Here is a 102,679-nt window from a genome sequence, read left to right on the forward strand (position 1 = left end):
CCGCCTTTCATATATCCGATACGGGGAATTCCGTTTACTATAGAGTTATTGTGTCCGTGTGCCCACTGCATTTTCAGCATCTCCGGATGAGAGATGGCAGTCGGTTCCCCCTCAAAATTATGCTCGTAACTCACTTCGATAGGGTCGGCCGGATCGAGTCCTACTACATCGCCGTTTTCCACGTAAACCGTCGGGACACGGTCGTTGGTTGCTGCAATCAGGCAAGAGTAGTCGAAACCGATTTCTTTGGCACCCGGTTTGACGGTTTCGTTCCAGTTGACATTGCCGTCTCCCATCCCCAAATGCCACTTTCCGATAGCTCCGGTCACATAACCGCATTGCTGCATCATCTTCGGCAAAGTAAACTGATTTTCATTAATGATAAGAGGAGCATCTCCCGGCAGGATTTTTGCATCCTTATTTTTCCACGGATACATTCCGGTCATCAAAGCATAACGGCTGGGAGTGGAAGTTGCCGAAGTGGCATATCCGTTCGTGAAACAAACTCCGCCATGAGCCAGACTGTCGATATTCGGAGTATGAATCGTAGTAGAGCCATAAGCGCTGACATCGCCAAAGCCCAAATCATCGGCAAGAATCACAATCACATTCGGCTTTTCTTCTACGTGCTGTGAGATACAACCTACTAAAGACAACGTAGGAACTAGATAGATTATCTTTTTCATAATATTATGTAGTTAATAACAGTGCAAATTTAGCTAGTGCTAATTTATTTGTGTAGAACAAATGTTTAATAATTGGGAGTAATGTTCAACCTATAACTTTTCCTGAGAACAGTAGTTTAGTACTAACTTTCGTAATGAAGGTGGAAAACCCAATTCGCACAAAATTAAAGGAATCGGTGCAGATTTTATGCCGAAGACTTATTTGTAGGCAAAATTATTCAGTTACAGAATGATGAAGCCATTCGCCGCGAATTAGCGAGGTTGGAAGACTTGCAGATTAATACTTCCTCAGAAGTTGCCGTATATACTGCCACAAAACTTGTGAAGCGCGTCCCGAAAATGAGAATATGCTTTTTTGTTTCATCTCGAATTTACATTAAACTTTAAGTTGTTATACTATTGGAATGGAAAAAAGTGCAGATTGAAGCAAAGTTACTTAAATAACTGGAAAAAGTCTGTAAGCATATGCGCCATCTCTTCCCGCTGGTTGTATCATACAACCGTTTTGTGGAACTTGAAAAAGAAGTGGCTGTCCCTTTGGCGCTATTCATCAAGAAAGTGTTGCTGGGAAAATGCACAGGCATCAGTTTCGTGGACAGCACTCCTCTGAGGGTATGCAGGAATCAAAGGATACATGTCCATAAAGTATTCAAGGGTATAGCCCAAAGGGGTAAGTGTTCCATGGGATGGTTCTTCGGTTTCAAACTGCATCTAATTTGTAATGAAAAAGGCGAACTGCTAAACTTCATGATAACTCCGGGTGATGTGGATGACAGGAAACCGTTGGAATACAAGGCATTTATCGATTTTATCTATGGTAAGCTGGTTGCGGACAAAGGATATATCAGCAAGAATCTTTTCCAACGCTTGTTTGTCGATGGCATACAACTTATCACTAAACTGAAAAGCAATATGAAAGGCGCTTTGATGAGCGTGTCGGACAGACTGCTTCTTCGGAAACGGGCTATTATAGAGACGGTAAACGATGAATTGAAAAACATCGCACAGGTGGAGCATTCCAGGCATAGGAGTTTTGACAATTTCATCGTCAACATTCTGGGGGCTATTGCTGCGTACTGCATGTTTCCCAAAAAAACGTGTATCAATGTGCAACGTACATTAGATACACAGCTTGCTTTGTTTTGATTTCGTCGAACTCACGTTATTTTATTATTGCTGTCCGATAAAACTTAGTAAAGATATGAAAGTATGGCTCCACTGCTGATATAATGCGGTTAAGCCTACTTTTTCAGAAATCCAAGCCCCCTCATTCGAACAATGACGGCATAGGAGGATCTTTGGCAGGCTGTTCAAGCAGCATCTGTCAGTCCCTTTCGGGCTGGTTCAGTAAGCTGTATAAGTCAACATAATACATCAATGTCAGTCTCACCATTGTTGTAAGCCCCGAAAAACTCCAGTTCCTACTCAGCCGACTTTGTATAACCATCAGAAGAAGGTTTGCGATAAGCGTTACCCAAATCTGGATTTTGATGGCATTCCTGCTCTCTCCATAGAAATATCGTAGGGGGAAGTTCTGTTTGATTTGTTTGAAGAGCAGTTCTATTTCCCAGCGTTGACGGTATATGTTGACGATAACTTCCGGACGTCGGGCATTGGCATCGGAAAGTGTACTGCGTGTCGGCATCATCGAGACACCAAGGTGCGCCAGTTTCCGGGCTTCAGACAGCATGGACACGGATATCTCACGCAGTGAGTCGTGACGCATTATCACAGCATAAAGCATTGTCATCAAATGTGTCCAGGCATCAAAGCGCTTAATGTAACGTTCTCCGCCGTTTTTACGGCTGATTTCAAGAATTTCTGCCTTATCAAGCAATTTTATTACCTGACCATATAACGGCTGTCCGAGAAAATGTGTACTTTTACCCATGGTTATTCATTTTAGTTTAGCGACTTCAAAATAACCACAAAGGGCTGACTCCTGCAATAGGTGCCAGCCCTAATTTGGTCTGCGCTTAAAAAGTTTTATCGGACAGCAATATAAAAGAATAGATTTAATTAGTTGTATGCGAGAAACTATCCAGTCTCTTGCATACAACTAATTTCGTTTATATATAAAATTAATCGTCTGACTATAGTTATTCTTTCGTCTGACTATAGTTAGACGAAAAGTCAACAGTAGTCAGACGAAAGTTCAACTATAGTCAGACGAATAAATTTATTCGATTGAAGAGTTAGTTTTATGCATACGGAAGACTAATTGGTAGCAAACTTGCTATTAATCTTATTTGATAAGATAAGTAGCCACTACCGGATAATGGTCTGATTCCTTATCCGCCCAATAACAAACATTATACGCCTTCACCGTAAAAGCCTCGTTTGGCGCATAAATCAACCAGTCACATGCGTAAGCCGGACTTGGAACGGGTACTGTCCATGGAGCACCATCACTCAAACAATTTACGGTGAAATACTTTTGAAAAGCAGCCATGGTAGCAGAACCACGGCGGGAATTCAAATCTCCCCCCAAGATAACAGGTTTATCCAGGTGCTCCACGCACGCAAGAATTTCATCAACCTGTTTCAGACGGGCAGCATCTTCGTATTTATGGTCCAGATGTGTCGTAGCGAAATAGAATTCCTTACCTTCCTTCACAACTTTCACATAACCGAAAGAACGGACATAATCACCTTCTTTCAGTACACTCAACTTAAAACTCTTTTCCTCGGAAACCGGATATTTGGAAAGAATCACATTTCCGTAATCTCCGCCAGTCGGAATATCGAGCGCATGGGCAAAATAATAATATTTCATTCCCGTCAGTTCCGACAGTTTCTTCGGAGTATCCCAAGGGTTAATCTCCGTGTTTCTTTCTATTTCCTGAAGTGAAACGATATCCGGGTTCTCTTTCTTAATGACTTCGGCAATCTTATCAATTCCTTGTTTACGACCGCTATACGTGTTGTAAGTCATGGCTTTTACTGTGACCTCTTTCGGTTTCGTCACGGGTTTCTGTGCCGTTGAAGGTTGTAACAAACAACACAATAGAAACAATGAAATGCATATTCTAAAATTCATATACAACCAATTAATAAGTGAATGTTATCCTGAAAAACAATCTTTCCTACCTGATACAAAATTAATCCTTTTCTATCTTACGAATCTTATGATTCCAATAATCTGAAATATACAACGCTCCGTCCGGACCGAACTGCAGACCTTCCGGATGGTTGAATTGCGCTTTATCCAACGTGCCGTCAGTCGTACCGGAAAGACCTGTACCTGTGTAATTTGTCAACATGCCGTCAGGGGTAATTTTCGCTATACGATGTTTTTTACGGACTGCTACATAAATATTTCCCTCTTCATCCAAATCCATCTGGCAAGGCTCTTCCAGTTTGGCTTCATTTCCCTGACCTTCTGTAAAACCTTTTGTATCGTACTGCCCTACCCAAATATGGAGATTAGAAAACTCGCCTTTCGACATGTCGTAATCCCCTTTATAAATCACATGTTTATTCTGTGAACTCATATACACGGTAGTTCCTGCCTTGTCAAAAAGAATACAGCGGATTTTCACTTTCGACGCATTTTTACCTGCTGCGTCGGGAAGTTGCACACCGGTTGCCACCATCGTATTCTGCTCCGGGTCATATTTGTAAATCATGGCATTTCCATGAGCTACGGAGAAAACCTCTCCCGTGACAGGATGCACACCTACATTAGTAACTCCATTTTCCAAAGAGGGAGTGACTGACCATATTGCAGACAGATTAGCAGCATCATACTGATGCGTATCATTGCTCCATGGCATTGTTGCAATATGCGCATTGCCCGAAGCGTTGGCATCATTGGACAAGAATAAAGTATTGCCATCCGATGAGAAAGCGATATTCATCATCCTGAATACAGTTCCACCGGTTCCATCTCCGCGTAAGAAAGTAGCGACCTGATTGTTTTTCGCGATACGGATATCACGGTCATCATCTTCCACGATATACAAAGCACCTTCCTTGTCGAAAGCGATAGAACCCGGTTTCCAAAGACCCGCTTCCATGAGGGTCCCCTCTTTCTTCTCCGTTTTTTCGGAAGGAACATAACTGCCGATATAAGTACTTACGATAGGAGACTGAGAATACTCAAACTCCGTTTTATATGTCAGTTCTTGCGCAGCTTCTCCCTGACCGATATACACTTTCACCGGACCGGAGCCGGAACCTCTCTGTACATTGGCAGTAATAATATTCCCCAACGCACCCGTCACTTCGGCGTCCACCCCGTTGACTGTCACGCGGATATTATCCAAATCCGTGCCGAAATGCGTACCGTATAAAGTCAGGCTTGTAGACTTTCCGCCGGCTGTCGGCGTGTACATAGTGATTTTGGGAGTAGCCTCTCCTTCTCCGATTTCAGGCGTCATATCCTGCCGGTTCTCATCCTCGCATGCGACAAAGCCGATTGACGCAAACATCAGAGAATAGATAGAAAACCGTTTCAAATGAAGTATCAATGTTTTCATGTTTCTGTCTTTTTAGGTTAATCGTTTATACTGAACGTAGCTACCACCGGAAAGTGGTCTGATTCTACATAAGCATCATAATACACATCATAGGCTTTCGGAGACATTCCTTCATCCGGAGTGTACAATACGAAATCAATCGCTTTCACCGGAACGGGCGTTCCCGTTGTCAGTCCATAGTTCCCGTTCAGGCAACCGATTTCAAAACGTTCATACAATATCTTCATCGGGCCGGAGTCGGCTAAAGCATTGAAATCACCAGTCAATATCATTGGCTCATCCAAGCCCTTTGTCTTTTCGATAATCGTTGTAGTCTGGTTGATACGGTTAGTTTCGTTGCCCACATGAGACAGGTGCGTCACTCCGAAATAGAAACCCTTTCCATCTTTTTCTGTTTTCACTACTCCCATCGAACGCGGGTGGACATCTTCCACTGTCTCTATTCTCGGCAAATCATAATTCACTTCATCACTTATCGGATATTTCGAGAGAATTAGGTTTCCATATTCACCACCATCCACATCGCGGGTTTTGACAAAGAAAGCATAAGGCATTCCGGTCACTTCTTTCATCAGGGCGATAATATCCGCTTTCCCCACCTTGTTAGTCTTCGTCTCAAACTCCTGCAAACCTGCCAAGTCCGGATTTATCTTTTTAATCACTTGGGCAATCGCTTCCATTCCCTTTTTCCCGGAATAAGCTTTCTGCCCGCTATATATATTGTAAGACATGACTTTTACCAATACCCCGTCCTTTTCGTCCGGCGGGGTCACACCGTCATCATCCGAACTGCAACCGGCAAACAAACCGCCCGCCAACAGTAGCAGTAATAAATAGAATTTATGTTTCATTGTTACCTTCTTTTTTATCGTTTATCTTATATCATTCACAATTACTTCCACTACCCGGCTGTAATTCACATACGATTTGCTTTCTGCTGTCACCGTAGCCGCAACACGTACATACACCCTGTTCTTGTTGGAAACAATCTTATAATGATTCTCTATAAATTCAGTATCACTCATCAGGTCGATGACGTGCGTGCCACTGGCCTTTGTCCCCAGTGAAGAGAGGGTGGCATGGTTTGCATTGTTCACATCCACTCCCGGAGCATAATTCCATATCACGGAAACATCCGTCAGTTGCAATGTCTCGTTCGATGTTTTCGCATCATAGGTCAGTGTCAGCTTATTATCAGCCGATACAGCCACATCAAGGCTGATACGCGAGAACGGGATTGTGTACAAATCAACCTGCGTTTGTCCGTTCACGGTGACATACCCTTCACATACCCCGACAAAAGGACCATCCTTTGCCTGAATACGATAGCTGCCATTGAACACCTTCGTATGCTCGAACGTTCCATCCTGGCGAGCACGGAAATCAACAGAGGCGGTAGCCCCCGTATTCTGCTCGTACAAACTCATCATCACACCGCTACTTCCCGGCACAGGCATAGGAACCGGTTCATTCGTTTCCTTATCATAGATAGTGCCATACACGCCACCGTTCGGTGCATCATAATTATCGATGTCATTTTCGCATGCCGCCACGAAACAGGCGAATAATGCAGTCAATCCTATGTTTACTATTTTATTCATATCGTTTCTTCTTTAAAATTGGATGTATCAATTACCGTAACCCGGATTCTGTACCATCAACGGATTCGTACTCAAGTCCTCGGCACGGAACACCGTATAGTAGTTCTTTTCAAGGAAAAGACGCTTTCTCTTTTCGGGCACACCGGTTTCAAAGGTGTACTTGCCGCTCTTAACATTGTAATACGGACAGAGAGCCGTGCCGCGGAAATTGGTCAAACCACCTTTGCTTACATCGAGATGAGCCAGGCGCCAACGTTTCAAATCCCAGTAACGATGCTTCTCAAAAGCAAGTTCCACTTTCCGTTCATGGCGCACTTTATCCAGCGTCAGGTTACCTGCAGTCAATAGTTTGATACCTGCCCTGCCGCGAATCTCATTGATATCCTTCAAAGCCACGTCCAGATGCCGGTTCAGTTCCATGCAAGCCTCTGCACGATTCAGATAGATTTCTGCCAGACGGAAAACCACCCAGGGAGTAGAAGAACGTTTTGCGTCGATGTTCGTATAGTCCGTCAGACTTTCATCCAGGAATTTACGCTGATAGAAACCCGTCTTGCTGGCGTCGCCTACACTTAACGAGCCACCGTCTTTTCCCGAAGTATTATAAGTCTGTCCGTCTATTACGACCTTGTTCTCCTTATCCGGTTGGGCGGAAGCTTCATACTTGGTTCCTATCCCATCCTGTCCGTTGATGACACCGCGTATCCATTCGATTTTTCCGCCACCGTATCCTTTATAATCAGCACCGGGCAGGTAAACCGAACCTAATAAACGAGGGTCTTTATTCTTAAAGATATCATACGGGCTATCATAGCTGATAGCTTTTCCACTGCTGTCTTTCATCTTCAGCTTCCCTTCCGTACCGTCAATATATTCAAATTCCTCTACCATTTCCAGTACCGGAGACATGCCGCATCCCCAACCGTCGCCACGATAAGAGAAAGGAACATTCAGTTTATCCCACATATGTCCTTTACCGGCAGCCACATTATACTGTTTCTGGAAAATATATTCTCCGTTATCCCCATTCACTGCTTTGGAAAAGAGATTGTAAAAGTTCTGCGCCAGCTCTTCCGCTTCCGTACCGGTCGATTTATACAAGCTATACACACGGGGAACCATTTCATCCAGAATCTTCGATGAAGCAGTATAACATTCGTCAAAGTAACGTTCCGCTTCTGTCTCGGGAATATACACATATCCTTTGGAAACAGCCTCGCCTGTGAGAGTCAGCGTTTTGGAATACTTGGCGATAGTACCGGCATACAGTGCGGCACGTGACCACAAGGCAAGCACCGTTCCACGATTTGCGCGGTATTTGGCATCACTGCTGCGTACTTCCGGCAATGATTCATAGATAGCCTTACATTCATTGATAATGAAATCATAGGTCGCGGCTTCCGTATCACGAGCCTGGTAAAGAGCTTCCGTATTTCCTGCGGTATATTCTTTCGGAACAGTCTGCAAAGGAACGCCCCCATAACGCTTCACCAGTCCGAAGTACTGCATAGCACGGATAAAACGGGCTTCTGCTCCGAGTTCTTCTTTCTCATCCTCACTCAATACGGAAGTTTTCTCAATATTCAGCAGGAAGTTGTTTACAATGCGGATTTGCTTGTAGCGGGTCACCATGTCGTCGTTGAATACATAGTCGCCATAAGAATAAGTAGAGTTCGACTTGTCGAATGCGCTCTCCTTCTGATAACTGGCGGTAGCCTCATCCGAGAGGCTGGTCTGATTCGCCAGGTTCGCCTTCTTGCTTCCATACCAGTCGTCAAACTCATCCAGTTTCAGTCCCGAGTCATACATATCCGCCAATACGGCTGTGATTGCTTTCGGATTTTGCCAAATCAAATCCGGTGTGTTGACACCGCTGGTACTCTCACGGTTCAGATAATCATCGCATCCCGTCCATACGAAGATGGACACCCCGCCTATCAATATATATTTCAGATAATTCCTATTCATTGTCTTTACTGGTTTTAGAAGGTTACATTTACGCCAAAGTTATACGTCTTCATCTGCGGATAATAGCGTATTCCGCTGGAATTGCTTTCGGGGTCGACGTTCTTCATCAGTCCGTCACGCTTGGTGAAAGTCAGCAGATTGTTGCAGTTGATATAGAAACGCACCCGGTCGATAGCCGCCTTTTTTGTCAAGACTTTAGGAAGCGTGTATCCCAGTTCCAGAGTTTTCAGGCGCAGGTAATTTGCGTTGTGCAATGACCACGAGTTACCGGAACGGTTATCGGCGACACCTGCCACGCGTGCGGCAGGCATATATCCCGGAATCCATTTGCTATAAGGGTCGGTCGGGTCTTCCCGGTGCCAGCGGTCGGTCATGATAGCCAGCCCATTACCTAAACCTTGCTGGATAAACGGGTCGAGAATATCCCCGCTAACATAAATATCGTGTCCGGCAGCTCCCTGGAAGAAGACAGTCAGGTCGAATCCTTTGTATTCTCCGGACATATTCAGCCCGTAGTACATACGGGGTGTGGCACCGTGTCCGAGTGGTTGCGTATCGTTATCATCAATAATACCGTCACCATTGTAGTCTTCGAATTTCAAATCACCCGGCATCAGCGAACGGTTACCGTCCTTATCCTGAACCGGTGAGTTCAAAATTTCCTCGAAAGAAGTAAACTGCCCGATTACTTTCTTTCCCCAACGGATATCCTTGTAACGCCCGTTGGTGTTATTACGCCAATCGTCATACATATTGGTGGAAGCCGCCCGCTCCACATAATCATACTTAATCCGGGTAGTAGAGAAGTTGGCCGACACATTATAATTAAAATTACCAATCCGGTTTTTATGCCCGACTACAATCTCGAATCCGGTGTTAATATCAGAATTCAGGTTCTCCTGCGGCATTGATTCACCGAAGATAGTAGGCAATGAGCCTACACGGGTGGCAGGCAGACCGGAACGGTTTCTGCGGAACCAGTCGAACTCCACAGAAATCAGTCCCCTGTGGTAAGACGCCTCAAAGCCGATGTTCATAATCTTCGATTCATACCAAGTCAGCCACGGGTTTGCCATACCTACCGTAGTCATGCCCGAAGTCACTCCGTTGCTGCCCATGATATAGCTTCCGTGAGACGTATATCCATCCAGATACTGGAACGCGTCGAAATCTCCTTCATCGCCCACTTTGGCGTACGAAGCACGGATTTTCAGGTTATCCATATCGGGTAACAGTTTCTTGAAAAAAGCCTCTTCGGAAACACGCCATCCCAATGAAACACCCGGAAAGAATCCCCAACGATTACCTGCACGGAATTTATAGGTTCCGTCATAGCGGAAATTGAATTCCACCAGATAACGGTTAGAGAAATCATAGTTCAGACGTCCCACCAAGCCGGCGTGAGCCGTTTCCTGTGTCTTGCCGGAAGCTTCCTGATTCGTTTTATCCCCATAGTCCAGGTCAGGAATCAGCCCGATAGCAAAATCACGTGTCCCGGTCACCCAGTTCTTCTTGTCATTATACATTTCCCATACGAGCATGGCACCGATATTATGCTTTTTAGCAAACGTATTGTTGTAGTTCATAGAGAACTGATAGGTCGGTTTGTCATAGTTTTCCAGCTTCGATTCCAGATGCGCGGTGTTAACCACTTTCTCTATATACTCTTCATTCGCATAATCATACGTATATTCCGAGAGGTCTTTCCGCCACGTTTTCCATTCCTTGTTCGTATAGTCGTAGGCAACCAATGCTTTCGCCATCAGTCCTTTCACCCAGGGAAGTTGCCAGGTGATAGCCAACGAGCTGTTAAATTCACGACGCAGGCGGTCTTCATAACCACTGTCGTCCGAATCGGAAACATGCACGGGGTTCGCCATATCTCCTACGGCTCCCCAATAATCCGGGTTGTCATTGGCATACATGGAATAAGTCGGGATGGCCATTTGTGCCGAACGGAACAGGTTGTCACCATTGTAAGGCTTTTTGCGGTTGTCGAAGCGTCCGCTCAAACGCAGTTCCACGTTCAGTCCCTTAGCCACTTCCACGCTCAGGTTGGAACGGACGTTGTAACGTTGGTAATTCCAGTCGCCCGAACGGATAATACCGCCCTGGTCCATATATCCGATAGACATGTAATATTTCACTTTCTCCGTACCGCCTGTCAGGCTCAAGTTGTGTGAAGTCTGGGGAGCGGTGCTACGCATCGTCTCACTCCACCAGTCCGTACCTGCCGTACCGTTCCGGTAGGCTTCCAGTTGTTCTTGTGAATAAGCGGAAGCTCCGCGCCACGGGTTGGCATTGTGAATCGCTTCATTGTAAAGAGAAGCGTACTCATAAGCATTCATCATCTCCGGATAGCGGGTCACTTTCTGAAAACCTACATAGCCGTTATATTCTATCTTTACCTTCTGTTCCGTCCCTTTCTTGGTAGTAACCAGCAGAACACCGTTTGAACCTTTAAAACCGTAAACAGCTGCGGCGGCATCTTTCAGGATAGAGATGGATTCGATATCATTCGGGTCGAGCTGCGTATAATCACGCTCGATACCGTCTACAATCACCAGCATGCTTCCATATCCGCGAATATCGACGGAAGCTCCATCATCACCGGGGCTTCCGCTACGCTGTACGGCACGTAAACCCGGCAAACGTCCGGCGAGCATATTCGTCACACTGGGAGCTTTTACTTCCATCAACTTATCCGAAGAGATGGCAGCTACCGAACCGGTCACGGAAGCCTTTTTCTGAATACCGTAACCTACCACCACTACCTCGTCCAGCGTCTCGGTATCTTCCTGCAAAGTTACTTTCAGTCCAGCTTGCCCGTTCACCCGCACTTCTGTTGTTTTATATCCTATATAGGAAATCTGTAACACTCCATTAGCGGGAACCGGCAAGGTAAACTTACCGTCCACATCGGTAATCGTCCCCACACCGGCAGCACCTTTCAGTTGCACCGAAGCTCCGATAACCGGTTCTCCGCCGGCATCAACAACCACACCTTTCACCGTGATATTCCGAACAGTCTGTTCGATACCCGATACCGAAGGGCTTTCCGCATATACCGTAAACGGCACGCACAGGAAAGTCCCTGCCATTAAAGCTGAAACAGTAGCTATCTTCAGCCGGTCGTTGAACGACTTTAAGACAACCGTGTTCATTTTACAAACATGTTTCATAGATTAAATTAATTATGTGTTTTAAGTTTCGAATCTATATTATCATCACATATCGCTACTGCAACCTGCGAATCGGCACAGCCATAATAGAGATATAATTTGTTTTTAAAGTAAGCCAATCCTTCGATAAACACTGTTCCGTCCTTGTACTGACCGCTCTTCTCGAAAGCGGCTTCGGGCACAAAGAAAGGTTTATCCAAGCGGTCGAGTACTTTATAAGGGTCGTTGGCGTCAAACAGGAACTGCCCTGCACAATAAGCGCCTGCGGGGTATGCCGGGTCCCTTTCTTCCTTGTATCCGTTCTTGCCATTGTATAATAATACAATACCGTTCACGGTTTTGATAGCCGGTGGCCCGCACTCAGTCAGGCGGCTGTCGAAATACCCGCTGCGGGGTTTGGCTATCTCCCTTAGTTCGTTGTTTTCGTTCAGTACCGGAGCCCAGTCGGTCAGGTTATCGGAAGTTGCGGCACATACCGCATTCTCCCCCCAATACATAAAGTATTTGCCAGCCACTTTCTCAATGACCAGTCTGCCGTCTTTCACTCCGGTGACAATAGAAGCCGATTTGCTTGCTATATTGGCAAAACGCCCGTTGTATGCTTTCGCAAAAGCGAGTCCGTGTTTCGTCCAGTTTTTCAAGTCTCTGGAAGTAGCCACCGCCAAGCGGGGAAGATTGCGGTTCCAGGCTGTATAAAGCATGACGTACAATCCGTCTTCCGTCATTGCCACACGCGGGTCTTCGCAACCACCTTCCCATTCTATTTCTTTAAAATCGTCTTCGGAAGGAAAGAGTACCGGTGCGTCCGCTTGGCTCATCGTCACTCCGTCCGTACTTTCCGCATAGCCGATGCGGGATGTCCTCTTTCCGATGCCTTGCGCCGAGTTGTCTTCCGCACGGTAGAGTACCACAATCTTCCCGTCCTTGACGGTTGCCGCCGGATTGAAAGTGTCACTCTCTTCCCATCTTACCGGCTGCTTGCGCATCGGGCATTGGAAAGTAGTCGGTTGCGGGGAAATCACCGGGTTCACCCCTTCCGGGCGGACAAAAGGGCCGAGTATCCATTGTCCGCTCTGTTCTTCGACAGCTACGGATGCCTGTTTTTGTCCGGAGCATCCGGCTAGTGTCATCATACTGATTAAATAGATTACAGATTTTAGTTTTATCATACGTCGTTTTTTTAGTTTTCCCAATCGGTCGTTCATCGTTTTTCTGCCAGCAAAACTATCGTACCCCGCAAAAAATAGAGTGTACTATATTCTCAAAAGGGTATATAGGTGCTGTACAACATAATAATTCATCCGTTTGCAATGGCAGCTTAATGGTTTTGAAATATTAACGAACCGTTTGGTTCTGTTTGATGATGTTCCGGGCCAACGGGTAGGCTATCAACTGCAAGGCTCCTACCAGTATCAATGCGTACTTCAATGCAAAATCCTGTGATATGGCAAAGGCAAGCGCCATAAAAAGGATGAGCCCGAAAGCACGCCCCAGGAATAGTCCGAATTCGTGGCTTAAAATATAAGTGTATTCATTTCTTTTCTCGATTTTAACTACTGCGTCGATGGTTTGCATCATAATGGGATAGTAAGGCAAGTCAAACAAGGGCTGAAAGATTACCTTACAGAGGACAAAGATAATCACTCCGGTGGCTGAAAACAAGACCCCGTTGAACAGAGTACCGATAAAAAAGACGAGTAACCCGGCAATAAATATCTTCGGGCGGTCTTCGGGTTTGGCAATACGCCCCAGTACATAGACCAGTATAGCCGTCAGCGTACCGCTGATTCCCTGTATCAAGCCTAATGTCCCTTCATCACCGACCAGTTTCAGAATCAGGATGGCGGGGGCAGTCACTAGGAATCCCTGTACCATTCCTTTCAGGGAAGCCAGCAACAGCATTTTCTTCCACAGTGTACAGAACCGGAAGTACAGAAAGTTCTTCTGTATCGGATTGGCAAACTTACCACGCCACAAGACAGCTACGGCAAACAGGGTCACGACTATGACTCCGACTGTGACCAAACGATAGGCACCATTTATATCAATCAGGCATCCCATGATTTCTTTGCCGTCTATCTGGCTGATGAATGCGCCAATCAATAAAGGAACAGTTATCGAAGTGATGGAGAAAAAGAAAGATTCCAGTCCGAAAAAGTAGTTCCGGCTATTATCGGTCGTGTTGTTGAGAGTCAATAGATAGCGGTTGGTCCAAAAGAAACCCGATGCGGCTCCGAGAACAAAACCTGCTATGCCTAACTCTACAAAGCCCAATGACTTCACCAGCATCATGGCAAACATCGACAGCCCGCTAACTAATATCCCGCCTGCATACAGTACTTTCACGCTGACATGCCGCAACAGGAAGCCGTTGACAAAAGAGGTCGCAATGATGCCGATATACATAAAAAGTTGATAGAAAGCTACGGAAACAGGCTCGCTCGTGTGACGCATCACATAAGCACCTACAAATATCTCCACCACAGGAAGCACGAACGCATAGAGCAGGTTAGTCATCAACAGTACACGTACATTGGAAGTCTGCTGCTTGAAGAATTGATATTCTCTTTTCAATTTATTCATTTCTTACCTTAATATATGTCATGACTTTAATGAACGAAGGATTTCCCCGATGGAGAACTCCGCTCCGCAGATTACTTCATCACTCGCACCGTAGTAAACAGTCACCTTATCCCCTTCTACCAGATGCCCGTTCGTGAAGACCACATTCCCGAAAAATCCGGTCTGCTCGTAGGGAGCAGTCGGTTCCATTATAGGAGCTTTGCTTCGGGCAATTACCTTTGAGGGGTCGTTCAAATCAAGCAGAAGGGCTCCCAGGCAATAGCGGTTCTGATAGTCTGCACCATGATAAATCTCCAGCCAGCCTTCCTCTGTACGGATAGGCGCGGCGCCCGCACCCACACGGGCACAGTCCCAGCTATCGGGACGAGTGGTCGCAACGCAACGGTGGTTACCCCAGTGCAACCGGTCGGGTGATTCGGCAAGCCAGATATAGTTGCCGCCCAGTTCGGGACTGCTCGGGCGATGCAAGGCGAAATATTTGCCGTTTATCTTCTCTTCAAACAAGGCACAGTCTTTATTATGAGGGGGAAAAATCATGCCGTGACGAGTGTAATTCTTCCAGTCACGGGTATGAATCAGCCCTACACCGACGGCAACGGAAGAGACTTCGGTAAACGTCAGGTAATAGCCGTCGGCTGTAGTCGCCACCCGGCAGTCCTCGATGCCGAAAGCCTCTAATGCCCCTTTGCCGAAAATAGGCGGATAATCCGGTTCTTCCTTAAAATGGATGCCGTCCTCGCTCGATACCAACCGGAGATAAGACATGGTAGTCAGATAATTCTGTCCCGCATATCCTATCACACGAGGGTCGGAAGCGTCCAGTTCCGGGTCATTTTCGTCGAAAGAAAGCACTTCTATCTTCCCTTCCTTATTATATACGGGGAAACTAATCACTCCCTGTTTCTGTACGGGGCGTTCGGCTACCCGCAGTAATAACCAGGTTTTTCCGTCGAAGCGGAATACGCCGGGATTCAGGAAACAGGTGATTTCCATACCTTCTATTCCCGGTTGTAAATCAGATGGTTTCAATAATGGGTTCTGATGAAATCGTTTTGCAATATCCATTTTCTAATCATTAAATAGGTGTTGTTTTTATTTCTCGTGGCAAAGCTACCCCACGCAGCGACGGGAAGAGTGTACTATATTCTCAAAAGGGTATACACGTGTTGTACAGCATATTTTTATCTTTGTTTTCTTATTTTTCCTCTCTATCTTTGCGACATGATTCTACGAAAACACTCATATTTCCGTTACATCTGCATCCTTATTTATTCATGCCTGATGCCTGTTTTATTACATTCGCAGAATGTAGTAAAACAGATTTCCAATGCGGATGGATTATCCAATAATTCGGTGAATTGTTTCCTCGAAGATTCGGAACATACGCTTTGGGTAGGGACATGGGACGGATTAAATGCATATAACGGTCGTAGCTTCAAAACCTATTCTTATAATAAAAAGGATGCAGGGTCTATCAGTAATAATGTCATCTGGCAGATTATCGAGCAGAGCGACTCTATCCTGTGGGTATCTACGGACTATGGGGTGAACCGGTGGAAACGTTCTACCCAACAGTTTACTCCTTATTATTTAGGTACACAGAATAATCCGCCGAAACAGGAGAAGTCATTTCTGCTGGATATCACTTCCGGCAAGCATATTATCTGTTATGTGAAAGAGCAGGGTCTATTCTGTTTCGATGACCGGAAACAGGAGTTTGTTTCCTTGAAGAATGACCTGCCCGATGACATCAGGAACTTCGTCATTGATTCCAAAGACCGGATATTCTTTCTCACAGGACATGGACAATTATTGCATTATCAACTGACTGTCCGCAACTCCTGTCCCGAACTCTCGTTCAAAGAAGAAATCAGGCACTGTGCCCCCGTTTCCAATATTTATCTTTCCCAGGACTGCCTCATCATTAACGATGACAGGACGCTGACTGTTTCACAAGATAACCGTATATTGGACAGTATAAATATTCCGGAGAACAAAACCGTATCACAAGCTATCTGCCACGGTGAATATCTCCTTATCAGCTTTATCGAGGGGGGATGCATCAGATATAATCTTGAAAATGGGACTTCAACGGAATTACTCCAATTGCCGGAGAAAGCTTCCATTTTCACTATTTATATCGGCTCGCAGAATATCCTTTGGGTAGGTACGGACGGACAAGGGATATTGGAAGTCTATGAACACAGTTCGCCTTTCCATACCGTAAAAACGAATTATCCTGTCCGCTGTTTTTGTGAGGAAGACAATGGCAATATACTCGTAGGAACAAAAGGAGAAGGTATCCTGCTGCTCGACAAGCAGGAACGGGGAGTCAACCCCTATCTTTCAACAGGCAACGGGTTAATCTCCAACTCCGTTTATACTATCCGCAAAAATATGTCCGGGGATATATTCATCGGAACCGAAGGGGCGGGTATCAATTATATTCCACTCAATGGCAACCAGGTGAAAAAACTGGGTATTCCCGCTGAATTTCCAGCTTTCAGGGCAGTTTACAGTATCCTTTTCACCCATAATGATTCACTTTTATGGTTGGGAACTTCCGGCTACGGACTTATCAAGCTGAGCCTGCAAAGGGAAGGAAAAAGTTATAGAGTAACGGACATGAAACAATATAAATCTCCCGGCCCTTCTTCGCCAAGCAATAATATTATTTATTCGGTTATTGCCGGATACGATGAGAATGAACTTTGGCTAGGCACGCGAGGGGGCGGAATTAATAAGTTCGATATCGCGTCCGAACGTTTCCGGCAGATGAATGAGATAGACCCCGGTTTGTCCCTGACTAACAATGACGTGATTTATCTGACTAAAGGAGATTCTGCCAGTATCTGGATAGGTACCAGTTATGGTCTTAACCGGTTGTTCCCGACAGCCACACCGCCTTCCATCACCGAATATACGGACAATAACGGATTGCCCAATAATACGATTCACGGCATCCTGAAAGATGAGAACGGGAATATTTGGGCAAGCACCAATCAAGGTATCTCCTTTATCGACTTGCCCTCGGGAAAAATTACCAATTATTCCTCAAGAAACGGGCTGCAAAACGACGAATTTTCTGATGGGGCTATTTTTAAGGACAAAGCCGGATGGCTGTATTTCGGCGGAGTCAGCGGGTTGAACTATTTCGACGAGAACAAGATACGCTTACGGGAACATATCGCATCATTAAGCCTGAACAGCCTGAAGATAAACAATACAAGCCAGAATATCTACGAACGTATCCGTAACCATACACTCCGATTGGACTATGACGAGCCTTATATTACTTTGGGATTTGCCGCACATGATTTTATCAACAATGAGAATTGTGAGTTCAGCTACCGCATTATCGACTTTGCCGACGAATGGATTTACAATGAGAATAACCCGAATATCGTTATCACCAAACTGCCGCCGGGAAAATATAAACTGGAAGTAAAATGCACCAATGGCGACCGGGTATGGAGCAACGAAATCTATTCCCTCAATTTGGACATCGCTTACCCCTGGTGGCTCAGTACTACAGCTTTTATTATTTATTTTATCCTGATTGCCATTGCTATCTATATCACGCAATCCGTCATCAAGAATCGAATCCGGCTGAACCGTCAGATTCTACTGGAACATATCGAGAAACAGAATCAGCAACGTATCCATGAATCGAAGTTGAACTTCTTCACGAATGTGGCACACGAGTTTTTCACTCCGTTGACACTGATATACGGCCCGGCACAGCACTTGTTGGAAAAGGCAGACCTCGACAGTTATACAAAAAGATATATCTACATCATCAAGAACAATGCCGACCGGATGCAGAAGCTTATCAACGAACTGATGGAGTTCCGGAAAGCAGAAGCGGGACATACAGCTATCTATGCTGAAAAAGTGGATATTCAGTTGCTCGTCGACTATGTATCGGACAACTATACCGAAATTGCCGAAGAAAACAAGATAGACTTCAGCTTCAAAAGCAAAGAGGTATCATCCTTTACAACAGACCGGAATGCACTGGAAAAAATAATATTCAATTTGCTTTCCAACGCCTTCAAATATACGCCGTCCGGCGGATATATCCGTGCTGAAATACGGGGGAATGTCGCTGACGGGACATTGCATTTCCGAATCCGCAACTCGGGCAAGGGACTGACAGAGAAACAAATGAGTGAGATATTCAGCCGGTTCAAGATTTTCGAAAGCAGTAACCTGAAACATGCGGGAAGCACCGGAGTCGGCCTGAATCTGACCAAGAGCTTGACGGAGTTATTGGGCGGAGAAATCACAGTAGGAAGTGTATTGGGAGAGTATGTAGAATTCAATGTGTCTCTACCGTCCATGCACGTGAATTCCGGAAAAGAAAGTCAGCCGGCAGAAGAAGAGGCAGAAGCCGGTGAAATGCTTTTTGTCCCAAAACAAAAGGAAATTAGTATATTGATTGTAGAAGATGAAAAGAATATCCGCGAACTTCTGAAAGATATCCTGCTTCCTTACTACCAGGTTCGGGAAGCAGCCGATGGGGAAGAGGCGCTGAAAGAAATCGAACAGAAACAGCCGGATATTATTATCAGCGATGTATTGATGCCCAGGCTGGACGGCATCACTCTGACGGATATATTGAAAGCCAACGAGCGGACTGCCCACATTCCGATTATCCATATCTCCGCCAAGAACTCCATCGAAGACCAGATTAACGCTTACAAACATGGAACAGACTTATATATCCCCAAACCTTTCCACCCGAGGCATGTATTGAGCGCGGTAGAGAATATGATTAATAAATACTCTCTGATGAAAGAGTATTTCAAATCCAGCCGTTCCTCTCTCATCGTAAGGGATGGAATCACCATGCATAAAGAGGATGAGCTGTTACTGGACAAGATTATCAAATTCATCGAAGATAATATTGACGACGAATCCATGAATCCGGATTCTCTCGCAGACTTTATAGGAGTAAGCAAAGCGGGATTGTACCGTAAACTCAAAGAATTGACGGAAAAGACACCAAGCGAATTTGTCCGTACCATCCGCCTGGAATATGCAGCAGGCCTATTAAAGACTACCAAGCTTACCGTTACCGAGATTATGTATAAATCGGGCTTCTCAAACAAGTCTTATTTCTACCGGGAGTTTGCCAAGTTATACAACACTTCTCCCAAAGAATACAGGAGCGGACAGACAGAAGAAAAGGATACTTAATAACCATCTAACAATAAAGAAACAATGAGAAAACTTTTTATTGTATTGGCGCTCTGCGGTGTGTCAATACTGAATGCGCAGCAACTGAATGTCGCTTCTTACAATGTACGAAACAGTAACCCGAACGATGCCAAAGCCGGAAACGGCTGGGAACAGCGTTGCCCGGTACTCACCCAGTTAATCACCTTTCATGACTTCGATATATTCGGAGCGCAGGAAGTGAAACATAACCAACTGGAAGATATGTTGAATGCCTTGCCGCAATACAGTTATATAGGCGTAGGACGGGATGACGGGAAAACGAAAGGGGAATATGCGCCTATCTTCTACCGGAAGGATAAATTCAAGTTACTCAAATCCGGGAATTTTTGGTTATCGGAAGATACCTCGAAGCCGAATAAAGGATGGGATGCAGCCTATACCCGCATCTGTACATGGGGAGAATTCAAGGATATTACAGGCAAGTTCAGATTCTGGTTCTTTAACCTGCACATGGACCATATCGGAGTAGTGGCACGTCGCGAAAGTGCCAAGCTGGTTATCAGCAAGATTAAAGAGATGTGTGGCAAAGACCCCGTCATACTCACCGGAGATTTCAATGTAGACCAGACCAGCGAAAGTTATCAAGTACTTCATGAATCCGGAATATTATCAGACTCTTATGAGGTCGCGCAACTGAGATATGCAACTAATGGAACATGTGCAGGATGGAATCCGAACACATATACTCCCAACCGTATCGACCATATCTTCGTTACCAAAAACTTTATTGTTGAAAAGTACGGAGTGCTGACAGATACTTACCGGATTAAAAATGAAGCCACCGGAATGTATGAAGCACGCATTCCTTCAGACCATTTTCCCGTGAAGGCAGTATTGAAATATACCAAGTGAGCAAACTGAATTCGAAATGATAATATAAGCCTGTTAATGTTCTATTTTTAATATTCTACAAGGAAATAGCCGGTTAAAAAGTAACGAACCGGAAAATAAACTGCATAAATAAATGCATGAGCATACAAAAAATATTCTCGAAACGGTTATACCTGAAAAAAGAAAATCAAGCAATTAAATGAAAAAAAGAACTGGACGGTTATTGATTCAATAATCTCTTATCTTTACATGGTCGTAGCGCGATATGTATTTACATTTTAGATAAAAAAGCGAGCTGGTTTATATGCCAAAGAAAAGCGAAAATGTAATAGCACAATAACAGAAAAAATAGCAGCAAGTTACTCATGTTTGTAAGAGTAGCTTGCTGCTATTTTTATAGTGTTTATATCTTTATCAGAGAAGCATAATATATTAATCAATGTATTGTTTGATTAACTCCACTGGCATTGACAATTGTTTGGATATCTCTTCAATCGATGTCCCATTTTTACAGAGCATCTTAATCATTGAACGAATCACTTGTTCTTTCTGTTCAATCACTTGTTCTTTCTGTTCAATCACTTGTTCTTTCTGCTCAATCAACTGCTCTTTCTGCTCAATTTCCTTATTCTTCATCATAATTGTCGTATCCCTGTCCTCTATTTCAGAAAGAATTTCGTCTTCTATCTCCATGGCACGCCGCACGTTGGGTGCAGCGGCAGCCTTCAGCAGCCGATGAACAACACACTTCACTTCATCGTCAAGATGCTCATCGTTAATTTCCAGATAGTGTTCGCTATCAGCCTGCCGATATTCTTGGTCAAATACACTCAGCAGACGTTCAAGACGGTTACGAGTTCGTCCGGTGAGGAAAGGAATCTGCACGATGATGCTGTCATGAGTCAGACTCTCTATGAAGGGGTCGGGAGAAGGAAGAGGATTGTCGTCATAATCCAGATAGCGGCGGTGCACGTAAACCACCGGCTCGGTCAGGTTACCCAAGGGGTGTCCCAGAATGTAGATAGAAATGATGGGCAAACCATATGTACGCCTTTGTCCATGCTCATTCTTTTCTTCGATAATGTTCTCCTTATTAAGATACTGCGTGCCCAGATACTGTCGGAAGCACAAGGTTTCAGTAATGAGCCAAGTCTTTTGCAGTTCGATAAGGACAAGGTGTTCTGCACCGTCATTCTCACGAATCTTTGCTGAAAAATCTATACGAAAGAGTGAGATGCGAGTATGTTCCATGGAAGTATACTCGTGGCGGCGCATTTCAAGGTCTATAATATCCTTTTTGAGCAATGCGGAAAGAAATATCTTGGCGACTTTCTTGTCTTCCATTAAGAATTTGAAGACAGCGTCGTAAATGGGATTGGCGATGATAGTCATATTGCTTATAGTTTAATAATTAAGCAAATATACTTCTTTTATTTGATTAATGAGAGGATGAAAAGGTTAAATTCTTCTATCGGAAAGGAATTACGACATTCTAAGTTACATCGATTGATTCCTCATATTCTAGGATTAAAGAAGTATCAGTATGCCGTATTGTTTCTTGAAAGCGGTCGAAAAGTGCGATGGATTCTTGAAACCCACTTCGGCATAGACATCCACTAATTCTCGTTCATAAACTCCATGATATCTATCTTCTACGGTTCGTTGAAATCGAAGAGCGCCGGAGCAAACCGCTTGTCGATATGCAGCAACGCAAGCAGCCCCTCCTGCAATTTCAAGTTCATGGAGCCATCGGATTTCAAAATAGATTCTATCAGCTTGTTGCATACGTCGTCGGAAAATGCACAACGGTATGTTTCGGCACATTTCCGACAGTCAATACAACCTCATACTGATTTGTTGCCAATCCAGAACCATTCTGTTTCGATTCCCTTTTCATGCAGAGCTTCCTCTACCACACTCAGATCTTGCCAAGTTCCTCCTTGGGGATGCGTACTTCCATTGACCAATAAAACTTTCATACTCGGATTATTTCAATAAGGGTAGTTGGTGTAACATCTCTTTGATGCGAATCGCAATACGCGGCATCGGTTCAGCAACGGTCAAACCGACAATCTCTTTTTCCGTAGCGATGTCGTTTATTACCCTCACGACTTCCGATATTTTCATTCCGCTGGGAACAACACCGACAGCAGCTATGATTTCGGCAGGGTCGAGCACGTCCATATCGAAATGTACGACGACTTTGGACGCTCCGCACGATTTCAGCCAATCACGTATTGCATTGCTATTCTCACGGACATCTTCCGACGTCAAGTGTTTTCCTCGTCTTTCCAACGGGCTTTCTGACCGCCTTTCATATATCCGATACGGGGAATTCCGTTTACTATAGAGTTATTGTGTCCGTGTGCCCACTGCATTTTCAGCATCTCCGGATGAGAAATGGCAGTCGGTTCGCCTTCAAAATTATGCTCGTAACTCACTTCGATGGGATCGGCCGGATCGAGTCCTACTACATCGCCGTTTTCCACGTAAACGGTCGGGACACGGTCATTGGTTGCTGCAATCAGGCAAGAATAGTCGAAACCGATTTCTTTTGCACCCGGTTTCACGGTTTCATTCCAATTGACATTTCCGTCTCCCATTCCCAAATGCCACTTTCCGATAGCTCCCGTCGCATAACCGCATTGCTGCATCATCTTCGGCAAGGTGAACTGATTTTCATTGATAATGAGAGGAGCGTCTCCCGGCAGAATTTTTGCTTCTTTATTTTTCCACGGATACATACCGGTCATCAACGCATAACGACTGGGAGTGGACGTTGCCGAAGTAGCATATCCGTTCGTGAAGCAGACTCCTCCATGAGCCAAGCTATCGATATTCGGAGTATGAATCGTAGTCGAGCCATAAGCACTGACATCGCCAAAGCCCAAATCATCGGCAAGAATCACAATCACATTCGGCTTTTCTTCCACTTGCTGAGAGGTACAGCTGACTAAAGATAATGTTGGAACAAGATAGATTAAGTTTTTCATAATAGTATGCAGTTAATAACGATGCAAATTTAGCCACCACTTGTTTATTTATATAGAACAAATGTTTAATAATGGGGAGTCATGTACATCCTGCAACGATTCCTTGGAAGATTATTACAAATATTTGGGCAAATATAAAAAGCCGGTTTCTACAGAAACACCTACCTTTGGTTATCATTAAATATCCAATTAATAATTCCAAAAAGACACCATCTACAATGAAAAACCTATTAATTTTCACAGTTACTCTCCTGATCCCTTTATGCAGTTGCTCGCAAACAGAAAATACGGACACTGATGAACCGGTGATTCCTCCCCCAAGCAACAATTACGTTCTGCAGGGCAGTATGCAAGGCAGCGCCGAATTAGTAGAAGCCGGCTACACTCAAATACACCAATATATGCGAAAGATTGGTTGGGACTATTCCGAACATCCCAACAGCTCTTCCTTAGACCACAAGGACGGAGTGCACGGAGAAGTTATTTATGATTTGTTTATTCGACAATACATTTTCAAACTCTCCATTCATGCCAATGAAAAAGCACTGGATGGAGACCGTGGCAAATTAATAGACCGCCAACGCAATGAGATGAAAACACAGACCACGCCTTCCTGGTATAAGTTAAACGGCAACTGGGATGAATGGCAACAACTAAAATGGAAGTTCAAGATTCCTAAAGATTTCCGTCCGTCCGGCAGTTTTACTCATTTACATCAACTAAAGGCACAGGAAGGCAACAACGGTTCACCCGTAATTACTATCACTGCACGAAGCAACGGAAACGGGAGTAATCGCCGTATACAAATCATTCATAACGGAGATACCGAAGAAACAACGAAAGGTACTATAATAGACAATCTCCCATTGGAAGATTTCGAAGATGAATGGATTCAGGTAGAAACTGAAATGCACTATACCCACAATGGCTCGTTTAGTATCACTTTAAGCCGACTCAGTGACGGGAAAAGACTTGTTCAACGTTCCTTTGATGACATAGATTTATGGAGGAAGGGAGCAATAAGTATCCGCAATAAATTCGGCATATACCGTAGTTTCGGCAAAACCCTGACGGATGAAAATGACCGTCCAACCAACGGAATCAAAGATGAACATATTCTACTGGCGGATTTCAAGGTATACGAGAAAAACACGAATCCTGATCCGCAACCGCATGATTAAGAAAAAACTGCTAAAATGACTAGATGAAAATGGGGAAGCCCAAACTTCCCTCATCTTCTATTTTCTATTTACCAATTGCAGTCGCCCAGTTATCAGCAAAACGGAAATTACCGACTCTGCCCTTATATCCTCTGCGATATCTGAATGAAATCCCTTTCAACCCATTCTTCAAATCATTCTCTTCACCGTCGGCAACAAGCGTAGCTTTAGGTTCCTTCTTACTCAATTCCGGATTAACAAAAAGGGAAGCCTGATTCTTGTCGTAATCGACTTTCAATATCAAAAGGTGGGTTTTGTCATAATCATAAGTTTCTGTTCCCTCTGTACGCATATTGCGTACAGAGACTCCAAACTTAATCTTATCCTTACCTTCGCGTGCAACAAACACCTTCCCTCTATTGGCTCCTCCCGTATAATTAATATCCAAAGCCACAAAATCGGCAAAGTTGCTACCTCCCAACTTGGAGAAGTTGGCTAGAAAAGCCAGATAATAGGTTCCCTTTCTATATTCCTTATTTACATCCGTAAGAGAATAAACACTAAAACGACTACCTTTGATATCAGCCGGAAAGTTGCCTATATCTATGGATAATCCTCCTTCCGGATACCCTTTATAAGAAAGCGCCTTGCCTACTAACGGACTTCCTACTCCTTCCAGCGGATTAGTGGAAAACGCCCCATTCCAGGAATCGGTACGAATCGGCTCTTTCTTATCACCATAAACAGCTTTTTCCAGTTGGTCACCTGGTTTATAATCTTTCAGGAGATCCTTTTTCAGAACTTGCGCATTTGCCAACAGAGCAAAAGACATGATTGCCACTGATAATACTACTTTTTTCATCACATTATTATTTTAATAATTATATTCATAAAAACTTGAAACGATCATTTCTGATAATACAAATCAAAAGTTATAGTTGCATTCTCATTATTCCAGGCAGAGTCCTGAGTAAAATCCACACCGATTGAAAGAATGCGCATGATACCAATCTTATCCCCCTTATGCGGTGTTTTGAAGGCGATCACGCTTCCAACTTCGAAAATAGACTCGTCTTTTGTTGTCTCATCCTTTTTAAACGTGCGTATATCCCGTCTTTTTATATCCATTCCGGCAAATGCATCCGTAGATAATTCTACCATCTTGCCATCCTTCACTTTATCAATAATAGCTTTCTGTGCTTCATCCGTTTCCGACAATATCAGGAATGTGGTCTTATTGGAGTAATAGTTTGGGAAGAGTCTCTCAACATCTTCAGCTTCAGAAGAAGAAGTCAGTCCTTCCAGTCTTTTTCCCTCACACCAGCAGTTTCTCAAATTCTTTCCAAGCCGTTCGGGACTTTGCAGATTAAAATCCATAGGGCTATTGCAGATGGTAGCAAAGTCTACTTCTCTTTCTCGCTCGGTAGTCAGAATACAAGCAGCTACCACTTCGCCCTTGTCGGCAATCATCATACTTCCGAAAGTAGAATTACGATGTGCTCCCAGTTTAAGATTAGGATAAGACAGCCATGCCATTACCGTTACCTGGCAAGCAGGAGACAATTCTATCTCTTTTTCACCATTCGCATAAACCAGTTTCACAGCTACCGTAGCAGTAGTCTCAAAAACCGGAACTTTGAATATCAGTGTTTCTTTTTCCAGACTTATGACTTCCGCTTCCGTCTCGCCAAACAAAACTTTTTCGATAGATGTCAGTTGCGTACCGGTAATGGTAATCAGCTCTCCCTCCGTTACCGTGGCAGGAAAATCCTCTGAGGTGACCGTCGGATCTTCCGGTACTCCGGGCTCTTCAGGCTCTGCCGGTTCCACCCGGGTATATCTGTAAGTCGTTTGTCTCGAAGCGTTGTAGCCGTAGGTTATCACCAATTCGTCATTATCAAATTCAAACCGGTTGATGAATCCGCGTTCATAGACGAGCAACGAATCTCCCGCCACCCGGTATTTTCCTTGCGGGTAATCGGTCACAAGATTATCATCCACATCGAATGTCTGTATAGTTGATGTATAGTCGCTGCCAAAAATGGCAAGCACTTTCGGATAAGCCCCTACACGTTGCCACGTCCCTTCTACGGAGTTCACTCCCAAGTTACCGCTATCCCATTCGGAATCATCGTTATCACATGCGGCAAATGCCCAAAGTATCAGCGGTAATATAATAAATATACTCTTTTTCATATCTTCCTTTCATTTAGTCATTAATCTTTCTGGAAATAGAAGTTCAAGGTCATCGAACCTTTAGTGTCGGAAACACTTTCCATCTGGACTGCTACAAGTTCCACAAAACCTATTGCCACCAGGTTCTTGCCATCCACATCACTATACACCAAAAGCAAATTGATGCCTCCAATATCAAATCCTTCCAGATTGGTCTTGTTATAGTTGTCATCCAAAAGCTTATAACGGGCTACCTGTTTGGTGCTGCCTGTCAGATTCAATCCGTCAGCTTTCGCCTGCTCGATGCTGATTTTCTCCAAAGTTCCATTTTTAATCTTATCCATATATGCTTTCTCTGCCGGAGTCGTTTCGAGCAGCTTGCGGAATCTCAGATTGAGTCCGTCGGCTTCGAGCGCCTTGCCGTTACATTTGAATTTATGAATATTCAGCTTTTTGGAGAACCCTGCCAACTGCATACCGTCGCTGTTTTGTGTAGCGCACAAATGGATAATCTCTTTATTATCCGCAAACTCACAAGGATTATAATATTTACCGGTTGTTCCGCTAAATAGATTCGCATTCTCACTGCCATGCCCGTAAAGGGTTATGTTTTTCCAGATATATACTTCGGGGACAATGACCTGGCAGTCTTCGGCCGTTTCCAGTTTCGTCTCGTCATAATAATAAAGAGTAATCTTCTTTGTGCCTGTGACCTCGTATTCCGCACTCAGCTGACAGGTCAGTACATCGGTTGCCCGTTTGGTGATTTCCGCTTTATATTCACCCACGAACACACTGTCTACTTGTGTAAGATTCACGCCTTTGATTTCAATCGAAGAGCCGGCGGAAGTCATTCTCGGATAGTCGCTGACCGACGGATAAGCCAGCTCCAGTGAGAAAGGCGTGCCGGAAGTACTCACCTGGCGAATCTCCGTCCCATACTGATAATTCAAAACAATATCCACCGCCTCATCTTTAAAGTAAGGTACTTCCACTTCTATTTCTTCCCGCGTCTGGGTGACAACCGTCGCCTCTTTGGTTCCGAAAAGTACGCCCGTCACAATGTCCAGGTTCTCTCCCGTCAGGCCAACAACGGTATACGGCCGGGACTTATTCACATAACCGGTCAGCTCGGGAATCACATATTCCATCGTAAAGCTTTCTGAGGTCTTTATACTCCCATAAGGAGTAAACACCTCAATAATGCCCGATACAACCTCATTCGTCACTCCGGCAATAACCAGTGAGCGGTTAATCCGATACTTCACGTCCGTCTTCACTCCACCTATCTTGATGGAGTCTACCTCTTGCAGGTTAGCGCCCGTGATACTGATCTCTGTTCCTGCCACTCCGTTCTTCGGACTAAAGTCGGTCACTTCGGGCGGATTCTGGTTCGCCTCAAACATGCTCAATTTCTCATTACAGGCAGTAATGCCCAGCAGTAGGGCAACGGCAGCCATTAATGTATATATATATCGATTCATATTCATTATTTCAAGTTTTTAAATTTACGGCAAAATGGTCTGTCACACACCTGAATATCCCGAATTCTGCGTAGCGTTCGGAGCAGTAATAATCACGTTGTAGGGAATAGGCAACAGTAATTGCCAGTTTTCCAAAAGCGGGTCTTTCACATATACGGGCGTTTTCTCGTTCGCATAGTAATCGGTCAGAGCACCTGTACTCTTATTGCGCATCTGTTCGGTCGTATAGTGTTTCCTCATTACATTTATCAATTGTTCCGTCCGGAGCAAATCGAACAAGCGGTGGTTCTCCAAAGCAAACTCCAGCCGTCTTTCTTTAGCCATCGCTGTCCGGTATTCCGACTTGGTTGTAATGGGCTGCACCTCTTCGACCTTCTTCAGTCCCGCCCGCAGACGGGTTGCGTTGATATAGTCGAGTGCATTTTGCGTGGGTCCGTTAAATTCATTTTCTATCTCACCCAACATTAGCAACACATCGGCAAACCTGAGAATAGGCCAGTCGTTTTCAGCATCATAACGCACCGTTACCGGACTTAGATACTTCGTCACATAAGACACATATTGCGTTGCCCCCTTCTGGTCAATCCAGAACTCCTTCAATATAACATCTTTCCGAGTCTCATCTGCTTCCGAATTATAGGTGCTGATCAAATCCTCCGTCGGACAGTTGTAGCCGTTTCCGCTACCGGTCAAAATCATATTCTCACTATTCACCGGAGCGAAATAATTGGCGAAAGGCGACCCCAGTCCGTTTCCTCCAGACAGATAGCGGGACACAAAAATCATCTCCTTATTCATCTCATTCGAAATACTGAACACATCCGCATACGAGCTTGTCACCAGTCCGTATCCGCTGTTCTTCTCCACATCTTCCAACAAGAGTTTGGCCTGAGTAAGCATCTCCTTGTCCATTCCATTTTTGGAAAGTGTCAGATATACCTTTCCAAGAAGCGTCTTTGCTCCCCATTGGTCTACGCGTCCGATATTACTGCTGTCATATTTAACGGGCAGTTTTCTGGAAGCATAATCCAGATCGTCAATAATCAACCGATAGACGGCATCCACCGTACTCCGCTCATAATTTTTAGCTTCCTCGGCCGTGATTCTTTCAGTCACAAGAAACAACGGTCCATACAGGCGAACCAGATTGAAGTAATGATAGGCACGGATAAAGCGGGCTTCGGCATCATACTGTTCTCTCAACGTCACGTTCGTCACCACCTGCGAATGTCCAAGCACTGTATTGCAATTCGCAATGTTATGATAAGCCTTTTCCCAATACGCATTATTGATCGTATTGGAAGGCTCCACCTTGAAAAGGTCCAGATTGGCAATCTCCAGACTAGTCCCGGTAGTCGATCCCTGTCCTTCATGCCTGGTATTGTCCGAACGGACCTCGGTCAAAAAGAATTCATTGTTCAATGTTCCGTGAATGCCATTGTAACAAGCCATCACGGCGGCGTTGATTTCTTCTGCGTTCCGATAGAAGTTCTCACTGTCCATCTGGTCGTAGGCTGCCCTGTTCAGGAAATCCTCGCAGCCGAACAGCAAAAATAAAGCCGGTAGATAAATTAGTATATTCTTCATGGTTCTCTCTTTTTTAAAAGTTAATATTCAGACCAGCACTGAAGGTGCGTTGAATAGGGAATGCTCCTCTCTGCAAAGCATTTCTGGCCATAGCCGTCCGGTATACTCCGCTTGCATAGCGGGCTTCGGGATTGATACCGCGATAGCCGTCCGACCACAGGTACAGAAGGTTCTGTGCGGAAACATAAACCCGCAATTTGGAAAGTCCTACTTTGCGTGCCGCCTTCCTCGGCAAGTCGTAACCCAGAGTGACATCACGCAGCGCGATAAATCCGGCATCCTCAATCTGATAGTCGGTCAGTGAATGCTGTATTCCGTTGTCGCGGAAAGGCGTTTTTCCATCGCCCGGATATTCGACGCTCAACCATCGGTTGGCCACGTACTTCGTATTCCACATACGGAACTCATTATAATTATTGTCGGTGTTATACACCTTTCCTCCTACCTGACCCTGAAGGGTGAATGCCAAATCGAAGTCGCGATACTTCAACGTATTCGTCATACCCCAGATAAAGTCAGGATAAGGATTGCCGAGAGGCACACGGTCGTTGTCGTCAATCACATCATCACCGTTCGTATTGGCTACACGTAATCCTCCCGGTTTGTCATTGATATGATGCGGATTATTGTCTATTTCTTCCTGACTCTTCCATACGCCGATTGTTTTGAATCCATAGAACTGGATCAGCGGATCACCCACACGGGCAATGTAGTATTCTTTATTTGAGCCCGGCGTGACTTGTTCGGACGGTCCGCCCAAGTCGAGCAGCCTGTTGCGCGTCAGTGACAGGTTGAAAGAAGTGCTCCATTTAAATTGTCGGTTGTTGATATTGTAAGTAGTCAGTTCCATCTCGAAACCACGGTTTCTCAGTTTACCCTCATTTGTCCAGGCTTGTGTATATCCGGCGATGCTGTTAACCGTTTTCTGATAGAGCAGACTTTTCGTGATAGAGTAATAGTAGTCGAAAGTCAGCCCGATGCGATTGTTCAGCAGAGAGATATCCAGACCGAAATTCGCCTGATTGGTTTGTTCCCACTGCAAGGCCCGGTTGCCCAGAGAAGCGGAGTTGTTGGCCAGTCCGGAGACAACCGAACCGTTGCCCTCGCCAAGGATATAACCTGCCGAATCGAGCAGGTCCGTATTAGCATAGCTTTCGATAGCATCCGTACCCGTCACACCGTAGCTCAATCGCAGTTTCAACTGATTCAGCCACTTCGCCCGTTCTTTGATGAATGATTCTTCCGAGATTCTCCATCCTGCCGATACGGAGGGGAACCATCCCCATTTATTATCTTTACCGAATTTGGAGCTTCCATCCGTACGCAAACTCACTGACAACAGATAGCGGTCTTTCAATGCATAATTGACACGGCTGAAATAAGAAACCATCGCATTGTCATTCTTCCATGTGCCGGTACGCAGGGTGGTACCTTCGTACTGGTCTATTCTTCCTGCCGCACTCAAGTAATGAATGTAATCGGTAGGAAAATCGAATCCCAGAATCCCCGTCCTCTTATTCGTATATTTATAGACAGAGGCTCCCAGCAGCCCATCCAACTGATGAATACCTTTGAACTTCTTACTGTAATTCAATGTATTCTCCGACGCCAGGTTGATAGACTTGCTGGAGGTATAATATCCACGATTGGAATCACCTGCACTTTTCGCCCCTACATTCTGATAAGTATCCGTCTCAGTAAAGTTGAAATTGAAACTATTGGAAGAGCGGAAACGCAATTCTTTCAGTAACTTGATATCGATATATCCCTGCAATTGCATACGGTATTGCCCTTTCGGACTAAAAACATTATCGATAATTCCACGGGGATTGTTGTTCGTCGATCCCCACGGGGTAGCTGTCACGGTCTTTTCCAGCCCCGTCTGCGGATCAATAGTTGTATAGGTCTTACCATTAAAATGCGAACCTCTCGTATATTCTCCTACCGGAACACCTGTAATGGCGGATGTCTCTTCGGTATGCTTCACCGGCATCCAGGAAGGGGTTCTCACAAAGTCCGTAAAGTTGGTTGCCGGACGTTCGGATTCGGTATAGGAAGGAGCGATGTTTATACCTACCGTCACGCGCTTGGACAAATCGGCGTCTATTCTCGCTTTTACATTATACCTTTTATAATAGTTCTTCAGCATCATGCCCTCGTCGCTGTTATAAGCACCGGAAATATAATACCGGATACCACTGCTACCACCACTGACGGAGAAGTCTACATTATAATAGTAAGCATTGTCGTTGAAGGCTTCCTGCTGCCAGTCCGTATTATTATTGATAGCTGCATACGCCATCTCTTGTGAAGACAATGATGTACCCAACAAATTATGTTCCCTGATGCGTAAATCCAGATATTCTTTCGTGCTCAGCACGGAATGCAACTTATAGTTCGACTTTACGCCCCACTTGGCTTTCACCGAATATTTAGGTTTGCTGATAACGCCGCCTTTAGTTGTAATCATGATAACACCGTTGGCTGCACGCGAACCGTAGATAGCCGCCGATGCGGCATCTTTCAGTACCTCGATGCTTTCCACATCACTCGGATTGAGCGATTCAAGACCGTCGCTCACCGGGAAGCCGTCGACGATAATCAGTGGATTGCTGCTGGCACTGAATGAAGAAGTACCTCGAATGGATATATCCGGATCGGCTCCCACCTCGGAAGTGGTGTTCAGAATCTGCACACCGGCCACCTTACCCAACAGCGCCTGATCCAGACGAGGGGTAGGAACGTCTTCGATACCGTCCATATTGACTTTTGTCACCGAACCGGACAAATGAGATTTCTGCTGCACACCATAGCCCACCACAACTACTTCGTCCAGTTGCTGCAAATCTTCGTGCATCACTACGCGTACCTCTTTCTTGTTCTTTACCGAAACTGTCTGGGTGGCGAAACCTACATAGGAGAATTTCAATGATGTTTTGTTCTTCGGCAGGCTGATGGAGAACTTACCATCCATATTCGTGATCGTTCCGCCGGAAGACCCTTCCACCATAACCGATACCCCGATGAGAGGCTCGTTATTCTTATCGACTACAACTCCGCCGACAACTGTGTTCTGTTGCGCCTCGTCCAAACCGGGCGAAAAAGCCAAAGCGGGAGTTCCAACTATAAATACCATGAAGAGGGTACTTATCAAAAAGATAGGAATTCTTTTCATATTACAATGTTTTTCATATTTACGTTCGCGGAAAAACAAAAACGATTCTTTCCCGGCCGGAGAAAGTTTTTCGGTTCATTCTTCCAGTTACAAAAATAGTGATAACAAGATAGAAGGCATTTACAGAATCCGTCAAAGAGTTGTAGGGAAGATTCTCCATTTGCAATAATCCTTCCAAAGCTTGTAAAAATAGCCCATAGATGTGTTGATACTATAAAATGAGTTTGTTAAGCCCTGCTTTTGCCCTTTTTTTATTATTTTTGCTAGACGAAAAGCATACACCCCAAATATAGTTCATTTATGAAGAAGCTGATATGTATTTTGCTGGTTTTTATCCTTCCACAAATCATTTTCGCAAATCAACGATACCATTTTTCCAATTTATCAGTCCAAAACGGACTATCACAGCTTCATGTCACTTGTATCTACCAGGACCGGCTGGGATATATGTGGTTCGGCACCCGCAACGGACTGAACAAGTTCAACGGCAATAACTTCGAAACTTTCTGGAATCATGCCGACGACGAATGCAGTATCAGCAACAATACCATCGCCTGCATCACCGAAGATGCGGAAGGCAACCTCTGGTTCGGAACGGAAAACGGACTGAACAAACTCGATAAACGCAGAAACGGGTTCAAACGGTATTACTTCGACCCTGAAGCTAATGCCGCCAACAATAAAATCATATCCCTCTTCACCGATAAGGAAGGCACGTTGTGGGTGGGAACCATCTCCGGCTTATATGTTTTTGATGCAAAGGAGGACATCTTGAAGGAGATCCCTCTGAAAGAACTGGCGAACAACTCCATAAGTACTATCATCGAGAAAGACGACCTTCTCTATATCGCTTCGAGTATGAGCGGACTGGTGATATACGATCCACGGAAGAACCGGGTGGTCCGTTCGTACCGCAAAGATTCGAAGACGCTGCCTATCCCCTCCAATTATATTAAAGATGTATATATCGACAAGAAAGATAACATCTGGATAGGAACCTACAAAGACGGAGTTTGCGTCATCAGGCATGACTTATCGGAAGTGATATATTACAATACCGCCAACGGACTGTCCAACAACGATATCCGTTGCATCAAAGAATCTCCTGCAGGAGAAATGTGGATAGGTACTTTCGACGGACTGAATATCGTTAATCCTGTGACGAGCCGCATCGCTTCTTACAAACACGGAGCACAGGGCAGTCTGAGCCATCATTCGGTGTACAGCATACTCTTCGACCGGATGCAAACCATCTGGATCGGAACCTATGCCGGTGGAGTTGATTACTACAATCCTTACGGCCACCTGTTCGACTTTTACAATCCCGCCACCATCCTGAACGCCAATCTGGGCATTCTGGGCCCCGCCGTCGAATATGACGGAACACTCTATATCAGTTCGGAAGGCGGCGGACTGATTGCCTTCGACCTTGCTCAACAATCCTTCCGGCAATATACCCTACCTCACAAGGCTGACGGTTCGGTGAAAAATATCTTCAAGACTGTCTATCTGGACGGTGACCGCATCCTGTGCGGGACGAGCCAAGGTGAAGTATATGAATTCAACTTGAATACCCGTCAATTCTCCCTGTTCTACCAGACTACCGACCGGCGACCGATTTACCATATCAGCCGAAGCCGCGCCGGAGAAGTGATTATCGGTGCTATCAGTGTGACGGAAGGCTTGGTATTCATCTCCGACGACGGACAACGAAGCATACAAACTGAATTTCCCGTCAAAGGGAAAGGCGGTGTCCACTTCTCTCATGTGATTTGTGTATGTGAGGTCGACAACGATATTTTCCTAATCGGTACGAAGAACAACGGACTGTTCTGTTATGACAAGATCAACCACACGCTGCTCTCCTACAACGAGACAAACGGCCTCGCCGCCCAATATATCAGCAGCATACTGAAAGATCATTCCGGAAGGATATGGATCAGCAGCATCGACGGTGGTTTGAGTGAGCTTGTTCTTTCCACCGGACAGTTCACCACCTACAACGAGAAAAACGGATTAATGAACAACCAGATCTGCAAAATCGTAGAAGGGAACGATAACACCCTTTGGCTCAGCACACTGAACGGGATATCCAACCTCGACTTGCGTACCCGCGGCATTACCAATTATAATAAGGAAAGCGGCATACGTGTGCAGGAGTTTTCTCCATGCGCCGGCCTGCACCTATCGGGCAACCGCATCTTCTTTGCCGGAAACAACGGCTTCACACTGTTCAATCCCAACGACATCATCACCAATCCGAATGTCCCGCCCATCATCCTCGACAAACTGCATATCAACAACTGCCTCATACAAGCCGGCGATGAAGGCGACATCCTGAAAGAGAACATCTCCACCCAAAAGAAAATCGTACTGAAATACAATCAGACCAATATCACCATCGAATATTGCGCACTGAATTATATCTTCAACAACAAGAACCAATATGCCTACAAGCTGGAAGGCTTCGACCATGACTGGAATGAAGTAGGCAACCGCCGTACCGCCTATTATACCAATATCCCGTCGGGCACTTACAAATTCGTAGTGAAAGGCTCCAACAATGACGGCATCTGGAACGAAGAAGGCACGACATTGGAAATCGTGGTTCTTCCCCCGCTATGGAAGACCTGGTGGGCTTACCTCTTCTATGCAGTGGTGGCTATTGCTCTTATCGCTTTCATTATCCGCTATTTCACCGAAAAGAAACGTCTGCAAAACAACATCCGTCTCAAACAGATGGAAGCGGAAGTTCACGAAGAATATTATCAGGAACGCAATCGTCTCTTCACCAATTTCTCGCACGAACTGCGGACACCGCTTACGTTGATTATGGCTCCGTTGGAAGAGTTCGTAAAACGCACCGACCTGACGGATGATATTCATTATAAAGTGAAACTGATGCTACGCAACGCCCAGCGCCTGCTCCGCATTGTCAACAATCTGATGGACCTGCAAAAGAACGAAAGCGGAACCATGAAACTGCAAGTCTCCGAGAACGACATGATAAAATTCACGCACGAAGCTGTCTCTTCTTTCCAGGACTTAGCATTATATCGGAACATTCATCTGAAGTTCAAACATTCCATCGACTGCCAACCTGTATGGTTCGACTGGAATTTGTTGGAGAAAGTCTATTTCAACTTCCTCTCCAATGCCTTCAAGAATGTGCCGGACGGGGGAACCGTATCCGTAGAACTGGACGTCAAGCCCTATTCCGAACTTACTTTCTTCCTGCCTGCCAAACTGAATAAATATAAGAATACGGAGATACGATATCTCACCATTTCCATCCAGGACAATGGTGTCGGCATTGCTCCCGATGAATTGGAGAAGATCTTCCAACCATTCTACCAAGTGGCTCAGAACGAACATTCCAAATCGGGAACCGGCATCGGACTAAGCCTCAGCAAGGCAATTATAGAGATGCATCACGGAGTGGTGTGGGCAGAAAACGCAACCGGAGCGAATATGTCCGGTGTAGGCTTATCAAGCTCCGGTGCAGTATTCAAATTTGTACTGCCGGTCGACAAAAGTCTTTTCGCTCCCGAAATGATAATCGAATCGGCCGAAGATAAAGCCGTATCTTTCAGCGTTGAGCTTCCGGACGCCGCTTACGAACCGGACAATTCCTCCAGAAAGCAAGCTACGATTCTGGTAGTGGAGGACAATCGCGACCTGAACAATTATATCTGTTCCTGCCTGGCGGATAGATACAATGTAGTGGGCGTGACAAACGGCGAAGACGCTCTTGCCAAAGCGGTCTATCTGCTTCCCAACCTGATTATCACCGACCTGATGATGCCCAAGATGAATGGTATCGAACTGATCCGTCGGTTGAAGAAGGATATGAATACCAGCCATATCCCGATTATTATGGTGACGGCAAAGACTGGCACGGACGATATCAAAGAAGGCTATGCAGCAGGTGCTGACGAATATATCACAAAACCTTTCGACGCCTCCATCCTGAAAATCAGAGTAGACAACCTGATCCAAAGCCGCGAGAAACTGAAAGAGCTGTATAGCAAAAACTTCTCACTCGAATCACTCGGTGTCGACGTGACTTCCGTCGATGAGAAGTTTATGCAAAAGCTATATGCCACTCTGCAACAGAATATCGCCAATTCGGACTTAAACCTGGATGCCTTCTGCAAAGAACTCGGACTAAGCAAATCGAACCTTTACCGCAAGATTAAGCAAATCACCGGATACTCTCCCAATGAGTTTATCCGTAATTTCCGGTTGGAGACAGCCGCCAAGATGCTAAAAGAAACGGATATGTCGATAACGGAAGTATATTGTGCCGTAGGTTATAATAGCCTGGCTTACTTCTCTAACAGTTTCAAAACACTGTACGGAGTATCTCCGTCGGAGTTTAAGAACAGGTCGGAGGGCGAAAGAGAATAAAACCTTGTAGACACGGTGTTCACGGCAAACGATAGATTTGTAATATTCCGTCATTCATTTGTAAAATGAGGTATTTTCGATGGAAGGGGCGTTTTTATAAGTATTAGACTTACCTTTATAATCAATTTTCCTCAAGATGCGATAACTTTGAAATCGAAAAGCTGGAAATACTATGGACATCAAGAAAGTAACATTCATTATCGCTTCATCACTTGTGCTCTGCTTCATGGCGAGTGCACAAAGTAAGTTGATATCAATCAATGAGAAGGGAAAGCTCTCTTATCATTCGTATACAGACAAAGGAGATTTACTCCCCGATTTCTCTTTCTGCGGTTATAAGGGCGGTGGAGTGGCCATTCCCCATATAAAGGTAACCGCCTCTATCAGTCCTTCGCCCAACAAAGAGGACGATACCCCTTTTATACAGGCCGTAATAGACAAAGTAGCAAAATTGCAACCGGATGAAGATGGATTCAGGGGATGCATCCTGCTCAGAAAAGGCGTATATCATATAGCAAGCCCTATCCGGATTACAGCAAGCGGCATTGTGCTTCGCGGCGAAGGGAATAATAAGGAGAGCGGAACGGTACTCATTGCCACCTCTCCCAGGAAATACAATGTCATAGAGGTCGGCTTTAACGGAAAAGCCAAATACAACACCAACGATGTACAGGAAATTATCGACAAATATGTTCCTTCGGGCACACGTATCCTCCATGTGAAGAATGCGGATAAACATTTTCGTACTGGCGACGACGTAATTGTCCGACGCCCCAGTACGGCAGCGTGGATTCAGACCATCGGCATGGATTCCATCGCCCCCCGCCCCCGCAAAGGAGAAACTACATGGGAGGCTTTCGAACGTTTCCGCCGCGAAGGAAAAGATACGGACATGAACGGAACGATCCAATGGAAACCGGGGAGCAAGGATCTGACGTTCGAACGGAAAATTGTATCAGTGAAAAAAGACGAAATCACACTGGATATCCCGTTGACGAACGCTTTGCAGAAGGAGTTCGGTGGAGGAACCATCTATAAATACAGGTATGACAAACGCTTCACACAATGTGGCGTAGAGAATCTGTACGGCATGTGCATCTATGATGAGTCGGTTAAAAAGAGCTATCGGGGCATAGGCGAATACTGCTGCGACGAGAACCATGCCAATACATTCGTTGCTCTCCGGACGGTCGAGAATGCATGGGTACGCAATGTCAGCGTAGAGCATTTTGACTGTTGTGTGACTACCACTTCTGCCACCAAATATATCACGGGACAAGACCTTTCCGCCATCAACCCCATCTCGCAGATTACCGGAGGAAGACGGTATGCTTACCACATCAACGGCGGACAAATGTGTCTGTTCCAACGTTGCTACTCCAGCCATCACCGTCACGAATTTGTATTGGGGGCCACTACTCCCGGGCCAAACGCTTTTGTAGACGGTTATGGTGAAATGACCTTTGCTTCCAGCGAACCGCATCACCGCTGGTCGGCCGGATGCTTATGGGACAATATAGTATTGAAAGGTCCGAGCGCATCACTCATGGCAGCCAACCGGGGATCGATGGGTTCGGGACACGGATGGGCTGGCGCGCAAATGGTATTCTGGAATTGTGCCGCCCCGCTGATTTTGGTCATGCAGCCGCCTACGGCACAGAACTTTGCCATCGGACTGCAAGCCACAGAAGTAGACAATAGCAAAGAAGCCCGGTCCGGTGCGAAATCGACCTTCAACAGCATCGTCAACACTTCGATGATAGATATGAAATATAAAGACCAACCGATAAACGGAACCGGATGGACCGAGCAGACAGCCGGAACAGTGGTTCCTTCGAGCCTGTATTACTATCAGTTACGTGACCGCCTTGGAAAGTCGGCACTCAAGAAAGTAATGGACGAACCACAGTACAATAAATATTTCAACCGATAAAGATAACCATGAAGAAGATTCTATCAATCATACTCACCCTAACTCTCTCCGCAACCGTTTTTGCGCAACCTCTGCCCAAAAAGCTTGAACATAACGAGAAAATGGCCTGGTGGCGCAATGCCAAATTCGGCATGTTCGTGCACTGGGGACCTTACTGCCTGTACGGCGGCGTATACAACGGATTCAACCAAAGACGAGGCGGTGCGGAATGGATTATGAACCGTTGCAAAATACCTGTACGTGAATATCGTGCGAAAGCCTGCACCTTCAATCCCGTGGACTTCAATGCCGAGGAACTGGTGCTGACTGCCAAAAATGCAGGTATGAAGTATATCATATTCACCACCAAACACCATGACGGATTCGCGATGTTCAAAAGCAATGCCAGCGAATTCAATATCGTAGACTACACCCCGTTCAAACGTGATATCGTAGACGAACTGGCAAAAGCCTGCCGTAAGCACCATATAAAACTGGGATTTTATTATTCCCAGACACAGGACTGGTGCAACCCCGGCGGCGGCACTATCCGCAAAGAAATGAAAGAAGGATGGGCAAACCCTGATTCGGTAGCCATCGACAATTTTACCCAAGAGAATCTGGGAGGTTGGGATTGCCTGCAACGTTCCGCCTCTCTGGATGATTATTTCAGAAAGGTAGCCATCCCGCAAATCAAAGAACTACTGACGAATTATGGTGACGTAGCCGTCATGTGGTGGGATACCCCGCACCGTATCAGCAAAGAGACAGCGGCGGAAATCACTGCCGAACTCGCAAAGTATCCGCAGGTAATTACCAACGACCGGTTGCGCCGTCCCGATTTTCCCGGCGACTATAAGACTCCCGAAGGACGTATCCCCCACGCAAAGGACATCGAACGCGTAGACTGGGAGACGTGTATGAATATCGGCAGCTCCTGGGGATACAAAAGCTGGGAGAAGAACTGGAAAAGTGCGGAAACAATTATCCGTAATCTCAATACCATTGCCGCCCGTGGCGGCAACTACCTGCTCAACGTCGGCCCCGACCCGACAGGTGTTGTGCCTGCTCCCGCACTGGACTGCCTGAGAAAAGTAGGCGAATGGATGCGGGTGAACGGTGAAGCGATTTACGCAACACAGCGCAGCGAAATATTTCCTCCCTGGGGCGAATGTATCCGGAAAGACGAAAAGAAGAACTCCGTATATTATCTCTCCGTCTTTCAATGGCCGGAAGACGGCAAACTGGCATTCGACACGAAATATACAGTGAAGGAAGCAATGCTGCTGGCCGACGGTACGAAACTGAAATTTACTAAAACGCCCGGCGGCATTACGATACAAGTTCCCACGCAGGCTCCTGACAAGATAGCTACGGTTGTCAGACTGGAATTGAAAGAGAAACTGCCCGCAATCCAATTAATATCCAACACCGCGAAAGCATTCGAAATAGCTGACGAATGAGAATCTACGGACGAATAAAAAATAGCAGACGATGAATATGAAGGTACGAAGTATATGGTTTTCAGGATGTATATTCCTTTCCACGACATTAACGTTTGGAAAAGAATACAAGCTTTGGTATAACGCTCCGGCTACCGTATGGGAAGAAGCTCTTCCTATCGGTAACGGACGTATCGGAGCGATGGTATATGGCAACCCGCTACAGGAAGTATATCAACTGAACGAAGAATCGATCTGGTCGGGCTATCCGCAGGACTGGAACAACCCCAAAGCCGCGAACGCGTTGCCACAGGTACGGGAAGCTGTCGACCGCGGAGACTATGCCAAGGCAAGCGAACTCTGGAAAGCCAATGCACAAGGTCCGTATACAGCCCGTTACCTGCCTATGGCAAACCTGATGCTCGACCAACTGACGCGGGGGGAAGCCCGGAATCTGTATCGTGAACTCAACATATCGAACGCACTGTCTACCGTCACCTACGAAGCGGACGGAGTGAAATACCGCCGCACTTCCTTTATCTCCTATCCGGACCAGGTGATGGTCATAAAAATAGCCGCAGACCGTCCCCAGGCGGTATCGCTCCATATTCGCTTGAACAGCCTGCTGCGCTATACCGTGCAGACAAAAGGGGAAAAGACACTGATCCTGAACGGCAAAGCCCCCGCCTATGTTGCCAATCGTGACTACGACCCACATCAGGTGGTATACGATGACAAACGGGGGACACAATTCAAAGTGCAAGTGGAACTGCTGCCGGATGGCGGTCACTGTGAGGCAAACGACTCTGCACTGACCGTTCGCAATGCAAATGAAGTAGTGCTGCTACTCTCTGCCGTCACCGATTTCGGGAATAAGAAAATGACACTCAAAAAATGCAAGCGTCCCTATCAGGAATTACTGCAACGACACACGGATGACCATCAGCAACTCTTCAACCGCCTGCAACTATCACTGGGCACAGAGAATCTGCAAAAAGAAGCACTCCCCACCAACGAACGTTTAAAAAGCTTCGAACAAGACCCCACTGACAACGGATTGACGGAACTCTACTATCAATACGGTCGTTACCTGCTGATTGCCTCTTCCCGCCCGGGCGGGCTGCCCGCCAATCTGCAAGGCATCTGGAACCGGCACGTTCAACCGCCTTGGGGATCGAATTATACGACCAACATTAATACTGAGATGAATTACTGGCCGGCGGAAATAACCAATCTTCCGGAATGCTTCCTGCCATTGTCCGATTTCATCGGCCGCCTGGCTGTCAATGGCGCACAAACGGCCAAAGTTAACTATGGCATCAATCGCGGATGGCTGGCCCACCATAACTCGGACGTCTGGGCACAAACCGCTCCGACCGGAGGCTATGATTCCGATCCGAAAGGCGCACCTCGATGGTCGTGCTGGCCAATGGCAGGCGTATGGCTCTGTCAGCATCTATGGGAACACTATGCCTTCGGCGGCGATAAAAAATACTTGTCCAAAACGGCTTATCCCCTGATGAAAGGCGCAGCCGAATTCCTGCTGCAATGGCTGCAAAAAGATCCGGAAACAGGCTACTGGATTACCAACCCATCCACTTCACCCGAGAATCGCTTCCGCTATATCGACAAGGAAGGAAAGAAACAGAACGGAGAGATCAGCCGTTCATCCGGTATGGATCTCGGTCTGGCATGGGACTTACTGACCAACTGCATCGAAGCAAGTACGGTGCTGGATACGGACAAAGCATTTCGCCAGCAGTGCATGGATGTACGCGCCAACCTGCAACCGTTCCGCATCGGTTCAAAAGGACAACTACTCGAATGGGATAAAGAGTTTGAAGAGACAGACCCTAACCATCGCCATGTATCCCATCTGTTCGCCCTGCACCCCGGACGACAGATTATCCCCGAACAGCAGCCGGAACTGGCAGCCGCCTGCCAACGGACACTCGAAATCCGCGGAGACGGCGGCACAGGCTGGGCTATGGCATGGAAAATTAACTTCTGGGCACGTCTGCGCGACGGTAATCATGCTTTCGGGATGCTGAAAAACGGATTGAGATACGTAGATGCCACCCAAGTCAGCGTCCGTGGAGGGGGTACATACGCCAATCTCTTCGATGCCCATCCCCCTTTCCAGATTGACGGAAACTTCGGAGGAACGGCAGGCATTACGGAAATGCTGCTGCAAAGCCATGCGGGATACATACACCTGCTACCTGCCCTGCCGGACAACTGGCAAAGCGGAAGTATCAAAGGCGTCCGCGCCAGAGGCGGATTCACCATCGACATGGAATGGAAAGAAAGCAGGATTACCCGGCTGTCCGTTACTTCCCATTCGGGAGGAACCTGCCGGATACGCGAAGCGACCTCACCCCACGAAGAAGTGATTGAAACGGAAAAGGGAAAGACGTATCAAGTGAAATAAAAAAAGACTGCTTATCAAGTTTAATAAAAGAGAGAACAATCATGAGAAACTATTATCAAACCATAACGATTGCCTGCTGCATGGCAATGAGTGCTTCTCCCCTCGCTATATGGGCGCAGAGTGGCGACGAACAAGGGCTCGAAATCCCCCGCAACCTGCAATTGCAACAAGACAAAGACGAGCTTCGCAAAGCCTACGACGGTTGGTGGACAGCCTCTCAAAAGAATAAGGAGCAACGAATGTCGTGGTATAACGAAGCCAAATTCGGTTGCTTCATCCATTGGGGCCCTTACTCCGTACCCGCGGGTCTTTGGAAAAACAAGATGCAGAGCGGCTATACCGAACACCTGATGCGAAAAGCCCGCATCCCCCTGGAAGAGTACAAAAAAGAACTGATACTTCCTTTCAATCCTACTGAATTTGATGCCGAGGAGTGGATGCGCCATGCATCGGAAGCAGGCATGAGATATTTCGTCATTACTGCCAAGCATCACGACGGATTCGCCATGTATCCATCCGATGCTTATCCCTACGATATTCGCCTTTCCAAATTTCAGAAAGATCCGATGGAAGCATTGAGCAGAGCCGCTAAGAAATATGGCATCAAGTTCGGTTTCTATTATTCGCACGCTTTTGACTGGGAACACCCGGACGCTCCGGGAAACGATTGGGATTATCCCACGAATCCCGGTGGAGATAAACTTGTGGGCGGCAAGAACTGGTGGCTGGAACGTAAAGACTTTCTCGCTAATGCCGAGAAATATGTAAACGAGAAATCCATTCCGCAAATACAGGAACTTATCAGAAAGTACGACCCCGACATCTTATGGTTCGATACTCCGCAGAAGCTTCCGCTCTATCTCAATATCCGCATACTGGAAGCTATCCGCCAAGCGGACCCACAAAACAAAATCGTCGTAAACGGACGACTAGCACGTTTTGGCTCTAATAATATAGGTGATTACCGCAATACGGGCGACCGTTCCGCCTTCTTTTTCCCCACCGAAGGGGCATGGGAATCTATTCCCACTACCAACGAGTCTTATGGATACAGCGTAGTGGATACAGTGCGCAAACCTGTTTCATTCTTTGTACAATTATTACCCAGCGCCACTTCGAAAGGGGGTAATATACTGATGAACGTAGGTCCGATGGGCAATGGCCGATGGGACAAGAGAGACATCGAAGTGTTTCAGGGCATAGGACAGTGGTTGAAGGTGAACGGAGAAAGTATCTATGGAGCACAACGCACCAATCTGCCTATACAGCCGTGGGGCGTAACGACACTGAAAGGAGATACGCTGTATGCACACGTATTTCATTGGCCAGCCGATGGAAAACTGATTATCGGCGGACTCCGTTCCGACATCGGAAAAGGATGGCTCGTTGCCGACAAGAAGGCGGCGATAAGATTCAAGCGCTTAAACGCGGATGATTACGAACTGACCTTGCCCGCCAATGCGCCGGACAGCATGAATTCCGTCATCGCACTGGTACTGAACAACCGGAAAGTGCCGAATCCCATCCGTCTTATCGACCACAAACAGAGCAATACGCTCTATACATTCGATTCCGAACTGCAAGGGCGTGGATTGGGATACGGTGACGGCAAACCGAACCGCAACTACGTTACCAAATGGAAAAATACGAATCAGTGGATGAAATGGAACTTACGGTCAAGCGCACCTGTCGAATATACTGTTTATCTGGACTACAACACGCAGGGAAAGAATGATACGGGAACAGTCGTGGTAGAGATAGCCGGACAGAAACTGGAAGCGAACTACTCCACTTATCCCGAACAGAAAGGGACCAACAGTCTACGTCTGGGAAAAGTGAAGCTGCCGAAAGGTAGTTTTGAATGCAGCCTGAAAGGAAAACAATACCAGGGAAGCCAATACATGACTCCTATTGCCGTACGGCTTGAAAAAGAGTAAGCATGGCAGTAATCTCTGTATCGCAATAACTTCGAAATAGCAAATACATTGAATAACGCTAACAAATAGTATACATATATGAAATTGAAATTATCCACCGTAACCATAAAGTTGAAGCTCCCCATAGCAGCTTTATTGCTCGGAGCCGGCCTCACGGCCTGTACTCCGCAACCGGATTCAAACATAGTGGAAGACAACATGGAGTTTGCACAGCAACAACTCCGATGCGCTTTTGATGAAATAGACTACGCCGTAGCCAACGAATCACCCGAAAGCCGTGCGCAACGCGAAAAGAACGGATGGGGGCCACTCACCAATCCCCGGAATACGGAACCGGACGGGACGCTTCACCTCGTCCCGTCCAAAGACTGGACCAGCGGATTCTTCCCCGGCGAGCTCTGGTTTCTCTATGAGTATACCCAGAATAATTTCTGGAAAAAGAAGGCGCAGCAACATACCGATATCCTGGAACAGGAAAAGATGAACGGCGGCACTCACGACATGGGCTTCAAGATGTATTGCAGCTTTGGAAACGGTTATCGCCTGACGCAAGACGAACGCTACAAAGAAATTCTGTTGCAATCGGCACGCACACTTTCCACCCGGTTCAAACCCAAAGCCGGCATTATCCGCTCTTGGGACCATAACAAGGATAAATGGCAATGCCCGGTCATCATTGATAATATGATGAACCTTGAGTTGCTGTTTTGGGCTACCAAAGAAAGTAAGGATTCCACCTATTATAATATAGCGGTAAGCCACGCACGGACTACGATGAAAAATCATTTCCGTGCAGACTATAGTTGCTATCATGTGATAGACTACGACACCATCACCGGACAAGTACTGAAAAAGAACACACATCAGGGACTTGCGCACGAATCGGCTTGGGCACGCGGTCAGGCATGGGCACTGTATGGCTATACGATGTGTTACAGGGAAACCAAGTTACCGGAATTCCTCGAACAGGCTAAAAAGGTGGAACAATACCTCTTCACCCACAAAAATATGCCCGAAGACCTGATCCCTTACTGGGACTTCGACGCTCCCGGCATTCCCAACGAGCCGCGTGACGCCTCAGCAGCCACAGTGATCGCTTCCGCACTCTACGAACTGTCGCAATATGACCGCAAAAACAGCGAACGCTACAAGAAAAACGCCGACAGGATAGTAGAGAACCTGACGAACAGTTATCGCACTACGCTGAACAAAGACAACGGTTTCCTGCTACTCCACAGCACAGGAACCAAACCTACCAACGTAGAAGTGGACGTACCCATCGTATATGCCGACTATTACTTTATAGAAGCATTACTACGCAAGGATAAACTGGAGAAAACCGGCAAACTTTTCTAAAAACGAGAAAGAAATGAAACGACTGATTTATACGTTATGCCTTATTATAGGCTGCGCCACCCTATCCGAAGCTAAAGTCCTCACCGGGCATAAAACCCGGCTAACCGACAACTGGCTGTATCTGCGGGGAGACATCGGCAATATCTGGGAAGCAGTGCGTCCCGCCGCTCCCGGCAGTTCGGAATGCGTTCCCCTATGGACGCCTGTCACCCTGCCCCATTGCTTCAATGCCACAGATGCCGTAGACCCGGACATGAATTACTACCAGGGCCCCGGGTGGTATAAAACACTGCTCGACATACAAAATCCCTATCCCAACGGACGAATCCTGCTCGACTTTGAAGGAGCGGGACAAAAGACCGAAGTATACATCTACACGACACGGGTCGCTTCCCATATCGGCGGATACGATGAATGGACGGCAGATATCACCGAAGCGGTGCAAGCATTCGTCTCCACTCCCGAATGTGTTCAACGTTTTGGCGGTAAAGTTCCCCTATCCATCCGTTGCGACAACAGCCGGGATGCGGAAATGATTCCTTCCGACTTATCGGATTTCAACGTTTATGGCGGACTATACCGCTACCTCAACCTGGCGTATGTCCCCGAAGTTTCCATAGATCGTGTACAAATAGATGCCGTATTAGACAAAAACCTGAAAAAGGCAACACTTGCCGTTCAAGCTTTTTTCTATAATCCGTCGGATATCAGGAAAACAACTGCGCATATCATCGTCAAATCTCCTTCAGGCAAGATAATACTGAATGAAGAAAAAGAAGTGATGCCGCTTGGAAAAGCTTCCCTGCTGACGGCAAATATTCAGAAGCCGGAATTATGGTCGGACGAGGATCCTGCTCTTTACACCTGCGAAATTACCCTGCACCACAACGGACAGGAGCAGAAAGCCATCGAGCGATTCGGATTCCGCCATTTTGAATTTGTGGAAAAAGGACCATTCCGCCTCAACGGTTCCCGCCTTTTGCTGCGCGGTACACACCGCCACGAAGACCATGCGGGCGTAGGCGCAGCTATGACAGAAGAACAAATGCGGGCGGAAATGACGCTCATGAAAGAAATGGGAGTGAATTTTATCCGGCTGGGACATTACCAACAGTCGGACATTATTCTTTCTCTTTGCGATGAACTGGGCATTCTTGTATGGGAAGAGATTCCCTGGTGCCGCGGCGGTCTGGGTGGCGAGCAGTATCAGGCACAAGCCAAACGAATGTTGACGAACATGATTCATACGCATTATAATCATCCCGCCGTCATCATCTGGGGATTAGGTAATGAAAACGACTGGCCGAACGACTTCCCGGAATTCGACAAGGGAAAGATACGTAGTTTTATGAAGGAACTCCATGAATTGGCGCATCAATCGGACGATAGCCGGGTGACCGCTATCCGCCGTTGCGACTTCTGTAAAGATATCGTAGATGTTTATTCTCCTTCTATCTGGGCGGGGTGGTACAGAGGCATCTTCACCGATTATAAAAATGCTTCATTCCATGAGATGCAGCAGGTGAAACATTTCTTCCATGCCGAATGGGGAGGCGACTGCCATGCCCGCCGCCATGCGGAGGACCCGTTCATCAATTTGGATAAGATTGAAGCGGGCAAGGGAGCAGACGAACGCGCGGGAGATGCTTCGCTTTACGGTGGAAACGCACGCGCTTCCAAAGACGGCGACTGGTCGGAAAGTTACATGGTGCGCCTCATCGACTGGCATCTGAAAGAACAGGAAACGATGGATTGGCTGACAGGGGCGGCATATTGGCCGTTCAAGGACTTCTCTACTCCGGTACGTCCGGAGAATCCTGTGCCTTATGTCAATCAAAAAGGAGTAGTGGAAAGAGATCTCACACCGAAGGAGACTTACTATGTATTCCAATCATACTGGGCGAAAAAGCCTATGATACATATCTATGGGCATACATGGCCGATTCGATGGGGCAAACCGGAAGAAATGAAAGAGATATTAGTCTACTCTAACTGTCCGCAAGTGGAGTTGATTGTCAACGGAGTGCCGCAAGGAATAAAGAAGCGTAACAGTCAGGACTATCCGGCGGCAGGTCTACACTGGAACTGCAAGTTACAGGCAGGAGAGAATACAGTCATCGCCCTTTCCAAAGGGAAAGCAGTCGTGGCAGACACGCTCCGGTTTGTATACGAAACCCGCACATGGGGTAAGCCTGCGCAACTGCAAGCGAAAGTCACTCATTGCGGCGGAGAAAGTTCAGGCGATATATCAATGGTGGAAGTCCAGCTGACAGACGCTAAAGGCGTACCCTGTCTGGATGCCGTAAACTATATAGAATTCGGACTGGCAGGAGACGGGCAATTAATCGAGAACCAGGGGACTTCTACCGGTTCACGAAAGGTACAGGCCTACAATGGTCGCGCAGCCATCCGTGTAGATAAAAGGAAAGGAGAATCGGTAGTATCCGTGCGGTGTGATATCCCGGAAGTTAAAACGGTGTTTGTCAGGCTATAAAGTTTAACAAGTATATCTGTTATTTTTAAAAATACACTATCTTTGCGTATACCGTATAGCTAAAAAATATTCCGTTAAATTTCTCTTTTATGAAAACATTGAAAGCTGTCTACCTAGTAACTGTCATTACCGGCTTGTTGACCGGTTTATCCTTGTCATCTTCCGCATCCGCCCAAGATATCTCAGGAACCTGGCACGGAAAACTGACTGTTCCCACCGGTTCGCTGACCCTTGTATTCCATATCAATCAGACAGGAGAAGGCACTTACATAACGACACTCGACAGCCCCGACCAGGGGGCTAACGGAATAAAGACGCAAACCACTTCGTTCAAAGATTCCATATTGACTGTGCAGACACCTGTTATCCACGCTTCTTACAAAGGAAAGCTGAGCAACGACCGTAGTATTAGCGGAACATTCACACAAGGCATTCCTTTGCCGTTGAATCTGGAAAAAGGAGAAGCAAGCCGCTCCAAACGCCCGCAGGAACCTCAGCCGCCTTTCTCTTACAAAAGCGAAGAAGTCACGGTAAGAAACGAACAGGACGGAATCAATCTCGCGGGAACATTCACTCTTCCCGAAAAAGGAACAAAATTTCCGGCGGTAGTCATGGTGACAGGAAGCGGTGCGCAGAACCGGGATGAGGAGATTATGGGACACAAGCCTTTCCTTGTCATCGCCGACTATCTGACGCGAAACGGCATCGCCGTATTGCGCTGCGACGACCGTGGCACAGCCGCCTCACAAGGCAACCATGCAACAGCTACCAACGAAGACTTTGCCAGAGATACGGAAGCTGCCATCCACTATCTGCGCGGCAGAAAAGAAATAAACACGAAAAAGATTGGAATCATCGGACATAGCGCAGGAGGAACCATCGCATTCATTGTGGCAGCCAATGATCCGTCAGTGGCATTTATCGTTTCATTGGCGGGAGCCGCCATCAAAGGAGACAGCCTGATGCTAAGGCAAGTGGAACTGATTTCTAAATCTCAGGGAATGCCGGATGCGCTTTGGCAAGGAACGAAACCGTCGCTGCGAAACAGGTATGCCATACTGCAACAAGCGGACAAGACAACGGATGAGCTCCAAAAGGAACTGTATGCAGACGTTACCAAAACCATGTCGTCCGAACAACTGAAAGACTTGAATACCGTACAGCAGATTTCCGCCCAGATACGTTCGATGACCTCGCCCTGGTATCTTCATTTTATGAGGTACGACCCGGCTAATGCCCTGAAGAATGTGAAATGTCCGGTACTCGCCCTAAACGGAGAAAAGGACATTCAAGTGGACGCGACTATGAACCTTACAGCCATCCAACAAAGAATCAGCGAAAACGGAAACAAAAATGTAACTGTAAAAGCCTATCCGAACCTGAACCATCTGTTGCAGACCTGCGAAAAAGGCACATTGGCCGAATACGGGCAACTGGAAGAAACCATCAGTCCGGAAGTATTGAAAGATATGACCGAGTGGATTCAGAAACAGTAAGGTGATCAGCAATACACTTTTTCGGACAACATTGCCTGGTAGTACATCCATCCCCTTGATTACATACATTGCATAAATTGACTTAAATCAAAATCTTTCCTACCGAACTCACCTTGGCCGATTTTGTTTTACCTTTGCACCCGCAAAAAAGAAGAAGGTAAAAAAGTAACAGGTATCAGGTATAGTTTGGTATGAAGAAAAGTCTGATTGCATTGGCGTTCGGCACCCTGGGATTGGGTATTGCCGAGTTTGTGATGATGGGAATTTTGCCCGACGTGGCAAAAGATTTAGGAATCAGTATCCCCGTTGCGGGACATTTCATTTCCGCCTATGCGTTGGGCGTCTGTGTGGGTGCACCCGTACTGACATTAGCCCGCAAATATCCTTTGAAACATATTCTGCTGGTACTGGTCACCCTGATTATGATAGGTAATATCTGTGCCGCTTTGTCACCCAACTACTGGGTATTGCTTGCCGCACGTTTCATCTCCGGACTTCCTCATGGAGCCTACTTCGGTGTCGGCTCTATTGTTGCCGAGCGACTGGCTGATAAAGGAAAAGGTTCGGAAGCTGTTTCGATTATGATTGCCGGAATGACCATCGCCAACCTCTTCGGCGTCCCATTGGGAACTTCCCTCAGCACTATGCTTTCCTGGCGTGCCACTTTCCTGTTGGTAGGCATTTGGGGAATCGTAATCATGTATTACATCTGGCGCTGGGTTCCCCACGTAGAAGGGTTGAAAGACACCGGCTTCAAGGGGCAATTCCGCTTCCTCAAAACTCCGGCCCCGTGGCTGATTCTGGGTGCCACAGCATTAAGCAACGGTGGTGTATTCTGCTGGTATAGCTATATCAATCCGATGCTGACAAACGTTTCCGGTTTCTCTGCCGAAAGCATTACTCCTCTGATGATTCTTGCCGGATTCGGTATGGTCATGGGGAATCTTATCAGCGGACGTCTCTCCGACCGTTACACACCGGGAAAGGTAGGAACTGTCGCACAAGCGCTCATCTGTATTATGCTACTCCTCCTATTCTTCCTTTCACCTTATAAATGGGCAGCCGCTCTACTGATGTGCCTTTGTACGGCAGGATTATTTGCCGTATCCAGTCCGGAACAAGTATTAATTATCCGTGTGGCAAAAGGCGGAGAGATGCTGGGAGCTGCCAGCGTGCAGGTTGCATTCAACCTGGGAAATGCCATCGGCGCATATGCAGGAGGACTGGCTATCAGCGAAGGCTATCGTTATCCTGCGCTTACAGGGGTTCCTTTCGCACTGATCGGATTTATTTTATTCCTGATTTTCTATAAGAAATATCAGTTCAATCCCAATTATCTTTAAGAGTTTTTGAGGGAGAGATATAAAGTTTCATCCTATAATAAATAGCAATATCTTTTAAAATTATTATCCTTGTGAAGTATATTAGCTGGGTTGAGTATAAAAAGTACTTCGATGACTTTGAGTTTTCACTGCACTCTATTAGAAATTCCACTGCACTGAACTAGAATTTTCTATGCACTCGGGTAGTTGTCCCCTTGCAAGGGGACCATTGTCATCTTACAAGAGGACTAATGTCACCTTACAACAGGACATTTGTCACTTTACAAGATGACAACTACAGAATTACGGACGGAAAATCTTTAAAGATACAAAAATAATTAGAGAAAAGCAAGTAGGCGGAACTTTATTGATTATAGAAAGAAAATAATCTCCAAATTACAGTTATCGTATATATAATGTTTATATTTGTCCGAAATAGCTATTGCATCTTTGTCCGCTATGAAAACAAAAAGCATTTTATACGCCATCATGAGCCTTCTCCTGTCAACCTTTTGGGCAGAGAGTGCCGCCAAAAACCCTTATTACTATTTCCGTACGCTGGACATCAAGGACGGACTTTCACATAATACGGTGAACACCATCCTGCAAGACCGGCAAGGATTCATGTGGTTTGGCACGAAAGACGGGCTGAACCAATATGACGGTCTCGTATTCCGTACTTTTCAGAAAGAGAACTCTTCTTTGGGCAACAACTTTATCACTGCCCTACACGAGGATGCCGAAGGAAATATATGGGTAGGGACTGATACGGGCGTCTACATCTATAACCCCCGATTAGAGAAATTCACCCCGTTCGACATTCCCATCGAAGGTACCGGTGAGACCATCAGCCGTACCATAACGTGGATAGATTCCGACCCGCAAAAAGACGTATGGATTTCGTCCGATTCCCAAGGGCTTTTCCACTACGACATAAAGAAGAACAGCTTGAAGGAGTATTCCGCAAAAATAGGAAAAGGAGCGCTTAACATCACCCGCTTCTGGTTCGGAGACAACGAATTGTGGGTGAACCGCTACGAGGACAACCTGTATCATTCGGAAGACGCCGCCCGCTTCACCGTTTTCCGGGATGCCGAAGGCGAAGAGCCTTTCAAAGGAGCTATCATCACCACCTGTGTCAAAGGACTGCACAATTGCATCTATATAGGTTCGTCCAACGGCCTGGCAGAAATCAACCTGACCACCCGCAAGGTGCGCCGCCTGTTAAACGACTACGTACGCAACATCTGCCTGCGTTCGGATACGGAGCTATGGGTAGGTACGGAACAAGGCATCTACATCTACAACTTGGAAACCGACAAATATATCCACCTCACCACCTCGGAGTCCGACGACCGCTACGCATTATCCGACAACGCCATCTACACCATCTTCAAAGACCGTGAAGGCGGAATGTGGATAGGCTCATACTTCGGTGGCGTCAACTATTATCCTCACCAATATACTTACTTCGAAAAGTATTATCCCCGGGACGACATGCGATACTTGGGACACCGCATCCGTGAATTCTGCGGAAGCAATGACGGGACGATATGGTTCGGCACAGAAGACAAGGGACTTTTCCATTTCAATCCCGCCGACGGTACAGTCACGCCTTTCCACCACCCTGCCCTGTACCACAACATTCACGGATTATGTATCGACGGTGATTACCTGTGGGCAGGTACTTTTGCCGGCGGACTGAACCGTATCCATCTTCGCACCCGGGAAGTACGGCACTACGAAAAGGGCGAAGCATCCAATACCCTCAATGCCGACAACATATTCTCAATCTATAAAAGTAGCACCGGCGAATTATGGATAGGCACGACCTCGGGGCTGATGCGTTACAACCGAAAGACGGATGACTTCACACGCATCCCCGAAATGAACAAAATCTTTGTGTACAATATACTGGAAGACTGCCACGGCAAACTGTGGCTGGCTACCTATTCCGACGGCGTGTTCTGCTACGACCTGCCACAAGACAAATGGAAACAGTACACCCGAAACCCCGATAATCCGAACTCTCTACCCTATAACAAGTGTATATAATAATCGAAAAGTATACCAGATAATAATTGAAAAGTAGTCCACTAGTTTCGTTATGCAAAGGATATAATTCTTTTATTTTTGTGATACATATCTCCTCATGTTTTGTGTTTCTTTAACTCTATATGATTGTCCGCTCATGTTCACCAGATGTGCTTTATGGGTTAGTCTGTCTACCATTGCAGCGACTAGAACTTTATCTTTTACAATTTCTCCCCATCTGTCAAAAGATAGATTTGTGGTAATGATTGTCGCTTTTTTCCCGGCTCTGAGTGATAGGTGGTTAAACAATAGTTCTCCTCCTTCCTTATCACAACTTACATATCCAAATTCATCACAAATGACCATATCATACTTTTCAAACCTGAGTTCGAGTTGTCTTAGACTCTTCTGTGACCTACATTCCCTTATTTGTGTTAGCAGATGCGGTACAGATGTAAAAAAGACCGTATATCCTTCCATGCACGCCTTGATCCCCAATGCGGTGGCTATATGTGTCTTTCCTGTTCCCGGATTTCCATATAACACCACGTTTCTTCCTTCTTTAACAAATTCAAGTGTTTCCAGTTCAGGTATGACCATCTGTGCGTCTTTAGGCAAATCCTCTCTTATGAGCTCCTGCAAATACTTCATCTGCGGGAATCCGGCTATCCTTACCCGTTGTTTTCTTCGTTTCTCTACCCTTATTTCCATTTCCTTTTCCAGTATGCGTGCAATCAATGTCCTGCATCCCCAGTTCTCCTGCGTTGCCAATGTGATAAAGTCCTCCAGTTCGTTCTGTAGAACATTTATTTTAAGTTCTCTGGCATAGTCTGTAATCATTTCTTTTTCTGACAAGTAGTCCATAACAATATTTTTTTAGTTTAAAGAATCTATTTGAGTTAAAGCCTGTGTGCTGTCCATCATCCTGGTCAGGTCCACAAGGATCCCCATTGCCGCATCCTCTATCTGCCGTGATTGCTGTCGGTGCTCCGGAGCAGGCACATTTTCCCCATTTCCATCCTGCGGCTCATTATTAGCGTGCATAAAGGCTTTAATCTGGTCTGCCGATACCTTGTGTACTCCACGCAGTCTCAAAGCCTCATAGGAACGTATGATATCCTTGTCTGTAAATCCATTCTCTGCGGCATACTGTATTAACAGAACAAAGTCCCTTCCATTATCCTGGAAATGTATCTGGAAGAGTTCCTGTATCTTAGCGGGCATCTGCATGAGTGCCAACGATCCTTGTACCGCCCCCGGCTTGCGCAGCAGGGTGCGAGCGTAATGCTCCAACTGTATTTTCCAGTCTGCCACGCCATACACACGTTCATGCGCTGCCACCTTCACCTGCCCATGGAAGATAACAACCTTCTCGCTGTATATCTTGACAGAAACCGTTTTCCCCACTAATGTGTCGGGAACGGAGTAATGGATGTTCTTCATACAGATAGTAGACCACTTATCAACTTTATAATCCTCCATTTAAAAGCATCCCATCTCGTTTATATGTGGCTGCAAGGCTGCCAGATCAGCCGCGAGCGACTCTACCTTGTCCAAGGTGGAGATACTTCCGGCTTGTGTGTTAAGTCCTTCACATACCTCTTGCAGGTGTTTGCCGGCTTCTTCTACCGAGTCGAAATCCATCTTCATACAGAACGCCTTGCGCCTGACATACTCCACGCTACGTTCCACATGTCCTTTTTCCCATCCGGCACGTGCGTTGCAAAAGCGGAAATCAAACCGGTAAAAGGCGCACATACGGCTCAAAGCCTCCGTGGGAGTCTTATCTGTCCCTACGAAGTCCTTGACCGCCACACGCATATTGTCATATACCATGACATAGGGAACTCCCTTGACCTGGCGGAAGAAATTACGGTGTGATTCCATAAAGGCCAGCGTATTCTGATGACGGAACAGATAGGCATAACGCCCATTGCTGTGACTAAAAGTAAACACAGCCAGAAAGAAACGCTGAAGCTTACCATGTATGCGGAGTTTTACCTCTCCCCAGTCGAACTCGCAGTTCTCTCCCGGGATATAGTACTGCCGGATAAAAGCCTCTTCCCGTTTACGGGACTTTTGAGTATCAATCCCCGTGATATACTTGCATACGCTCGGATAGCTGACTGAGAATCCTCGTGAAAGAAGAAGATTGTGAATATCCTTCTTTAACATACATTGCTTCTTTAGACCACTGGCACGTTTGCTGGCATTTTTAGCTAAGCAATCATCTATAATGGATTGTACCTGTCCTGTGATTACTCTACGGCTACGTTTAGAGCTATCATACCGGGGCGCAGTAGTCAAAATTGTCTCTAAACTTACTGAAGGAGTATCAGAAGACAATGTACTCTCATACTCCTGGATTACCTTATGTACCGTTTTACGGCTGATGTCCAGTTCGCGGGCAATGGCACGTTTGCTGAGCCCACGACTTCTATACAAATGAATTATGGTTTGTTTATCCACCATGGTTATCATGTTTATACTTCCTTATTGGTTGAACCACAAAGGAAGTGGTTATATTAATAAATCTTAATATAGAGCATGTAATTACGATAGGGAAATAGTAAAAAACAGACTCCATTTACTAACCTAGTGGTATACTTTTCAATTATTATGGTGGACTACTTTTGGGTTATTATTTACATTAGTATATTCTCAAAACAGCGAAAATAGAGAATCACGTAATTACAAATGCATGGCATTTTCCGGCTTTTCTTTACCAAACTGCGATTTATGTCCTTCTCCGATGATTAAATATTCCTTTTTTAAGAATCATCGTTTTTTAAGGGAGGCTATATAGTTTGGAATAGAGGTTGTGCTTAACAATAAAAACTGTAATAGTATACAGGAACAGCCAAATAAGATATTACCGGATTCTGACAAGATTAGGTAATGTCTTATTTTTATAATGGGGAAAATTGTTACCTTTGTATATATCTTATATTTACAATTAAGATTAAACCTAATTTTTCGCTTATGAAAATAGTTAAGGCTAGCTGCATCGTTATATTCATTACCGGACTATTAGCCGGAGTGTTCTTCTCATCCTCTGTTTCCGCCCAAGATATTTCGGGAACCTGGCACGGAAAACTTTCCATTCCCACCGGTTCATTGACTATTGTATTCCACATCAGTCAAACGGAACAAGGCGCTTATGTGACCACACTGGACAGTCCCGACCAGGGAGCCAACGGTATCAAGACACAGACTACTTCTTTCAATGATTCTACTTTAATTATCCAGATACCTGTGATTCATGCTTCGTACAAAGGAAAACTGAACAGTGATAACACAATCAACGGAACATTTACGCAAGGGATGCCCCTTCCGTTGAATTTGAAAAAGGGAGAAGCCAGCCGCCCCAAACGTCCACAGGAGCCTCAACCGCCTTTCCCTTACAGAAGTGAAGAAGTCACCGTGAGGAATGAACGGGATGGAATTAACCTTGCCGGAACATTGACTCTTCCCGAAAAAGGAACTAAATTTCCGGCAGTGGTAATGGTGACGGGAAGCGGTGCGCAGAACAGGGATGAGGAAATCATGGGACACAAACCTTTCTTTGTCATCGCCGATTATCTGACCCGAAACGGAATTGCTGTGCTTAGATGTGATGACAGGGGTACTGCCGCTTCACAAGGTACTCACGCAACAGCTACCAATGAGGATTTTGCCACAGATACGGAAGCAATGGTGAATTATCTGCGCAGCAGAAAAGAAATAAATGCAAAGAAAATCGGAATTATCGGACATAGTGCAGGCGGAATCATTGCATTCATCGTTGCCAAAAAGGACCCATCCATTGCATTTGTCGTTTCATTGGCAGGAGCCGGCGTGAGAGGCGACAGTCTGATGCTGAAGCAGGTAGAGTTAATCTCTAAATCCCAGGGAATGCCGGATGCCGTCTGGCAAGGGATGAAGCCTTCGATACGGAACAGATATGCCATACTGCAACAAACAGACAAAACTCCCGAAGAGTTGCAGAAAGAACTGTATGCAGACGTTACAAAAACAATGTCTCCCGAACAATTGAAAGACCTGAATACCATCCAGCAACTATCCGCACAAATCAGTTCGATGACTTCTCCATGGTATCTTCATTTTATGAGATATGACCCAGGCCAGGATTTGAAGAAACTAAAATGTCCGGTTCTGGCTCTGAACGGGAAAAAGGATATTCAAGTGGATGCCGTTATGAATTTGACCGCTATCCAGAAAAGAATCACCGGAAATGGAAACAAAAATGTAACAGTCAAAGCCTATCCGAACTTAAATCATCTGTTTCAGACTTGTGAAAAAGGGACATTGACCGAATACGGGCAACTGGAAGAAACAATCAATCCGGAAGTCCTGAAAGATATCATTGAATGGATAAGAAAACAATAAGCCTATTAATTATATACTTTGCAAGTGCACATTTCTCTATATCACATTCTTTTCTTTCCAATTCTTGCAAATATTTGAAGAATTTGCAAGAATTAGCAAGAAAAGAATTATATTTGTAGACCCAATATAATATAAACAGATGGTATTATGATTGAATTCCCTCCTCAAATAAGTCAGGAAGAATATTTAAAAGTTCTTCTCACTGATCCGCTTGAAAAACTCAAGGCAATCATAGAAAAAAACAATGATAAATATAGTTATTGGTCTGATGTAAAATACCAAAAGGCTCCTGAAGGCATATCGAGTAAAGAATTATGGTGCTACATAAAAGCATCACGGAGAGCAAAACGAATCATTGTATGGAAAAAATATGGCATATCCATCAGTATAACCAACGCCATGCAGCGGATGTGTCACGAGTTTGATATGAACTTTGGCGGCTCTTGGGGAAGTAATTCAATCATTCCGGCAGAAAACAAAGAACAGTATCTAATTAGCTCATTAATGGAAGAAGCAATATCCTCCAGCCAAATGGAGGGAGCGGCAACTACTAGAAAAGTAGCTAAGGAGATGTTAAGAAAAAGCCTTTCTCCACAGGACAAATCGCAACAAATGATTTTCAATAATTATCAAACAATACGTTTTATAACCCAAAATATACATACCCCACTATCATCCGAACTATTACAGCAGATTCATGTCTTAATGACTGAAAAAACATTAGAAAATCCAGCAGATGCAGGAGCATACAGAACGAATGACGAAGTAGTAGTGGAAGATGCTATTACGCATGAAGTAGTACACACTCCCCCCTCATACAAAGATATCCCTTCATTTATTGAAGATTTATGCATATTCTTCAATGAAAGTGATTCTAAAGTATTTATTCACCCAATAATCAGAGGCATTATCATCCATTTTATGATTGCTTATATGCACCCGTTTGTAGATGGAAACGGACGTACAGCAAGAGCTCTATTCTATTGGTATATGCTAAAAAGTGGTTATTGGTTAACTGAATATTTATCTATCTCAAGGGTAATCGCCAAATCAAAAAAGTCCTATGAAAATGCTTATTTATACACAGAAGCTGATGAAAAAGACATGGGATACTTTATAGCTTACAACCTAAGAGTGCTAGAGCTTGCTTTTAAAGAACTACAAACTTATATCAAACGTAAATTAGATCAAAAACATCAGGCTTCTGTATTCTATAAATTAGATAATATTAACGAACGGCAAGCAGATATTCTTAGGCTTATTAATGATAATCCTAAAATATTATTCACCGTGAAAGAGCTACAAAACAGGTTCTCTATTACTCATACTACCGCCAAAAATGATATTGACGGTCTTGTGGAAAGAAAACTGGTTGATGAAATATCACTTAATAAAGTAAAGAAAGGATATGTAAAAGGAGAACTTTTTGATAAAACAGTTAAGTCTATCACATAATCTTTCCAATTCTTGCAAATATTTGAAGAATTTGCAAGAATTGGAAAGAAAGTAAATGGCTACAATTTGCATATACTACATAAACCCTTCATCACAAGTTTATACCGGCATTGTCTAAATTGATTTAAATCAAAATCTATCTCATCGAACTCACCCTGGAAGATTTTGTTTTACCTTTGCAGCCGAAAAATAAGCGGCAAATAAAAGTAAGGTAAAAAGGTTACAGGTATTAAGGTTAAGTTTGGTATGAAGAAAAGTCTTATCGCTTTGGCGTTCGGCACCTTGGGATTAGGTATTGCCGAATTTGTGATGATGGGAATTTTGCCCGATGTGGCAAAAGATTTGGGTATTAGCATTCCTACGGCAGGACATTTCATTTCTGCCTATGCATTAGGCGTCTGTGTGGGTGCACCTGTATTGACATTGGCTCGCAAATATCCACTAAAACATATTCTGCTAGTATTAGTTACCTTAATTATGATAGGTAATATCTGTGCAGCTATGGCTCCCAATTACTGGGTGTTGCTCGCTGCCCGCTTTATTTCCGGTTTACCTCATGGTGCCTACTTCGGAGTAGGCTCTATTGTTGCCGAGAAACTAGCCGACAAAGGTAAAGGTTCGGAAGCTGTCTCCATCATGATTGCAGGAATGACCATTGCCAATCTGTTTGGTGTACCTTTGGGTACTTCCTTAAGTACCATGCTTTCCTGGCGTGCCACTTTCCTGCTGGTTGGTATCTGGGGAATTGTTATCCTATATTATATCTGGCGATGGGTTCCGCATGTAGAGGGTCTGAAGGATACCGGCTTTAAAGGACAATTCCGCTTTCTTAAAACTCCGGCTCCGTGGCTGATTCTCGGTGCTACGGCACTAGGTAATGGCGGTGTATTCTGCTGGTATAGCTACATCAATCCGATGCTTACCAATGTGTCCGGCTTCTCCGCAGAAAGCATTACGCCTTTAATGATCCTTGCCGGCTTCGGTATGGTAGTGGGAAACCTGATTAGCGGACGTCTCTCCGACCGCTACACCCCCGGAAAAGTAGGAACTGCCGCACAAGCACTTATCTGTATTATGTTATTGCTCATCTTCTTCCTTTCTCCCTATAAATGGGCAGCAGCCCTGTTGATGTGCCTTTGTACAGCAGGACTGTTCGCTGTATCCAGTCCGGAGCAGATATTAATTATCCGCGTATCAAAGGGAGGAGAAATGCTGGGAGCAGCCTGCGTGCAGGTTGCATTCAATCTCGGAAATGCCATCGGTGCTTATGCAGGCGGACTGGCTGTTAGCGGTGGCTACCGTTATCCGGCTCTGGCGGGTGTACCATTCGCCCTGATCGGATTTACTTTATTCCTGATTTTTTATAAGAAATACCAAGCCAGAATTACAGAGGATGATATAATTGAAAACGATTGAAACTTTTCACTAAGCCCAAAAATCGAAAGCGGGCATTCGATTCTTTATCACATAAAAGAATCACCCTAATATAAATTTATTTTCAGCCGGCTTATAACAAAGCAAAACAGTTGACGCAATAGATATCGGAAGAAATGAACCAGCCCTATTTCTTTTTCTTTCGATACCGCAAAGGTATTATATCACAAGGGATTGAAATGACGTACTTTGTCCCAGATTAGCTTACTTTGTCTTACTTTCATCTAGAATGATTTTACTTATGCACCGGACGATTTATCGTATATTTGGGATACGATAAGTATCTCAATGAGCCATGAGTCTCTTGATGACAAGTTCTGATTAGCTATAATGAAAATAAAATTAGCTATAATGAAATCGGGATTAGCTATAATGAAATTGAGATTAGCTATAATGAAAATAAAAGCAGCTATAGTGGGATTCTGTGCTATACATAGCATAGGAAGATAAACTGGCTGTGAGTTTTCTTTTTAATAGTGTACACGTGCGCAGACGCGAAAGAATATTCTTTTTATATGAAAAAAGCGTGTAATTGAGGTGGAGGGGGACCACCTCAATTACGCGCTTTTTCTAATATAATTAATTATATAAAGAGAATAAATATCATAAGTAAATGATAAAGACAAAACAAATGAGCCTTTGCATCTTTTTAAAACAACATTTAGCTGGCTCATTACTAAAAAAACAGATGAAGTCTACATTGAAAGAGACATTGATATCGTTTTTATCTGTTTTTTAAAGACAGAAAGCATACCACGTTTTCTTCGTTAGCTTAAAAATTGATTTTTAATGGACAAACTTATTTTGTTCTACGAAATTGGGGTAATTTCGATTAGTAAGTATTATCTTTGCAAACTACAATGAGCAGCCCGGCAACAAATACTCTTTATTTATCCGGACATTGTTGCCAAATCGTTGTTCATTTGTATAAATCATTGATAATAAAAGAAATAATAGATTAATATGGCATTGCAATGTGGTATTGTAGGACTACCGAACGTGGGTAAGTCGACACTTTTCAACTGTTTGTCGAATGCGAAAGCACAGGCGGCAAATTTCCCTTTCTGTACAATTGAACCCAATGTAGGTGTAATCACTGTTCCTGACGAACGTCTGAACGCACTCGCTGAATTGGTGCACCCCCAACGAATTGTTCCTACAACTGTAGAAATCGTAGATATCGCCGGACTGGTGAAAGGCGCAAGCAAAGGTGAAGGACTGGGAAACAAGTTCCTTGCCAATATCCGTGAAACAGACGCAATTATCCACGTACTCCGTTGCTTCGATGACGACAATGTGACACACGTAGACGGAAGCGTAAATCCCGTCCGCGACAAAGAAATCATTGACTACGAACTTCAATTGAAAGACCTGGAAACCATCGAAAGCCGTATCCAGAAAGTACAGAAACAAGCACAGACGGGCGGAGACAAAGCTGCAAAGTTAGCTTACGATGTACTCGTTCAATATAAAGACGCACTGGAACAAGGAAAATCTGCACGTACAGTGACTTTTGAAACAAAAGACGAACAAAAGATTGCTCACGAACTGTTCTTATTGACCAGCAAGCCGGTAATGTATGTCTGCAATGTTGATGAAGCAAGCGCAGTAAACGGAAATAAATACGTAGATATGGTACGCGAAGCCGTAAAAGACGAGAATGCTCAAATCCTGATTGTCGCAGCCAAAACAGAAGCGGACATCGCCGAACTGGAAACGTACGAAGACCGTCAAATGTTCCTTGCCGAAGTAGGCTTGGAAGAATCGGGCGTAGCACGTCTTATCAAGTCTGCTTACAAACTCCTGAATCTTGAAACATATTTCACTGCCGGTGTACAAGAAGTACGTGCCTGGACATACGAAAAAGGATGGAAAGCTCCTCAATGTGCCGGAGTGATCCACACCGATTTTGAAAAAGGCTTTATCCGTGCCGAAGTTATCAAATACGATGATTATATCAAATACGGCTCGGAAGCAGCTGTGAAAGAAGCCGGAAAACTGGGTGTAGAAGGAAAAGAATATGTGGTGCAGGATGGCGACATCATGCATTTCCGTTTCAACGTGTGATTATCGGTTACCACCGACGACTTATTAATTACTAATTCGCTAACAATATGAAATATCTCATTGCAGGAACGGGAGGTGTAGGCGGCAGTATCGCAGGATTCTTGTCGCTGGCAGGCAAAGATGTAACCTGTATTGCCCGTGGAGCTCATTTGCAGTCGATTCAAACGAACGGTTTGAAACTGAAATCGGATTTGAAGGGCGAACATACGCTCCGGATTCCGGCAACTACCGCTGAAGAATTCAATGGAAAAGCAGATGTGATATTTGTATGCGTAAAAGGTTATTCGGTCGATTCTATCGTAGAACTGATTAAAAGAGCAGCGCACAAAGACACGGTTGTCATCCCTATCCTGAATGTGTACGGCACAGGGCCACGCATACAAAAGTTGGTACCGGAAGTCACTGTCCTCGACGGCTGCATCTATATCGTAGGCTTCGTATCCGGCACCGGAGAAATCACCCAAATGGGAAAGATATTCCGGTTGGTATACGGCGCTCATCGCGGCACGGTTGTGAAGCCCGGATTGCTGGAAGCTATCCAACAAGACTTGCAGGAAGCAGGCATAAAGGTAGACCTGTCACCAGACATCAACCGGGATACGTTTATCAAATGGTCGTTTATCTCTGCAATGGCCGTAACGGGTGCTTACTACGACGTTCCGATGGGAAAAGTACAGAAACCGGGAAAGATACGGGATACATTTATCGGACTTTCTACGGAAAGCGCTGCCTTAGGAAAGAAACTAGGCGTCGAATTTCCCGAAGACCCAGTCAGCTACAACCTGAAAATGATTGACAAGCTCGACCCCGAAAGTACCGCTTCTATGCAAAAAGACCTAGCACGCGGACACGACTCGGAAATACAAGGATTGCTCTTCGACATGATTGCAGCAGCCGAAGAACAGGGAATAGATATACCGACCTACCGGATGGTTGCAGAGAAATTCAAAAAATCTAATCATTAACATTAATCCAATATAGAATGAATACCATGCTATTATCCATCAACTGGAACCCGAATCCCGAACTATTCAACCTGTTCGGCATTTCTATCCGTTATTACGGATTACTGTGGGCAGTAGGAATATTCTTTGCTTATGTGGTTGTTCACTACCAGTACCGGGATAAAAAGATAGAGGAAAAGAAGTTTGACCCGCTTTTCTTTTACTGTTTCTTTGGTATTCTAATCGGTGCCCGCCTAGGACACTGCCTGTTCTATGACCCGGGATACTACCTGTCTCATTTTTGGGAAATGATTCTTCCTATCAAGTTCATGCCGGACGGAAACTGGAAATTTACCGGATATGAAGGACTTGCCAGCCACGGCGGTACATTAGGACTGATAATCGCCCTTTGGCTGTATTGCCGCAAGACGAAGCTCCATTATATGGACGTGCTGGATATGATTGCCGTAGCTACTCCAATCACCGCCTGCTTCATCCGCCTTGCCAACCTGATGAACTCCGAAATCATCGGCAAACCGTCTGATGTGCCCTGGGCATTCGTTTTCGAACGTGTAGATATGCTCCCCCGTCATCCGGGACAGCTCTACGAAGCCATCGCTTATCTTATCCTGTTCTTCATCATGATTTACCTGTATAAGAATTACAGCAAGAAACTGCACCGTGGCTTCTTCTTCGGGCTCTGCCTGACTTACATCTTCACCTTCCGCTTTTTCATCGAATTCCTAAAAGAAAATCAGGAAGATTTTGAAAACAGCATGATGTTCAATATGGGGCAATGGCTAAGCGTTCCGTTTATCATAATAGGCGTCTATTTCATGTTCTTCTATGACAAGAAGAAAAAGAAAATAGCCTAAATCAAAAAAAGGGATTAGCGGTTCAAACATCACTAATCCCTCTTTCTTATCAATAAAACAAATGCCATTTCCCTAATGTCAGGACAACAATCGAAAACATATCCTAAGACATTATATACATTTTCAGCTTATTTCCCCCTGACTATCTTCTTAATATCATTCAGTTTATTCAGCGCTTCAATAGGAGTAAGATTATTCACATCAAGATTCAATATCTCATCGCGAATCTGACAGAGAATCGGATCGTCCAACTGGAAGAAGCTTAACTGCATACCTCCACGATTCTCGCTCACTTCTGCCAACGGTTTACCTGCTATGCCCTGTTGGCGATTATCAGATTCAAGCTGTTTCAATATCTCATTTGCACGTTTCACAATGCTTTTCGGCATACCGGCCATCTTTGCCACATGAATACCGAAAGAGTGTTCACTACCGCCACGTTCCAGTTTACGAAGGAAGATTACTTTATTATCAACTTCTTTCACCGATACATTATAATTCTTGATGCGCTTGAAAGATTTCTCCATCTCATTCAATTCATGATAATGCGTAGCAAATAATGTACGTGCTTTTGCTTTCGGATGTTCATGGATATACTCTACAATTGCCCAGGCAATGGAAATACCATCATAAGTAGAAGTACCACGACCCAATTCGTCAAATAATACCAGACTCCGGGAAGAAACATTATTCAGGATATCAGCCGCTTCATTCATCTCTACCATAAATGTAGATTCACCGACTGATATATTATCGCTCGCTCCTACACGGGTAAATATCTTATCAACTAAACCGATATGCGCACTTTCCGCAGGAACAAACGAGCCGATTTGAGCCAATAGCGTAATCAACGCCGTCTGACGCAAGAGTGCCGACTTACCGGCCATGTTCGGACCTGTAATAATAATAATCTGCTGTGTATCGCTGTCCAGCATTACATCATTGGCAATATACTTCTCACCTATCGGAAGTTGTTTTTCTATTACCGGGTGACGTCCCTGACGAATATCCAGTACGTCATTATCCTCAATAATCGGACGGATATAACGATTCTCACGGGCCACATTGGCAAATGACAACAAGCAGTCCAAACGTGCAATCTGATTCGCATTAATCTGTATCTGTGGAATAAATTCCATCAATGCCTGTACTAAGTCCGTATATAGCTGCGTTTCCAGAACCAGAATCTTATCTTCCGCTCCCAAAATCTTTTCTTCGTATTCTTTCAGTTCCTGCGTGATATAACGCTCTGCGTTGACCAACGTCTGTTTGCGAATCCATTCGGGTGGAACCTTATCCTTATGCACATTACGGACTTCGATATAATAACCGAATACGTTATTATAAGCTACTTTCAAACTCGGAATACCCGTCTCTTCGCTCTCCCGCTGCTGTATCTTTAGCAGATAGTCTTTTCCTGAATAGGAGATTTGCCGCAATTCATCCAAATCTGCGTTCACACCGTCCTGAATCACTCCACCTTTATTTATCAGTAAAGGAGGATCATTTTTAATCTCTTTGGCAATCCGGTCACGAATAGAAATACAAAGATTCAACTGTTCGCCAATGCGATTCAAGCTCGCATTATCAGCTTCCATACATGCCTGTTTTATCGGCTCAATTGCTTGCAAGGCAACCTTCAACTGAACGACTTCACGAGGCAACACACGCCCTACAGCCACTTTGGAAATAATACGCTCCAGGTCACCTATCAGATGCAACTGTTCTTCAATCAATTCCTTAAAATCTGGTTGGCGGAAGAAATATTCCACTACGTTCAAGCGTTCATTAATCGGCTTCTCATCCTTCAACGGAAAAACCATCCAACGTTTCAACAGACGCGCTCCCATCGGGCTGATCGTTCTGTCGATCACATTGATTAGACTACTGCCTCCATCATTCATATTGCCAATCAGCTCAAGGCTACGCACCGTGAACTTATCCAGACGGACGTATTTATCTTCTTCAATACGTGCCAATGAAGTGATGTGACCAATCTGCGTATGCTGCGTCATTGTCAGATACTGCAGGATAGCACCGGAAGCAATGATACCGTTTTTCAAGTGCTCCACTCCGAAACCTTTCAGATTCTTCGTTTCAAAGTGTTTCAGCAGTTTCTCACGGGCAGTCGTTTCTGTAAATACCCAGTCGTCCAGCTCGAATGTAAAGAACTTGTTACCGAAATTACCTTCAAACATCAGGCGTTTGCCACGTTCAAAAAGAATTTCCTTAGGGGCAAAGTTATTCAACAGTTTGTCTATATAATCAAAAGGTCCTTCTGCAGTAAGGAATTCACCGGTAGAAATATCGAGAAAAGCAACTCCACAGGAAGCCTTTCCGAAATGAACGGCAGCCAGGAAGTTATTCTCTTTATAGTTCAGAACATTATCATTGATAGAAACACCAGGAGTAACCAATTCGGTAATACCACGCTTCACCAGCTTCTTCGTCATTTTGGGGTCTTCGAGCTGGTCGCAGATAGCGACACGTTTTCCAGCGCGAACCAGTTTCGGAAGGTAGGTATCAAGGGCATGATGAGGAAAACCTGCCATCTCGATAGTTTTTCCTTTCCCATTGGCACGTTTTGTCAGTGTGATCCCTAAAATTTCGGCTGCAACGATGGCATCCGTAGAATATGTTTCATAAAAGTCACCGCAACGAAACAGCATCACTGCATCCGGATGTTTTGCCTTCAAATCCAGAAACTGTTTCATCATCGGGGTGAGGACGATCTCTTCTTCGTTCACGGGTGTCTCCTTTTCTTTTTTATTGAGTGCATAATGTGATTATCCTTGCAAAGATAACGGTTTTTCGGCAGAGAATCAACGGTATGCTCCGATTCAATTTTCAAAATTAATGTTACATACCTTGAAATAAGGAGGACTAATTTCTTAACAAGTAGGGGAAAACTATTAAAACGTGTTATAAAACATGCTATTTTTCTTGGATAATTTGCTAATTTCCCAAGAGTCCGTATCTTTGCAATGTGTTTTTCATAGTATTAGATTTAAGGTTAACAAAGGTTGGAGCAAGGCGTTGCTCCTTTTTTTATGCCTATACGCTTCGTCCCTATTTGATATAAACCAGCAGAACTCTCTCTTTTCAATCATCAGATTCTTTTGGCGCAATCTGAAATCCTAGAGATTCGGTTCAGAGCAACCCCACCTTTAAAAATAGATTCATTCCTGTCTCAGAAAGGAATGAAACAAATTCTTTTATAAATGCCATATTTTAGTTTTAATGTAAATATTATTACAGTAATAGATGCAATAGAAACAAATGGCGTTACCAAAAAAATGTCAATAAAACTCCTATGTATTTCTGATAGATAACACTGTTTTGTAAAGCACTGTTATCCAGTCGGTTACTATTCGGGGCTTTCCTTTAAAACCAACGCCCCGTTTCTCACCGAGAAACAACCTGTTCGACACCGAGAAACGAAGTGTTTCTCACCGAGAAACGAATTAACTGATAAAGTCCTAAACTTATAATTAAGGAAATTGTTAGTCTCTTTTATTTTTGACACTTCTATCGTAGGAATGCATATGTTGAAATATATTTCAATGATAATCTTATCATGTCCAAAATATAATGATATGGAATAAATTTATAACCATACATGAAACGAACCGTTTTGGGTATAGCAATTATGCCCCAAAATTGTCAAATTAAGCCACTTCTTTTTTGCCTTCTACAACATATCAAACTCCCCAATATGCAGTATAATGCAAAAAGCCAGTCGTAACATACCATGAACCAATTTTCTATACTTTTATAAAAATATAATAAACATCGAATGATATTCACTCAAACAAAAGCACACATTTTAAATACAAATATTATCATTTTTCTTGTTTATATCAGCTAATAATAATACATTTGCATATATTCAAACCAATATAATACAATTATGAATAAAATTACCATTTTTTCATTAACATTACTTTTCGCTCTAATTTTACCTTTATTTGCAAATGCACAGGTAACAGTGAAAGGTATTGTAACTGACGAAAGTGGGGTACCATTAGTAGGCGTATCCGTCCGCTATAAGGAGCTCCCCCAAGTCGGTGTTACCACAGATATTGATGGTAAGTTTTCCATCAAAGAGATGAAAGAAGGCAAGACACTTGTTTTTTCTTACATTGGCATGAAAAATGTAGAGCACTTATTGAAAGGAGCAACACCTTTTATCAAAATTAAAATGGAATCTGCAACAAGTGAACTGGATCAAGTTGTCGTTACAGGTTATACCCAAACTACTTTTAAGAAAATGACTGGTTCTGTCGGAATTATCTCGGCCGACCAGTTAAAAGACCAAGCCCAACCAACGGTAGACGCCCTCATGCAAGGTAAAATAGCAGGAGTGGCCGTATCAGCCATATCCGGACAACCTGGTAGTACACAAAAAATACGAATCAGAGGTACCAATACAATCACCGGAGATGGTGAGCCACTATGGGTTATCGACGGAGTTCCCATGCAAAGTGGAAGTACCGATATGCCTACCAGTGCTGAAATAAAATCCGGTCAATTTGACGACTTGTTCATGAATGGTGTCGCTGGCATCAATCCCAGCGACATAGAAAGTATTACTATTTTGAAAGATGCTTCAGCCGCTGCTATTTATGGTTCGCGAGCAGCCGGTGGGGTAATTGTTGTCACCACCAAAAAAGGCAAATCAGGAAAAGCCCAAATAAACTATTCAGGCAATGTATCAGTCACTTTACCACCCCAACGGAACTACTCTTTGATGAATTCACAAGAGAAGCTTGCCTATGAACAGGGATTATGGGATGAATTCTCTGCTCCTGGATTTGAAGCCGGGGCAAATGACTATCCGGTGGTAGGAGTAGTAGGCATCATTCGTGCTGGTAGGGGAAAGTTTGCCGGATGGAGCAAAGAACAACAAGATACGTATATCGAAGAATTAGGTAAAACGAATACCGATTGGTACGATGAACTGTTTCGCAACAGTGTTTCTACCACCCACAACCTATCCATTAATGGTGGTGGAGACAAATACACCTATTATACTTCACTAGCATATACCCGCAACGCTGGTTTATTGAAAAATAATGATTACGACCGTTATAACCTGACAGCTAATCTATCAATGCACCCCAGCCAGAAAGTCAAGATTGACTTTGGGGCATCCATGTCTTATCAATATTCAAAGTCCCCGGCACTGAATAGTCTCGATCCTTTCCAATATGCTTATTTTGCCAATCCATACGAAAGTCCGTATAACGAAGACGGCAGTTACCGGGCAGATGAAACATATTATGCACTAGGAGAATATAACAATAAAAAGACTAGTTCCAAGATTATACCTGATTGTGGATTTAATGTACTTCGCGAAATGGACGAAACTTCTTCACGCACTAAGAATATAAAAACAATGGTTCGTGCAGGAATTGATTACAGCATTATCAACCATTTGCGTTTTGTGGGTCTGGCTTCATATACTTATTCCACCAACCGTCTAAAGGAAATATATGGTAAAAACACAAAAGCAGCTTTAGACAACCGTCTCTCTATCGATAACAATACTAATAAGGAATATGCTTCTATCTTGCAACGCAATGTAGATAATGAGAGCTATATGGTCCGCGGGCATTTTGCTTATGATGATTCTTTTGGAGACCACTCTGTCTCCCTTATAGCCGGTGCCGAATTCCGCGGAAGTAAATCAGACGGTTTGTACAGCAAACGATACGGTTACGACGAAATCACCGGAAATGCCATAACCCCACTTCCTGATGACCCGACAGGAGTAGGCTACGAGAAGCTGAAAGCCTATCTCGCTGCTATTGATGGCTCGAACGGAGAAACATGGAGCGAACAACGCTTTGTCTCTTTCTATGCATCTGCTGACTATTACTACAAAAACAAATATGTACTGAATGTCTCTTTCCGTACTGACGGTAGTTCTAATTTTGGTAGTGACAAACAATTTAATCCTAACTGGGCAGCCGGCGCAGCGTGGAATGTTAGTGAAGAAGATTTCATGGCTTCGCTGAAACCCGTACTGAACAGATTAACACTCCGTATAGCAACCGGATTTACTGGTAACATCAACCGTAGTGTCAGCCCACAAATGATTATCAGTTACTACGATGACTACCGGAATATTTCCAACAATATTTATCATATAGGAAAAGTAGTTAGTCCACCGAATCCCAATCTACGTTGGGAAAAGACGCAAGACGTGAAAGTGGCTCTTGATTTCGGAATGTTTAACGACCGCTTGACAGGTATAGTGGAAGGATACTACCGGAAAAGTAAAGATATTGTAACAGGTGTGCAAGTACTAAGCAGCACAGGATTCACCCAACAGAAATACAATACTGCCAATATTGACAACAAAGGTATCGAAGCTACCCTGAATGGAACTCCTGTTAAAACAAAAGATTTCAGTCTGTCTCTTTCTGCCAACATAGCTTACAACAAGAATAAAGTGACCAAATATAAAGCTTCCTATAGCAGCATGGGATATAATAACTTATGGGAGGGCTATCCTGTAGACGCCATCTATAGTGGGAGATACACAGGTATTGACCCCGAAACAGGATTATATACATACCAGCTGCGTCCCGATGCTGAAATACACACAGCTACCGACTTGAATAAGCCCGATAATTACCGGTATTATCTAGGCACGAGTGAAGCTCCCGTAACCGGAGGATTTAATGTAACCGCCGAATATAAAGGTATTCGCCTTAGCGTAAACGGAACTTTTGCCACAGGAGCCAAAAATTTTGAATTCATCAAGTCGCCAACTTCAGCTAACACCGTAAGCGGTAATGGGGTATTTAATTACACAGAACGTGAACAAGTCTTCCAAAATGATTTGTTCGCACACCATCTGAATGTTCCGAAAGTAGCAGCCGACCGTTGGACGCCCAATAATACAAATGGCACTTATCCGCGCGTATGGAATCCGTTCGGTGAGGTTTACGGATTTGGCTATTATAACCCTATGCACAAAGAAATCACGCATGGAGCTTTCCTTACCAACTTATCTTATGCCAGAATTAAGAGCATCATTTTAGGATATACGCTACCTAAGAAGTTAATAAGTAATTCGGCTCTCTCCAATGTAGATTTCTCTTTGTCACTGAACAACTTCTTCACATTCACCAGCTATTCAGGCATGGATCCTGAAACCCCCGGTGCTACTTATCCGATAAGCCGTTCTGTGATGTTTAGCGTAAATGTTGGATTTTAAATAACAATAAACGATGAAAAATAAACTATTCATATCTATCTATTGTGGTCTGATGATATTGTTGGCTTCCTGCAACAATTACTTAGACGTAAAGCCCAAAGGAAAGATAATTCCTGAAACAGCTGAAGATTTTTCGACCATTATCCATTATTGGTTGGATCAGATAGAAAAAGGAAGAGATGACGTTATCATTCCCAATCCAGAAGTAATGACAACTTTAGAGATGTTTGCCGATGACTTGAATGCAACGCTTGCCAGCAATTTCGGCTATACGAGCATTTATGTGGGAAGTGCCATTAACAAAAATCAGGCCACTTACAAAACACTCTACTCTGTTATCAAAGACTGTAATATGGTTATCGGCAACATGGATGATACGGAATCCGATTTAGCTAGAACCCTATTGGGAACAGCCTGGAGCATTCGTTCTATTTGCTATTATAACCTTATGCAGCGCTACTGTGAGCCATACCAGCCGGAGACGGCAAAAGAGACTCTCGGACTTCCACTTGTCGACGATTTTGATATGGAAGCAAAGCCTGCACGCGCCAATCTGAAAGAAACTGCTGAATTTATAGAAGAAGGATTCCGGAAAGCCCTCTCATATAATGTGTCTAATGAAGACTTTATCTTTACTTCATCCGTGACAAAAGCCTACTTCGCACGTTTCTTCTTTTGGACACAGAACTGGAGTAGTGCCATTACCTATGCCAAAGAAGTATTGGAAAAATACCCGATGCTGGAAGCTGACGAATATGTAGAAGCCATTAACCAGAAACAAGCAAAAGCACACAATGTCATTATCCGTTCATTCACCATGGATGATGATATAGGAACCATGAGTTACGCAACTGCACAAGCCGATATAAAATCAAGACCTGTCGACAGAAATTTGGTTGATTTATTTGCGGCCACCGACAATGACGTACGTCGCAAATGCAACTATGATTCCAAACGGATTGTCAATAAAATCATCACCACCAAGTTTCGTAGTGAAGAACTTTGCCTGATTATAGCCGAAGCCCACGCACATCTGAATCAGGAAACAGACGCACTAGGTTATCTTAACCAGCTTCGTTCCAAACGAATCACTCAGGATTATATAGCCTACACGATTGACAATCTCCCAGAAGTTTTCCAACAAAATATAAAAACCGACGCCACTGGGATCCCTTTGACAAAATTGATGTCAGCCATCCTCTGTGAACGCCGTAAAGAATTGTTTGTTGAAGGCGACCGCTGGTTTGAATTAAAACGCAACGGACGTCCGGAATTTTGGGTCGCTGCCAAAGGAAAGAAATTTATCACAGAAAAGTATCTGTATACTTTTCCTATTCCCAAAGCAGACATCAGATTATTTCCTGATTTGCTCATTCAAAATCCAGGCTACATAGAATAATTTATCCATAAAAAACAGAAACAGTTATGAAAAAGATACTATATATCCTATGTTTCATTCTCACAGGTTCTTCCGCTTTCTTGGTTTCATGTGATAAACCGGAAGAACTGACCCCAAAAGTAGATAATACATCAGAAGATTATTTACTTCCCACCGGAAATATCCTGAATGCACAAGACCGTGAAGAAGTACAAGCATTATGGGATGAATACAACAATGCCATTAACCAATAAAAAGGGATTAAAATGAAAACAAAAATCAAAATAACAGGCTCCTTCCTGCTAATGATTATACTAATCATAGTGTCGGCAGCTTGCAGTGATGACGACTCGTCGGGTGCAAAGTTATCTTTTAGTCGCTCCATATACATATTACCTTCTAACGGTAGCCTGGAAGTGGAATTGAGAGCTTCTGTAGCACCTGAAACAGACTTAAGCATTCCTGTCATCATTGAAGGTACTGCCATATTGGATGAAGACTATGAAATTTCTGCTAACGGGTTCATGATAAAAGCCGGAGAAACAAGTGCCACTTTAACCATTACTCCCAAAAACAACCTGACTGCCAACCGTGAAATCCGCCTTTCCATCAACCCGGTTTCCGGATATGCGCTCGGTGACAAGAAAATAGCGATTATCCCCGTTGAAGTGAAAGAGCACATTATGTATACTTTCAAGCCTGTGATCTATCGTCTGTTAAGTGAAATAGACATTAGAATCGAAGTGGAAGGAGAAAATAGCGGCAGCAGTTTCAGGGCAACAACAGACATCGTGTTGCCGATAGAAATAGACCCGTCCAGTACAGCCATATTGAACGAAGATTTTGAACTTGAAAACGGAATAACTTCCGTCACCATTCCAAAAGGTTCTTACTACACACGTTTTAAGATAAAAATAAAAGAAGGAGCAGAAGATTATACAGGAAAAAACGCTATCCTTAAACTAGGTACACCAGTTGACAACTCCGAACTCTACTATCCGGGCTCATTTGTATCCTATAATATAAAACTGGATCAGTTAAAGTTTACTGACATGCTGGGCAAATGGAAACCTGTAGAGATTAAAGATAAAGACAACTATGTATATATTGGTATGCCTGACGAAGACTGGGTAAATAGTCTGCCGGAAAACAATGGAGCGAATGACTACCTGGAATTTGTACATCAAGAAGATGGTACAGATAAAATAATCCCATACCTGACGGGAGATTTAAAGAACTTCTTTTGCAATCCTCAAGGACACACTGTTGTTTTCGACCATATAGAGAAAGGCATCTATAACTGGATAGCTGACGAAGAATATGACGCTCCTTATTTCATCACCTCGCAAGTGAATCGTTGTTTCTCAAAGAGAAAAACAGAGCTTGGAAATGCATTTATAGGATTGGATAAGATAGATGATAATAATATCATCATTTACTTTCACGATTTTATACCAACTGATTTCTTCAGCTCAACGTTTGAAGAGTACGGTCATTATTTCGATGCGAGTTTCTTTGGTATAACCTACGCATTCACAAGGGTAGTAGAATAAACAAAACAGAAGAAAAACTTCATTAAAAATATAAGCCAATTAATTCATCTTATCACGAATTAATTGGCTTTTTTATATCTAATCATTTTATAGATTATATCTATTTCCGCAGTGCCTTCTCAATCGTAAACAATCGGTAATCATACTCCTCTTGCATTTCCCGGTTAGGTGCTACTGATTTCGCTCTCGTAAACTCACTTTTCAAATCCAACAGACAGCCATACCAGAATGGAGCCCGTTCAGGAGCAGAAGAATAAGGAATGCTCTCAATTGCCGTCATCCCCCGGTAAGGACAGACAGTCTGAATAGTCAGTTTAGAAGAAGCATTAGCTGTCTCATCTTTCCCTTTCGGCACATTTACATTCGACCAAGAAATGACAAAACTCAGCAATTGTCCCTGTAAGAAACGTTTCCAGTCGTCAGGCTCCTTTCCTGCCCTTGTTTCCTTGAAAAGATGATTCTTCAAATCTTCAACAGCCTGCTGTTGCGTATAAGGGTCACTCGATTTGCTTTCGCTAAGCCAAAGGTTATTGAGCTGTATTAATAGCAAATTGGCGAAAAACTTCTGTGAATAGTCAGCAGCGCTACCTGTCAGCGCACAATGATTCAACAGTTCCCGATTGTCCAACCAGTTCATTTGACTGATAGCTTCCATCATCCACTGGTACGAACGACGTTGCAACTCTTTGGATACCGGTTGATAAGAAGGGTAACTATCCCCTTGATAACTGTCATTCAAATAGATTCCACCAACTTGCTGCAATACATGCTTCACGTATTCATCCGCCTGATTGATAATTTCTCCATATAGTGAGGCTCGTTTTTCATAGTTGAAATCTTCCTTGTCTAACCATTGGTTTGCATTCGCCACTACTTTACCCAAATTCTCAAAAGCAATGGTTGCCGCACGAATAGCATCATTTCCCAAATCCATCTCCATTCCGCGAGGATCATAATAAGCTTTCCTGCTCTGCGGACGTTTAAAAAGCAATAATGGGTTCTGATTCCGTTCAGAAACCAGTTTCCGCAGATCCGGCAATTCTTCTTGCGGTGTTTTCTTATTCATAGGCTGATAAAGATAACGAATCGCCCAATGGTCATATTCTCCCAGTACTTGTTGCGTCAAAGGTATATCAGTACTATAATTATCAACCGAAAGTAAATAGTTCATCGGCAACTTATCCATGACTGACGCAGACAACCCATGTTGTTTTACAAACTCTTTCGATTGGAGCGAATCAACCGGATAAGCAATAGATCCTGCCATATTATCCGTCAACCCCAAACAATGCCCCCAATGCCTCAACAACAACGAAGTCAATGCTTCTTCCACCAAATCTTCATCCGGCATCAATGTACGGGCTTTCTCGTTAAAGGAAGCTGTCTGCAAGAAATAATTCAGCTGAATTTTCGAAGCTAAATTATGAGGGATATAAATATTGGCACTTATTATTTCTCCTGTCAACGGATCACTCCAATAATTATCCGTAATCTGACCGGAAGGTGAAACGACATACCGGATACAAGACTTAGTAATACTGTTGGCATCAAATCCTATATCTTTAGGGTAAGGTTTCACATCTAACGCATTAGAAAAACCTATTTTCTGAAAGCTTTTGTTCCATATCTCAGCGCTACGATACACACACTTCTGCCATTTTTCAGGCAACAGCGTATCCACATAGAAAACAACAGGTTTATCAACAGCCAGGTTCCAGCGATTCACCCAATACTGTATGTTGCTGCCTTGCTCCTTATCCGAAAAATTCACCTTGCCGCTCCATAAAGTTCCGATACGAGGATCAGCCAAACGAGGACAATAATCCCCATCTTCCGGTAATAACATAAAAGTACGCTTCACAACTGCGCTGAAGGGAATATTTTCTGCTATCGGAAAAATACCGAATAATGACATCGCTAATTCATAGCTCATATAGCATGAAATAGATACATTATCTGGATAAGAAGCTATTCCGGATATCATTGATTGTTTCTGTTTGAAAGAGGCTTTACGCTTCACCCAGCCCCCCATCGTATTGTATGCTTTCGGATCAATCGGATTCATGTATTTATCATCCTGAAAAACATAAGATGTAACGTCAATCACCAAAGCGCTGTCCGGAGAATAAGCCTTTATAGAAAACTGATTTAAAATGACATCACTGAAACTTTTTTTCAGCGCATCTCCAATACGGGAATCTTGTTCTGTCACCGGACGGTCCGCTACCTGATATAACCTAACCAAAGAATCGGACCGGCAGAATTTCACTTGTAAAGGTGCAACAGGGCAAAAGCCAACAGATGATTCCTGAGGGTTACTTAGTTTATCGACTACACCTCCCATCAGCAAACGTTTACCCAACACATCTCTGGGTATTTCCATATATACTTTATCGTCTACCCAATAAAGATTCATCAGTCCTTTAGTTTCGACGCTATTCGGTTTATCCTTCAACAGTTTTTCGTATGCGCTTTTGGGTTTAACCTGCTCTATTTTCCCTTTTTTCTTTTTTTTGGCAACAGCCTCCAAAGGAGAAAAGACAAACACACCAAATACTGATAAAAAGAGCAAAAAGATATATTTATTCTTCATAATCATCTGTTTAATGCATTATTCATTTGATGAAGCAATAACTGATAATGAAGCCGCGTATCTTTATCAACATGTTGCTTCCGGCTGTTTAATAAATTACGTATGCGCAGGAAATAACCATAACACATACTATCCTGGTTTTTGGGAATAAAATACTCTGCCATTGGTTCGTCAAATCCAGCCACTGGATTAAACATACGCCCCAGATCGGACGCACAACAACATCCTTTATGCCCTACACCTGTTTTATGATGAAAAGCAGCTAACTGCCCCCATGCATCTTCTTCACTTTTCAATGATTTAGTATCTTTACTCAATCGGATTCCGGCAGTCGAAGCCAGGTGTTTGATAAACAAATTCTGCAGTTTCATTTGAGCAGCACTTAATTTACGTCCTTGTATAGTAGGATTCCATATATATGTATAAATATCATTCATACATTCATCAACATCATATCCTTCTTCTTTACCGGCTTTTAATGCCGAGAATTCTACCCGGGCAGGAGCTTTCATCAATAATTTCATCATTACATCCCGCAAAGCCTCCGATGGCTTCCCTACCATAGGCAGTACCTTCAGCACATTTTCATCATCCAGCCAATCCAAGGTCGCCAATTGCTCCAAAAAGTAATTCATTGCCTCTTTCTGCTTCTCTTTAGGTTCAACCTGCAAGGCTTCCACCTTATCACCAACCAATTTTTCATGCAAATAGATTCCTCCTATATTATGATATACATGCAACATATAAGTCAGATATTGCATGATTATACCATCGTAAATATCCGACCGATGTGTATAATCCACATCTTCTTCTCCTAGCCATTGATTCAGATTAGCCAGAATGTATTTCAGATTTTTCACTCCATATCGGGTTGCTTTCACTGCATCATCACCCAAATCTTCCGTTTGAGAACGAGGGTCGAGTATATCCGACTGCTGCTTGCCATACCGATATACAGGATTATCTGATAAATCCGTAATCCACTTCGAAGTGATGGCATATTCCTCTTCCGGAGTTTTAGCTTCCGGCACAGGTGTATAATTCCAGCGAATCAGATAATCGTCATACAAACCAAAATATGGCGGCATCATACGTACTCCCCGTTCCATATCACCAGGTTGTGCCACATAATTAAAACGCGCGTAATCCATAATGGAAGTGGTAGTACCATGCTTCTGCGTAAATGAAGGAGAACGGAGCGAATCTACGGGAATTACGGAAGAAGCACTCATATTATGCATAAATCCCAAACAATGACCCACTTCGTGAGAAACGACATAACGTAAAGCATCGTCCATCACCTCTCTTGGAATTACTTTATGACGTACACGCTTATCGGCTTGAGCAGTTTGAATAAACAGCCAATTATTCAACAATTTTATGACGTTATGGTACAGATATACCGAAGCATTCAATATTTCTCCACTACGAGGGTCAACCCACGATGGTCCCATTGCATTCTCAATCCCTATCGGAGCATAACGGATACATGAATATTTCAAATTATCCGCATCAAATTCCGGATCGTCTTTCGGAAATTCTTTAGCCTGGATAGCTTGTGTAAAACCGATTTTTTCAAATGGCTCATTCCATTGATTGACAGCTTCAAATATAGATGCTTTCCAACTTTCAGGAAAACAACTGTCTACGTAGAATACAATCGGTTTAATAGGAGTCACTTTCTTCCCTTCAATATAACCTCTCAAATCTGAAGGTTCCAAACGCCAACGATTTGCATAATAGATAGAACGAGTTGTCTGTTTAGCAGCTGAATATTCATTTTTCATTGTAGGAAAAATGCCAATTCTGCTATCCATCAATCGGGGACGATAAGGAATCGTATCCAATAATATAATCGAACGGGTTACCTTTGCGGTCAGAGGTTCGTCTTTTATGTCTTTCCCTTTGCCCCCAGTCAACGAATAAGTATAATTCAAGCAACTACGGACTGATATGTTATCTTCAAAAGCCTTAAAACCATCAATAAATGATTTGTTACTTTGAAATGAGGTCAAACGTTTACGTCCCCCTGATGTATTCACGCTGTATTTATCGAACGGGGACATTAATTTATTGTCACTTACAAAGAAATCGGTAACATCAAAAACAACTGCCGTACTGTCGTTATTATAAGCCGAAATATCAAATACTTGCAGAATGGCATTCATATTACTCATCTCAATAGCTGCCTTCAATCGGTGACCATTGTCATCACCCACATTATTGGTCTGCACTGCCGACAAGCAGACTTTATTATTCAATTTCTCAAAACGAAAATGAAGAGGTTCGGTAGGTTTCGAACCAATAATAGCATTCTTATTATCACTAATTTCTGTTACTGTAGAACCTAGTAACATATCACGTTGCAACATTAATAAGGGAAGTTCAAAATAAACTTTCTCCTTTACTTTATGTACAGTGATAAAACCTTCTGCTTTTGAATGATTAGATGAGAACAGTTTATCATAAGCAGTTTTTTCTTTCTCAACAGACTCCTTCTTTTTTGACTTTTTGCGTTTAAAAGAAATAGCATTTGCTGATACACTCCCTCCTAGTATAGAAAACACCAAAAGAGCCACCCAAATTCTTTTCATTTTGATAATAGTGTTAATTCATATTCTGTAATAGGATACAAATTTAAGAATTATAAAGAATTAACTCCAATAAAATCGACTTTTCCTCCAGAAAAACTACACAATATTTTTTGTAATACATCAACCTATAAATTACACTTCACTTATAAACTGCTCAAAACTATATTTAAAATCCTCATTCAATATTAGCTTATACTCCTTGGTGAATTGATCAAATGCAGTATATGCCATTCCCATACGTTTCAAATCCACTAAAGCACGGCACTTAACGCGAACAGACTCTTCATCTAATGAATCAAATCGCAGAATACAATTTGAGATTTGTATTCTCAAGTTATCATTTCCTACAAATTGCTTGCTATCTCTTAACCGACTCAGAAGATCAATCATTGAATCGGAATAATCTGCTTTAAAACTATCTACCCAATCAAATTGCATATTAGGAAGCAATTGACCAAATGAAGCCAGACTCAATAATTTTTCTAGATCTTCCTTATGGACCACATCTAAAGGCGCCATCTTTTGCATCAATTGATTTGCTATAGTATAATCATTATATACATGCCCCTTATTAAGAAAGTACCAATAACCATTTGCTGATGATATCTCCGTATCTCCTACCTCTTCCAACAAAAGACGTATCTTACGTATATTTACACTACGGTTATTAGAGAAACTCTCCTCGGACTTATCATACCACAACAATTCTTTTAACTTGATATTAGAAATCCCCTTATTATTCTGATTGGAATAAAGAATAATAACAGATAATAATTGACGCATAATAGGCGTAAATTTTCCGGTAATGTCTTTTAAATCCCGATTAATAACCTGAAATCCGTTTAGCATATAAATTCCTGGTGTGGTGTTCAATACAGGAGCTTCAAACGAGGAATATAGGTGGTCATTTTCTTGAATTTCTTTTTCACTATTTATATCTGAAACAACCCCTTCTTCTTTTTCACAAATATCTTGTTGTGAAATAGATATAGCTTCTTTCTTATCATGCTTTCTGCTATTCTTTAATCTCCACCCAATTCCCCCTAAACCTGCTACACAAATACATATAAACAGTAATTTCCACCAAGTCCCCCTGTTTTCCTGTACTGTTATATTTTGAATAGGCAACACTGGAGATGCAATAGAATAAATATTAGCTTCATAATTATTCCCCTCTACTTGGTGAACTGTTACAGCGTAATAACATTTTTCTGAAGCAAGATAAATTAAATCTGCATGAGAATTAACATCTAAGAAAGTATAAGGTATTGTATCACCTAAAACAGTTTCTTGTCCATTCTCCAAATTTAAATCTTTCAAAACTAGAGAAGATAGAAAACGACCTGAAGAAAAAAACAATCCTTTTGCATGTTCACCTTTTTCTATTTCATCAACTATCAACGTAGAAGCAGCTACCTCATCACAAAGATTCTCCGGCATAGCCCACTTTTTTTCCAAAGAATAATCATTCAAGTTCAATTTATACAAATCCTTATAATGAACGACCCCATACTCCTGTTTGCCCAAGTCATTTCCCAATCCTCCATAAATATAAACCAGCGAATCGGTCTTCCCTATGGCACTCAAATAGCGAGGAGTAATCACATCCGGCAACTCTCCCTTTATCACTTCACCCGATAGAGATATTCTATTCAACTCACGGGTATACAAATGAAATCCATATCCCAGAATTTGTACAATTGATGAATCTTTTGGATTGAAAAACCGATTATGTTGTGTATAAGAAGACTGCCTTTTCCGTTGGATAGGAATAGACCAACTTTTTGTTTGAAAATTGAAGAAAGACAAATTCTCCCCATCAGGCTTCTCAAAGTCATAATAAACCAACTGACTACCTTTATCTTTCAAAGGAACAAAAAGAAACTGGTTAGTGATCCGATTTACATCAACCAATGGCGAGAAAACATATTCTTTTGTTGTACTCCGTATTAAATCATATTTGACAATACGATCTTTTGCAATAAAATAACATGCCGACTGATCTTCACACGGGACAGGAAAAGTCTTGGATGAAAAAGATAACGTTTTCTTATGTTTCCAATACATATGACTATTAATAATCCATTCCGGATTTGATATAAAAGCTGTCATCTGCCGAAACTTGTCCTGAAGCAAAGTGTCAGATACTGCTTGCTCCAACGACCATTCATATTTTATGCTCCCAGGTTCCAGACCGATCTGTACATCTTTCAAAATAATAGGTGCCACGTCCGAAGTTGTGTAAGAAGCTAATTTATTAGCACCAAAGCAGACTTTAACAGAATGATTATCCGGGGCAGCAACTTTCTCTTTAGAAATAAGAGAACCATTATTTCTGACATATAACGTATCATTTTTATACTCCAATTCTATCTTTATCCTATTCCACTCATGAATATCGATAGTCGCAGAAGAATGTATCTTTCCTAAATATTGCTGGTCTTTAATCAAACACAAATAAGGCTCTTCGTTCACAGGATTAACCAATATCAGATTGAGGCTATTTTTATTGTCAACAATCATACGGCATACATAACCAAAATGCTCGCCTTTTTCCCTAATCTTCAAATCAAAAGAAACAGATAAATAATCTTTGAATCTCACTCCCTGATTGCCGGACGGTATGATGAATGAAGTACGTTCATCTTTTGAATATTCATAAGCACGAAAAGAAAGGCCTCCGATATTTTCACCACCCCAAGTGACTATAGTCTTCGAGATAAATAAAATATAAAATAACAGTCGGATATATTTCATAGCAAAAGCTTATTTGAAGCAAAGATATAAAAAATATGTTTTTTCAATCTTAGGATATTAAAATAATATAGTTACTCTGCACCAATAACGAAATATATCCGGCTATTATACTCCACATCCCTATCGAACCGGCATCCGGGACGAACGCAGTTCTCCTCTCAAATATTTAGCAGCTTCACCTGCCAGCCAAAGATAATGATCGGGTGCTTCTCCTTCATAAGTTATAAAAGAACTTTCACCCACCGGAGGTGTATTTGTACATTTAAAGAAAGCTGTCCCCTCATCTATCTCATCAAACATTGCCAAATAAAGGCTTTCTGCTCCTGCATCTACAGCACCTTTTACCTGTTTCCAGAAGAAACGTCCCCCTAATCTCGGAATCATGTTTTGCGGAGCATCCTTTTTCATGTTATGCCAACTAAAGCCCGGAAACAACACCGGTATATAATCTTTACCATTCGCTTTGCACCACTTTATATCTTCCTCTATCGATTTACGATATGGCTCATACGTATTATTATCAAAACGTCCTACCAACCATGGATGGACAATATCCGCCTGTTTTACCAGTTCAAGTAATCTCGTATCAGAAACAGCATCTATCGTTAATGTCCGCCAATGAGTAGGTACACCTACCAATATGGAACAACCTTCACTCTTCAGGAAATCAATGATTTTCTTTACCTGCTCATATCCATATTTACGGCGATCATTAAACCCTATTCCCCAAACAGCAACTAACGGTTTACCATGATGATAAACATAATGATTGTTGTTCCGGGAAACTAGTTTATACTTCTCACACAGCTCTTTCCAGTCACGTATCAATATATCTTCTTCACCGGCTTCCATACCGGAAAGGTCATACATCAGGCAAATTGCCCGGTCATACTTTTCCGCCGAAAGAACAGCATTATTCAGTATCTTATTATAATTATCCTTCCCTTTCTGATTTCGTATAGAAACAACAAAACGTTGCATAAATACCCCATCAATTCCATATTGCTTCATCCATTTAAAATGCAGATCTGTAGTAGAAGCATCATACGAACTAAAAACCTTTGCTGGTGTCTCATCAGGTAACTTAAAAGCCGTTTCATAGGTTTTCTCATATTCAGAAACATCCGGCCAAAGATCAATGGTACACTTGCCCGGTTTGAACTCTTTTTCTTTTTCAAAATGTTTCCAACCCAAACCAGCACCGTCTTCAGGAGTATTAAACCAACCCTGATACCCTGCCATCACTAAATTCTTTATTGATTTGAAACGGACACGACTCATCGACTCCGTCGTTTTTGTCGCCGGATCAGACATCACCACCTCTTTAGGAAGTTGATTTAAGGCAATAAATTCACTGATAAACCGATCCGGATATACTTTCACAAGATTCATCCCTTGATACCCTGTCCCCAGCACCTTTCCTACCGGACCTATCGTTATCATTTCCATATCGTCCACCTTTCCATAAGCATTGTTATGTAAATGCCCCGCAAATATTGCGTTTACTCCATATTTCTGAAACAAACGCACATATTTCTCTCGCATAGGCAAAGAGAAATTCGAATAATTCACAGGTTCATCCATCCGCTTTAGAAAAACAGAGCAATGGGTAAAAACAAACTTGAATCTGGCATCCTTCGTTTTCTGTAATTCCTGTTCCAGCCACTTAAATTGAACTTCTTCCCTCTCCTTGTCCTCCTCTTTTATTATATTTGAATCAATACCTATAAATGCACAATCACCATACCTGAATGAAAAATGGGTTTCTCCGTAGTTTTTTTTATAATTATCTATAGAAGCTCGGCTGACCTTACCTATATCGTGATTTCCCGGAATCATATAAACCTTTACTGAAGAGTCTATTTGAGCAATCATCGACTTATAAGCAGCAATCTGTTCCTTACTCTTCGAATTATTTACAAAATCACCGGTTATCACCACAAACGGAGGTTTTAACTGATTTATAGCTGTCACAGCCTTATTCATAGCCTCTGTTTCTGCCGAAATACTCTTATTATTATCCATGAAGCCAAATTGGGGATCACTTAATTGCAAAAAGAAAAAGGGAGCAGAATCCGCAGCTATCCCATGAGATACAAAAACAGCCAAGAGAAAACAAACGACCGATATTATTTTCTTTCTCATAAATTATTTATTGTTATCACGAGATACGACGATCTGCCTGATGTGTCGTATCCCGTTATTAATAACTATTACTTCTTAAATTGATTTCTGGTTATCTTCAGAAATTCTGATTTGTTTTCCTCCGTCGGTTCCAAATTCGTTCCTTTCTGGTAATTATTCCATGAATTGACTAACACAATGTTTTTACTTCCGATATTCCGTTTAGCCACATTACAGAAATTAATATAATCAGCAGTCTCTCCATCTTGCCCGAAAGTATATTTATAACTTGAAGTTGAATTGATACGGTCATTATAAGAAGGAAAGATACAAGGAACAAAGTCTGTATTCCATTTGGCTATTGTAGCCTTCCAATTGGCCCAATTCAAATCAACAAAACTGAAAAAGGCATAATAACGGTCATACATATTCGTTGACCAGTCGTTCACTGTCACTCCATCAAAAGAAGCAATCTGATGTTCCTCATAATTCACCGGAGCTACCCAACCGGTAGTAAATTCTCCAATCGTATAAAGATCATACCCCAATTCTGATACAGCCTTCTTTAATGCCGGGATGACCAAAGAATAATCAATACTCTTCAATGCAGAAGAAGAAAGGTTAGACGGAGTTATTAGAATAACCGGTCTTCCGTTCATTTTATAATAGGCCTCATCATTAAATAAAGGCACTAAAGTATTCGTAAAGTCATTGATCATCTTATTCAAATTCTCTTCCTCTTGAAGCGGTTTGTCATTAGATACTTTCAGATGTTTGGTGTTATAATTGATCACCAAGCGGACTTTTGCATTGGTTGCCTTACGTACAGACTTAAAGTTTGTAATCAATGTATTATCTGCTGAAGCAGCATCCCAAGTAACTATCAGAAAGTCCAAGGCAGCCTCATCCGCCCAAGCAAGCTGTTGCTGTAACACTCCACTAGTTGTAGACAAATATTCACCCAACAAAGGAGTACCGGCATATATTTTCTTACCGGACTTTAACCAGCTGGAAGAGGAAGTTATATTGGTATAATAAGCACCGACTATCGCATCCACAGGTAAATCCGTCTGTGGTATATCATACACATATTTGCTCTTATCAGGAGCCAAATGATCGTCTTTATCACAAGATACAGCTAACAAAGCGATGAATCCGAGCAATATAATAGTTATCTTTTTCATATCCTTCATTTTTTAATTATTCGTCAAATAAGGGTTAGTCTTAGTCGGCAATGCAAACCATAACTTAGTCGACATTGCATCTTGTCCACCATCGAGATTTGCAATACCTTTCGTCAATTCATATTCATTGTTTGTTTTCTCGCTATCGGGATATACCAATCGCTGTGGAATATAAGCATAAGGATTATCCTTGGTGCCGGCATTCACAGCACCATATCCGGTTTCCGGCTGGAAATGCGGCGGAAATTCCAATACTTGGCTACGGCGAATCAGTGTCCACGCATCCAACGATTGATAAAACATAGCTATATATTGCTGCATGATAATCTGACGATAAATCGGATCAGGTTCATCAGAAGTAATAGCAGAAGATACAATGCCGATAAAATCTTTATAATAATCTTCACCTTCTTCTGTGACTGTGAGATCTGTCAATGTATTCCATTTAATTCCTGGAGTCTGAAGATAATTATTCACTTTTCCACCATCTACGCCATATTGAGCCATTGAAGCGTTCACACCCGCATTGTAATAAGCCTCGGCTGTTTGCGAACCACTTCCCAAACCTTTATGAACCAATTCACTTTTCAACAGGCACACTTCTGCATAATTCATAATTACCTCTGCATAACTTTGCTCCGTGAATTTATCCTGTAATTGAGAGTAATCATCAGCCGTCTTTCCACTATGCGGATTGGGAGACAAGCTGACTCCCGAAGGCAAATTAGAAACTTTCGGTTGTCCCCAATAAGGTGCCCAATGGAAGTTATCAGGCATAGAAGCAGCATTGGCAGGAGTGAAAAATTTCTCCAACCGCGGATCAGCATAGGGAGCCATATACATCAGAATCGATTCGCCGGCAGAGTGAAGCTTATCCAAATTACTTTCACGGTTGATGACCAGATAATCATAAAAATAATTTCTTGTATCTGCATTATCTCCCCATTGCAAAAGACAATTATCTTCATTACTTGTCATCAAGTTCTGTTCATTTTCCATAAGTTCATCAATCACTTCAGTCGCTTTCGAACGGTCAGCATTACAAATACGAACGGCCAAACGCAAACGTAGTGAATTGGCAAACTTCTTCCATTTCAATAAGTCGCTGGATTTCTGTCCTGAAGGAAAAATAGGGTCTGCTTTATAAACATCTCCATCCATCTTCAACCCGTCGGCACATGCTTTCAAATCATTCAGCATAGCATAATAAATATCCGATTCCTTATCGTAAGGCACTCTCTCGCCGGCATTAAAAGCCTGACTTTTAGGAATACCTCCCCAAATAGAAACTGCTTGTGAAAAAAGATAATTTTCCCATATTTTAGCAATAAGTACACGATTGTGATATTGCTCGTCATTTTCCATTTGCGTTTGTATAAAGTGAACAGGAAAAATAGCATAGTTATATACATTCTTCCAATATGAATCATTGGTTGAACCTTGATTTCCATACCGTTGTACCTGTCCACCGGTAGCTCCACCATAATAATGGCTATAGTTGGCCAACAACACTTTTTTCATGCTTCCGCAAAAAGCATTCAGCGTATAATAAGAACTCGTATTGAACAAATATTCAGGATTAATTTCATTAAGTTCATTGGGATTGGCATTGGCAGATTCAAAGTCATTCGTACACGAAACGAAAGAAATGGCCATTGCAGCAAAACCGGCTAATAATATTTTAATCTGTTTCATAATATTCTATCTTTAGAAGGTTAGTTTAATATCAAATCCGACAGAAGATACGGGCGGCATTCCTCCATATTCTATACCTTGAGCATTTCCTGATGAAGAAGAAGCCTCCGGATCTATGCCTTTAGGAGTATTTTGATGAAGAATAGCCAAATTACGTCCTACCACAGCCAGTCGTAGACCACTAATCGGCAATTTCTTTATGATAGACTTCGGAAGACTGTAGGCAACAGAGAGTTCACGGAATTTAATATAGGAAGCATCAAATACAGATCTTTCATCAAAACTGGCATAGCGGTTATTAGGTTTGACAAACAAGAGACAAGGCGTTCCGTCTTCAAAATAAGCGTCCGGATATTGATAACCGGAAGTTGCCTTCGCGCTACTCTCACCATAAATCACATTACTCAAATAATATCCTTCACGTCCTTCGGCAGATTCGGCAACAACACCGGCTGTCGTCGCTCTATTCCATGTTCCCGAATAAAGAGTTCCTCCAATACGTGCATCAAACAAGAAACTAACTGTAAAATTCTGGATTCTGAAATTGCTTCCAAAACTTCCCGTCCATTTCGGCTCGGCACAGCCTAAATATTGCGTATTATCCGTTACCAATATTTTACCTGAAGAATCAACTAATTTACGTCCCTGGTCATCACGTTTCCAAGCACGTCCCTGAATGACTCCATAAGGCATGCCTTCTTCCAACATGATACTGACATTACTTGATTTCAATAATTGCACATTAGGATTTCCGTCCACTACCTTAATTACTTTCGACCGATTACGCGCCCAGTTGATATTCGCATTCCATTCAAACAATTTGGTCTTGACGGGAGTAGCAGACAACACAACTTCCCATCCTTGATTACGTACATGACCTGTATTCAAGAATTTAAAACTATAACCGCTAGGCACCGGCAAAGCGACTTTCGTTATCAAGTCATAGGCATCAGAACGATAATAAGTTACATCTACACCCAAACGATTATGGAAAAAGCGGAGATCAGCTCCAAGTTCCAAAGAACGGTTACGTTCCGGCAAAAGTTGATCATTATTTAAAGTTGTACTAATGGTTTGCAAAGGTGAACCATTATAAATGCTACCCAACTTATAGGTTTGATTAATCCGATATGGATCTGTGTCAGAACCGGCATAAGCAAAAGAAGCACGAATCTTACCGAACGACAAGATAGGTGATTTGATCTTAAATGCATCGGTAAAAATAAACGTAGCACCAAAAGAAGGATAAAAATAAGAGCAATTATCCAGTGGTAAAGTAGACGACCAGTCATTGCGGGCCGTTACATCTAAATAAACATAACTATTGTAACCTAATGACACCGAGCCGTAAGCAGAACGGATTATCTTCTTAGATTGCAGTTGAGTGGCACTAGGATACTCATTCGAGTTAGAAATATTCTTGAAATCAGGAACCAATATACTATTCACACTTTCCGTTCTTTTCTCCGAGTTGCGTTCATATCGGCTAATACCGGCAATGGCATTGACTGATATTTTATGAAATGTTTTATTATACATCAATAAAGCTTCAAAGTTAGTAGAAGTACTGTTATTGATCCAGTTCTTCATACCACCGTCCACATCACTACGTGCACCCAGATTAAAGAACTCCATTCCTTTCCACCAATAAGCATCCAGTCCGGCTTTACCTACCGCCTTCAAGCCCGGAAGTAATTTTACTTCCAGATTCATCGATCCGCTCACCCTGTCACGCGTGTCAGAGTTCGTATTTTCATAAATATTCCAATACGGATTATAACCACGTTCACCAATCGGAATCATTTCATTTCCATTTTCATCCTTATAATGTTTCAATACATCAATAGAAAGCGAACGAGGAAGAGTAACAAACGCATATATAGGATTCTTATCCGAACCATTCATATATTGACGGTTGTCTACCTTTTCATGTGAGTAAGTCATTTTAGAATCTAAAGTCATCCATTTGGTAATCGTATTCATCAACCGGAGATTGAATATATCTTTAAAGCTTTCATTGATACCGTGTACTACACTATTCCCCTTACTTCTCGTATACGATACGCGATAATTATTCTTTTTCGAACCACCTTCCACAGCCAATGTATGTGTGTACCGATGGGCGGTTTCGTAGAAATCCTTCACATTGTCCGGATGTGAAGAATGAGTAGTAAGTACACCGTCATGTCCATAGATAACCTGATCCCACAAAGGTGCTCCCCAGCTACGCAATTTAGCACCTGCAGAAGAATTATAACCACTGAAATTCGGTAAATCTGTTTGCAACCTGTTACCATTAGGTTGAAGCGTCAATTTATGGTCAAGCAAATAAGAGTTCTCTCCTGTTCCCCAACCATTCTGATAATCTAAAAACTGGTTCACTTTTTCAAATTGAAAATTTCCGCTATAAGATACTTTTGTTTTTTCGAATGTGCTCGAACGTTTAGTTGTCACCAATACAACCCCCTGTGCTGCACGCGAACCATAAAGTGCAGCAGCATTCGGTCCCTTCAGGATTTCAATGCTTTCAATATCATCCGGATTGATATCCGCTACCGGATTACCAAGGTCGGTAGAACCTGTACCACCATCAACGGTCACACTTGTATCACCCGGTTCGTTTTCAATAATCATACCATCAATCACGAATACGGGCTGTGAGTTTTCAGTCAGTGAGCTTGTTCCGCGAATAACAATACGCGCACTACCATTGCTCGTTCCCGGAGGAGTAATGGTAACCCCCGCCACCTTACCGGAAAGAGAAGATATCAGATTGCCACTACTATTTTCTGCCAAGGCTTCCGCATTTACACTCTGCCGTGAATAATTAAGACTCTTAGCTTCACGCGTCACTCCGAGAGCGGTAACAACCACTTCATCAAGAGCCTTCGCCGTGCTGGCCAAAGATACATTGATATGAGTCAAACCGGTAATTTTAGCCGTTTTCGTCTCCATTCCGACATACGAAAATTTCAATTCTTGACATCCATTAGGCACATTAAGTGTAAACATACCATTTATATCGGTAATTGTACCTACCGATTTAGCGTTCGTCTTACCATCCGGATCAACAGCTACCACCGTAGCTCCTATGATAGGCATTCCATCCGCAGCATCTGTCACTTTACCCGTTATACGCTTTCCTTGCGCATAACCCGATACACTTATTACTAAAAAGAATAAGAATAGGAAGTAGTTTTTCATAATACTTAATTATTAAATTAAAGAATACAGTATTGATTAATGCATTAAAGATGAACCAAAGATATTTTATTGTGATTAATATTAGATTAATATTCTCTTAATGACGGGACTTTACAAAAAAAATATTTGTAGAAGATAGATTTTAAGGTTACATTAAGTTTTCATTAATCAAACCATCCTATATTTACAGCAAATCTAATTAAAACCATCGAAAAATAAAAAAATCTGTTTATGTACAAGAGAAAATTCATTCCGTTAGTACTGTTAATGATTTTAATCGTCAATGGATGCAGCAACAAGCAAGAGGTAGTGTTAACTCCGGTTGACTATGTAAATCCTTATATGGGGAATATCAGCCATTTGTTAGTTCCTACTTACCCAACTGTCCATCTTCCCAATAGTATGCTCCGCATCTATCCGGAAAGAGCAGATTACACCTCTGATAAAATAAAAGGCTTACCGGTCATTGTCACCTCGCATCGAGGAAAGTCTGCATTCAGCCTGTCTTTCTATCAGGGAGCAGAGAGCGGATTACAACCGGTATATTACTATTGTTATGATAATGAAGTGATAAAACCCTATTCCTATTCTTCCTATTTTGAAGAAGAAGAGGTTTCCACTAAATTTGCTCCCTCCCACCAGGCAGGAATCTATGAACTAAGTTTCCGGAAAAACGATGCTCCATATTTAATACTTAGTACTACCAATGGTGAGCTTAAAACTACGGAGAATACCATTTCCGGTTATCAGAACATAGATCATCAAACCAAAGTATATGTTTATATGGAGACTTCCGCACTACCGGAAAAAACGATGACTGTCAGCAAAGAAGAAATAAATCACAGCCACACTGCCATAAAAGGCAAGAACGTGGGTATCGCTCTCTTATATTCAACAGATATAAAAACAATCAAAGTTCGCTACGGCATTTCCTTCATTGATGAAAAGCAAGCAAAAGCCAACCTACAGCGGGAAATAAAAGATTATGATGTGGAAAACCAAATGAACATTGCCAAAAACATCTGGAACCAAACATTAAGTAAAATCAAAGTGGAAGGAATAGACGAAAATGCAAAAGCAATATTTTATACTTCCCTCTACCGGACTTACGAACGGATGATTTGCCTTTCGGAAGACAACCGCTATTACAGTGCTTTCGACAACAGTATCCACAAAGATTCTGTCCCATTTTATACCGACGATTGGATTTGGGACACGTATAGAGCAGTCCACCCCTTACGTGTCATCATCGAACCACAAATGGAAGCTGACATGATTCAGTCTTTTATCAGAATGGCACAGCAAATGGAACATAACTGGATGCCTACATTTCCTGAAGTTACGGGAGACAGTCGTAGAATGAATTCCAATCACGGTGTAGCCACTGTTATTGATTCATATATAAAAGGAATCCGTAACTTTGATTTATCAGCTGCTTACGAAGCCTGCAAACTTGGTATTACAGAAAAAACGTTAGCCCCATGGTCAGGCATAAAGGGAGGTAAAATCACAAAATTCTATTGGGAAAACGGATATTTACCGGCATTGGCACCGGGAGAACAAGAAACAGCTGACGAAGTACACCCATTTGAAAAACGCCAACCAGTAGCCGTCACTCTAGGTACGTCTTACGATGAATGGTGCCTGGCACAAATAGCCAAACAACTTGGGTATGAGAAAGACTATAACTACTTTCTACAAGGGAGTAAAAACTATCGGAATATTTTCAATCCTGAAACAAAATTCTTCCATCCCAAAAATGCAAAAGGCGAATTCATAGAACCCTTTGATTATGCCACTGCCGGCGGATTAGGTGCTCGTGAAGCATACGGCGAGAATAACGGTTGGATATACCGATGGGATGTTCCCCATAATATTGCTGATTTAATTGAACTAATGGGAGGGAAAGAAGCATTCAGAAATAATCTTGAAACGATGTATAATACCCCATTGGGCGAAGCCAAATATGTATTTTATGCGCAATTACCGGATCATACGGGTAATGTAGGCCAATTTTCAATGGCTAATGAACCCAGTATGCACATTCCTTACCTATACAATTATATAGGAGAACCTTGGAGAACTCAAAAAAGAGTAAGGACATTGCTCGATGAATGGTTTAGAAATGACCTGATGGGACTCCCGGGCGACGAAGATGGTGGAGGAATGTCAGCATTTGTAGTCTTCTCCATGCTAGGTTTCTATCCTATTACTCCTGGTTTGCCTATTTATGTCATCGGAACTCCTATGTTCGAAAGAGCAGTTATTGAAACAGAAGCCGGCAAATCATTCGAAGTCATTGCGCACAACTATTCGCCGACAAATAAATATATCCAATCAGCCAAATTAAATGGCAAAGATTGGAACCAGTCCTGGTTCGAACATAAAGAACTGATGAATGGCGGCAAACTGGAATTTACAATGGGAAACACTCCCAATAAGAATTGGGCGGCAGACAGTGTGCCCCCTTCTTTTGAAATGAATAAATAACAGAATATGAATAAAATATTATTTGTCCTTTTATCGCTTTTGACTTCTCTGCAATCATACTCCCAAGAGCAAAATGAAAAAGAAGTTTCATTTCTCTTGTTAGGAGATATACACTATGATTTATTGGAAGATCACGATATGGAATGGTTATCCACCAAACCGGATGATCTGCGCCAAGTTACCAAAGAATATTCAATATTCACGAAAAATACATGGCCGGAATTCTCCCGGATAATCAGCGGGAAAGTTCAAAAACACCAGCCGTCAATAAAAGCCGTTCTGCAAATGGGGGACTTGTCAGAAGGACTGGCCGGTTCTCCACAAAAAGCAATACAGATGGCTAACAATGCCTTTAAAGCTGTCAACAAAATGAATCTGAAAGTACCTTTCATTATGACTAAAGGTAATCATGATATCACAGGGCCAGGGGCTAAAGAAGCTTTTGAAAAAGTATACTTACCCAATATGGCAAGGTTAGCAGGACATCCATCCTTACAGTCAGCCAATTACACTACTACTCTTGATGATGTATTATTTGTGTGTTATGATCCATGGGATCGGAATCCGGAAGGACTACAACAATTAGAAAAGTCACTAGCCGGTTCGAAGGCTACTTACAAGTTTGTCATGTTACACGAGCCTGTGATTCCGGTAAACGAAAGATGCTGGCATGTATTCCGACAAGATAATGCCAAGAGGGAACAATTGCTGCAAATCATTGCCAGTCAACAAGCAATCGTGCTCTGTGCACATCTGCATCTATACTCCGTTGTCTGTCGGGACACTCCTTGGGGACCTATCGTTCAGATTCTCGTCAACAGTGTCATCAAAGATAAAAATATGCTGGTTCCAAAAAATGTAGTTACAGACTATAGTCCTGAATTTGTAACGGCACACCCACAATGGCAACCTTCTACTCTACAACAACGTATGGAATGGATTGATAAAGAAACTCCCCATATCCGTTTTTTCAAACAAATGGATTTACCGGGCTACGGCATCCTTTCTATTGACAAAGAAAACAACCAGATGCAATTAGAATATTATGCCGCATTTGGAGAAAAGCCATACGATACAGTCAACATATCCGAATTACTTACTTCTAATTAAAAACATATTAGTCATGAATGTAAAATTTAAAGCTCATTTATTTATTCTCTCCTTATTCTTTTGCTATAATCTATCAGCACAAGAAATCGTCAAAGGAGATTTTAAGAACGAAAATCCACAAAGTTCGTATGTTCCTTCATTTGACATGGATGCTACCGACAAACCGGTGAAGAATGTCATCTTAATGATAGGTGACGGCATGGGACTGGCACATATCTGTTCAGGAATGTATGCCAATCAAGGACAGCTTACTATCACTAATTTAAAAACATGCGGTTTCGTCAGAACGCAATCCGCCAACAAGTTTACAACAGATTCAGCTGCTTCCGGAACCGCTTACTCAACCGGAAAAAAAACTAAAAACGGAGCGCTCGGAATGGATGAAAATAACCAAGTTATTCCAAACTTACCGGAGAAGTTATCCGGCTATGGCTACATTTCAGGAATTGTTACCACTGACAATCTCGACGGAGCTACTCCTGCTGCTTTTTTTGCTCACCAACCGGAACGTGGAATGTCTAAAGAAATTTGGGCGGATCTTCCTAACAGTAAACTGACATTCTTTTCTGCCGGTAGTTATGAACTATTTGAAAAACAAGCACCAAACGTTCAAAAGGAAATCAAAAAAGAGTTTACCATCATAGAGGAACCGAATGACAAAGCTATCAAGAAATCTAAAAAACTGGGATACTTACCCACAAAGAGCAAAACAGCTTCTGTAAACGAAAACCGGGGAGATTTCCTTCCGTCTACCACCCAAATGGCTATTGACTATCTTTCGAGCAGGAGTACTAACGGTTTCTTCTTAATGGTAGAAGGTGCCCGAATAGATAAAAGTGCGCACAGTAATGATTATTCGGCAGTTGTCCGTGAAGTATTGGACTTTGACAAGGCGGTAGAAGCTGCTATCAGATTTGCAGAAAAAGATGGAAATACATTAGTGATTATTTCAGCTGATCATGAAACCGGAGCATTAGCTTTACGTGACGGAAACATAAAAGAAGGCAAAATGAAAGCAATGTTTGTATCTAAAGGACATACACCAATCATGGTTCCACTGTTTGCATACGGTCCACAATCCAAGCTTTTTGGCGGTGTTCAGGAAAACAGCGATGTTAGTAATAAAATTCTCCAATTACTCGCTAAATAAGATATAAAACAGATCTGTCATTCAAACTGAAATAAGAAAGAGTTTCTTCTATATGCAAAGAAGAAATTCTTTCTTATTTCTTTTCTGCCTGATAGACTCCAAAAATAATGCAACCTGCTCCCAATAATGTAATCCACGTGATTTTTTCGTGGAGAATGATAACCGAAGCTACCATAGTCACCAACGGATTGAGATAGATATAATTGGAGGCTCTAACGGTTCCCAACTGTTTCAATACCACATTCCAAAGGACATAACAAACCAAGGATGCCAGGACGGCCAGAAATAAGAGATTGGATAATACAACCGGTTTTAAAAGTACATCGAAATCCGGTTGCAGCGGATGAAGAAGAAAGGCGGGAAGTATGGTCAATACTCCATAAAAGAATATTTTGCGGGTGATAAATACTGTGGGGTAACGCCCTGTCATTTTCTTTATCACCAAACTATAAAATGCCCACGACAGGGCGGCAAGCAAAGTAAGCAAATCCCCTACCGGAGATAATTTGAGTACAAAACTACCGTTAAAGACCACCAGTCCCACCCCGATTAAAGCTAATATGGAACCATAAATCAAACCTTTGGTGGCTTTTTCACTCTTATAAAAGAGGAGGGAAAGAATGGTAGTAAGCAGGGGAGCTGTGCAAATGATGAAAGCGACATTGGATGCTTGTGTGATCCCCAAAGCTGTATTCTCTGTAAAGAAATAGAGTGAACCACCGAAGAAACCTCCTGCCATCAACCAAAGTTCGTCTTTCCAATTACCCGCAAACAGACGTTTGGGAGAAATCACCCAAATACCCAGATAAGCAATGAGAAAACGATAGAAGAATATCTCCTGTGGGGTCAGTCCGTGATTAATCAATACTTTGGTTGATATGAAAGTCAATCCCCAGATAGCAACTACAAGTATCGCAATCAGATGGTAATATCCATGCTTCAATTCCATAATGGTGGTGATGTTTGTTTAATAGAGTGCAAAGATAGCGAGAAGTTATGGAATGTTTGTTTGGAGAAGTAACAAAAAGCCCGTACCTTTGTTTATGTTCAAAGAAAGCTCCTAAAATAAGGTATAAGTTATGGAAAAATATATAGCACCGGACAGAAAACGTATCCCATACGGCATGATGAACTTTGCAGTAATCCGCCGCGACGACTGTTATTATGTGGACAAAACCCGGTTTATACCCATGATAGAAGAAGCGGACAAGTTTTTCTTCTTTATTCGTCCGCGCCGTTTCGGCAAAAGCCTCACTGTAAATATGTTGCAGCACTATTATGATATACTTGCCAAGGATAAGTTCGAAGCGCTGTTTGGCGACCTTTACATCGGAAAGCACCCTACGCGCGACCGGAACAGCTATCTGGTACTATACCTCAACTTCTCCGGAATAGTAGGCGAACTGCACAACTATCGCAAGGGGCTGGACGCGCATTGCCAAACAATGTTCGACTATTTCTGTGACATTTACGCCGACTATCTCCCCAAAGGCATCAAGGAAGAACTCGACAAAAAAGAAGGAGCTGTCGAACAATTTGAATACCTGTTCACAGAATGTAATAAGACCAACCAACGTATTTACCTCTTTATCGACGAATACGACCATTTCACCAATGCTATCCTCTCGGATATAGAAAGCCTGCACCGCTATACGGACGAAACACATGGCGAAGGTTATCTGCGCGCTTTTTTCAATAAAATCAAAGCCGGAACCTATTCCAGCATCGAGCGTTGTTTCATCACCGGCGTAAGCCCCGTGACAATGGACGACCTCACAAGTGGTTTCAATATCGGAACCAACTACTCGCTCACACCGGAATTCAACGAGATGATAGGTTTCACGGAAGAAGAAGTGCGCCAAATGCTCACTTATTATTCCACCACCAGTCCATTCAACCACAGTGTGGACGAATTGATAGAAATAATGAAACCTTGGTATGACAACTACTGCTTTGCGGAAGAATGTTATGGTGAAACCACTATGTACAACTCTAATATGGTACTCTACTTCGTCAAGAATTATATTCAACGAGGCAAAGCCCCCCGGGATATGGTAGAAGACAATATCCGTATCGACTACGAAAAATTACGTATGCTCATCCGGAAGGACAAAGAGTTTGCCCATGATGCCTCCATCATACAGACATTGGTGAGCGAAGGCTACGTCACCGGAGAACTGAAAAAAGGTTTTCCTGCTGTCAATATCACCAACCCCGACAACTTTGTGAGCCTGCTCTACTATTTCGGTATGCTCACCATTAGCGGCACGTATAAAGGAAAGACCAAACTCACCATCCCTAATCAGGTAGTCCGCGAACAAATCTACACTTATCTGCTAAGTACCTATAACGAAGCCGAACTCAATTTCAGTAGTTACGAAAAAAACGAACTTGCCAGTGCTCTTGCCTACGATGGCGACTGGAAAGCCTATTTCGGTTATATTGCCGACTGCCTGAAACGCTACACTTCCCAGCGAGACAAGCAGAAAGGTGAATTTTTTGTCCACGGCTTTACGCTTGCCATGACGGCACAAAACCGTTTCTACCGTCCCATTTCCGAACAGGACACACAGGCAGGTTATGTCGATATTTTCCTCTGTCCGCTACTGGATATCTATTCAGACATGAAGCACAGCTACATTGTGGAACTGAAGTATGCCAAGTATAAAGATCCCGAAAGCCGCGTGGAAGAACTACGACTGGAAGCTATTGACCAAGCGAATCGTTATGCTGACACTGATACGGTAAAGAGAGCAGTCGGCACTACACAGCTTCATAAGATTGTGGTTGTATACAAAGGAATGGATATGCCGATATGTGAAGAGGTTTAACAGATAGGCTAACAATATGAAAAGATCAATAAAACGTTTGCCCAAACGCACGCAAGAAGAGTTGGCAGTGTTGCAAGAATTGATATTGTCGAATCTTACGAATGTGCGTATGATTATCTTGTATGGAAGTTATGCACGGGGAAAATATGTCATCTGGGATGAAACATACGACGAACGTGGAGTAACTACTTACTACCAAAGTGATTTGGATATTCTGGTGATATGTGATACGAGAGACGCAAATAAAGCAGAGAGGCATGCGCGCGAGGTGATCGTTCCTAAATATGATACAAGAATGGAAGGAAAGCGGCATCCGGCACCGCCTAATATTATTGTAGAAACTCCAGTGACCATTAATAGAGCTATAAGAAGAAAGCATTATTTCTTTTATGAAATTATAAAAGACGGAATTCTATTGTATGACAATGGTACGTTTCAGATTGGTAAACCTGAGAAGTTGCCGTATCGGGAGATTAAGCAATATGCAGAGGAAGAATATGAAGAATGTTTCTACATGGGAGAATGTTTTCTAGATTCGGGGCATACTGCTTACGAAAAAGGTAATTTTAAATATGGCTCTTTCTTATTACATCAAGCCTGCGAACGTTACTACAAAACGTTTACTCTTGTGTATAGCGGTATTCGCCCTAAATCTCATGAATTGAAAGTACTGGGAGCGATGGTCAGAAGCTGTTCACGAGGATTTGCTAATGTGTTTCCTACCAATACTCCCGAAGAAAATAAAGCGTTTGATAAATTATGCAGGGCATATATCGAAGCGCGATACAACCGGCTGTTCACCGTTAACAAAGAGGAATACGAGTATATGCTGGCACGAACAGAGGTGCTGCGCGAAGTGACTATCCGGGAATGTGCTGCACGCATGACATATTACGACGAGATGATAGAAAAAGAAGAGAAAGACAAGATATAACCATATATTATAAAAATGAAGAATTACCCTCATCACAGCTATCTGTAATGAGGGTAATCACGTTAAAAGAGAGTTTCGATACATCTCCTTACTATCAAATTCTTATATGAAGAACTATTTGGTCACCTTGTAAGTTCCACTTCCATACTCCTTTGACTTCATCTCTCTGGGAAGGGTTACGGTAGCGGTAACACCCTTAGGAATGGTGAATTCCCAAATCCAGGTATCTCCTTCGTATTTCCAGGCGCTCTTGATGAGTCCGGCAGCGGAACGATATTCGGCAGTTACGTGTCCCAATCGCTTGTCTGGAATGGGCTTCATAATGATATGCTTGAAGCCGGGAGTAGCAGGATCGGCTGCAATGCCGGCAACGGTTTCCCAAATCCATTCACATACGCATCCGTAGGCATAATGATTGAAGCTGTTCATGCCGCGCGGTCCCATTCCTTTGTCTATCATATAGCTGTTCCACCGTTCCCAAATGGTGGTGGCTCCATTGTCCACAGAGTATAGCCAGCTGGGGTTCTTACGTTGGAAGAGGAGTTCATAGGCAATGTCTTCCATGCCATTCTCCGTGAGGGTGGCCATGAGGATGGATGTGCCCAGGAATCCGGTCTGCAAGCAAAGATCGTGCTGTGCGAAGTTTTCGCGCAGGCGGTCTATCATCTTCGCTTTGGCTTCGCCTTCCACAAGCTGGTTCTTTAGGGCGAACAAGGCAGGAGTTTGCATAGTGTTGAGGATGGCGGTTTTGAAGGTGCCGTCCTCGTTGAGGAAGTTCTTTTTGATGTATGCCTTTGCCGAATCGGCCATTTGCTGGTACTTGGCGGCATCGCGACCGGTGGAGGCAGCCATATCCCGCATCATGAAAGCATCTATCACCCAGTAGGAAGCGCTCAAATAGTTCCAATAGCTGACGGCATCAGGAAGCGGGCCTTGGGGAGAGAAAGCGAGTCCGCTACAACTTTCCAGTGGTTCGTAGCTCAACCAGTCAGCCCATTGGTAGTTGCCGTTCTCACCGCAGAGGGTCTCGTGGTTATATTTGGTGTCGTTGATGTGGTTCATAAACAGGTCCATGGCGTTCCAGCTCTCCTCAATAATTTGCGTATCACCGAATTGCTTCCATACCGTCCAAGGCACGATGATTCCGGCATCGGCCCAACCCAAACGCATTTTCTCATCACCGTATTGTGCCAAGGGAGCCACTCCGGGGAATCCGCCCAAACTGTTTTGGGTGTCGCGCATGTCACGCATCCACTTGTGGAAGAACTTCATGGTGTTAGCAAAGAACGTACCGGTTTCGGCAAACACTTGTGTGTCTGCTGTCCAGCCCAGGCGCTCGTCGCGCTGCGGACAGTCGGTAGGTATTGAGAGGTAGTTGGATAGCTGCCCCCAATAGGTGTTGGAAATGAGCTTGTTCACAAGGTCGTTACCTGTGGTGATAGTGCCGGTTTCCATTTTCTTTGTGATGGAAGTAACGGGGATGGACTTCAACGACTTGATAGAGACATTTCCGGTGGCAGTTATGGAGACGTAGCGGTAGCCGAAGAAGGTGCAATGAGGGTAGTAGGTCACATAATTATCTCCGGCAGCAAAGGTGTAATCCAGACGAATACCGGTGTGGGGGATGCGCAGGTTTTCGCGATGGCAACTTCCTTCCGGACCGTCCATGCCACGAATCTTAGCACCGTTGCCGTCATTGAGCAACTCTGCGGGAAGGCAGGTCAACACTGTTCCCTCGGCAGCTTTGAATACGAAAGAGGGTACACCGGCACAGTTTTGCCCGAAGTCCACCACTAACGTCTCTCCCGGACTTACGGTCATCTCCGTACCCGATGCGAACTCACGGGCGATAATTACCTTACCGAACTCGTTCTCTTTCGCTCCTTCTATATTCTTCCAAATATATGCTCTGATAGGAGCAAGAGCAAGATCTGTACGCAGATAGACTTCCGCTCCGTCTGAAGGCAGGATGTCGCCGGAGAATTCTGTATTCTCTTCGGGGGTGGAAAGTTTGTCCACACATTCGTAGCCCATCCGTTCGCGTGCATCGTACTCTTCTCCGTCAAAGATGCCGGCATGTTTCACCGGGCCGGCAATTCCGGCTTTCCAGTTTTTAAGGTCAGTACCGTAACGCTTTTTGGTTCCGTCAGAAAAAGTTAGTTCCAGTACACCACGGAAGGCACATTTCTTGCCTATCATGCCGTCATATCCTCCGGGAGTTATGATTTTGTCACCCCACCATCCTGGCGTCACCTGTACGGAAAGCATGTTCTCGGCGTTTGGCTTGGTACGGATGATGTCTGTAATATCATAGGTGAAAGAACGTTTGGTCTTGGCATAGTGTGTGAAGCCCGGTTTCAGAAATTCCCCGCCTACAGGTTTCCCATTCACATACAACTCGTAAACTCCCAGTCCAGCGGTCATCCACTTGGCGGAGACTATTTTCTGTTCATTTTTCACGGTAGACACGAACCAACTGGCACCATCAGCTGCGCGACCGTTGTTATGTCCTTTCACTACAGGGGCGTCTACTGCTGAAATCCATTTGGATTCGTTCCAGGCTGATGCTTCCAATGGGTCAGTACGTTTTCCGACTTCGGTTGCGTTTATCAGTCCGCTATTCAAGAAAAGCTCTAAGTTTGCAGTCGCAAGATAAGAGAGTGGAAAATTTATCTTAATAATACCAAGCGTGGCAGATAAATTTGT

The 102,679-nt window shown here is 43.5% G+C and carries 60 protein-coding genes and 3 pseudogenes; 29 read left to right on the forward strand and 34 right to left on the reverse strand.

Translation table 11 applies throughout. From position 1 onward, the window contains the following. The coding region (locus KFO40_RS05505) for a sulfatase-like hydrolase/transferase (RefSeq protein WP_211146178.1) at positions 1-686 on the reverse strand (686 nt) is incomplete at its 3' end. A gap of 444 nt (positions 687-1,130) precedes the next feature. Here KFO40_RS05505 and KFO40_RS05510 point away from each other — a divergent pair. Then, entirely contained in the window at positions 1,131-1,832 is a 702-nt protein-coding gene (locus tag KFO40_RS05510) for an IS982 family transposase (protein ID WP_118195265.1), read from the forward strand. 178 nt (positions 1,833-2,010) lie between these two features. Here KFO40_RS05510 and KFO40_RS05515 read toward each other — a convergent pair whose 3' ends face one another. From KFO40_RS05515 to KFO40_RS05560, 10 genes are all read right to left on the reverse strand, one after another. Next, positions 2,011-2,577 (reverse strand): DUF4372 domain-containing protein, encoded by a 567-nt coding sequence (locus KFO40_RS05515; RefSeq protein ID WP_008023543.1) that lies wholly within the window; start codon positions 2,575-2,577, stop codon positions 2,011-2,013. Between the two features lie 354 nt (positions 2,578-2,931). Next, on the reverse strand, positions 2,932-3,726 hold the full coding sequence (locus tag KFO40_RS05520) for an endonuclease/exonuclease/phosphatase family protein (RefSeq protein WP_022275420.1): 795 nt from the start codon (positions 3,724-3,726) through the stop codon (positions 2,932-2,934). Positions 3,727-3,787: 61 nt separating this feature from the next. Further along, the gene (locus tag KFO40_RS05525; protein ID WP_022275419.1) at positions 3,788-5,167 is read right to left on the reverse strand and encodes an SMP-30/gluconolactonase/LRE family protein; all 1,380 of its coding nucleotides are present in this window, start codon (positions 5,165-5,167) and stop codon (positions 3,788-3,790) included. A gap of 17 nt (positions 5,168-5,184) precedes the next feature. Continuing rightward, the gene (locus KFO40_RS05530; protein WP_087318224.1) at positions 5,185-6,018 is read right to left on the reverse strand and encodes an endonuclease/exonuclease/phosphatase family protein; all 834 of its coding nucleotides are present in this window, start codon (positions 6,016-6,018) and stop codon (positions 5,185-5,187) included. A gap of 21 nt (positions 6,019-6,039) precedes the next feature. Then, complete coding sequence (locus KFO40_RS05535; protein ID WP_022275417.1) at positions 6,040-6,768, reverse strand: DUF3823 domain-containing protein; 729 nt, start codon at positions 6,766-6,768, stop codon at positions 6,040-6,042. A 27-nt stretch (positions 6,769-6,795) separates the two neighbouring features. Continuing rightward, positions 6,796-8,736, reverse strand: coding sequence for a RagB/SusD family nutrient uptake outer membrane protein (locus KFO40_RS05540; RefSeq protein ID WP_022275416.1), 1,941 nt, complete (start codon positions 8,734-8,736; stop codon positions 6,796-6,798). A 14-nt stretch (positions 8,737-8,750) separates the two neighbouring features. After that, a complete protein-coding gene (locus KFO40_RS05545) occupies positions 8,751-11,918 on the reverse strand; it encodes a SusC/RagA family TonB-linked outer membrane protein (protein WP_151923076.1) in 3,168 nt (1,055 codons plus the stop codon). A gap of 8 nt (positions 11,919-11,926) precedes the next feature. Next, the gene (locus KFO40_RS05550) at positions 11,927-13,087 is read right to left on the reverse strand and encodes a glycoside hydrolase family 130 protein (RefSeq protein WP_008023554.1); all 1,161 of its coding nucleotides are present in this window, start codon (positions 13,085-13,087) and stop codon (positions 11,927-11,929) included. A 166-nt stretch (positions 13,088-13,253) separates the two neighbouring features. Beyond that, positions 13,254-14,501 carry an MFS transporter gene (locus KFO40_RS05555; protein WP_008023556.1) on the reverse strand — a complete coding sequence of 416 codons (1,248 nt, stop codon included), beginning with the start codon at positions 14,499-14,501 and terminating at the stop codon, positions 13,254-13,256. A gap of 18 nt (positions 14,502-14,519) precedes the next feature. Continuing rightward, complete coding sequence (locus tag KFO40_RS05560; protein ID WP_008023557.1) at positions 14,520-15,566, reverse strand: glycoside hydrolase family 130 protein; 1,047 nt, start codon at positions 15,564-15,566, stop codon at positions 14,520-14,522. Positions 15,567-15,722: 156 nt separating this feature from the next. Here KFO40_RS05560 and KFO40_RS05565 point away from each other — a divergent pair, with 156 nt between their 5' ends. Together KFO40_RS05565 and KFO40_RS05570 are read left to right on the forward strand one after the other, a co-directional pair. Continuing rightward, complete coding sequence (locus KFO40_RS05565; RefSeq protein WP_008023559.1) at positions 15,723-19,703, forward strand: hybrid sensor histidine kinase/response regulator transcription factor; 3,981 nt, start codon at positions 15,723-15,725, stop codon at positions 19,701-19,703. A gap of 24 nt (positions 19,704-19,727) precedes the next feature. Further along, positions 19,728-20,597: an endonuclease/exonuclease/phosphatase family protein gene (locus KFO40_RS05570; RefSeq protein WP_008023561.1), complete on the forward strand. Its 870-nt coding sequence runs from the start codon at positions 19,728-19,730 to the stop codon at positions 20,595-20,597. Positions 20,598-21,008: 411 nt separating this feature from the next. Here the strand turns inward: KFO40_RS05570 and KFO40_RS05575 are convergent, their stop codons facing one another. From KFO40_RS05575 to KFO40_RS05585, 5 genes and pseudogenes are all read right to left on the reverse strand, one after another. Beyond that, positions 21,009-21,968: a hypothetical protein gene (locus KFO40_RS05575; RefSeq protein WP_211146170.1), complete on the reverse strand. Its 960-nt coding sequence runs from the start codon at positions 21,966-21,968 to the stop codon at positions 21,009-21,011. 135 nt (positions 21,969-22,103) lie between these two features. Then, positions 22,104-22,327, reverse strand: a pseudogene (locus tag KFO40_RS25605) (AraC family transcriptional regulator); the annotation flags it as partial. 93 nt (positions 22,328-22,420) lie between these two features. Next, positions 22,421-22,555 carry a hypothetical protein gene (locus KFO40_RS25815; RefSeq protein WP_008023566.1) on the reverse strand — a complete coding sequence of 45 codons (135 nt, stop codon included), beginning with the start codon at positions 22,553-22,555 and terminating at the stop codon, positions 22,421-22,423. A gap of 7 nt (positions 22,556-22,562) precedes the next feature. Next, positions 22,563-22,856 (reverse strand): annotated as a pseudogene (locus KFO40_RS05580) (arginase family protein); the annotation flags it as partial. After that, positions 22,856-23,569 (reverse strand): annotated as a pseudogene (locus tag KFO40_RS05585) (sulfatase-like hydrolase/transferase); the annotation flags it as partial. The pseudogenes KFO40_RS05585 and KFO40_RS05580, both read right to left, overlap by 1 nt. 218 nt (positions 23,570-23,787) lie before the next feature. Between KFO40_RS05585 and KFO40_RS05590 the strand changes: the two are divergent. Continuing rightward, the gene (locus KFO40_RS05590; RefSeq protein WP_225450084.1) at positions 23,788-24,750 is read left to right on the forward strand and encodes a polysaccharide lyase; all 963 of its coding nucleotides are present in this window, start codon (positions 23,788-23,790) and stop codon (positions 24,748-24,750) included. Between the two features lie 64 nt (positions 24,751-24,814). On the opposite strand, the gene KFO40_RS05595 is transcribed toward KFO40_RS05590, so the two are convergent. Genes KFO40_RS05595 through KFO40_RS05615 form a run of 5 tightly spaced genes read right to left on the reverse strand, consistent with a single transcriptional unit; the run spans position 24,815 to position 33,150 of the window. Beyond that, entirely contained in the window at positions 24,815-25,591 is a 777-nt protein-coding gene (locus KFO40_RS05595) for a hypothetical protein (RefSeq protein WP_004322903.1), read from the reverse strand. A gap of 44 nt (positions 25,592-25,635) precedes the next feature. Beyond that, positions 25,636-26,925, reverse strand: a complete 1,290-nt coding sequence (locus KFO40_RS05600; RefSeq protein WP_004322902.1) for an IPT/TIG domain-containing protein — start codon at positions 26,923-26,925, stop codon at positions 25,636-25,638. A gap of 20 nt (positions 26,926-26,945) precedes the next feature. Then, entirely contained in the window at positions 26,946-28,388 is a 1,443-nt protein-coding gene (locus tag KFO40_RS05605; protein WP_225451417.1) for an IPT/TIG domain-containing protein, read from the reverse strand. Between the two features lie 42 nt (positions 28,389-28,430). Continuing rightward, positions 28,431-29,975, reverse strand: a complete 1,545-nt coding sequence (locus tag KFO40_RS05610) for a RagB/SusD family nutrient uptake outer membrane protein (protein ID WP_211146171.1) — start codon at positions 29,973-29,975, stop codon at positions 28,431-28,433. A 13-nt stretch (positions 29,976-29,988) separates the two neighbouring features. Further along, on the reverse strand, positions 29,989-33,150 hold the full coding sequence (locus tag KFO40_RS05615; protein WP_270293264.1) for a SusC/RagA family TonB-linked outer membrane protein: 3,162 nt from the start codon (positions 33,148-33,150) through the stop codon (positions 29,989-29,991). 300 nt (positions 33,151-33,450) lie between these two features. Here KFO40_RS05615 and KFO40_RS05620 point away from each other — a divergent pair, with 300 nt between their 5' ends. From KFO40_RS05620 to KFO40_RS05665, 10 genes are all read left to right on the forward strand, one after another. Continuing rightward, positions 33,451-37,560, forward strand: coding sequence for a two-component regulator propeller domain-containing protein (locus KFO40_RS05620; RefSeq protein ID WP_004322898.1), 4,110 nt, complete (start codon positions 33,451-33,453; stop codon positions 37,558-37,560). 172 nt (positions 37,561-37,732) lie between these two features. Further along, positions 37,733-39,493 (forward strand): hypothetical protein, encoded by a 1,761-nt coding sequence (locus KFO40_RS05625; protein WP_004322897.1) that lies wholly within the window; start codon positions 37,733-37,735, stop codon positions 39,491-39,493. A gap of 8 nt (positions 39,494-39,501) precedes the next feature. Then, positions 39,502-40,935, forward strand: a complete 1,434-nt coding sequence (locus tag KFO40_RS05630) for an alpha-L-fucosidase (RefSeq protein WP_004322896.1) — start codon at positions 39,502-39,504, stop codon at positions 40,933-40,935. Between the two features lie 31 nt (positions 40,936-40,966). Continuing rightward, a complete protein-coding gene (locus KFO40_RS05635) occupies positions 40,967-43,345 on the forward strand; it encodes a glycosyl hydrolase family 95 catalytic domain-containing protein (protein WP_004322895.1) in 2,379 nt (792 codons plus the stop codon). Positions 43,346-43,386: 41 nt separating this feature from the next. Further along, a complete protein-coding gene (locus KFO40_RS05640) occupies positions 43,387-45,282 on the forward strand; it encodes an alpha-L-fucosidase (protein ID WP_004322894.1) in 1,896 nt (631 codons plus the stop codon). 78 nt (positions 45,283-45,360) lie between these two features. Next, entirely contained in the window at positions 45,361-46,638 is a 1,278-nt protein-coding gene (locus KFO40_RS05645; protein ID WP_004322893.1) for a glycoside hydrolase family 88 protein, read from the forward strand. A gap of 13 nt (positions 46,639-46,651) precedes the next feature. Beyond that, positions 46,652-49,132 (forward strand): glycoside hydrolase family 2 TIM barrel-domain containing protein, encoded by a 2,481-nt coding sequence (locus KFO40_RS05650; protein ID WP_004322892.1) that lies wholly within the window; start codon positions 46,652-46,654, stop codon positions 49,130-49,132. A gap of 89 nt (positions 49,133-49,221) precedes the next feature. Further along, the gene (locus tag KFO40_RS05655; RefSeq protein WP_004322891.1) at positions 49,222-50,628 is read left to right on the forward strand and encodes an alpha/beta hydrolase family protein; all 1,407 of its coding nucleotides are present in this window, start codon (positions 49,222-49,224) and stop codon (positions 50,626-50,628) included. Positions 50,629-50,819: 191 nt separating this feature from the next. Beyond that, positions 50,820-51,971, forward strand: coding sequence for an MFS transporter AraJ (araJ, locus tag KFO40_RS05660; RefSeq protein WP_004322889.1), 1,152 nt, complete (start codon positions 50,820-50,822; stop codon positions 51,969-51,971). 438 nt (positions 51,972-52,409) lie between these two features. Continuing rightward, a complete protein-coding gene (locus tag KFO40_RS05665; RefSeq protein WP_044654148.1) occupies positions 52,410-54,005 on the forward strand; it encodes a two-component regulator propeller domain-containing protein in 1,596 nt (531 codons plus the stop codon). Positions 54,006-54,077: 72 nt separating this feature from the next. Here KFO40_RS05665 and istB read toward each other — a convergent pair whose 3' ends face one another. Genes istB through istA form a run of 3 tightly spaced genes read right to left on the reverse strand, consistent with a single transcriptional unit; the run spans position 54,078 to position 56,456 of the window. Further along, entirely contained in the window at positions 54,078-54,848 is a 771-nt protein-coding gene (gene istB / locus KFO40_RS05670) for an IS21-like element helper ATPase IstB (protein WP_004322674.1), read from the reverse strand. Between the two features lie 12 nt (positions 54,849-54,860). Beyond that, positions 54,861-55,466 (reverse strand): Mu transposase domain-containing protein, encoded by a 606-nt coding sequence (locus KFO40_RS25610; protein ID WP_004322673.1) that lies wholly within the window; start codon positions 55,464-55,466, stop codon positions 54,861-54,863. Next, on the reverse strand, positions 55,467-56,456 hold the full coding sequence (istA, locus tag KFO40_RS25615; RefSeq protein ID WP_052662350.1) for an IS21 family transposase: 990 nt from the start codon (positions 56,454-56,456) through the stop codon (positions 55,467-55,469). Positions 56,457-56,966: 510 nt separating this feature from the next. Between istA and KFO40_RS05680 the strand changes: the two genes are divergently transcribed. The 6 genes from KFO40_RS05680 to lgt all read left to right on the forward strand — a co-directional run bounded on the left by KFO40_RS05680 (position 56,967) and on the right by lgt (position 65,148). Beyond that, positions 56,967-58,373 carry an alpha/beta hydrolase family protein gene (locus KFO40_RS05680; protein ID WP_004322671.1) on the forward strand — a complete coding sequence of 469 codons (1,407 nt, stop codon included), beginning with the start codon at positions 56,967-56,969 and terminating at the stop codon, positions 58,371-58,373. Positions 58,374-58,520: 147 nt separating this feature from the next. After that, positions 58,521-59,828: a Fic family protein gene (locus tag KFO40_RS05685; protein WP_008775329.1), complete on the forward strand. Its 1,308-nt coding sequence runs from the start codon at positions 58,521-58,523 to the stop codon at positions 59,826-59,828. A 246-nt stretch (positions 59,829-60,074) separates the two neighbouring features. Continuing rightward, positions 60,075-61,244, forward strand: a complete 1,170-nt coding sequence (gene araJ, locus KFO40_RS05690) for an MFS transporter AraJ (protein WP_004322669.1) — start codon at positions 60,075-60,077, stop codon at positions 61,242-61,244. Positions 61,245-62,225: 981 nt separating this feature from the next. Then, positions 62,226-63,329: a redox-regulated ATPase YchF gene (gene ychF / locus KFO40_RS05695; protein WP_004298673.1), complete on the forward strand. Its 1,104-nt coding sequence runs from the start codon at positions 62,226-62,228 to the stop codon at positions 63,327-63,329. A gap of 47 nt (positions 63,330-63,376) precedes the next feature. Further along, on the forward strand, positions 63,377-64,294 hold the full coding sequence (locus tag KFO40_RS05700; RefSeq protein ID WP_211146172.1) for a ketopantoate reductase family protein: 918 nt from the start codon (positions 63,377-63,379) through the stop codon (positions 64,292-64,294). A gap of 17 nt (positions 64,295-64,311) precedes the next feature. Continuing rightward, positions 64,312-65,148, forward strand: a complete 837-nt coding sequence (lgt, locus tag KFO40_RS05705) for a prolipoprotein diacylglyceryl transferase (protein WP_008641392.1) — start codon at positions 64,312-64,314, stop codon at positions 65,146-65,148. Positions 65,149-65,276: 128 nt separating this feature from the next. On the opposite strand, the gene mutS is transcribed toward lgt, so the two are convergent. Continuing rightward, positions 65,277-67,865: a DNA mismatch repair protein MutS gene (gene mutS, locus KFO40_RS05710; RefSeq protein WP_211146179.1), complete on the reverse strand. Its 2,589-nt coding sequence runs from the start codon at positions 67,863-67,865 to the stop codon at positions 65,277-65,279. 1,193 nt (positions 67,866-69,058) lie between these two features. Here mutS and KFO40_RS05715 point away from each other — a divergent pair. Genes KFO40_RS05715 through KFO40_RS05730 form a run of 4 tightly spaced genes read left to right on the forward strand, consistent with a single transcriptional unit; the run spans position 69,059 to position 75,307 of the window. Then, entirely contained in the window at positions 69,059-72,376 is a 3,318-nt protein-coding gene (locus KFO40_RS05715) for a SusC/RagA family TonB-linked outer membrane protein (protein WP_120144734.1), read from the forward strand. A 13-nt stretch (positions 72,377-72,389) separates the two neighbouring features. Beyond that, on the forward strand, positions 72,390-73,775 hold the full coding sequence (locus KFO40_RS05720; protein ID WP_008646868.1) for a RagB/SusD family nutrient uptake outer membrane protein: 1,386 nt from the start codon (positions 72,390-72,392) through the stop codon (positions 73,773-73,775). A 26-nt stretch (positions 73,776-73,801) separates the two neighbouring features. Continuing rightward, positions 73,802-74,008, forward strand: coding sequence for a hypothetical protein (locus KFO40_RS05725; protein ID WP_008646870.1), 207 nt, complete (start codon positions 73,802-73,804; stop codon positions 74,006-74,008). 12 nt (positions 74,009-74,020) lie between these two features. Next, the gene (locus tag KFO40_RS05730; protein WP_120144733.1) at positions 74,021-75,307 is read left to right on the forward strand and encodes a hypothetical protein; all 1,287 of its coding nucleotides are present in this window, start codon (positions 74,021-74,023) and stop codon (positions 75,305-75,307) included. A 100-nt stretch (positions 75,308-75,407) separates the two neighbouring features. Here the strand turns inward: KFO40_RS05730 and KFO40_RS05735 are convergent, their stop codons facing one another. From KFO40_RS05735 to KFO40_RS05765, 7 genes are all read right to left on the reverse strand, one after another. Beyond that, positions 75,408-77,906: a zinc-dependent metalloprotease gene (locus tag KFO40_RS05735; RefSeq protein ID WP_120144732.1), complete on the reverse strand. Its 2,499-nt coding sequence runs from the start codon at positions 77,904-77,906 to the stop codon at positions 75,408-75,410. Then, positions 77,903-80,494, reverse strand: a complete 2,592-nt coding sequence (locus KFO40_RS05740) for a zinc-dependent metalloprotease (RefSeq protein ID WP_120144731.1) — start codon at positions 80,492-80,494, stop codon at positions 77,903-77,905. Before KFO40_RS05740 ends, KFO40_RS05735 begins: the two co-directional genes overlap by 4 nt. 132 nt (positions 80,495-80,626) lie before the next feature. Further along, positions 80,627-83,251, reverse strand: coding sequence for a hypothetical protein (locus KFO40_RS05745; protein ID WP_211146173.1), 2,625 nt, complete (start codon positions 83,249-83,251; stop codon positions 80,627-80,629). 120 nt (positions 83,252-83,371) lie between these two features. Further along, positions 83,372-85,396 (reverse strand): metallophosphoesterase, encoded by a 2,025-nt coding sequence (locus tag KFO40_RS05750; protein WP_120144729.1) that lies wholly within the window; start codon positions 85,394-85,396, stop codon positions 83,372-83,374. 68 nt (positions 85,397-85,464) lie between these two features. Beyond that, positions 85,465-86,559, reverse strand: a complete 1,095-nt coding sequence (locus KFO40_RS05755; RefSeq protein ID WP_211146174.1) for a glycoside hydrolase family 99-like domain-containing protein — start codon at positions 86,557-86,559, stop codon at positions 85,465-85,467. Positions 86,560-86,571: 12 nt separating this feature from the next. Then, positions 86,572-88,254 (reverse strand): SusD/RagB family nutrient-binding outer membrane lipoprotein, encoded by a 1,683-nt coding sequence (locus tag KFO40_RS05760; protein WP_061447930.1) that lies wholly within the window; start codon positions 88,252-88,254, stop codon positions 86,572-86,574. A gap of 12 nt (positions 88,255-88,266) precedes the next feature. Beyond that, positions 88,267-91,458: a SusC/RagA family TonB-linked outer membrane protein gene (locus KFO40_RS05765; protein ID WP_211146175.1), complete on the reverse strand. Its 3,192-nt coding sequence runs from the start codon at positions 91,456-91,458 to the stop codon at positions 88,267-88,269. Positions 91,459-91,689: 231 nt separating this feature from the next. On the opposite strand from KFO40_RS05765, the gene KFO40_RS05770 reads away from it, so the two are divergent. From KFO40_RS05770 to KFO40_RS05780, 3 genes are read left to right on the forward strand one after another with little or no spacing between them, the layout of a single operon-like run. Continuing rightward, complete coding sequence (locus tag KFO40_RS05770; RefSeq protein ID WP_128131500.1) at positions 91,690-93,948, forward strand: GH92 family glycosyl hydrolase; 2,259 nt, start codon at positions 91,690-91,692, stop codon at positions 93,946-93,948. A gap of 6 nt (positions 93,949-93,954) precedes the next feature. Then, positions 93,955-95,058 carry a metallophosphoesterase family protein gene (locus tag KFO40_RS05775; protein ID WP_128131499.1) on the forward strand — a complete coding sequence of 368 codons (1,104 nt, stop codon included), beginning with the start codon at positions 93,955-93,957 and terminating at the stop codon, positions 95,056-95,058. Between the two features lie 13 nt (positions 95,059-95,071). Further along, the gene (locus KFO40_RS05780; RefSeq protein ID WP_128131498.1) at positions 95,072-96,208 is read left to right on the forward strand and encodes an alkaline phosphatase; all 1,137 of its coding nucleotides are present in this window, start codon (positions 95,072-95,074) and stop codon (positions 96,206-96,208) included. A 73-nt stretch (positions 96,209-96,281) separates the two neighbouring features. Here the strand turns inward: KFO40_RS05780 and KFO40_RS05785 are convergent, their stop codons facing one another. Continuing rightward, entirely contained in the window at positions 96,282-97,157 is an 876-nt protein-coding gene (locus tag KFO40_RS05785) for a DMT family transporter (protein ID WP_211146176.1), read from the reverse strand. Positions 97,158-97,287: 130 nt separating this feature from the next. On the opposite strand from KFO40_RS05785, the gene KFO40_RS05790 reads away from it, so the two are divergent. Continuing rightward, positions 97,288-99,039, forward strand: coding sequence for an AAA family ATPase (locus KFO40_RS05790; protein WP_211146177.1), 1,752 nt, complete (start codon positions 97,288-97,290; stop codon positions 99,037-99,039). A 16-nt stretch (positions 99,040-99,055) separates the two neighbouring features. After that, positions 99,056-99,973 carry a HEPN domain-containing protein gene (locus tag KFO40_RS05795; RefSeq protein WP_008646918.1) on the forward strand — a complete coding sequence of 306 codons (918 nt, stop codon included), beginning with the start codon at positions 99,056-99,058 and terminating at the stop codon, positions 99,971-99,973. A 114-nt stretch (positions 99,974-100,087) separates the two neighbouring features. Here the strand turns inward: KFO40_RS05795 and KFO40_RS05800 are convergent, their stop codons facing one another. After that, the gene (locus KFO40_RS05800; protein ID WP_317194770.1) at positions 100,088-102,655 is read right to left on the reverse strand and encodes a family 78 glycoside hydrolase catalytic domain; all 2,568 of its coding nucleotides are present in this window, start codon (positions 102,653-102,655) and stop codon (positions 100,088-100,090) included. Positions 102,656-102,679 lie beyond the last annotated feature (24 nt).

This window comes from Bacteroides sp. 1001302B_160321_D4 (assembly GCF_015667765.1).
GTDB classification, from domain to species: Bacteria; Bacteroidota; Bacteroidia; order Bacteroidales; family Bacteroidaceae; genus Bacteroides; species Bacteroides xylanisolvens.

Excerpts from the sequence above, each read along its gene's own strand:
- KFO40_RS05555 (WP_008023556.1), bottom strand. The coding sequence starts at position 14,501 with ATGAATAAATTGAAAAGAGAATATCAATTCTTCAAGCAGCAGACTTCC.
- KFO40_RS05625 (WP_004322897.1), top strand. The coding sequence starts at position 37,733 with ATGGACATCAAGAAAGTAACATTCATTATCGCTTCATCACTTGTGCTC.
- araJ (WP_004322669.1), top strand. The coding sequence starts at position 60,075 with ATGAAGAAAAGTCTTATCGCTTTGGCGTTCGGCACCTTGGGATTAGGT.
- KFO40_RS05540 (WP_022275416.1), bottom strand. The coding sequence starts at position 8,736 with ATGAATAGGAATTATCTGAAATATATATTGATAGGCGGGGTGTCCATC.
- KFO40_RS05700 (WP_211146172.1), top strand. The coding sequence starts at position 63,377 with ATGAAATATCTCATTGCAGGAACGGGAGGTGTAGGCGGCAGTATCGCA.
- KFO40_RS05520 (WP_022275420.1), bottom strand. The coding sequence starts at position 3,726 with ATGAATTTTAGAATATGCATTTCATTGTTTCTATTGTGTTGTTTGTTA.
- KFO40_RS05665 (WP_044654148.1), top strand. The coding sequence starts at position 52,410 with ATGAAAACAAAAAGCATTTTATACGCCATCATGAGCCTTCTCCTGTCA.
- KFO40_RS05595 (WP_004322903.1), bottom strand. The coding sequence starts at position 25,591 with ATGAAAAAAGTAGTATTATCAGTGGCAATCATGTCTTTTGCTCTGTTG.
- KFO40_RS25815 (WP_008023566.1), bottom strand. The coding sequence starts at position 22,555 with ATGAAAGTTTTATTGGTCAATGGAAGTACGCATCCCCAAGGAGGAACT.
- KFO40_RS05620 (WP_004322898.1), top strand. The coding sequence starts at position 33,451 with ATGAAGAAGCTGATATGTATTTTGCTGGTTTTTATCCTTCCACAAATC.
- KFO40_RS05615 (WP_270293264.1), bottom strand. The coding sequence starts at position 33,150 with ATGAAAAGAATTCCTATCTTTTTGATAAGTACCCTCTTCATGGTATTT.
- KFO40_RS05685 (WP_008775329.1), top strand. The coding sequence starts at position 58,521 with ATGATTGAATTCCCTCCTCAAATAAGTCAGGAAGAATATTTAAAAGTT.
- KFO40_RS05645 (WP_004322893.1), top strand. The coding sequence starts at position 45,361 with ATGAAATTGAAATTATCCACCGTAACCATAAAGTTGAAGCTCCCCATA.
- KFO40_RS05605 (WP_225451417.1), bottom strand. The coding sequence starts at position 28,388 with ATGAATCGATATATATATACATTAATGGCTGCCGTTGCCCTACTGCTG.
- KFO40_RS05535 (WP_022275417.1), bottom strand. The coding sequence starts at position 6,768 with ATGAATAAAATAGTAAACATAGGATTGACTGCATTATTCGCCTGTTTC.
- KFO40_RS05635 (WP_004322895.1), top strand. The coding sequence starts at position 40,967 with ATGAATATGAAGGTACGAAGTATATGGTTTTCAGGATGTATATTCCTT.
- KFO40_RS05655 (WP_004322891.1), top strand. The coding sequence starts at position 49,222 with ATGAAAACATTGAAAGCTGTCTACCTAGTAACTGTCATTACCGGCTTG.
- KFO40_RS05745 (WP_211146173.1), bottom strand. The coding sequence starts at position 83,251 with ATGAAATATATCCGACTGTTATTTTATATTTTATTTATCTCGAAGACT.
- KFO40_RS05590 (WP_225450084.1), top strand. The coding sequence starts at position 23,788 with ATGAAAAACCTATTAATTTTCACAGTTACTCTCCTGATCCCTTTATGC.
- KFO40_RS05755 (WP_211146174.1), bottom strand. The coding sequence starts at position 86,559 with ATGAAAAAGATAACTATTATATTGCTCGGATTCATCGCTTTGTTAGCT.
- KFO40_RS05720 (WP_008646868.1), top strand. The coding sequence starts at position 72,390 with ATGAAAAATAAACTATTCATATCTATCTATTGTGGTCTGATGATATTG.
- istB (WP_004322674.1), bottom strand. The coding sequence starts at position 54,848 with ATGGACTACTTGTCAGAAAAAGAAATGATTACAGACTATGCCAGAGAA.
- KFO40_RS05550 (WP_008023554.1), bottom strand. The coding sequence starts at position 13,087 with ATGATAAAACTAAAATCTGTAATCTATTTAATCAGTATGATGACACTA.
- KFO40_RS05750 (WP_120144729.1), bottom strand. The coding sequence starts at position 85,396 with ATGAGAAAGAAAATAATATCGGTCGTTTGTTTTCTCTTGGCTGTTTTT.
- KFO40_RS05760 (WP_061447930.1), bottom strand. The coding sequence starts at position 88,254 with ATGAAACAGATTAAAATATTATTAGCCGGTTTTGCTGCAATGGCCATT.
- KFO40_RS05680 (WP_004322671.1), top strand. The coding sequence starts at position 56,967 with ATGAAAATAGTTAAGGCTAGCTGCATCGTTATATTCATTACCGGACTA.
- KFO40_RS05630 (WP_004322896.1), top strand. The coding sequence starts at position 39,502 with ATGAAGAAGATTCTATCAATCATACTCACCCTAACTCTCTCCGCAACC.
- KFO40_RS05515 (WP_008023543.1), bottom strand. The coding sequence starts at position 2,577 with ATGGGTAAAAGTACACATTTTCTCGGACAGCCGTTATATGGTCAGGTA.
- KFO40_RS05770 (WP_128131500.1), top strand. The coding sequence starts at position 91,690 with ATGTACAAGAGAAAATTCATTCCGTTAGTACTGTTAATGATTTTAATC.
- araJ (WP_004322889.1), top strand. The coding sequence starts at position 50,820 with ATGAAGAAAAGTCTGATTGCATTGGCGTTCGGCACCCTGGGATTGGGT.
- KFO40_RS05775 (WP_128131499.1), top strand. The coding sequence starts at position 93,955 with ATGAATAAAATATTATTTGTCCTTTTATCGCTTTTGACTTCTCTGCAA.
- KFO40_RS05650 (WP_004322892.1), top strand. The coding sequence starts at position 46,652 with ATGAAACGACTGATTTATACGTTATGCCTTATTATAGGCTGCGCCACC.
- KFO40_RS05715 (WP_120144734.1), top strand. The coding sequence starts at position 69,059 with ATGAATAAAATTACCATTTTTTCATTAACATTACTTTTCGCTCTAATT.
- mutS (WP_211146179.1), bottom strand. The coding sequence starts at position 67,865 with ATGATGAAACAGTTTCTGGATTTGAAGGCAAAACATCCGGATGCAGTG.
- KFO40_RS05795 (WP_008646918.1), top strand. The coding sequence starts at position 99,056 with ATGAAAAGATCAATAAAACGTTTGCCCAAACGCACGCAAGAAGAGTTG.
- KFO40_RS05780 (WP_128131498.1), top strand. The coding sequence starts at position 95,072 with ATGAATGTAAAATTTAAAGCTCATTTATTTATTCTCTCCTTATTCTTT.
- KFO40_RS05790 (WP_211146177.1), top strand. The coding sequence starts at position 97,288 with ATGGAAAAATATATAGCACCGGACAGAAAACGTATCCCATACGGCATG.
- KFO40_RS05640 (WP_004322894.1), top strand. The coding sequence starts at position 43,387 with ATGAGAAACTATTATCAAACCATAACGATTGCCTGCTGCATGGCAATG.
- KFO40_RS05610 (WP_211146171.1), bottom strand. The coding sequence starts at position 29,975 with ATGAAGAATATACTAATTTATCTACCGGCTTTATTTTTGCTGTTCGGC.
- KFO40_RS05600 (WP_004322902.1), bottom strand. The coding sequence starts at position 26,925 with ATGAAAAAGAGTATATTTATTATATTACCGCTGATACTTTGGGCATTT.
- lgt (WP_008641392.1), top strand. The coding sequence starts at position 64,312 with ATGAATACCATGCTATTATCCATCAACTGGAACCCGAATCCCGAACTA.
- KFO40_RS05575 (WP_211146170.1), bottom strand. The coding sequence starts at position 21,968 with ATGACTATCATCGCCAATCCCATTTACGACGCTGTCTTCAAATTCTTA.
- KFO40_RS05525 (WP_022275419.1), bottom strand. The coding sequence starts at position 5,167 with ATGAAAACATTGATACTTCATTTGAAACGGTTTTCTATCTATTCTCTG.
- KFO40_RS05785 (WP_211146176.1), bottom strand. The coding sequence starts at position 97,157 with ATGGAATTGAAGCATGGATATTACCATCTGATTGCGATACTTGTAGTT.
- KFO40_RS05725 (WP_008646870.1), top strand. The coding sequence starts at position 73,802 with ATGAAAAAGATACTATATATCCTATGTTTCATTCTCACAGGTTCTTCC.
- KFO40_RS05730 (WP_120144733.1), top strand. The coding sequence starts at position 74,021 with ATGAAAACAAAAATCAAAATAACAGGCTCCTTCCTGCTAATGATTATA.
- KFO40_RS05735 (WP_120144732.1), bottom strand. The coding sequence starts at position 77,906 with ATGATTATGAAGAATAAATATATCTTTTTGCTCTTTTTATCAGTATTT.
- KFO40_RS25610 (WP_004322673.1), bottom strand. The coding sequence starts at position 55,466 with ATGGAGGATTATAAAGTTGATAAGTGGTCTACTATCTGTATGAAGAAC.
- KFO40_RS05530 (WP_087318224.1), bottom strand. The coding sequence starts at position 6,018 with ATGAAACATAAATTCTATTTATTACTGCTACTGTTGGCGGGCGGTTTG.
- KFO40_RS05565 (WP_008023559.1), top strand. The coding sequence starts at position 15,723 with ATGATTCTACGAAAACACTCATATTTCCGTTACATCTGCATCCTTATT.
- KFO40_RS05545 (WP_151923076.1), bottom strand. The coding sequence starts at position 11,918 with ATGAAACATGTTTGTAAAATGAACACGGTTGTCTTAAAGTCGTTCAAC.
- KFO40_RS05560 (WP_008023557.1), bottom strand. The coding sequence starts at position 15,566 with ATGGATATTGCAAAACGATTTCATCAGAACCCATTATTGAAACCATCT.
- ychF (WP_004298673.1), top strand. The coding sequence starts at position 62,226 with ATGGCATTGCAATGTGGTATTGTAGGACTACCGAACGTGGGTAAGTCG.
- KFO40_RS05765 (WP_211146175.1), bottom strand. The coding sequence starts at position 91,458 with ATGAAAAACTACTTCCTATTCTTATTCTTTTTAGTAATAAGTGTATCG.
- istA (WP_052662350.1), bottom strand. The coding sequence starts at position 56,456 with ATGGTGGATAAACAAACCATAATTCATTTGTATAGAAGTCGTGGGCTC.
- KFO40_RS05570 (WP_008023561.1), top strand. The coding sequence starts at position 19,728 with ATGAGAAAACTTTTTATTGTATTGGCGCTCTGCGGTGTGTCAATACTG.
- KFO40_RS05740 (WP_120144731.1), bottom strand. The coding sequence starts at position 80,494 with ATGAAAAGAATTTGGGTGGCTCTTTTGGTGTTTTCTATACTAGGAGGG.